Source organism: Rhodococcus sp. Q1 (assembly GCF_004153645.1).
Taxonomy (GTDB): Bacteria; Actinomycetota; Actinomycetes; order Mycobacteriales; family Mycobacteriaceae; genus Rhodococcus; species Rhodococcus gordoniae.
In genome coordinates, this window is record NZ_SDMJ01000001.1 from 403701 (window position 1) to 519043 (window position 115343).

Below are 115343 nucleotides of genomic sequence, written 5' to 3' on the forward strand. Positions count from 1 at the left end.
CTCGCTCCCGTCCTGACCTTCATCACCGTCGAGTGGGGATGGCGTGCCGCGCTGATCTCGCTGTCGATCCTCGGTGCGGTCTGGATGGGCTGCTGGCTCCTCGGCTGGAAGGAAGGTCCCTACACCAGCAAGGCCGTCAAGGGCGCCGCGACCGCCGCCTCCGCCGTGCAGACCGAACCGTCCGTGCCGTGGCGCAGGATCTTCCTCACCCGCACCTTCCTCAGCTGTGCGATCCTGATCATGGTCGTCTACGCGTTGACCACCGTCGTCCTGACCTGGCTGCCGTCCTACTTCGAGGTCGGTCTCGGCTACAGCGCTCTGCAGGCCGGCTCGATGTTCGCCCTGCCGTCCATCATCGGACTGTTCCTCATGATCAGCTCGGGCACGGTCACCGACCGTCTCAGCGCCAAGGGTTACCGTTCGCGGGTCGTCCGCATCATCGTGCCCGCCGTCGGCGTGCTCATCTGCGGTGCCATCCTGGTCTTCCTCCCCTCCATCGGCACGCCGGGTCTCGCCGTCGCAGTCGTCTCCATCGGTTACGGATTCGGTGCCATCGCGTTCCCGCTCATCAACGCCGCGATCTCCGAGCTGTGCCCGCCGCAGCAGACCGCGGGCACGATGGGGGTCTTCCTCGCGCTGATGGCCGTCGGCGGTCTGGTCGCCCCCTACGGCACGGGTGTCCTCGTCGACAACGCCGCCACTGCGGCGGAGGGTTACGCAACGGCCTTCCAGGTCATCGGTGCACTCGGTGCGCTCGCCGCGATCCTGGTCCTGTTCCTCGCGAACCCGGAGCGCGATCGCAAGATCATCCGGGCCGCGGCCTGACCAGTTCGGCATAGCTTCCACCTAACGGAAGCTTCCGCCGAAAGACTTTCCCCTACCGGCCGGGTGCATGGTCTCCTCGACTGTGAGGACCACCACCCGGCCGGTCGTCGTTTCCCATCACGGTTGCCCGGCAGCCGTGTCCCGCAACAGCAAAGGACCGATTCGCATGCGCGATGCCGTGATCGTCGACGCCGTCCGTTCTCCCATCGGACGTCGCGGTGGTGCACTGTCCGAGATCCACCCCGTCAACCTGTCCGCACACGTGCTGACCGTGCTGGCCGAGCGGACCGGCCTCGACCCCGCCACGATCGACGACGTCCAGTGGGGTTGCGTGAGCCAGGTCGGCGACCAGGCCGGAATCGTCTCGCGCAGCGCCGTGTTCGCGGCCGGATGGCCGGTCACCGTGCCCGCCACCACGATCAACCGCGCGTGCGGATCGAGCCAGCAGGCCGTGTCCTTCGCCGCCGCGACCGTCATCTCCGGACAGAACGACGTCGTGATCGCCGGTGGTGTCGAGTCCATGAGCCGCGTGCCGATGGGCAGCGCCGGCAAGGACGGCCGGCCCTTCCCGCAGAACGTGCTCGACCGCTTCGAGGTCGCGGGCTTCAGCCAGGGCATCGGGGCGGAGATGATCGCGGAGAAGTGGGGTTTCTCCCGCACGCAGCTCGACGAATTCTCGCTGCGCTCGCACGAACTGTCCGCGGCCGCCACCGACGCGGGCGCGTTCACCGGACAGATCGCCCCGGTCGGCGACTTCGCCACCGACGAGGGCATCCGCCGCGGCGGAAGCCTCGAGTCACTCGCCGAGCTCAGGACCGTCTTCAAGGAGGACGGGGTGATCCACGCCGGCAACTCCTCGCAGATCTCCGACGGCGCCGGCGCCCTGCTCATCACCACCAGCGAATACGCTGCGGCACAAGGCTGGACCCCGCTCGCCCGCATCCACACCGCCGTCGTCGCCGCCGACGACCCGGTCGTCATGCTCACCGGCCCGATCCCCGCCACCGAGAAGGCACTGAAGCGTTCCGGCCTGTCCATCGACGACATCGGCGCCTTCGAGATCAACGAGGCGTTCGCACCGGTGCCGCTCGCATGGCAGGTCGAGACCGGCGCGAAGCCCGACCGCCTCAACCCACTCGGCGGCGCGATCGGTGTCGGTCACCCGCTCGGCGGATCCGGTGCCATCCTCATGACCCGCCTCGTGCACCACATGCGCGACAACGGCATCCGTTACGGACTGCAGTCGATGTGCGAAGCCGGCGGCATGGCCAACGCCACCATCCTCGAAGTGCTCTGATTCGAAAGCTCTCCGAGCCGTCCTGATTCCACTTCGTCACCCAGCTGCTACGAACTCGAAGGAAGCACAATGGAACTCAAAGGTCTGTCCGTCGCCGTCACCGGCGGAGCATCCGGTCTCGGCCTCGCCACCGCACGTCGCGTCCTGGCGACCGGTGGCAACGTCACTCTCATCGACCTCCCCGGCTCGAACGGTGAGGAGATCGCGAAGGAACTCGGCGACGGCGCCGTCTTCGCCCCCGGCGACGTGACCGATTCGGAGCAGTTCGCGGCAGCACTGGATGTCGCGCACGAGCGCGGCGGTCTGCGCGGTGTCGTGCACTGCGCCGGCGCCGGACGCAAGATGCGTGTCCTCGACAAGGAGGGCAAGGCCGGTTCGCTCGAGGATTTCGAGTTCGTGATCCGCCTCAACCTCATCGGCTCGTTCAACGCGCTGCGTCTCGGCGCCGAGCGCATGGCCGAGCTCGACCTCATCGAGGACGAGCGCGGCGCCGTCGTCATGACCGCCTCCGTCGCGGCCTTCGAGGGCCAGATCGGCCAGATCAATTACTCGGCATCCAAGGCCGGCATCGTCGGCATGACGATCGTCGCCGCACGCGACCTCGCCAGCAAGGGCATCCGCGTCAACACCATCGCCCCGGGCATCATGGACACCCCGCTGCTCGCCCGTCTACGCGACGACGTCCGCAAGTCGCTCGAGGCGACGGTGCCCAACCCGTCCCGTCTAGGCAGACCCGACGAGTTCGGCCGCCTCGCGACCGACATCCTCGAGAACGGCTACCTCAACGGTGAGACCATCCGCCTCGACGGCGCCATCCGTATGGCACCGCGTTGAGCCGGGCGTCGACCATGACTTCGGCTTCCGATCTCGCACAGCGAAGGCTGTCGTACCCGGCGACGACGATGGCGGTGTGGGCGCCGAGCCTCGCCGCCGTCTACGGCGACCGGCCGGCAGTGATCGACGGCGACCGGGTCCTCACCTACAACGACCTCGACGCACGGTCGGCGCAGTTCGCGAGCGTGCTCCACGAGGCCGGGGTGCGAGCCCGCGACGTCGTTCTCCTGCACCTGGGCAACTGCGTCGAGTTCCACATCGCCTACTACGGCGCGCTCCGGGTGGGGGCGGCGGTCACGCTGGTCAATCCGCTCCAGCCCGAACCCGGTCTGCGGCGCCAGATCGAGGAGACCTCCGCGGTCGCGGCGGTCACTGGTGCCGCGCAACTCGACACCTTGCTCCGAGCCGCGGAGGGGACGAGTGTGCGCTTGATCGCAGTCGTCTCCGACGAGGCGGTGAACGGCTCCCGTGCCGTGCATTTCGGTGATGCACTGGAAGAACGCCCCACGACATTCGAGCCGGTCGTCACCGGCCCGGACGACATTGCGCACATCGCGTATACCGGTGGCACGACCGGCGTTTCGAAGGGAGTGCGGGTACTGCAGCGCAACGTCGTCGGAAACGTCACCCAGATGTGTGCGTGGCGAGCCGGCCATCAGCTGGTCGCCGACGTCGACGGGCGGATCTCGCTCGAACCGATCGACGATCTGGACGTTGCCGGCGTCGTCCCGGCCCACGGGGCCACGATCGTGGTATCCCCGCTGTTCCACGCACACGCGTTGATCAACACGTCGTTCCTCCTCGCCTGCGGCCTGACCCAGATACTTGCCGGACGGTTCGAGCCGGGGCACATGCTCGCTCTGATCGAGCAGTACGAAGCCAGTTACATCACGGGCAGTCCCGCCATGTGGCATGCGCTCGCCGAGCACCCCGATGTCGCTGTCCGGGATCTGTCGACCGTGCGGGTTGTCGCGTCCGGTGCGGCGCCGATCGACCACGTGACCCTCGAAAGTCTCGAGCGCGCATTCCCCAATGCGCGTATCGCCGAGGGGTACGGGCTGACCGAGGGCACGTGTGTGGTCACGGCGATGCCGCTCGTCGTCGGCACCGAATACCGCCTCGGCAGCGTCGGACTGCCGATCTTCGACACCGAGGTGCAGATCCGCGCGCAGGGCGACCCGTCGGTCGTCCTCGGGCCGGACGAGCGGGGAGAACTGTGGGTGCGTGGCCCCCAGGTCACCGGCGGTTACCTCGGGCATCCGGACATCACAGCCGAGCAGTACGTCGACGGCTGGCTCGCGACCGGCGACATCGCCTACGTGGACGCCGACGGTTACGTGTTCATCGCCGACCGGGCGAAGGACATGTTGATCTACAAGGGCTACAACGTGTATCCACGTGAGCTCGAGGAGATTCTGGTGACGCACCCGAAGGTGTCCACCGCCGCGGTGGTGGGTCGTGACGTCGGTGCCGTGGGCCAGGAGCCCGTCGCCTTCGTCGTCCCGATTGCCGGCGAGGATGTCGACGAGGAGGAGCTGAAGGCGTTCGTCGCCGAACGTGTCGTGCCCTACAAGAAGATTCGCGAGGTAGTGATGGTCGAGGCCCTTCCGACCTCCGCTGCGGGCAAGATCCTCAAGACGGATCTGCGTTCGCGCCTGACGGTTTCCTGACACCGCCCGAACACGCCCCCGGCATCGAATGCCGGGGGCGTGTTCGTATCTGCGTCAGGAGTTCTTCTTCTGCTCCTGCTTCACGAGGCCGCCTCCGATGATCAGGCGCTGGATCTCGCTGGTGCCCTCGTACAGACGCAGCAGACGCACGTCGCGATAGATCCGCTCGACCGGCACCTCACGCATGTAACCGGTGCCACCGTGGATCTGCACCGCCAGATCGGCGACCTTGCCGACCATCTCGGTGCAGTACAGCTTCGCCACCGACGGCGCGATACGGCGGTCGGTCTCCTCGACCCACGCCTTGGCAGCGTCGCGGACGAGGGCGCGGCCGGCCATGACGCCGGTCTGCTGGTCGGCGATCATCGCCTGCACCAACTGGAAGTTGCCGATGGGGTTGCCGCCCTGCGTGGCGGTCGCGGCGTAGGTGACGGACTCGTCGAGGGCGCGCTGGGCCTGCCCGACAGACAGCGCGGCGATGTGCACGCGGCCGCGGGCGAGGGAGACCATCGCGGCCTTGTACCCGACGTCCTCGCTGCCCCCGACGAGCGCGGAGTTCGGCACGCGTACGTCGTCGAAGTGCACGTCTGCGGTCCAGGCACCTTCCTGGCCCATCTTGGCGTCCTTGTTGCCCACCCGAACGCCGGGGGTGTCGGCGGGGACGAGGAAGACGGCGATGCCGGTGCCGTTCTCGTCGGCCGGTCGGGTGCGGGCGAACACGACGAACAGGTTCGCAAGCGGAGCGTTGGTGATGAACCGCTTCTCACCGGTGATCACCCAGTCGTCGCCGTCGCGCACGGCCTTGGTGCGCAGACCCGACGGGTTCGAACCGGCGCCCGGTTCCGTCAGGGCGAAGGAGGCCACGACGTCGCCGGACGCGATGCCCTCGAGCCACTGCTCCTTCTGCTCGTCGGTGCCGAAGTTGACGAGCACCTGACCGGCGATGCCGTTGTTGGTGCCGAACATCGAGCGCAGCGACAAGGTGGTGTAGCCCAGCTCCATCGCGAGTTCCGCGTCCTGCTGCAGATTCAGACCGAGGCCGCCCCACTGCTGCGGGATGGCGTAGCCGAACAGACCCATGTCCTTCGCGGCCTGGCGGATGTCCTCGGGAACCGCATCGGTCTCGGCGATCTCCTGCTCGCGCGGCACGACCACGTTGCGCACGAACGCGCGGGTCTGCGCGAGGATCTCGCGGAAGTCGTCTTCGTCGACCTCGGGGGACGGGATGGAGAGTGTCATGTCTACAACCTTCGTGTGGTCGCCGGGAGGTGTCCAATACGAATGGCGCCATTCCCGTATAGGCATTCTCGATGGATGAGGGCCGCTCTACCGGCCGGTTCGCCGTTATATTCGGAAACATCGACATATTCGGGGGCCGTCGCGTGCCCCATCGAAAGGAATCTCGGATGTCTCTGTTGGAGAACCGTACCGCCGTGATCACCGGTGGCGCTCAGGGAATCGGCTTCGCCATCGCGCAGGAGTTCGTCGACGCCGGCGCTCGTGTCGTGATCGGCGACCTCGATCTCGACGCCGCGAACGCCGCTGCGGAGAAACTCGGCGGCCGCGACGTGGCCCGCGCGGTGCGCGCCGACGTCGTCGAGTCCGCCGACTGGGACACCCTCCTCGCCGAGGCCGTCGACGGTTTCGGTTCGCTCGACGTGGTGGTCAACAACGCCGGTATCACCCGCGACGCCACGATGCGCACGATGACCGAAGAAGACTTCGACCTGGTCGTCTCGGTACACCTGAAGGGCACCTGGCACGGCACCCGCAAGGCCTCCGCGATCATGCGTGAGGCCAAGCGCGGCGCGATCGTCAACATCTCCTCGCTGTCCGGCAAGGTCGGCATGGTCGGCCAGACCAACTACTCCGCCGCCAAGGCGGGCATCGTCGGCCTGACCAAGGCCGCCGCCAAGGAGATGGCGCACCACGGCGTGCGGGTCAACGCGATCCAGCCCGGCCTGATCCGATCGGCGATGACCGAGGCGATGCCGCAGAAGGCATGGGATCAGAAGATGAGCGAGATCCCGATGGGCCGTCCCGGCGAGGTCGACGAGATTGCCTCCGTCGCACTGTTCCTCGCATCCGATATGTCCTCCTACATGACCGGCACCGTCCTCGAGGTCACCGGCGGCCGCTTCATGTGACGGTCCACCCCGTCACCCGTTCACTTTCGAAAGGTCATCATGCGCGAAGTTGTCATCTGCGAGCCGGTCCGTACCCCGATCGGCCGCTACGGTGGAATGTTCAAGTCCCTCACCGCAGTCGACCTCGGTGTCGCGGCGCTGAAGGGCCTGCTCGAGCGCACCGGTGTTGCCCCCGAACAGGTTCAGGACGTCATCCTCGGTCACTGCAACGGCAACAGCGAGGCCCCGGCCATCGGCCGCGTCGTGGCCCTCGACGCCGGTCTGCCGATCACGGTGCCCGGCATGCACATCGATCGTCGTTGCGGTTCGGGGCTGCAGGCCGTCGTCCAGGCCGCCTTCCAGGTCGGTAACGGCGACCACGATCTCGTCGTCGCCGGTGGTACCGAGTCGATGAGCAACGCGGCGTTCTACTCCACCGACATCCGCTGGGGTGGCGCCCGCACCGGTGTGCAGATGCACGACGGTCTGGTCCGTGCCCGCTCGACCGCCGGCGGCCGCTTCTACCCGGTGCCCGGCGGCATGATCGAGACCGCCGAGAACTTGCGTCGCGAGTACTCGATCTCCCGCGACGAACAGGACGAGCTGGCCCTGAACTCACATCTGCGTGCCGTCCACGCCCAGAAGAACGGGATCCTCGCCGAGGAGATCATCCCCGTCACGGTCAGCAGCCGCAGGGGCGACGAGGTCATCGACACCGACGAGCACCCGCGCCCGGACATCAGCCTGGAGACCCTGGCCCAGCTGAAGCCGATCATGGGTAAGCAGGACCCCGAGGCCACCGTCACCGCCGGCAACGCCAGCGGCCAGAACGACGCCGCCTCCATGGCGATCGTCACCACCCCGGAGAAGGCCGCCGAGCTGGGCCTGACCCCGCTGGTGCGGTTCGTCTCCTGGGGTGTCGCCGGTGTCGAGCCCAAGGTCATGGGCATCGGACCCGTACCGGCCACCGAGGTCGCCCTCGCCAAGGCCGGGATCACCCTCGCGGATGTCGATCTCATCGAGCTCAACGAGGCATTCGCCGCGCAGGCCCTCGCCGTGACCCGCGAGTGGAAATTCGGCAAGGCCGACTTCGAGCGCACCAACGTCCACGGCTCCGGCATCTCGCTCGGCCACCCGGTGGGCGCGACCGGCGGACGCATGCTCGCCACCCTCGCCCGCGAGCTGCAGCGTCGCGAGGCCCGCTACGGCCTCGAAACCATGTGCATCGGTGGCGGCCAGGGGCTGGCCGCGATCTTCGAGCGCGTCGCGTAATCAGTCGGTTCCCGGTTCGGGGAGGTTGCGTCCGGTTCTCTCGAAGAACTCGGACCCAGCCTCCCCGAACTTCTTTCGTCGCAGATGACCGGACTGGGGAGGACGTCGAGTTGTCCACAACCGACCCTCGCCGCGGCGTCCGGAGGCGAGTCGCGCCCGGCATGCTCGGCGCGTGATCGGCTTCGACGAACCGTTCTCGGGACGCGTGGCATTCGCTGCCGGCGTTCCGGCGGGCGCTGCTATCCGGTGCGGAGGAGGTAGAAGCGGAAGAACCCGAAGTCCTCGATGGGCAGCACGTCGACCTCCGTGAAACCGGCGTCGAGCGCATAGCGGCGCAGGGTATCGGGCCGCATGACCGTGCCCGTCGCGGCGCTCGGTGTGTGGCTCATGCCGTCGGGGAGGCAGATGGTGAGGCTGTAGCCGTACATGAGCCGTTCGACGTCGTCGCCGGGTGCGGTGAAGGTGTCGGCGACTGCTTCGTCCATGACGATCATGATGCCGCCGGGTGCGAGTGAACGCCGTACGGCAGCCAGCACCTCGACCGGCCGCGGCATGTCGTGGACGCACTCGAATGCGAAGGCCGCACGGAAGTTTCCTTCCGGGAGTTCGGACGCATCGCACTGCGTGAACGTGACCCGTTGCGCCACATCGTCGTTCTCCGCGAGATTCGATCGGGCGAGTTCGACCGACGGCGCATCGATGTCGAAGCCGAACACCTTCGCATCCGGATAGGTCCGCGCGATCGTGATCGTGGACCATCCTCCGCCGCATCCGATGTCGGCGATCCGCGCACCGGTTTCACCGAGCACCCGGTCGATCTCGGGCACCGAGCGTAGAACGTCGGGCAACACCTGCTCGAACAACGGTCTGTTCGCGTCGGCCTGCGATTCGCACACGTCGCGGCCGAACCGGCTCCAACTCACCCCACCGCCGTCCCGGTACGCCTCGAGCAGGCCGGGCAGTTGCATCGTCGCACCGACGATCATCCGGGCGAGCGGCGCCATGTACGTGAGGCTGTGCGGATCGGTGAGTACGTCGCGGCCGGCCGGAGAGAGACCGAAACGCGGTGGATCACCGTCGTCGACGTCGAGCAGACCGGTGACGGCCTGCTGTTCGAGCCACTCACGGGCGTACCGCGGATGGGTTCCGGTGCGTGCGGCCAGTTCGTCGGCGGTGGCAGGTCCGTCGTCGACGAGGCTGCGATACCAGCCGAGACGGTCGCCGATCAGGATCGACAGGGTGTCCATGGTGCCGAGGACGGAATCGAGGACGCGCTGCGCGAAGCCGTCGGCGGAGTCGAGGTGGAGCGGCGAACTCGTCGAAGTGGACATACGGATCATCTCCCGAGGACGGAAATGGGCGTCGTACCCACTTATCGTCGCGCCCCGATCCCCGGATGTCACCGCCCGGCGGACTCACTCGTCCGGGACGGTCTCCCCGGACGCTCCCACGAAGTCGACGAATGCGCGTCCCGCCCTCGACAGTGACACCGGGTCGAACACCATTCCGTACGACTGCGCGAAGGTCGGCTCACACGGGCGGACCACCGCGATGTCCTGCACCGACTCGGCGAGAGAACGTTCGACGAACGACCCGCCCAGGCCTGCGAGCACCATCGGCAGGCGGGCTTCGCGATGGTCGGTGAGCACCGAGATGGGTCGCCGTACCTCGGCCCGTCGCATCGCGTAGTCGATCGCGTCGCTCACCGAACCGCCGCCGCGCGGCACGAACACCATCGGAATGTCGGGGAGTTCGGCCAACGACAGCGGTCCGGGTGGCAGATCGGTGCCGGGCGGATAGGCGAGCCAGTATTCGGTCTGGCCGAGTTCGATGATCTCGAGCCCCACCTCGTCCTCGACGGGCAGGTGGGTGACGACGAATTCGCAGTGACCGTCGTGGATGACCGACGCGGTGGATTCCTCGGTCCGCAGGTCGCCGAGTCGCGCGGTGACCTTGGGGTGGCGGCGCCGGAACTCGGAGACCAGGTCGACGATCGGTCCGGTCGCGAGGGCGGGGAACACCATGAGATCCAGGCGGCCGGTCACTTCCGTCGTGGACACGGTGAGCAGTTCTTCGACGGCGTTCACATCGCGCAGGATCTGCCGGCTCGGACCGATGAGAGCCTTACCCGCTGCGGTGAGCACCATGCCGCGTCCGATGCGATGGAACAGCCGCACTCCGAGCTCGCGTTCGAGACTGCGCAGCGCCTGGGAAACGGTGGGCTGGGCGACCCCGAGCTCGGCGGCCGCGCCGTTGATGCCGTCGTTCTCCACGACGGCGAGGAAATACTCGACCTGACGGAACTCCATGTCGTCACGCTTCCCACGGGGCGGCGGTAGTGGTCTCCACGAACGCGGCGGCAGCGGGGGAGAGATCCCCGGGGCGCACCACCAACCCGATGGGCCGCCGGAGGGGCGGGTCCAGCGATCGGACGACCGCACCGGGGATCTGCTTCTCGGCGACGCGACGCGGAACGACCGTTCCGGCGGTGCCCCGCTCGACGAACTGCCACAGAGCTGCCTGGTTGGCGCAGTCGACGACGACGTTCTGTGCCCCCAGCAGTTCGCCGGTGCGCGCCGCGCTCGCACGGGAGCCGAGGTCGAGGACGAGTGGGAAGTCGCGGACCTGGGCTCGGGTGACCGGGTCGGGCACATCGGTGGCGAGGTCGGGATGCAGGGCGAGCACCATCTCCTGCTCGAGAATCGGGATGGTGATCATGCCGGCGTGCTCGACCGACAGATCGGTGATGCCGATCTCCGCCTCGCCGCGGCGCAACGCCGCGTGCACCCCGGGCGGTCCTTCCGCGTCGTTCACCCGCACGGTCAGGTTGGGATAGCGCGTGCGGAAGCGCTGGACGAATTCGATGACCGGATGGATCGAGAACGTGGCGTAGGTGACGATCTCGACGCGGCCCGCTTCGAGATCGCGCACCGCCGCGACCTTCTGTTTCGCCCGTTCGACGTCGGCGAGGATCCGGCGCGCGGCGACGTCGAGGACGCGACCGTCCTCGGTCAGGGTAAGCCGCCGACCGGTGCGGTCGAACAGGGTGGTGTCGAGGCGCCGTTCGAGGGTGCGGATGGCCTGCGACAACGACGGCTGCGAAATATAAAGAGCCTGAGCAGCCTTCGTGATCCCGCCGTGGTCGACGACGGCCACGAAATAGGTCACGAGGTGCAAGTCCACCCGATTATCGTAGGCGACGGCCTCAATCGCCCCGGACCGAACCGTCAGGAAGGGGTGTCACCGGCACCCGCCATCCTCCGGTGGCCCTGCTCGAGCATCCGCGCCGACATGTTCACCGGGAGCGCGTCGGGTTCGACGACTTCGGTCACCGGCCCCGGGCGTAGGCATCCTCGGCGCGCGCGGACGGAGTCGTCGTTCCGGGTCGCTCCGAACGTCGGTGCGACCAGCACGTCCGACATGTCTACTCGCCCTTCCAGACCGGAGCGCGCTTCTCGGCGAACGCCCGGGCGCCTTCCTTGGCGTCGGCCGAGGCGAAGACCGGATCGATGAACGTGCGTTGCGCGACGAAGGCGTCGGGGTCGGTGTAGCCGGCGGCCATCGCGACGACCTGTTTGGTCGCCTTCACCGCGAGGGGGCCGTTCGCTGCGACGCGAGCGGCGAGTTCCTTTGCCACCGTCAGTGCTTCACCGGGTTCGGTGACGCGGTTGACCAGACCGTGGTGATGGGCGACCTCGGCGGTGAGCGGATCACCGGTGATGGCCAGCTCCATCGCGAGGGGGTAGGGCAGGATCTTGGGCAGACGCAGCAGGCCACCGGCCGCCGCGGCGAGTCCGCGCTTGACCTCGGGGATGCCGAATTTCGCGTCGCGCGACGCGACGATCAGGTCGGCGGAGAGCGCGAGTTCGCATCCACCGGCCAGGGCCCAGCCTTCGACGGCGGCGATGAGCGGCTTGCTCGGCGGTGCCTCGGTGATGCCGCCGAAGCCGCGGCCGGGGATCGACGGCTTCTCGCCGCGCGCGAACGCCTTCAGGTCCATCCCGGCGCAGAATGTTCCGCCGGCACCGGTGAGGATGCCGATGGTCAGGTCGGGGCGTGCCTCGAACTCGTCGATGGCCGCGGCCAGTGCCTCCGACACCTCGAGGTTCACGGCGTTCTTGGCCTCGGGGCGGTTGAGAGTGAACACCGCGACGCCGTCGGCGAATTCGGTGAGGACAACGCTCATGTCAGTTTTCCTTCGTACGGGTCGGAGCGGAGAGAGTCCAGCGGGCGGGAGTTCCACCGTCGGAACGGATGTCGCCTCGGTCGGCGAGGACGATGAGATGAGCCTGGGTTTCGCGGACGGCGAGTCGCTGCAGTCGCGGGGTCATCACGTCGATGGGGCGCGACCATGTGACGCGGGTCGTGATCTCCCATGCGGTCGATTCGGGACGGGCCGCGACGGTCTCGCGGATCTCGTCGAGGCGGACCTCGTGGTGATCCATGAGTTGGCGTGCGCGCTCGGTGATTCCGCGGAACCGGTACTCGTGGGCGGGCAGTACCTCGCAGTCGGGCAGTGCCGTCGTCGCGTGCAACGACAACAGGTAGCGGTGCAACGGGTCGACCAGTTCGCCGGGGCCCGAGGAGATGTTGGGACTGATGCGCGGAAGCATGTGGTCGCCGCTGAACAGCAGGTCGCGGTCGCGGTCGACGAACGCGAGGTGTCCGGGCGTGTGGCCGGGGGTCCACACCGCCTCGATGTTCCATCCGGGAACATCCAGCCGATCACCTTGTGCGAGAACAATATCTGCGCTCTTCCCTTCCGGGAAACGTACGAGTTCGAAGCGGGCCGCCTCGACGACCTCGGGTGGGGCACCCAGCCCGGTGAGATCCACGCGCCACGCTTCCTCGTCGGCGGCGACGTCCTCCGGTGTGAAGTGCCCGAGGGCGGCGGCGTCGGCGGCGTGCATCGCGATGACGGCGCCGGTCGTCTCCTTCAACCGGGGTGCCAGGCCGAAATGGTCGGGATGCAGGTGGGTGATCGCGGCGTAGCGCACGTCGGTGATGTGATGGCCGGTCCCGGCGACACCGGCCACGAGGGCATCCCACGACTCCTCGGTGTCCATACCGAGGTCGATCAGGGCGAGGCCGTCGTCGAGGGTGAGCGCGTAGGACAGCACGTACCGCAGCGGGTTCTTCGGCATCGGGACCGGGATCGACCACAGTCCGGGCCGTACCTCTTCGACCGGTGGCAGTACGCCGGCCGCCCACGCTTCACGCTGGACGGTACCGAGATCCTCGGTGACGATCATGGCGTCGTTCCTTCCCGTGCGGGAGCGAACTCGTCGCGCAGTGTGCGCTTGAGGACCTTGCCGCTCGCGTTGCGGGGCAGCTCGTCGACGAAGTGGATGTGCCGGGGCTTCTTGTACGACGCCAGACGTTCGAGGGTGAACTCGAGGAGTTCGGCCTCGGTCGGTGCCTCGGCTCCGGGCGCGACTCGCACGACGGCGGTCACGGCTTCGCCCCAGCGGTCGTCCGGGACTCCCACCACCGCGACCTCGGCGACGGAAGGGTGTTCGGAGATGACCGATTCGACCTCGATCGGGTAGACGTTCTCCCCGCCGGAGATGATCATGTCCTTCACGCGGTCGGTGACGAAGAGGTAGCCGTCCTCGTCGATGTGCCCGGCATCTCCTGTGCGCAGGAAACCGTCCTCGGTGAACAGTTCGGCGTTCTCGGCCTCGCGCCGCCAGTAACCCGGCGTGTTGTTGCGTGACCGGCTCACGATCTCGCCGGTTTCGCCCTGGGGGAGCGGTTCACCGGTGGCGAGGTCGCGGATCTGGACCTCCATGCCCGGCAGTCCGGTGCCGGCCGAGCGAAGGAGGTAGGAGCGCGGACCGTGCGGGTCGTGGTCGTCGGCACGCAGCGCGGTGAGAGCGCCCATCGTCTCGGTCATTCCGTAGCGTTGCACGAACCGGCAACCGAGGGTGTCCATGGCGCGGGCGAGGTGCGTGGGCGTGATGGGGGAGGCGCCGTAGGCGACGAGGTGCAGGCTCGACAGATCGTAGTCCGGCAAATCGGGCATCTCGACGAGCATGTTGATCACCGATGGCACGAGGAAGGCATGGGTGATGCCGTGTTCGGAGATGGCGGCCGCCACCGCATCCGGGCGCATCTCGCCGAGCAGCACCAGATGCAGTCCGGCGGAGAGCGACGTGCTCATCCACCCGACGCCGGCGATGTGGAACAGAGGTAGCGCGTCGAGTGAGACCGAGTCCTCGGTGAATTCGTACAGCGCGAAGCTCTGTGGTTCGTTGAACAGGTTGTGATGCGTCGCCACAACGCCTTTGGGGCGTCCGGTGGTGCCCGAAGTGTAGAGCTGCAGCACTTCGGTCCGCGGGTCGTCACCGAAACCGGGGTCGATGCCGTCGCCTGAGGCGACGAAGTCGTCCCACGACCGTGCGCCGGGAACGGAGGACGCGTCACCGACCACGACGATCTGCACACCGGGCAGCCCCTCGCCGGCGGCGCGCGCGGAGACGGCGAACTCGTCCTCGACGATCAACACGTCGAGCTGCGCGTCGCCGGCGATGTCGGCGATCTCGCCTGGATTCAGGCGCCAGTTGAGCGGAGTGAACACCAGACCGGCCTTGGCGCAACCGACGAACGAGGCCGCACCGGGAAGGCCCATGCGCAGCAGTGCGCCCACGCGCCTGGAGGTGACCGGAACCGTCGTGAGTGCCGAGGCGACCCGGTTGGTGAGGGCGTCGAACTCGGAACAGGTGAGTGTCGTGCTGCCGGAGCTGACCGCCGCGCGATCCGGATGCTCTACTGCCAGCTGCCGAATTCGGTTGGGAAGGTGCAACCTGCTCACATCACGCTCCTGATCGACACGGCCGACGCGCGGACATGCCGCCCGCGCCGGTCCAGTCGATCACGAGAGTGACTACTGCCACAAAGACCTGCGGCCGCACGAAACGTTAGGACAAACCTATGGTCCGGAACGATCGAACTCGGGGACCGCCGATCACTCCTGCAGAGAGTTTCCGCCCAGCGCGCCGCGCAGATGCTCGGTCTCTGCGGGCAGGCTGTCGGGTGTGAACGCCCAACGGCCTTCCGTCCACGGATCGGTCAGTTGTCCGTCCGCGGGCAGGTGCTGGGCTTCGCCCCGAAGGATCTGCACGACCGGATCGTCGTCGTCCGGTGGATCGCCCGCGAGGACGATCGAGATACGGCCGTCACCACCGGCTCTCGTGATCCGGACGATCTGCAGCAGGTCGTCGTGCTCGTAGCCGTACGGGAACCCGGCGAGGACGACGAGCACCGGCGACACCGGCAGCCCTCCGTCGACCTGTTGCGCGAGCGCGTCCAACTCTGCGGCATCGGCCAGGCCCCGGAGCTTCGCCGGGACCTGTGCCCGCTCGTGAACGGGCGGCCCGGCGAATCTCGCTGCGGTGAGAGGTTCGAGTTCGGGCAGGGTCCGCCCGGGATCGACGAGGTGCAACAGTGTGCCGGGCCGAGCGGCGAGCAGCCGCACGACCAGAGACGAGACGACGGGAGCGAGTTCGGTGGGTTCGCCCTCGAGCCACAAGGGGCGGACGAGCGGCGCCGGCAGGCACAACGGAATATGCAACAGCCCGCGATCCGCCGCCACATCACCTACGCGCACACCGTCGCTCGGCGTGAGGGATCGGATCCAGGCGGGAGAGCTCCAGGAGGCGAGAGCCGGCGGCAGGGCCGCATCGACGGCGAGCAGTTCCGCGGCCAGCACTGCACTGTCGTTCCGGTAGCGTGTTTCGGCGGCGTCCACGAGTTCGTCGTAGCGCTGTTGCGCACGTTGTCTCGACCGCTCGGCCTCGGGGCCGGTACGGCGGGCGGGGTCGGTTACCGCCGCCGAGAGTTCGTCGTCGAGTCGCAGCCGGGCGAACTCGAGGCTCGACGTGCATGCGGCCGCCGAACGCGCGGCGTCCTCGAAGATCCGCCACAGCAGTTCGAGCGGCTCGAGTCCGACGGCCGGGGCGGGCGCCGTTTCCGAGTCGGAGGTCTTCTCCGGGGAGTCGTCCGCGTCGACCCCGTGGGCGGTGAACATCTCGACGAGTCCGCCGGTGTAACCCTGGCCGAGGGCGCGCACCTTCCACACGCCGTTACGGCGGTAGATCTCCCAGCACAGCAAAGCCGTCTCACCGGCGGCCCCCGGTTCCACGTGAAACGTCGCGAGTACCGTGCCGGCCGCATCGGACAGGGAGGTCGACACCGCAGCGGGTCGTTCGCAGCCGACCGCGCACAGCACACGTGCGCCGGGACGGACGGCGTCGACGTCGACGTCGATCACCCCGTCCTCGAGCCGGACGCCTGTCGTCCTCGATCGGTTGCAGAACACGACGTCGTCGGAGGAACCGACCTGCAGGTGGTCGTCCACGACGAACGCGCACACGTCCAGCGGGACGGCGGCGGACGCCGTGACACGGACCGTGCTGGTCGCCAGCGGGGCATTCTGTCCCGCTGTGAAACGCTCGCCCACGGGCTACGAGACCAGGAACCGGCCCAGTTGCGGCGCGGCCTCACCGGGATGCTTCGCCTGTATGCCCTCACCGATGGCCTGCAGTTTCCATTCGCTGCCCTGGCGGTAGACCTTCGCCATCACCATCCCCGTGAACGGCATGCCGCCCTGCAGCGTGTAGCGGGCGAGCTCGGTGTCGATCGTGCCGTCGACGAGGCGGCAGAACGCGTTCTGCACCTGCTCGAAGGTGTGGCCCTTGTAGGAGGTCACGATGAACATCACCGTGGTGACGTGGACGGGGACGCGGGTGAGGTCGACGAGCATGACCTCGTCGTCGCCCTCGCCGGCACCGGTGAGATTGTCGCCCTGGTGCCGGACCGATCCGTCCTTCGACTGCAGCTGGCCGTAGTACACGACGTCGGCGATCTGGTTGTCGGCGAACATCACGGCCGAGGCGTCGAGGTCGATGTCGGCGGAGCGATTGCCGAACAGGCCGCGCTTCTCGACCGGATCCCAGCCGAGACCCATGCGCAGGAAGGTCAGCGCGACGCCGCCGTCCTTGCGCAGGGTGACTTTCTGACCCTTCACCAGGCTCACCGGACGGTTCTTCGTCAGACTGACCTCGGCGGGCTGTGCAGGCTGTGCCGGAGGCGGGGTGTGTGCCGGAGGCGGGGTCGGCTGCACCGGCGGAGGGGGCGTGGCAGCGACGGGCTGCGGTGCGGCCGCCGGCTGAGCGGGAGCGTCGTCGACGCTGACGCCGTGGTCGGTCACCAGCGCCGCGAATCCGCCCGCATATCCCTGCCCCACGGCGCGGACCTTCCACGCACCCTGACGCCGGTACAGCTCCAGCGCGATGACGATGGATTCGCTGCTCAGTCCGTCGATCCGGTACTCGTACAGCACGGTTCCACTGCTGTCGGACACCCGCGCGGTGGGCGGCGCGAACCGGCCGAAGTTGCTCGACGCGTCGTCGAGAGTGATCACGGCGCGCACCTGATCGATGTCGGCGGGCACCTGCGCGAGCGACACGGCGAGCGACGCGGCCTGACCGGGCGCCCCGGAAACGAGGCGCACGCCCGGTCCCGTGGGCTGGTTGAAGAAGACGAAGTCGGCGTCGGAACGCACCTTGCCGTCGGCCTTGACGAGCAGTGCGGACAGATCGGCAGGGGTGGTCAGCTCGAGCGAGACGACGACGTCGGACGCGGTGATCGGTCCGTTCTGACCCTTGGAGAGCGGAGTCGGCAAGAGATGTGTCCTCACTGTGTCGGTGACCGGGCGCCTTCTACTCTACGAAGCGGCCGGAAGACGAGCGGATCGGGCGAACCAGGCGAGGATCTCCTCCCCGGCCGTGACGCCCGCAGCGCCGGTCACCGACACCGTCGGGTGGCACCAGTCCATCAGTTCGAGTTCGCCGTGACGAGGCCGGATCGCGGCATCTGCGGCCTTGAGCATCTCCGCGTCGAGCGCGCCGTCGCCCGCGGCCAGGACGGGCGCATCGTCCGTGAGCACCCCCCGATCTCGGAGCCTGCGGCGCACCTCCGCCACCGCGCGGCTCTTGCACACGCTGTTCGGCATCGTGTAGATCTTGCGGCCCTGCTGCGACGCGTTCCAGCCCCGCGCCGAACACCAGTCGTGCCAGTCGTCGAGGAATCCGGCAGGTTGCGCTGCGACGTCGACGACGAGATAGCAGAACAACTCGTCGGCGATGCGGAACTTCGACACCCAGTCCTCGGAGATGCGACTGCGCAGTTCGGTCGTGATCTCGTCGAGGCTCGCGCCCCCCTCACGTACCGCCGACTCCACGGTTCTGCGCCAGCGTGGGTCGAGATGTCCGTCCTCGAGGATCGACCCACCGTTGCTCGCGATGGCGTACCGCCACGGGCCGCCGGGGAGGTCGATGCGGCGGAACTGTTCGGGTGTGCGCGTGGTCGTCGGTACCACCGCCGCCTCGTCGGCGAGGGCACGTAGTTGTCGGGCTGCGCCGTCGGTGACGTACGACAGCGGTGCACCTTCGTAGTACTCGACACACAGCAGGTCCTGCGTGGCGAACTGGTCGCCGGTCATCGCGGCGCGCGAATAGATGAGGGTGCGGTCGAGGTCGGTGGCGACCAGTGCAGGCACAGGGGTGTTCACGGCAGGTCCTTGATCAGTCCCATACAGGAGTAGGCGAGGTCCGGGACCTCCTCGACGGGGACGTTCCGGGCAGCCGCGAGCATGCGGATGTGGGCGTGTTCGTCCGACGTGATGTCGCGCACCAGCACCTTCCAGGGAACGCGGCGCAACAGCACACGAGTCGTCTCCCCGACACCGGGTTTGACGAAGTTGACGCTCGAGATTCCGTACTGTGCCCGTACTCGTTCGACGGACTCCCAGCCGGCCCAGGTGGGCGTGCGGTCGGAATCGAGCACCGCCCGTGCGGCCGAGTCGACGTCCCCGCACGTGTCGAACTCCGCGGTCACAGCGTCGAGCAAGTGATTCGACACGTCGTCGGAAGCCAGCTCGGAGTAGAACTTCGCCCCGTGGAACTCGCCGGGGCCGATCAGCGTGTCGTTGAGGACCGTCCGTGACACCAAGCCGGAGACGGTGGAGTTCAGGCAGGCCGAGGCGATGAGGAAGTCGTCGCGCGTGCCGTAGGTGCGTACGCAGTGGCCGGGGTCCGCGAGCACGGCGAGATCGTCGGACAGGCCGGGGCCGCCGCGCGCGGCGTATTCGGCGAGGGCGGCGGACAGTTCGCGTGCGATCGCGCCCTTACCGGTCCAGCCGTCGACGAAGACGACGGATTCGGGGTCGTGTCGCTCGGTAACGTAATCCAGGGCAGCGCAGTCGATTCCGCGCCCGCGAACGATCGATGCCGTGTAGTGCGGCAGCGACAGGCCGTGCCGACGCAACGCCCACCGGCGGATCAGGATGCCGATGGGGGTGCCCGCCCGCGCGAGCGACACGAGGGTCAGGTCCGTCCCGCGTTCGGCGAGAAGCAGTTCGGTGACCGTGCCCACCGCATGCGCCAACCGGCCGGCTGTCGTGGCCAGTGCCTTGTCGAACAGTTCGCGATAGGCGGCGTCGGGTTGGTACTCGATCGGCAGGGACTCGGCGTAGTGCGCGAGACCCGCCTGGATCCGTGCCTCGCGTTCGGCGATGTCGCCCTCGAGGTCGACGTGGGAGAGGTTCTTGAGCAGCCACGTCACCTCGTCGGGTGCGTAGGAGCCGAACTCGGGTCCGGTGAGCGGCACGGTCATGAAATCTCCCTGTGGGTGCGCAGCACCGTCGGATCGGTTGCGGGCACGACCGCGACGAGGACGTCCTCGCCGGCTGCGGTGAGCACGTCGAGAACACCTCCCGGTGCGTGGAGGCGGTCGGTGTCGGCGGGCGAATCGATCACGAGGATCAACTCGGGCCGGATCTCGGTCGGGGTGGGCCACTGCGCGTTGTAGAGATAGCGCGGCACCTCGTTCTCGAACTCGGTGTCGATGTGTTCGGGTGCGGTGAAGCGGAATCCGCGACGCAGCGGATATCCGTCGACGTCCATCACGTAGGCGGGGGATCGGGTGGTGGTCTGGAACCGCGTGGGCGTGCCGCGTTCGGTGAGTGCGTCGGCCAGCCGGAGCGGAAGGTACATCAGTTCCTCGTGTCCGATGACGACGGCAGGTCGCTGTGCGTCCCGCACATCGGTGATCGTGTCGGCGAGCGTTGCCAGAGCCGTGTCGAATCCCTCTGCGTCGGTTCGCAACATCCCGTGCCGGCCACCGTCCGGCACGTGCGAGGGCCAGGGTGCACGAACGAACCGGACGTCGCCGCGTCGATCACCCTCCGGATTGAGGGCAGGTTCGGGCAACGACGCGACCCGCGCGACGAGATCGTCGGGCACGACGGAGTATCCACTCGCCAGGCTCACGTGTTCGATGGTCGCGCCGAGTTCCGCTGCGACCTCCTCGGTCCGGAGGCGGTCCTGCTCCGAACGCATGTCGACGAGGGAGGCGAGCACGTACCGACCGCGAGGACGGTCGCGGTGCAGTGCGCGGATCGCGTCGAGAGCCGTTGCTCCCGTCGAGATCTCGTCGTCCACGAGAACGAGCGGCGCAGGGTTGGCGAACAGCGCGCCGGAGGTCGGTTGGAGCAGGTGGAAGGTGGCGTGCGAGTGCCCTTCCTCGAAACCGGTGAGCACCTCCGCTCCGGGGACACGCCGCCGCGTCGAATGCAGGTAACACGCCGCGGCGAGGGCTTCGGCCACGCAGTGGCCCAGACCCGTTGCCGTCTCGGCGAACCCGAGAACGACTGCATCGGACGACGCGTCGCCCAGCAGCCCGGCGACGAGCTCACCGAGACGGCGGCCGGCACCGCGGACCACCGCGGGCTCCGTGGGGATGTGCTTACCGAGCACCGTGGAGACCAGCAGGTGTGCTCGACGCGGATTGCGTCGCAGTCCCGGCCGGACGAGTTCGGGCACGGTGTATCCGCACGACGAGTCGACGTGTTGGAACGCAAGGCCGAGCTCTGCTGTGGCCCAAGGAGTATCGAGCAGGTAGGTCATCGGTCCACCAGCGCCGTCAGCAGGTCGACGAAGGTGATCCCCTTGCGCGTGACACCGAACACCGACGCGCGCACCAGGGTCTGCTCGGCCCAGGTGCGGTGCGGGCGGCGTTCGTTCATCTTGTTGCCGTATCCCGATGCCTGCACACCCCCGTTGTCGCGATCGAGGATGTCGGTCGCATCGTGATACTCCTCGTGCGTGACGGCCGACAAGGCGTGCACCGCAGCGACATGCGACGGGTGGATGACCGTCTTGCCCTGGATCCCGTTGGCCCGGTCGAGGGCGATCTCGCGCAGCAGGCCGTCGAGATCGCGGCTGACGAGTTGCTGGCGGAACAGCACGGCATCCTGTTCCTCGAACGGTGTCGAACGCAGCATCGGCCGAAACATGCGCTCGTGGTCGGCGAAATACTCCCAGACGGGTCCGGTGATGACGAAACCCGTTCCGTCGGTCCGTCCGAGATGGTTCACCACATCGGCGATCACATCGACGACGACCCGCACGTCGTAGATCGTCAGGTCGCGGTCGCGCCGGATCCCGAAGGTGGCACACATGTCGGTCGCCCCGAGCCGGACGGCAAGGATGCGGTCGCGGTGTTCGGCGAGAATCCCGGAGATCGCACGCAACTCGTCGTCCCGGGTCTCGCGATGCACGACCTCCGCCGATTCGATGACGGGCATCGCATAGAGATGGCGGCCGAGCAGGGCCGATGCCGCGGCGACCGCCTCGAGGAAGGCGGGACCGGTGCGTGCGGTGAACTTCGGCACCACGAATCCGGTGAGCACGGTCTTGCCGGCGCCGAGCATGGACGCCACCCGCTCGATGCCGTCGGCGGTGCGCACACGAACGAACAACATCATCGTCGACGGTCCGTTCGCGGCGAGGGCGTCGAGGGTCGCGACGGCGTTCCGCAGGCCCTGCTCGACTTCGTCGTCGGCGACGGCGTCCTCGAGGTCGAGCACCATCGAGGTCACGCCTTCGGCGCCGCGCCTGGTGATCGTCGCGACGAGATCACCGCGCGTCGCGGGCACATACAGCGTGGCACCGAGAGCGGTCGCCAGACGGTCGCGGTTGTCGCCGTGCCCGAACGGCTCGGGACGGTGCAGGAACAATTCCTCCGACGTCGCGCCGTCGAGATGCCGGAAGTGCTGCATGGCGCGCACTTCGGTAAGCGTGGCCCCCCTCATACGTTCTCGGTCCGTCCTCTCATTCGATCGACCACTCCTGCGATGAAGGTCGACACCGCATCCAAATCTCTGACGTAGGCCCAGTAGTCGGGGTGCACACCGGTGAGTGCGTCGACGGCCCGGTCGATCCGGCTCAACTGCGAGTCGAGGACGGAACCCCATTCTGCGGCCAGTCCGCGTTGCACTGCCAGGTGTTGTGCGTCACGGAGACGGAACCGTACCTCGTCGACCTTGGCCCCCGGATTCTGCCGGACGGAGCGCAGGGTCGCGAGTCGTGAGGTCACGGCGTCGACCAGTTCTTCGGCGCGGGACAGTTCGGCGCGGATCGCCGCAACCAGCGCGAGCGCGTCCTCGGGCCTGCCCTCCTTCGCTGCCGCGCGAGCGTGCGTGAGCTGGTCTTCCGCGCGAGCGAGAAGCTCTCGCGCCCGCGTCTCGTTGCCGGACAGATCCGCGGAACTGGCGGCGTTGAACTCCCTGAGCAGCGCGGAGAAAGCGGGCGCGAGGCCCTCGGCTCGTGTCCGGACTGCTCCGAGCCGGGTGGTGACCGAGGCGAGGGTGCGTGCGGCCTCGTCGCGGCGGCCCGGAGCCTGCGCGAGCGCGGTGCGGAGGACCGCCGTCGCTTCTTCGACCCGAAGGGCGGCCGTGCGGGTCGCGCCCACTCCGTGCGCCGCATCGAGACTGTTCAGCGCCTTCTCGAGTGCGTCGGTGGCCGCGCGCACCGATGGATAGTGAGCAAAGGCCACGAAGTCGGGTTGCTGCGTCGCGGCGAGAACGCCCTGCGCTTCGGTGCGTATCCGGTGCGCGAGCTCGGGCACGGTGTTCGCCACGGCCGTCATGTGCTCGAGGTGACCCTGATTGTTTCCGAAGAATTCATCAAGTGTTCGTATTGCTTCGGAAATCTGGTGCAACGCCTGCTCGTAGGCGGGCGCAGGAGCGAGCGGTCGGTCCGGATCCGTCACTGCCAGCTGAAGATACGTCTCCCCGGCGCGATAACACACCTGCCGGATCGGATCCCACTCACGGAGCAGATGCCGTTCGGGTTCGAACTCGTGGGATGCGGCGACACCGGCCTCGATGACGGACTGGCGCTTGTCCATGTCGAGGAACGCCGCGACCATCGCATCGTGTGCACGACGAGCCGCGGGATCTTCCGCATATTCCCCGCCGAACAGGCGGCGCGTCCATCGGCTCGCCACAGAACCGAATGGTACTGGGCGCACGTCCACCCGGCCGACGCGTCGCCTTTCCGCCGGTCGGAACCGTGGTCCGTACGTCTCGGGGAATCAGTGCACGGGACCGGGCATAGTGGATATGGGCGTACCCCACGACAACAACTAGTGTGGGGAGACACGCACACCGCGCGTGCCCTACACCGGTACGTCGACCGTTGGAACGATCGAAAGGACCCCGCATGGGCGTCAGCTTGACCAAGGGCGGAAACGTCTCCCTCACCAAGGAAGCTCCGAACCTGACGGCAGTGTCCGTCGGCCTGGGCTGGGACGTTCGCACCACCACCGGCACCGACTTCGACCTCGACGCCAGCGCCATCGCGACCGGGGCGGACAAGAAGGTCGTCTCCGACCAGCACTTCGTCTTCTTCAACAACCTCAAGTCGCCCGACGGCGCGATCGAGCACGTCGGCGACAACCGCACCGGTGAGGGCGAAGGCGACGACGAGGTCATCAACGTCGACCTCGCCGCCACCCCGGCGAACATCGAGAGCATCTTCTTCCCGGTCTCGATCTACGATGCCGACGCCCGCAGCCAGTCGTTCGGCCAGGTCCGCAACGCGTACATCCGCGTCGTCGACCGCGCGAACGGCAACGAACTCGCTCGCTACGACCTGACCGAGGACGCCTCGACCGAGACCGCCATGGTGTTCGGCGAGCTGTACCGCAACGGTGCGGAGTGGAAGTTCCGTGCCATCGGCCAGGGCTACGCGTCCGGCCTCGCGGGCATCGCTCGCGACTACGGCGTCAACGTCTAGTTCGTCGCTCCGGTTCCGGCTTCGGTCGCCGCACCGAAGCCGGAACCGATCTGCAGTAACCACCCTGCAACGCCCTGATTCCGATTAGAAAGGCCACGCTTCGTGGTTCTGCGAATATTCGGTCCGTCGATGGTCGTCACCGTTGTCTCTCTGGTGGTGGCGTTCCTCTACGGCGGCCCACAAGCTCTGTTCCTCTGCGTGATCCTCGGCATCCTCGAGGTCTCGTTGTCGTTCGACAATGCGGTCATCAACGCCACCGTGCTGCGGCGGATGAGCGAGTTCTGGCAGAAGATCTTCCTCACCATCGGCATCCTCATCGCCGTCTTCGGTATGCGTCTGATCTTCCCCCTCGCGATCGTGTGGATCGCGTCCGGGCTCGGTCCCATCGCGGCACTGGACCTGGCGCTCAACCCGCCGGCCGACGGCGCCGCCTACTTCCCGGACGGCAGCCCCAGCTACGAGACCCTGATCACCGACGCGCATCCGCAGATCGCAGCGTTCGGCGGCATGTTCCTGCTGATGCTGTTCCTGCACTTCATCCTCGAAGACCGCGAGATCAAGTGGCTCGAATGGCTCGAGCGTCCCCTCGCGAAGGCCGGCAAGCTCGAGCAACTCGAGGTTGTCGTCGCGACGGTGCTGCTGCTCATCACCGCCACCGTCATCGCCCCGGACGACAAGGTCTCGACCGTCATGATCGCCGGCGCACTCGGCATGATCACCTACATCGCGGTCAACGGACTCGGCGAGATGTTCCACATCCCCGAGGAAGGCGAAGAGACCGGCGGCGGCCCGAGCGGCCTCGCCAAGGCCACCGGTAAGGCCGGCTTCTTCCTGTTCCTTTACCTCGAGGTGCTCGACGCGTCGTTCTCGTTCGACGGTGTCATCGGCGCCTTCGCCATCACGTCCGACCCGATCATCATCGCCCTGGGCCTCGGCTTCATCGGCGCGATGTTCGTCCGCTCGATCACCATCTTCCTGGTGCGCAAGGGCACGCTGTCCGACTACGTGTACCTCGAGCACGGTGCCCACTGGGCCATCGGTGCGCTGGCACTGATCCTGCTGTACTCGATCGGTACGCACGTGCCGGAGGTCGTCACCGGCCTGGTCGGTGTCGCCCTGATCGGTGCGGCGTTCGCCTCGAGCATCTACCGCAACCGCAAGATCGCGGCGCGGGAAGGCGAAGATGCTGTGAAGACCACCATCCCCTGATCTTCGACAGTTCGAATCACATGCCGATGGAGCCCTCGATCCGACATCTCGGATCGGGGGCTCCCATCGCTTTTCCGTATCACACGCGCATTCGCGCAGCCACTCCCACGAAAGGCTCGACATGGCCATCGACTACAACAAGAAGCCCGAGCAGAACGCCGGCGGCATCAACCTGAGCAAGATCAACCTCACCAAGGAATCACCCACCGTCAGCCTCTCCAAGGCCGGATCGGGCCGAGGTGTGACGCGGGTGAACCTCAACTGGTCGCGCGGTGAGCAGAAGAAGGGCTTCCTCGCGAAGCTCACCGGCGCGAGCGGTGGCGTGGACCTCGACCTCGGTTGCCTCTTCGAACTCGCCGACGGTTCCAAGGGCGTCATTCAGGCCCTCGGCAACAGCTTCGGCGCGCTGAACACCGCGCCCTACATCCACCTCGACGGCGACGACCGCACCGGTTCGAGCACCGGCGGCGAGAACATGTCCGTCAACCTCGAACGTCCCGAACTGTTCAAGCGCGTGCTGATCTTCGCGATGATCTACGAGGGTGCCCCCAACTGGGCCGCCGTGGACGGCGTCGTCACCCTCACCCCGCCGTCCGGCCCGCAGATCGAGGTTCGCCTGGACTCGCCCAACAACGGCGCGCGGATCTGCGCGATCGCGATGCTGCAGAACACCGGGCAGGGCATCACCGTCCAACGCCTCGTCCAGTACATCGACGGCAGCCAGTCCGACCTCGACCGCGCCTTCGGGTGGGGCATGCAGTGGCAGGCGGGGCGTAAGTAGCTCTACTGCGGATTTCCCGGTCGAAGGAGCGGGGCACAGGAGATCCCGTCGGCGCGTGCCGGCGGGATCTCGGTGGTTCCGACGTGTGCCGCTCCTACGGGGTACCAGGGCCGGCCGGAGACTCATCGAGGATCACGCATTCCTGACAGACACGGCCAGGGCCTGTTGAGAGGACACATCGGAACTGGTGTGTTTCGCGATAAGGGCCTAGCCTCGACATCGAGGGCACCATCCGGAAAAACTTGGCGGCGTAGCGAAGGATCCGCCGGACCCCGATGGTTCCGGCCTCGTCGCTCATGAGCCATCAACCGAGGTTTCCGCGGATGCCGGCGCCCATCCGGTTCCGCGGAGTGGCCGCGCGCCGTAGAGCGCCCTGAACACTCCGAATCCGGAGATCTGATGAAGTTCCATTGTCACACAATATATTCGGTCCCTCGTGTGCATGTGCCCGGATCATTGTCCGGGTGTCAGCGTGTCGTCGCCCTCGATGTGGGTGCCGGTTCGAGGGGCGCAGGCGGTCCCCCGGACAGGAGACCGGGGTGAGCGACTGGACCTGTCGAGTGAGCGCTTCGATCAGCCGTCCGTTGTGCTCGGCGCAACTGCTGTTGGTGTTGGCCGACGGAATGAGCACCCTCGAAGTGCAGACCCGGGCCCTCGAGATCGCCCGCGATCATTACGGCCCCGATGCCGGCATCGACGAGGTCTGCCCTGAGGACTGGGCGCAGGTTCGTCCCTGGCCGGATCTACCGACGGGGACCCGCCAGGCTCACTGCTCACCTGCTTCGTAGTGTCGCCCGACCTCGCATGCACCGTCGACGGTCGTGTCCTGCGTCGAGGTGCATCTGCTCGGGTGACGGTTCATCACGCCTTTCGTCCTGTTACGGTTCTGTTCTATTCTGTTCGCGCGCAACCGTTCCGGACGCCCCGTTCACCCCGCTCGCACTCCGCGATTTGTGAAGCAAGCATCTATGTTTACGATCCGCTGCCGGGGGTACACGGACCTACCCAGGCCGGTCTATCCGGATAGCTCAGCTCGGGGAGGCATCGCCAGTTCAACCCAGCAGCTGGCGATGCCGTCTTCGACACCCCGGTGTGCATCGACCTTGTCCACGCATGACGACGCGCGCTGCCAGGACCGCCCAGCAGAAAGTTCGCTCGTATCTTCTCGGTGACCGGAGGCGGTGCTGTTCGGCATCGGCGCCCGATCCACGGGCATTGCGACGAACCCGACGGTTTCACACGTGAGGAGAAACCATGGGTTTCGTGTACTACATCCTTCCCGACCGCCGTGAAGCCGGATACGGAGTCGCGGCCGAATGCGACGAGCCCCAGTGTCACCGGCCGATCGACCGGGGACGGGGGTATCTGTGCGGAGACAATCCCCTCGGGTGCAAAGAAGACGACGAGGCGGGATGCGGCAACTACTTCTGCCTGCTCCACCTGCCCGATCACCGGTGTCCGGTGCCGGCATGCGGTGTGCGCTGCGACGACGAGTTGCCGTGTTCGCTGGTGCGCGGGCACGATCGGACGCACCGGACCACTACCGCCCGGCCGGGCACGCGTACACCTCGACGCTCACCCCCGCATCGCCCGTGAACAGCTCGCACCGGCGGATTTGTTCCGATCGTTCCTTCTCTCGTCATCCCAGCCGGACCTCGGCGACTGCGCGGCGACTGTCGGGGCTATGACTATCCATCAAGAACACGTCGAGGAGGTCGGTCTACGGCAGGGGGACGTCCATCGGTGATCTGACAGCGACAAGCACCGTGGTCGGCTGCCGCGTCGTCGGCCGGCCGGCCACCGCCGATAGTCGTGTCGTCGGCGCGACATGTCGGTCATCTGCCGAGGCGCACGCCATCAGGCTGCGGAGCCGATCGACGTCCGCAGCGAAAAGAGGCGATCGACACTCTTAGTTGATATAGCGATGGGTATAAGCGAGAGGCAGGCGCGGGCGTGCATTGCACGCAGTGCGCATAATGCATGCGTTGCGCGCATCGAATCCGCGTCACGCAGGAAAAACTCCACGGGCGCGGCGAGGCCGATCCGGCGAGGTTCGGCGGGTCGGCCGACCCGGTGAATCAACCCGGCGCAGGAGACGGCGCTGTAAAGAAGCTGCTCGTAGATGGCATCCACGTACGGACGTCTGGCCGAGTCGCCGTTCGAGCTGGTCGATGCGCGCAGCGAGATCATTGGTGGCCGCGGCGGTGACACTCTGCTTGCCCGACGGAGCATCAGGCTCGAATGTAGCCCGGCAACTGCTGCCCGAAGACGCGTCGAGGACAGTCGAGTGGTGGGCACGAACGCGACCGAGGTGCCGAGCACCTCAGCCATCGTCGGGCCGATCGGTCCGGGCACGGCGAGTAGCCCGAGCACGGCGAGGATTCCGACCGCCGCGACCGCCACCGCCAGTCGCCGACGTGTCATGATCGCGGCTCCGGCGAGTCGGTATCGGTGTGAGGTGCGCTCTCGTCGCGGCGAGGCCAGAATGCCCACAGCACCCTCGCCGCGGCGGCGAGGGTGATCGCGCCGAGCACATACGGGTTCGACAACCACACCACGACTGGGGCTGCGCCGGGGATCGACCACAGCACCTGCCATACCTCCCGGACCCGGTACAGGCCCGGACCGGGGATGTCGGCGCCGACCGCACCGAGGACACTGTCCGATAACAAACCACATTTTTGATAAAGCTCAGGTGTCGAAGATGCTGCGACGGGTATTCGCTGAGTGAGCGTCCGACGCCGGACGCACATTCGATTCCACACTGCACAGGAGGAATACTCATGCTTCTCGGATCTCTCGTCCTGACTCTCGGCGGCCTGCTTGGAGCACTGGGCATCGTGCTCTGAACCCGGGGTGCGGTCATGAAGCTCGTCCGCTACGCCGCCGACTTCGTAGTCCTCATTCCACGGCCAACGCGCCGACGCAGAAGCGCTGTGGGACGAGGTCGGCGTGGTGCTTGCACCGATGGGCCTACACCTGTCGACCGAGAAGACGAGGATGCGTCACATCGATGAGGGGTTCCGACTTCCTCGGCTGACGCATCCAGCGCTGTGCTCGGCGGAGCCGGACCTGCAAGAAGGCGATCTACACCTACCCGTCGAAGAAGTCGTTGGCTTCGATCATCGGCAAGGTGAGAGTGCTGACGCGCCGTGCAACACATCGAATGCTCGCGGACCTGCTGCGCCGGTTGGATCCACGAGCGGGTGCGGTTCGTACTGTCGGTGGATCGGTCCACTGCAGTCCTGCAGTGGACGACCGGTGCCGCCTCGCCGAAGTGTGATGACCTCGGCGAGGATAGAGATCGCGGTTTCCTCGGGGGTGGCGGCGCCCAGATCAAGGCCGAGCGGCGAACGGAGCCGGCACAGTTCCGCCTGGGTTACACCTGCATCCCGGAGGCGCCGCATCCGGTCGTCGTGTGTGCGACGACTGCCCATCACTCCGATGTAGCACGCCGGGGAACGCAATGCCACCTCAAGTACCGGGACATCGAATCTGGGGTCGTGCGTGAGGACACAGATAATCGTGTTATTCGTGATAGCAGCATTTTCCAAGAACTGGTGCGGCCACTTGACGACTATCTCGTCCGCCTCCGGGAAACGCACCGCGGTGGCGAACACCGGTCGCGCGTCGCATACCGTCACTTTGTAGCCGAGGGTCTTTCCTGTACGGACGAGTGCCCCGGCGAAGTCGACAGCTCCGATTACGATCAGATGCGGTGGTTGGGCGATCGACGACGTGAATACTGTCAGGGTACTTTCCGCGCACTCGCCATCTTCGCCGAAGGTGAACGTTGTGGTCGCTGCGGTACCGAGTCGATGCTCAGCCTGTCGTGCGACGGACTCGTCCAAGGGTGGAGTGCCGCAGCTCCCGGCACGTGAGCGCACCGTCACCACCATGGACCTCCCCAGCGTCGGCCCATCGGTGATGACGGTGGAGACGGCGACCGGTTCGTCCGCAGCGAGTGCTTGCTGTAGAAGAGCGATGCCGGGCAGAGCGTGGATGCCAGCGGGTTGCACGAGGACTTCGATGGACCCGCCACACATGAGACCGAGGCCACCTGCCTCGTCGTCGTCGACAGAGTACCGGCGCAGCGTCGCGACCGAGGTTTGCATGACCTCGGCCGCGACGTGGTAGAGATCGCTCTCGACGCATCCGCTCGATATATTGCCGACGACGCTGCCCTCGGCGGAGAACGCCATCATCGTTCCGGCAGGCAGAGGAGTCGAGCCTGACGCCGCGACAATCGTAGCGATGGCGCAGTCGGTTCCGACGTCCTGCCAAGCGGCGATCTGGTCTACTACCTCACGCATTCGAAACGTCCGATCCTAGCTCTGGCGCCGCGGCCGCGACAGGAAAAGCGCAGTGACGATTGCCAGCAGCGCTGCGAGACCGATGGTGATCATCCGCTCCCGGCTCGGGGCCAGCACACCTACCAAGTCGAGCGGCTCGTTGTCCGGTGCCGGACGTACCGGTGCGACAGTCGGGGTGGGTTGTGCGGTGGTCGGAGCTGCGAATTCGGCGGGAGTCGGTGCGCTCTTGTCCTCGTCCAGAGCCGCGGCCAGGTTCTTCGCGAACTGGCCGACAATCTTGGAACCGATATCGTCGAGAACGCCCCGGCCGAACTGGGCGGGCTTACCGGTGATGGCCAGGTCGGTTCCTACCCGCACATCGGTAGTGTCGCCTCTCGGGATCATCGTGAGGGTGATGGTGGCCTTGACAGTGCCGGTACCGCGGTTCTCCTTGCCGGAGCCCTCGATGACTACGCGCCAGTTCTCCTTGTCGCGCTCGATGAAGCGGCCCTTCATCTTGTAGGTCATCTGGATGGCGCCGATCTTGACCCGGATGCGTCCGGTGAACTCGTCACCGTCGATCGAGTCGAGGGTCGCACCGGGCATACACGGCGCGACGCGTTCGACGTCGAGGAGAAGAGTCCATGCTTCGTCGACCGTGCTAGGTACACTGAATTCGTTTTCGAAGATCATTTTTTTTGCCTGTCGGATGGTGAGGGGGTTCCTGGTTACCGGGTCAGTCCGGCTTTGTCGAGCAGACCCCAGATACGGCTGGGGGAGACCGGAAGGAAGCTCAAATCGGCGGCAATTTCCGGTACCGCAGCCGCCACGGCGTTCACGATCGTGGCCGGTGGCGGAATGGTGCCGCTCTCGCCCACTCCCTTGAAGCCACCCGGGGTGATGGGGCTCGGACTCACGAAATGTGCCATCTCGATGTCGGGTACGTCCTCGGACATCGGCAGATTGTAGTCGAGATAGGTTGTGGCCAAGGGCTGTCCGGCGTCGGAATACGGTGCCTCCTCGAGGAGTGCGCTTCCGATTCCCATGGCGACGCCACCGATCATCTGCCCGTTGACGAGAAGGGGGTTGACGGTTGTTCCGGCGTCGTGCACGAGCCAGTAGTTCTCCAACCTCACCTTGCCGGTATCCAGATCGACCGCCACTTGGGCAGCGTGCGTGGCATACCCGTAAGTGATGCTGGCCGGATCGTATTCACCGAGTTCCTCGAGTGCAATGGACTCACTGTCCCCACGCCCCCAACCCATCCACCCGCGGTGGGCGACCGCGGACCAACCGATGGTCCGAGCGCCGTCGGATGTGCTGAAATCGTTTCCATCGAAGATGATGTCGTCGGTGGCGGCTTCCAGAGCGGACGCTGCAAGGACCATCATCCGTTCCCGCATCCGGGTGGCCGCCTTGAGCAGGGCTGCACCACCGATCACCACGGCGCGACTCGCCTGGGACGCCATGTTCGAATACGGAGAGACCAAGGTGTCACCCAGTTGGACCGAGATTCGAGACATGGGGATACCGAGGGTGTCCGCTGCAATCTGCGCCAGGGCCGTCTCGATGCCCTGTCCGACTGAGGTGACGCCGGAATGTACAGTCACCGAGCCGTCCTCGTTGACCCGGACCTTGGTCGAATCCCAGGTGCTCCAGTTGATACCGAACGCCTGAGTGAGGGCAGTCGGCGCGAAACCCGTAATTTCGGTCATCGACGAGAAGCCGATGCCACGGCGGACGCGTTCTTCCGAAGACTGCTGCGCTCCGGAGGTCATTTCCACCGCGAGCCGCAGAGCCCGAGGGTAGTCCCCGTTGTCGTAGGGCATCTGCAACCGCGTGACAAAGGGGAGTTCCTCTGAAGACATCATGTTTCGCAGCCGCAGTTCGATGGGATCGATGTTCATGACCCGGGCTGCTTCGTCGACCAACCGCTCCCGAACGAAGGTGGCCTCCTGCATTCCGTAACCGCGGTAGGCACCGGTGGGAACGCAGTTGGTGTACCACGCGGCAACCGTGGTGGCAGCCGCCTCGTAGTGGTAGGGACCTTCGACCATCAGCCCCGCGACCTGGAACGGTCCGGTGCCTCCGGTGCCGGTGCACGAGTAGGCACCCACGTCGCCGTGCAGGTCGACATGCAATCCGAGGAACTTACCGTTCTCGTCCAGAGCCAGGCGGGCTCGATCGTGTTGGCCGCGACCGTGGTAGCTCGCTACGAGCGCTTCGGATCGGTCCTCGATCCACTTGACGCGGCCACCGATCGTTCGGGCCGCCAGACACACCATCGCTTCGTCGGGGAACAGCAAGGTCTTGAGACCGAAGGCGCCACCGACATCGGGGGCGATGACGCGGACCTGATCCGCTCGCAGACCGAGGGTCTTGGCCACTTCTTGCCGAACCATGTGGGGAACTTGGGTACTGGAATGAACGGTGAGCTGTTCGACAGCCGGGGTCCATTCGGCTACGAGTCCTCGCGGCTCCATCGAGTTGTGGCTGATCCGCGGGATGGTGAACTCGCGGTCGATGACGGTGTGGGCTCGTGCGAAGACTTCTTCGAGAGTCTCGATCGGGTCACCGAAGTGGATCTGTCCCACGCAGTTCGAGCCGAACTCGGGCCGCACCAGGGGGGCATCCTCGGCGCGTGCATTCGCGATCGATACCACCGCGGGGGACTCCTCGAAATCGAGTTCGATGAGTTCGAGTGCGTCCTCTGCCTCGGCGCGGCTGCCGGCCACGACGATCGCGAGCGGTTGTCCGACGTAACGGATGGTGCGGGAGAATAGTGCCACCTCGGTTTCCTGCTGCCCAGGGATGAGCCACGGTGCCGGAACCGGTGCGAGTCGGGCCTCGAGTTCGTCCGGTCCCAGGATCAGTCGCACAAATGGTTCGTTCTCGGCTTCGGACGCATCGAATCCGGTGATCTTTCCTGCTGCGATGGGACTGCGTAGCACTGCTGCGTGGAAGGTGCCCGCTTCGGAGATGTCGTCCACATACCAGCCGTTGCCGCGAAGCATGCGGTCGTCCTGGATGCGTGTGACGGGGGCTCCGATCAGTGAGGAGCGGCCGTCGGTATCGGTTGTGCTCATTCGTGTGCCTCCATCCAGGTCTGGCGGATTGCTGCCCGGATCCCTGAGTAGCCGGTGCATCGGCAGATGTGCCCGCCGAGAACTTCGGATTCGGTTTCTTCGACGCTGCGTCCCTGGCGCTGGGCAGCGGTGACACTCATCAGGATCCCAGGCGTACAGAAACCGCACTGCAGACCGTGATTCTCTTTCATCGAGGTCTGGAAGCTCGACAGTTCGTCACCCTCGGAGAGTGATTCGACGGTCTCGACGGACGAGCCGTCGACCTGGACCGCGAGCATCAGGCACGAACGGATCGGTGTTCCGTCCACCAGGATGGTGCAGGCACCACAAACGCCCTGTTCGCATCCCACATGAGTTCCGGTCAATCCTCGATCGTGACGGAGAAAGTCGCTCAATAATTCACGCACCGGGACGGTACGCGTGCACTCCACCCCATTGAGGGTGAAGGTGACGGAGCGTGTGTGATCGGTCATTTCTGCTCCTCGTCCAGTTCGGTCAGTGCACGTCGCACGAGGGTCCGAAGAAGGCTGCGGCGAAACGCGGCAGTGCCGTGGATGTCGGTGGGGGGATCGACCTCATCGCCGGCTGCCTCAACGGCGTCCTCGATAGTCTCGGAGATCGTGTTGCCTCGAAGCGCCCCTTCGAGTTGGTGGAGACGCTGGGGGACATCTGCTACACCGGCACCTGCCGCGCGGACGTCGGATATCAGCCCGTTGTCGAGGGTGATACCGAGGCAGAGGCCGGCGAACGGAAAATCACCTTGGCGACGGGAGATCTCGTCGTAGACGAAGGTCATGCCCCGTCGGATCGGAAAATCGATCGAGACGATGAGCTCGTCGGGGGACTTGGAGGTGGCGAACACCGACTCGAAGAAGTCCTCAGCGGCCACTGCGCGCGATCCGCTCTGCGACCGGAGGTTGATCGTTGCCCCGAGTGCAACTGCCACGGTGGGCATCTCGGCGGAAGGGTCGGCGTGGCTGAGCGTCCCGCCGATCGTGGTGCGCGCCCGGATCTGTGGATGAGCCACGTAAGACGCCGCGGTGCCGAGGACCGGCAGTGCCGAACGAATCGCTGGATCGTTCTCCAGCGTGGCGAGACGGACGATCGCACCGGTCGAAACAGTGGTCTCGGTGATGGTGATGTCGCCGAGTCCCTGCACGCGGTTGATATCGATGACCAGATCCGGCCTGGCGAACCGCATGTTGAGCAGAGGAAGGAGGCTCTGCCCTCCCGCGAGGATCGTCGCACCCTCCTGAGCGTCTGCGAGAAGGTCGAGTGCTTCGTCGACGGTTCGGGGTGCCTCGTATTCGAACAAGGGTGGTTTCATGGCTGGCCTCGGGTTGGGATTCAGGGACGCAGAACTGGCCCTACGTAAGGTAGTTTCGACTGCAGGTGCGGCTCCGTTCTCCGGTTCCCCTGCGTGCTTGAAGCGGAAGCCCGAAGTCGGTCCCGGCCGTAAGCGCCGCTTCGAACTGGCTGCGTTCCACGTAGGAGGCGAAGTAGGAGCATTGGTGTGATCTCGACCCGGCGGGGTCATCGTGTGTCGCCGCTCGGGCTCTCGTGGTGGTTTCCTCCTGAGTGGCAGTTAACTGTATACATTTGTGGTCGTCAAGGGCGTATCAGTAACGATGCCGGTGCGCTCTGGGTGATGAAGACGTCTGCGGCCGAGGGTATTTCGGCATCTCGTCGATGGGCACGGAAGCGTCCGTCGTCGACGTCTCCGGGTCGCCATCCGTATGATTGGATCCACTTTAGTATACAGTTCTGAGAGAAGGAACACCTCGTTGTTGCTGTGACCAGAAGGACTGCAAGATGGTGAACAGTCTGCTTCGGTGTACCGCCCCGGCATCTCGAGATGCCGAACTTGCCCGACGGGCCGATCAAAGCTTCCTGGGTCTGCCGACGACCAGGGGCGGAACAATGATGACCGGCCGACCCGACGTACCGGGACTTCTCGACCGGTTCGGCAGGGTCGCTCGGGATCTGCGGATATCGGTCACCGAGAAGTGTTCGCTACGTTGCACCTACTGCATGCCTGAAGAAGGCCTGCCCGCGATCCCCCGCGCGCAACTTCTGACCGCTGACGAGATCGTCCGCCTCGTGCGAATCGGAGTCCACGAGCTGGGCGTCGAAGAAGTCCGATTCACCGGCGGCGAACCCTTGATGCGCCGCGATCTCGAAGAGATCGTCGCCGGTTGCGCCGCCGTAGTGCCTCGGACGCCCCTGGCGATGACGACGAACGCTGTCGGTCTCGAGCACCGGGTCAGAGCGCTCGCAGCAGCGGGGTTGACGAGAGTGAACATTTCTCTGGACACCGTCAACCGAGACCATTTCGCGCAACTGACCCGACGTGATCGGCTGCCATCGGTACTGGCCGGAATCAGGGCCGCCACCACAGCCGGCCTGGACCCGGTCAAAGTCAACGCTGTGTTGATGTCCGACACGCTCGACGGGGCCGTTGATCTTCTGCGCTGGTGTCTCGACGAAGGGGTACACCTACGATTCATCGAGCAGATGCCTCTCGACGCCGAACACATGTGGGGCCGAGCATCGATGGTGTACGCCCAGCGTCTCCTCGAGGTGCTCGCAGAACGTTTCGCTCTGGCTCCGGCAGGGCGTGAAGATCCTTCCGCGCCGGCGGAGGAATGGTACGTCGACGGCGGGCCGGCGACGGTCGGCGTCATCGCCTCCGTGACACGCAACTTCTGCTCCATGTGCGACCGCACCCGCCTCACCGCCGAGGGCACCGTACGTTCCTGTCTGTTCAGCGACGACGAAATAGACCTGCGTGCCGCCATGCGGGGCGGCGCCGACGACGGTGAGCTCGCCCATCTCTGGCGCGGGGCGATGTGGAACAAATCGGCAGGGCACGGCATCGACGAGGCGGGTTTCGAACCACCCCAGCGGAGTATGGGAGCTATCGGTGGATGAAGACGCAGCACACATCACGGTCACTGTGCGATTCTTCGCAGCAGCGGAAGAAGCAGCCGGAGGCGGCGAGAGCACCGTGTCATTACACGCCGGTGCGATGCTCGGCGACCTCCGGGAGGCCCTCGTTGCACGGTACGGCCCACCAATGGAGCGAGTGCTTTCGGTCGCGGCGTTCCTGCTGGACGACGACCTGACTCGCAATCTCGAGACGCCCGTCGCTTCGCGTGTCGACGTGCTCCCGCCGTTTGCCGGTGGCTGAAAATGTAAGGACATCATGGTGATCAACTCACGTGCTTTCTTGGCAAAGATCTCCTCGGAACCGGTCGACCCGGCACTGGCGGAGGCCGTGGTTACGGAACCCGAACACGGAGCGGTGATGCACTTTACCGGAGTCGTGCGCAACCATGACGGTGGGAAGGCGGTCTCTGCTCTGGATTATCGAGCGCACCCCGACGTGCCGCGATGTCTGGAACGGTGCTGTACTCGAGTGGCTGCCGAGACCGGGTTGCAGGTCGCGGTCGTACATCGGGTCGGGGAGTTGGCGGTAGGGACATCGCGCTGGCCGTGACTGTGGCAGTCCCGCACCGTGCTGCCGCACTTTCGACATGCGCGACCTTGGTCGACAGGATCAAGACAGAAGTGCCGATCTGGAAGCGACAGATATACGCCGAGGGAATCTCGGCATGAGCCGGAGTATGACCACCGCGTAGTCGGTATCGAGCAGGAGTTGAAAACACCCCGCAGTGACGGGAGCAGCTGCAGGCTACCTGATGTTTTGCGACACCGGAAGTCAGCGGGCCTGGTTGGGGGTGCTTCTTTGTCCGTGGGGGATCAGCCGATCGTCGGTGCCGGCAGCGTGGGGTTCGAGGGGTGTAGGTCACGCGTCGGGGAGGTTCGTCCGAGGCGTTTTGTGTCCATCAGGAAACATTCCGGATTGGGACTTGCGGTGTGAGCTCTCCCACGCCATGATAAGTGCATCCAAAAATGTATCCAGTTCTGGAGGTGCTTGATGGTTGCTCCGTATGCCCCCGAGGAGACGACCCGTCCTCTTTCGGTGACCGACCCTCGCCATGGCGAAATTGTCGACTTCCTGCACTACGAAGCGGAGTTGCTGGACGATCTCGACGAGCGCAAATGGCTCACCGAACTGGTCAGCCCAGATATCGTCTACCAGGTCCCGGTCCGGGAAACCGTCGAGCGAGCGCGGGGTCGCGGATTCCACTCGTCCACTTTCCATCTGGACGAGACGTACGGATCGCTGAATTCTCGTGTGACCCGCGGCGAGACGAAATACGCCTGGGCCGAGGATCCGCCGTCGCGTCTGCGCCACTTCATCACCAACATACGGGTACGACCGCATGCAAGCGCGGATCCGAACTTGTTGGAAGCCAGAAGCAACATGCTGATCTATCGCACACGTCAGGAACAAACGACTCCGCAGTTGCTTTCCGGTGAGCGGCACGACGTGCTCCGCCACGAGGACGGTCGTTGGCGGCTACTGCGACGAGTGGTTTACCTCGATCTCAGTGTGATCGGTACCCACAATTTTTCCCTCTTCTTCTGACGACCTCGTTCCCCCTGAAGCCAGGAAGTGCAGCCCATGAATCCTGTGACGAGCAGTGGCAAGACAGAGACACAACCGTCGCCGAACCTGCCTCCGAAGGTCCGTGAAGTCATGGACCGCATCGAATCCGGTCTACCCGACGGACGCATTCCCGCCGAGATCTTCGGAAACCCGGAAATCTACCAGTCGGAACTGCGACGGGTTTTCGGCCGCGCTTGGGTATTTCTGGCGCACGAATCGGAGATCGAGGCGAACGGCGACTATGTCGTCCGTAAGATCGGCGAGGATTCGTTCGTGGTGACCCGCGACGAACGCGGGAAGATTCACGTCCTGTTCGACGCGTGTCGCCACCGTGGTGTCCAGATCTGCCGCGCCGACTCCGGGAACTCATCCCACTTCCGTTGCCCATACCACGGGTGGACCTATTCCTCGGACGGCTCTCTGGTCGGAGCTCCGCTATGGAAGAACGCACTCAGGGGGATGAGCAAGGAGGACAATGGTCTCGCAAAGGCCGCGCAGGTCGAGACGTACCACGGTTTGATCTTCGCGACCCTCGATGCGTCGGCTCCGCCCTTGAAAACCTATCTCGGGGGCATGTCCTGGTACCTGGATCTCGTATTCGGTCTGGACAAGGACGGAGTCGAAGTCCTCGGTGCACCGCAGCGTTTCGTAGTCGACGCCAACTGGAAGTCGGGAGCCGACAACTTCTCCGGCGACGATTACCACCTCGGCACACTACACAAATCGGTGTGGAGTATCGGCGCCTTTCCGGTTCCGTTCAGCGAGAACATGATGGGATATCACATCCAGGCTTCTCCCGGGCATTCGCTGTCCTTCTCCATGGCCGAGTACGCCGACGATCCCGGGCCGAACTTCTTCGGGTTCCCCGACTCGCTCGCCGAGCACTTCGACAGTGTGAATATCTCGCCCGAGCAGCTCGAGGTGGCGCGCCGTTCACGTGTGTTCGTCGGAAATGTGTTTCCCAACTTCTCTATTCTCGCTCTGCCGATGACCGAGGACGGCGCACACCACGCACCGACTGGAATCCTTACTGTTCGTACCTGGCAGCCCAAGGGGCCCAACCAGATCGAGATCTGGAACTGGTTCCTCGGGTACAAGAACATGACGCGGGAGCAGAAGGATCGGGCGTACCACGCGGGACTCGGTACCTTCTCGCTCGGCGGTTCATTCGAGATGGACGATACGGAGCCGTGGTTGACCGTGTCGCGGACGGGTGGATCGGTTGCCAGCGAATTGCTCGGATTCGAGCTGAACTACGAAATGGGCTTGCCTGGAATCGGTATGGCTACACCGGTCTCCGACTGGCCGGGACCGGGGAAAGTGTACTGGACCCGCTATGAGGAAGGGGTCCAACGCAACTTGTATGCATTCTACGCCGACATGATGCGGGCAGAGCCCGGCGAGTGGCCGGAGTTCGAGTTTTGAGCGCCCTCGACGACGTCCGCGCCAGATATCGCGCCGGCGGCCTCCACGGGAGTCTGACGCCCGGACGCAATCCCGCTATCGTGGTCGTGGACCTGCAATACGGATTCACCGAGGCCCAGTACGGACCTGGTTTCTCCCTCGACGACGTCGTCGAGGCGACTCGTTCCCTGCTTTCGGTCGCCCGTGAACACGAAGTGCCGGTGTGGTTCACCACCATCGCGTTCCCCGCAGACGGGGACGGAATCGGCGCGACCTGGCTGACCAAGATGCCTGCACTGGCCGGATTGCGTGACGGCGACCGCAGCGTCGAGATCGACGAGCGGCTCGAGATACGCAGTAACGAGCGTCTCGTCGTCAAGCAGACGGCTTCTGCCTTTGCTTATACCGACCTCGCGCAGCAATTGCGTGCCGCCGGCGTCGACACGATCTTCGTTGCCGGCGCCACCACCTCGGGGTGCATCCGTGCCACGATCGTCGACGCGTGCGCCGCGGACCTACCCGCGTTCGTCGTCCGCGAATGCGTCGGAGATCGCGAACGCGCACCCCACGATGCCTCGCTGCTCGACATCGATGCCAAGTACGGCGACGTCGTATCACTCGGCGACGCACTCGATTTTGTCAGGGGACTATCATGACAGCTGCGATCGAATCGGTTCTGTACCGTGCCCCCTCGGTCGACACACCGGCCAGGACGGTCGCATCCACCCCTCCGCGCCTGGTCGTGCCGGGAGTCGAGGACGGTCACTGGGGCCTCCGGAACGAACTCGAACTCGGCTTCTTCGGCGGCCCCGTCGCTGGTTCTGTATTCCTGGCCGAGCTCGAGCGGGCGGGTTTGCGTGGCCGAGGCGGCGCCGGCTTTCCCGCGTACCGAAAATGGGAGGTGGTGGCCGCCGCGACCGGGCCGAAGGTCGTCGTCGCCAACGGCCACGAGGGTGAACCCGCCTCGAGCAAGGACAAGTGGTTGCTCACTCGTCGGCCGCACCTGGTCCTGGACGGGCTTCTCCTCGCAGCCGAGGTCGTCGGAGCCGACGAGGCAATCGTGTACGTCTCACATTCGGAAACCAAAGCAGTCGTAGATCGCGCCATCGCGGAGATCCGGGACAGTGGTCTCGTTCCCGAGGGGTTGCGGTTGCGTACCCATCAGGGTGAGAACACCTACGTTGCCGGTGAGGAATCGGCGGTCTGCCAGTCCATCAACGGTTTTCCCGCCAAACCGACCAGTAAGCCGCCGCGACCGTTCCAGGCGGGTGTGCGCGGACTACCGACACTGATCAACAATGTCGAAACCCTTGCTCACGCCGCGTGGATCCGCGTGCACGGGGCCACCGAATTCGCCTCGGTCGGTAGCGGCACGTCGAAGGGCACTGCACTGTTCACTCTCACCGGCGCATGCCGAACGCCGGGAGTATTCGAGATGTCCTTGGGTCGCCCGATCATCGATCTTGTTGTTGCCGGTGGTGGTGCCGACAAGCCCATGAGCGGGATGCTGATCGGTGGGTGGTTCGGAGGAATCCTCAGCGGTGACCACAGCGACCTGCTGTGTTGTTACGACGCGGTGCGTGCCGCCGGCAGCGGACTGGGCTGTGCAGCAGTCACTGTTCTCGGTGCTGATGACGACATCGTCATGCTCGCAGGAGAATTGAGTGCCTGGTTCCAGCGGGAATCGGCGATGCAGTGCGGCGTGTGCGTCAGTGGTACGACAGCGGTGGCACGCGCGTTCCGGCAGGTGCTCCGCGGCGACGCCGATCCGGTCCATCACGAAAATCTGGTGCGGTGGGGGCAGACGACCCCGGGCCGCGGAGCCTGTGGCTTCGTCGACGGTGCGTTCACACTTGCTCGCACGGCTGGGGTCGAACTCGCTCGTCGTGCCGAGGCCTCGACAAAGGAGACGCGAGGATGAACGTCATTTCCACCACCCTGAAGGTGGCAGTCGACGCTACCAAGTGTGACGGCTACGGCATCTGCTTCGACGTGTGTCCGTCGGTATTCACGTCCGACGAATGGGGTTACGCCTCGACCGTCGGGGACGGCACGGTGCCTCGAGAAGACCACGACAAGGCGATACGCGCGATCTCGCTGTGCCCCGAACAGGCGATACGCGAGATCACCTGATCTCTTTGCTTGATATCTACCACTTACTTTCGAAGGAGTTATCGTGTATCTAGGTCTCGAGAAAGGCGTCGCGCTGGTGACCGCCGCGTCTCGCGGGATCGGCCGTGCTACCGCCGAGCGGCTCGCCCTGGAGGGAATGACCGTCGTCGTGTCGGCGCGTAGCGTCGGTTCGGAGACCGAGAACATCGGTGACGGGTGCATCGTTCCGATCGAGACCGACCTCGCCGATCCGGAGGCCACCGCCGCTCTCGTCGAGACGGTAGTCGACAGGCACGGCAGACTGGACGTTGCGGTGCTCAACACGCCTGGCCCCCGAATCCAGCCGACTCTCGAGCTGGAGTGGTCGGACTGGCAGGCTGCACACGACCTGCTGCTCCGGCCGGTCGTTCAGCTTGGAACCGCCGCCGCGAAGGTGATGAAGGCGCAAGGTAGTGGTTCGATCGTGTTGCTGTCGTCGACCTGGGTGCGTCAGCCTGCGCAAGGCGGAGTCCTGTCCTCCGCTTATCGTTCCGCTGCCTCGGCATTCGTGAAGACGCTGGCCACCGATGTCGCCTCCGCCGGCGTGCGAGTCAACCAATTGATGCCCGGCGCGACCGGGACGGACCGGATGCAGGGCATTGTCGAGATGAAGTCCCGCAACAACCGCACCACCGTCGAGCAGGAGATTGCCAAAGTCGTACAAGACATTCCGATGGGACGGTGGGCCGAGGTCACCGAGATCGCCGATGCGGTCGCGTTCCTGTCCTCACCCCGTGCCGCGTTCATCACCGGCTCGACGTTGTCCGTGGACGGTGGAGCCGTCCGCGGCGCGCACTGACGAAGATCGGTCGTGCAGCTCTCGCCGGTGGTGTCTACACCACCTGTCCACCAATTTTGATCGAGGAGTCATCCTATGCCGAAGACCTTGACCGAGAATTTCGTCGAACAGTTCAAGCTCTGCAAGGTCACCGCTGATGAAACGGTCGGTGTCATTGCAGAGCTGGATCAGAAGGACGAGTACGTCGCTGCTGCAGTGGCCGCTGCTCGCCAGCTCGGTGCCGGAGTTCTGGTTCTCCACGCATCGAGTCTGTCCAATCCGAACCTGCCGCCGTACCAGGCGGACGGACGAGAGGTCGCACCGCTGCTGGCAGCTGCGGGCGAGTGCGACTTCGTCGTCGACGTCACCGTCGGTGGTCTGATCCACTCCGACGTCCGTACCCGCATCACCGGCAACGGCAAGCGTATGTTGTTCGTTGCCGAGCCCAACGATGTTCTCGAACGCTTGTCCGGCAACGCCGGGTTGCGTGCAGTTGTCGAAGCCGGCGGCGACCGGCTCCGGACCGGAAGCACCCTGCGTGTCACCAACTCGGCGGGAATGGACTTGACTGCTGATATTTCGGGCACTGACCTTCCCATCACGCACCAGTGGGGATATGTCGATGAGCCGGGACGTTGGGATCATTGGCCTTCCGGCTTCGTCGCGTGCTTCCCCAACGACCGGACCGCAGAGGGTCGGATCGTGTTGCAGCCGGGAGATGCGCTGATCCCGTGGCAGCGGTACGTCCAGGACACGGTCACCCTCGAGGTAGAGAAGGGTTACATCAGGAGTGTGTCCGGTCACGGTGTGGACGCGCACCTTCTCAATGACTATTTCGAAGCGTGGGACGACAGCGAGGTGTGGGCGCTGAGCCACATGGGCTGGGGTTTGCTCGAGCGTGCCCGGTGGTCGGCATTCGATGTCTACGACCCCCGCACGTTGTACGGACAGGAACTGCGCTCGACCGCAGGAAACTTCATGTGGTCGACGGGGTCGAATCGATTCGCCAACCGTGAAACTCCTGCGCACCTCGACGTTCCGATGCGCGGTTGCACTGTCGAAATCGATGGTGTCGCGGTCGTGCGCGACGGCAAGCTCGTCACGGACTGACCCGGATCAACGAAGGAATGTGATCGCTATGGACAAGAACACCATCGAGAATGCCATCCTTGCGATGGCACGCGACGCCGACCTGCTTGCCACGGTGAAGGCGGAACCGTCCCGAGCTCCGGAACTGCTGGGCATCGAGGAGGATTGGGCAGCAACGATTCTGGCGGGAAACCGCGACCGGCTCCGGGCGATCGGATTGAATGATGGGCTGACCATTCTCGTCAGCAGATGGTTCAACGACGACTTGAGTGACGCCTCGAGTGTGGGACAGTTCGTCGTCGACGAATCGATTCCGCTGCCCACTCCGGATGTCTTGTCCAACCTGGTGTTCGCAGGTGGATGCTCGCATGTTCCCGATTTGCTGGCCCGTCCCGAGATCGACCCCGAGGATGCCGTGTCCAGATTGCTCGCCGGTTACGAGAAACTGGCGAAGGACATTGCCACCGCGGATCCGGACGTCATTCTCGTCTCGGCGGATTGCCATTTCCAGAGCTTCGACACCGGTCACATCGTGCTCGGTGTGGGTGACCAGCACTCCGGATCGATGGAGTTCTTCAAACGTCCCGACCTCGACCTCGAGCTCACCGGTCGGCCAGAGTTCGCTCGCGCGCTGGCCGAGGCGGTCCGTGCTGCCGGGCTGGAAGTGGAAGAGGCTCCGCGAGTCGACCTCGATCATGGACTCGTCGTGCCGTTGCGTTTGCTGCTCCCGCGTCCGGACCTCCCGGTCATCCCTGTGATCACCCAGCCCGCGCGCACGTTCTCACCCTTCAACGCTCGACGGTTCGGTGAGGCGCTGCGTAGCGCGATCGAGAATTCGGGGCTGAGGGTGGCGTTCCTGGCAACCGGAGGTCTGTCGCACTGGCTCGATCCCGGTCACTTCGGTGGTGTCGATACCGAGTTCGATACCTATCTTCTGCAGCTTATGCAGTCCGGTCGAGGATTGGATATGTGCTCGCTCGAGCCGTTCCCCCTCCTCGAACACGGCCAGTACGAAATCATGAACTGGATGATCATGCTCGGTGTCGTGGGTCCTGCAGTGCACGGTCACGTCTACGCCTATGAGCCTATGGAGGCTTCCGGTGGTGGGTGGACTGTGGTGAACATGGACCTCGACGAAGCCAGGGAACGGTCGGGGTCGTTGGTTGCATCGGAGCAGTCATGACCGAGTCCCGCACCCTGAAAGTCGGGTTGACCCAGTGGCACGTAACCACCGATATCGAGGCGAATCTCGCGGTGGCGCTCCGGCTCGTGGAGCAGGCAGCAGCCCACGGCGCCACCTTGGTCGTGCTACCTGAGAACGGACTGATGCTGGGCACCAACGTGCAGATGCGCGAAGCCGCACTGAGCGAGGACGCCGCGCCGGTGGCAGCTCTGAGGGAGGTCGCGCGTCGCCTCGGGGTCGTCGTGGTGCTGGGTGGGATGAAGAATCGCACCACGCACGGAATCTTCAACTCCGCACTCGTTCTCGATGCCGACGGTCGCATTGCGGCGCGCTACGACAAGTTGCACCTGTTCGATGCCAACATCGACGGGCAATCTTTTGAAGCCTCTTCGGTCGAGCAACCCGGTAATCGTGTGGTGATCATCGATATCCATGGTGTACGTGTTGGGCTGACAATCTGCTACGACCTGCGATTTCCCGAGCTTTCCCGGGCGCTCGCTGCAGCCGGAGCGGAGGTGTTGCTCGTGCCGGCAGCCTTTGTCCAGTCCACAGGCGAGGCGCACTGGCACACGTTGTTGCGGGCGCGGGCGATCGAGAACCATGCCTTTGTCGTTGCCTCCGCTACGGTGCATTCACCGACAACGGAGTACGCCGATGCCTTCGCCACCTACGGTCATGCCCTTGCTGTGGGGCCGTGGGGTGAGATCCTCGCTGATCTCGGAGAGGAACCGGAGGCGGTGCACGTGGTGGAGCTCGATCTCGGTGCTGTCGAGCGGGCACGCGCGAAGCTTCCGGTCCTTGCCGGGAGACGCGAGGCGAACATCTACGCCGGTGAACCGTCGGTAGTCTCTGTATCGACCGAGACGAAAGAGACTGTGTGATGACAGAACATGATGATTCGCAAGATCTTCCACTCGGCGTTGTCAGTGCCGAGCCGTGGGACGGCATCGGCAACGAGTTCGCGGGTGTACGGTTCCGGAAGGTGTCGACCCGGAATGGCGAGCGGCTCGAACTCTATGTCCCGAGGACGCAGGCACGAATTCTGTTGGACGCCATGGCACTCGAAGTGCTTGCCGATCAAGAACCAGAATTCTTCACCGGACTGATTGCAGCCAGACTCGGTTCGACGGACTCGTAAACGATGCCGGTCGAGGAAACGAAGTTCGCGCCCCGCGGGGGTGATGGTGCCAAAGCGGTGATCCCGCGGGGCAATGCGGTTGAGCGTACGTATGACGTGCTCCGCGAACGCATTTTGGCTGGCGTGTACCGGCCTGGTGTCAGTCTGTCGCAAGTACGTCTGGCCGAAGAACTGGTAGTGTCGCGCACTCCGCTGCGTGAAGCGTTGCGCCGACTCGAAGCAGAAAACCTGGTCGTCAACCACGCCAACCGGGGGGTGATGGTGGCTCCGATATATCTCGGTGATGTCGAGGATTCGTATGCAGTGCGGTTGCTGGTGGAGCCGGCCTTGGTGACGGGTGCGCTCGACGAGGTGACCGAGTCGGACGTCGCGGCAATGGCGGTCGCCCTGTCCGAGATGGAGGACACCAAGGTTTCCTCGCGGGAATTCCAACTGGCTCATTGGCGCTACCACCGGGTGCTCCTCGCTCGGTGCCCTGAAGGAATGCGGAAGCTGATCGAGTCCCATCTGACTCGCATCGATCGGCATCAACGCATGTATTTCGAATCCCCTGCGGTGGTATGTGGTCTCACGGCCACCGACGCGCTGTTTCTTCAGGCAATCCGCGTTCGTGACGGCGCGCAGGCTCGTTCCCTACTCGAGTTCCACCTCCTCGATACCGCCCTCGGCATGATCATGTCCCTCGACGCGGACCACGAGTTCGATTCGTTGACGGTGACCATGGAAGGTCTCGGTATACGACTGGGCGATCTCGCTCGACTGCGCGCCGGGGAACCCGTCTTGATCGAGTGGGACCAAGACATCGACCTACCTCCGCTGGCCACGCCTAATCTCATCACCGCGCGTGTCCCCGGAGCAGCTGTGCGCTGACCCCCTTCGGTTGCGCCACCTTGCCCTTTTGTTGTGAAGAAAGGTAGTTATCCAATGGCTCTCGATTACCGCATCGGCATGATCGTGCCCAGTTCCAACACCACGATGGAGACCGAGATCCCCTCCATGCTCCGTGCCCGTGAGGAGATCCGTCCGGAACGGTTCACCTTCCACTCCTCCCGGATGCGCATGCAGCACGTCACTCCCGAGCAGCTGACCGCGATGGACGCGGATTCGCTGCGGTGCGCGGCCGAACTCGCCGACGCACGCGTGGACGTGATGGCATACGCTTGCCTCGTCGCTATCATGGCGCAGGGGCACGGGTACCACGCCGAATCCGAGCCGAAGCTGGCGGCTATTGCGAAGAATGAAAGCGGCACCGACATCCCGGTTCTGTCGTCAGCAGGTGCTCTCACCGAAGCGCTCGCGCATCTGGGCGCCAAGAAGATCGCGGTGATCACACCGTACATGAAGCCGCTCACTGCGACGGTGTGTGACTACATCGAGCACGAAGGTTTCAGCGTCGTGGACTCGCTGTCACTCGAGGTAGCCGACAACCTCGAGGTGGGGCGTCTCGATCCGCAGAACTTGCTGGAGCATGTGCGCCGGGTCGATACCAGTGGCGCGGATGCGCTGGTGCTCAGCGCATGTGTACAGATGCCGTCACTTCCCGTTCTAGACGCGGTTCAGCAACAGTTCGACATCCCGGTGCTGTCGGCTGCCGCCGCGACGACGTGGCGGATCCTGAATCGCCTCGGTCTCGATCCGGTGGTGCCGCGGGCCGGTGCGCTTCTCGCACCCTGATACGGAATCAATCTGTCGTAGAACCCGGACGGCACCACGGGCCCGCGCTGCCGACCTCTATGGCGGTGATGGATGGTGGTGCCGTCCGGGGATGTGCGAGTCGGATTACCGACATTTCGAATGTGCAGTCAGTGCAGTTCATTCGGAGAGTTCACGGGTCCGCGGAGAGAAAGTGTCTTGCTCGCCGTAAGTCAGGAATTGCTCGTCAAAAGGTCGTCCGCAGAATCAGATTCTGGGTTTCGAGAACGGGGACATCGACTCGGTCTCGGAACGTCCACCGGATTTCGGCCGGCCGATCGATTCCGCCATCGGGTCGGTGCGCGATCTCGATCTGGCGTCCCGCTGCGGCGACCAACAGGGAATTGAACCGGAATTGAACCGATGGTCGGGATCGGCATCGAGGACGAGACCCAGGGCCGCGTCGATCAGGTGGAATTCCATGATGCGATGCACCTTGTCGGCATCATGGGTCTTGATGGCACGCAACAGGTCGTTGTCCACATCGATGAAATCGTCGGGAGTGCGCTGATGCGACAGATAGACGCGTTGATGCCGATATATACCGATATGTAACCGATCGATCATTTCCCGAAAGTTATCCGGATACCGACGCAGTGTGACCTGATGGAATTGCTGGTGAGCGTCCTGAAAACGTCGACTGTGGGAGCGATGCCGCCGCATCTCCTCGAGGAACTTCTCCATGTCCGCAATGTCCTCGGATGTCAGTTGGGAAGCGACGGCGGCGATGGTCGGAGGTTCGACGAGCACCCGGAGTGCATAACTTTGCTCGGTGTCGGAGTTCACGATGGGGGCGACCGACATACCGCGGTTCGCGTACGCCACTACCAGACCGTCTGCTTCCAGTCTCTGCAGTGCTTCGCGTAGCGGAGTCCGGCTCACTCGGAGTTCGGCGGCGAGCCGTTCTTGGGACATTCGCAGACCTGGAGGATAGGTGCCGTCGATGATGCGCTCCCTGAGGATCGCGTACACGTCGTCGACGGTCGTACCGGCGCGAAGGCGTCCTGCACTACTTGTCATGTATCCCCCGTGTGTATGAGCTGCGTGGTAGCAGATCTGTATACAGTTAGTTCATACGATACGTGGAACCTGGTCGAGCGGAGAACTGCGGAGGCGACGTGTACTGCGTCACGGTTGCATCGGGACGGTCAGTCCGGAACCGTAATCCCGCTCCGTGGCCCTATCTGTTGTGTATGTACTTCAGCCGGGTAGAGATCCGCCGCCCCTGCGAAGTTCTCCGTCCTGCTGTGGTGACTCGGAAGAGGCAGTGGCAGCACAGGGACTTCGGCACTGTTCGGCGCCGACTGGCGCGCGACCGTTCCTGATTTCAGGGACGGTCGCGCACGACGGTCGCTGGCGTCAGCCCCCACTCGTTCCGGCCGAGTCGCGAGGGTGCTGCGAGTTTGGTGAAGTCGGGAAGTCCGTCACTGGCCAGCACGTCGTTGCGTACAACGGCGTTGACTACGCGACCCAGGATCAGCGAGCAGTTCCCTACATCAAGAATCAGATGTTTTTCACATTCGAATGCGATCGGAGCCTCAGCTACTCGTGGTGACGATACAACGGCACTGTCCAGCGGTGTCAGTCCGGCTGTTTCGAACTCGTCGACCTTGGGACCGAACGCAGCCGATGTTTCATTCATTCGGTCTATCAGTGTCTCTGTGCCGATATGAATGACGAACTCGCCGGTCTCATCGATGTTACGCCAACTGTCCTTGTGCCCCAGAGAGGTGAACTGGAGAATCGGTGGCTTGGTAGAGGCAACGGTGAAAAAGCTGTACGGAGCAAGGTTGAGCACCCCGTCGCGTGATCGAGTGGAAACCCACGCGATTGGTCGAGGAACAACCGAGGATGTCAGTAACTGATAAAAGCTCGAGGCTTTCATGGCACCGGGGTCGAAATGAGTACAATCGCTTTCGAATTCCTCGATATTCTGCAAGATGTGGGCCTTTCGGATAAAGAGCCGACCGATGAATCTCTCTGGCAACGGCCGTGAAACCGATTGTATCCGAGACGATCCTGGCGGCGCCGGGCGCGGACTCGGTGTTTTCTCGCGCCGAAGCGGCTTCAACCGAGTCGGCTGCTCTGGGTGTCGACATGTTCGAAATGGTTGTCGAACGCCTTTCGTGTCGGCCCGGACTGTCGATCCAACACATTCCCAAACCGTTGTCTGCTCGATGCGTCGCCGGCCAGGGTGCGGGCCGGGTCGGAGGCGAAGTGGAGAATGCGTCCAGGTAGTCTTCAGATGGGTAATGAATCAGAAGGGAACGATCTCCTCCACGTCGAGCAGGCAGCGTCAATGGTCCTGTCCGAGTGTCGCGAGGCCTTCCAACCTGATGCGGCTGACCCTGTCGACGCACCAGCGGGAGATTTTTGATGCCGAGCGACACCAACGGTGCGGTGTTGCGGGTACGCAGGTGGTGAACAGATCACCCGTCGACCGTGTTGCGGCAGCCGCGTGATGAAAGTCGCGGCCTCGATGTTCGTAGGAGACGCCGCAAAATATTAGGCGAAATGCCCGGTTCTGATCGTCCCGGGATTCGCGACGTTCGCTGTGACTTCACAGAGGCGATCTCGGCCGCCCACTGCCGGGTGGAGCCGACCAGCGCTCGTGTGACCGCCGTAACCTTGCCGGTCAGATCCGTGGAGGTCATCACCCAAATACGCGTCCGCCAGGCTTGGCGATACCTCGGATGGACAGTCCACTGTCCACCGTCACGAGCGATCCCGTCATCGCTGCCGACTCGGTACGCGATGCCAGCATGGTGAAGACACCGTTGTATGCGCTGACCGGTGCGATCTCCTGAGTGGGAAGCGCCTTGTCCGTGCCGTCGAGCACCGAATCTGCCGAGTCCTGACCGAGCGACTGAGTACCCCGCAGTCGAGTCGGGGCCACGCCTGGCGCCACACCGTTTACCCGCACATCGGGTGCGAACTCGTAGGCCAACTGGCGGACAAGGCCGTGCACCGCATGCTTGGATGCTGTGTACAGTGCGCCACCACCTGCGGCATTGGTGCTGGCAAAGGACCCGGTGAGGATCACCGACCCCTTGCTTTCGACGAGTGCGTCGAAGCATGCCCGGGCACCGAGCATCGGGGCAAGGACGTTGACACCGAACAGTTCGCTGAATGCCTGCGGTAGCTGTTCCCCGGAAATTTGCTCGAGCGGTCGTGCGCCGTCCGTGATGCCCGCATTACCGACGAAGACGTCGATGCGGCCCCACTGGTCGAGCGCGGTTCGGGCGGCTGCCACATTTCCTTCCCAGGTCGCTACGTTTGCGACGACGGGAATCACGGCATCACCTAGTTGGGTGGGTAGCTCGTTCACCGCTTCTGAGATGTCCACTGCCACAACCCGGGCGCCTTCGGCGACATACCGCGTGACTACCGATCGGCCGATCCCGGCGCCAGCACCTGTGAAGACGATTACCTGGCCGTCCAATGCGCTCATGTGTCGTTCCTTACATACGTTGTCAGCTTGCGCTCGCATCACTGCATCCAAAACTGTACACATTTTTGGATGAGGTGTCCCGAATCGTTCTCGTCAAGGGCGACGGCAGGGTTCAGCGCCTGATGGCGATGTAGCTAGATGGTATGGGCAGCCCCGGCGTTGAGTCAGGGGTTGCGGGTTGGGGCCCCTTCGTGGGTTACCGAGTGCGGACCGGCCATTGCGACACCCCGACTGCAGCAGCTCTCACGTCTGTGCGTACGAGTGGTTCGGGTCGCGGGGTCATGCGTGTGCTCACACCGTCGAGTGGAAGCGGGCCTTCGCGATCTTCGCGAAACCGGATGACACGAGCGAAGACGACGGCAACGAATGCGGACAGCGCGAGCCACGCCACGAGCAGCAACCATTCCTTTCGAAGAAGTCGGTAGTCACCCTCCTCGGGACATCCGACGGTACGGACGCCGAGGTTCGACGAACTGCTGTGACTTTCTCGAAATGGTTCCGGGCCGGTAGAGAGTGATGACGCATGCCCCACCGAGACCGATTGTGCTGCAGACCCACAGGGTTCCGCCGACCTGTGCGTCGACCGTGTCGTGCAGTTGCCGGGCCGGTTCCGGTCGGTGGGTCGTTCGGTCCGTACCCGCCGACGCACGCGCGCACGACTACGACGTAGCCGTCGACCTCTCGGTCCCACCCGGCGTCGTCACGGCCTCCACGGTCATCAGCCGGGTGATCTCCTCTCGATCCACCTGCGAGGGCAGCCCCCACCAGTCCCGGTAGTCGTACAGCTCCCGCAGGGTGACGGCGCGTCGATTGCCGTCGGCGATCTCGATGTCGTCGACGGTGATGAGGCCGGGATGCGCCACCCCCGTCGCCTGCGCGATCTTGAACACGTCGCGACGGAGGGCTTCGATGTAGTCGGCGACGCGGTCGGCCTTGGTCGGGACGTCGAGTCCTCGGGTGAGCCAACGGTTCTGCGTCGCCACTCCGGTGGGGCACCGGTCGGTATGGCATTTCTGCGCCTGGATGCATCCGATCGAGAACATCGGTTCGCGGGCGACGTTGACCATGTCGCATCCGAGTGCCATCGCCACCACCGCGTTGTCGGGCAGGCCGAGTTTGCCGGCGCCGATGAAGGTGACGTCGTCGGTCAGGCCGGCCTCGGCGAATGTCGCGTAGACCCGCGCGAAGCCGCTGCGGAACGGAAGCGATACGGCGTCGGCGAACACCAAAGGCGCAGCGCCGGTTCCACCTTCGCCGCCATCGACGGTGACGAAGTCGACTCCGCGGTCGGTCTCGCTCATCTGGCGTGTGAGTTCGTCCCAGAAGGTCGTGTCGCCCACGGCGGACTTGATCCCCACGGGAAGTCCCGTTTCGGCTGCGAGCAGTTCGACCCAATCGAGCAGACCGTCGATGTCGTGGAATTCCGTGTGGCGCGACGGGCTCACGCAGTCCTTGCCGACGGGGATTCCACGGACCTCGGCGATCTCCGGGGTGACCTTGGCTCCGGGTAGCAATCCGCCCAGTCCGGGCTTGGCGCCCTGACTGAGTTTGATCTCCAGGGCACGCACGGGTGCCGATTCGACGACCCGCTTCAATCGTGCGAGGTCGAAGTGTCCGTCCTTGTCGCGGCAACCGAAATAGCCGGTGCCGATCTGGAAGATCAACTCTCCACCGTTGCGGTGATACGTCGTCAGGCCGCCTTCACCGGTGTTCTGCAGGCATCCGGCCGCCCCGGCACCCCGGTTGAGTGCTTCCACGGCGGCACCGGACAGCGAGCCGAAGCTCATCGCCGAGATGTTGACGAACGACTCGGGACGGAAGGCACGGGCACGTCCCCGGGCAGCGCCGAGCACCTTCGCGGACGGGATCGACACCTTTTCGCCCCCGTGAGGGGCACTCGACGGCGGCAGGTCCGAGAACGTGCGGTGCTTGATGATCGTGTACCCGTCGGTGTACTCGATGTCGTTGTCGCTGCCGAATCCGAAGGTGTTGGTGACGTTCTTCGACGAAGCGTATATCCACCGGCGCTGATCGCGGTTGAACGGCCGTTCCTCGTTGTTGTTCGTCGTGATGTACTGCCGCAGTTCGGGTCCCAGCGACTCCAGCAGATAGCGGCCGTGCCCGAGAATCGGGAAGTTGCGTAGCAGCGAATGTCGCTTCTGCACAAGATCGTAGGCACCGACAGCGGCCGCCGCAGCGGCCGGGATTCCGAGCATTTTCGACCGTCCCATTTCCCGAGAGTACGTCCGGGTGGGGCTGCGCGATGCGGGTCCGGGCGTAATCGCCGACCCGTTTCGGCAGGCAGCGGACCGGGGTACTCCTGGGCAAACCGTGCGTGGGAGAGGTGATCGAATGCTGAACCGTGACCGGCGGGCCGACTACGACGAAGGCGACCTCGAGGTCGGAGACCGGAAGAAGGCCGCAGCGGGTGTCACCGGCGTCGCCGTGGCGGTGAAGCGATCCCTCGAGCAGATGGGACTGATGCGTTCCGCCGAGACACTGCTCGAGTTGAACCAGGCCGAAGGGTTCGACTGCCCGAGCTGCGCGTGGCCCGATCCCGACCCCGGTCATCGCAAGATCGCCGAGTTCTGCGAGAACGGTGCCAAGGCCGTCGCCGAGGAGGGCACCACGCGACGCGCCGACCCCGGGTTCTTCGCGCGGTACAGCATCGCGGAACTGGCCGGGCACAGCGAGCTGTGGCTCGGCAAGCAGGGCCGCATCACGCATCCGATGGTCAAGCGGCCCGGCGCCACGCACTACACCCCGCTCGAGTGGGACGAGGCCTTCACCCTCATCGGTGAACAGCTGAAGTCGCTGGACAGCCCCGATCAGGCCACCTTCTACACGTCCGGACGGGCATCGAACGAAGCGGCCTTCGTGTACCAGCTGTTCGCGCGGGCGTTCGGGACGAACAACCTGCCCGACTGCTCGAACATGTGCCACGAGTCCACGAGCATCGCGCTGCAGGAGTCGATCGGCATCGGCAAGGCCAGCGTCACGCTCGACGATGTGCACCACGCCGAGCTGATCATCCTGCAGGGACAGAACCCCGGCACCAACCACCCGCGCATGCTCACCGCACTCGAAGAGGCCAAGCAGAACGGCGCGAAGATCCTGACGATCAACCCGCTGCGCGAAGCGGGGCTGGTCAACTTCCGGAACCCGCAGACACCGCGCGGCGTGCTCGGTCGGGGAACGGATCTGTCCGACCTGCATCTGTCGATCAAGGTGAATGGCGACCTCGCGCTGCTGCAGGCGTTCGGGTCGCTGCTCGTCGAATGGGACGCGCTCGACCACGACTTCGTGCAGAGCCACACCCGGGGATTCGACGAATGGGTCGAACACGTCCGGGACATCGACTGGGGCGAGGTGGTCGCCGCGACCGGCCTGTCGCGTCAGCAGATCACCGAGGCCGCGCAGATGGTGCGCCGCTCGAAGGCGACGGTCTTCTGCTGGGCCATGGGGATCACTCAGCACCGCAACGCGGTCGCGACCATCAAGGAGATCTGCAACCTCGCGTTCGCGCAGGGCAACATCGGCAAGCGCGGCGCGGGGTTGATGCCGGTGCGTGGTCATTCGAACGTTCAGGGCGACCGCACGATGGGGATCTGGGAACGCGCACCGCAGAGTTTCCTCGACGCGATCGAGAAGGAGTTCGGCTTCGATCCTCCTCGTGAGAACGGTTACGACACGGTCGATTCGATCAAGGCGATGCGCGACGGCAAGGTGCGGTTCTTCCTCGGCCTCGGCGGCAACTTCGTGCAGGCGGCGCCGGACACCGCCGTCACCGCCGAGGCGATGGCAGGCATCGACATGACGGTGCACATCTCGACGAAACCCAACCGCTCCCATCTGGTCTGCGGCAGAACAGCATTGATCTTCCCGACGCTCGGGCGTACCGACAAGGACGTCCAGGCCTCGGGACCGCAGTTCGTGTCGGTCGAGGACACGACGTGCGCCGTCCACGCCTCGCGGGGGCCGCTGAAGCCGCCCGGTGGGCACGTGCGTTCGGAGGTCGCGATCATCACCGGCATCGCCGAGGCCACGCTCGGCGACCGCTACGGGATCGACTGGAAGGCGATGCGCGACGACTACGCGAACATCCGCTCGCGCATCTCCCGCGTCGTCCCGGGTTGTGAAGGCTACGAGGTCAATGTCCGGCGTCCGGGAGGGTTCATCCTGCCGCATCCGCCCCGCGATACCCGAAGCTTCGAGACCGATTCGGGTAAGGCGGAATTCGCCGTTTCGCCGGTGGAGGTGGTTCAGGTCCCGCCGGGGCATCTGCTGCTGCAGACGATGCGCAGTCACGACCAGTTCAACACCACCATCTACGGCCTCAGCGACCGCTACCGCGGGATCGAGGGCGGCCGTCGCGTCGTGTTCATGCACCGGGACGACATCGCCGCACTGGGTTTCGACGACGGAGACTTCGTCGACCTGTTCACACGATGGGACGGCGACGACCGCGAACGGTGCGCCACGAGGTTCCGGATCGTCGAGTACGACCTGCCGCGGGGAAGTGCGGCCGCCTACTATCCGGAGACCAACCCTCTCGTCCCGCTCGATTCGACTGCGCTGAAGAGCAACTGCCCCACCTACAAGTCGATCGTGATCTCCCTGACGCCCGCCGGAAGTCGCGACGACGAATGCCCGGACGTGCTCGGAACCGCGCCCGTCGGGTCGGACTGGTCGCACAAGACGACCCCGGAGCCGAAGCACCTGTCCTGACCGGCGGTCAGGATGCCTCGAATGTGCCTTCGCGCAGCAGGGTCTCGGCCGTCACGAAGGCCGCAGCGCGTCGCCTCACGGTGGGCGGCGCCGGTGGGTTGCCGTTCCACTGGTCGAACAGGGTGCTCAGGCTCAACGCGATGCGCTCCGGCGACTCCCAGTGACGCCACGCATCGAAGTCTCTCGTGCGCACGAGCATCCGCGCTGTCTCGAGCGGAGTGAGTCCGGCCCGGTGATGATCGTGGGCGGCGTCGCGCAGCCACAGCCAGTAGTCGCGCAGTGCTCGGATCTCCGCCGCACCGCAGGTCGGTCCGTGTCCGGGCACGTACACCGCGGCGTCCCAGCCGAGCAGACGGTCGAGCGCCGACAACCAGTTGTCGAGCGGGCCGTGCCACAGGATCGGAGTCGAACCGATGAACAGCAGGTCGCCGGTGAAGACCACGCCGGCGTCGGGGACACGGGCGACGAGATCGCCGGCCGTGTGGCACGGCCCGAGCTGCTCGAGTTCGACCACGCGACCACCGATCTCCAGAGACAGCGAGGTCGTGAAAGTGGTGTCGGGCATCCGGGGTGTGCGACGGGGAAAGCGGGCGTCGCCGCGGACGCGCGCCATGTAGGCACCTGCCGCGCCGATCGGTCCCGGCAGCCGCCGGATCAGCGAGCCCGTGCCCGCAAGCACCGTGAGGGCGCGCGGTGGAAGATCTTCGCGCATGGCGTCCAGTGCGGCGGCGCTGGTGATGATCCGTGTGTCGGATGGCAGCGTGTCGTTGCCCCACCAGTGGTCGCCGTCGCTGTGCGTGTTCACGACATCGGTGATCGGAGCATCGGCGACGAGCGGTGTCTGCACCTCGGCGATACGTCGCGCCCACTCGACATCCCACACCGTATCGACGACCAGCGATGCCGATCCCGGGGAGACGATCAGTCCCGTGTTGGCCTCGCCCCAACCGCCCGGTGTGCGCACGAACGCCCAGACACCGTCACCGACCTGCTGTAACCCGCTCATATCGTCCTTCCCGCCCGCCACCCTACCGACGTCCGTTTCCCGGATGTTCGGCTCGGGTAGCCCACGGGCAACCGTCCTCGACAGGAGCCGATACGACATGAGACTCAGCACCGTGCTCGCGACCGCCGCTGCTACGACGACCACCGCGCTCGTCGGATCGATCGCCTCCCAGGACACGAACTCCCGGTGGTACCGCAAGCTGCGCAAGCCGGGTTTCCAGCCCCCGGCCGTAGCGTTTCCGATCGTGTGGACCGCGCTGTATGCCGATATCGCAGTGACCTCGGCCGCCGCGATCGACGAGTACACCGAGGCCGACGACGACACGGGACGTCGCAATTACATCGCTGCGCTCGCCACGAATCTCGTCCTCAACGCGTCGTGGTCGTGGGTGTTCTTCAAGTGGCATCGGCTGATGCCTGCCACTGTGGTGGCCGCACTGCTCGCCGCCAGCACCGCAGATCTGACCCGCCGGACGGCCGCGGCGAATCCGGCTGCGGGTGCCGCGCTGGTTCCGTACTCGGCGTGGACGGCGTTCGCCACACTGCTGACCGGACGGATCACACAGCTCAATCGCTGATCCGCCGATGTCGCGGAGGGCAATGAGACCGTTCTTCGCAATCTGTCTCATCTGTGCGACCGTCGGTACATGACCGTTGCAACGGGGGCGTCGGAACAGCAAGTGCAGGAACTCGGGGCGTCACCGTGGGACTCCCAGCACCGGGAGTTCGACTACGACCTGGACGACATCGAGGGCGCGATCCCCGGGGGCTTACGGGGCGCGCTCTACCGGATCGGGCCCGGCCGTCTCGACGTCGACGGTCATCCCCTGAGTCATATCTTCGACGGTGACGGCATGGTCTCCCGCATCGACATCGGGCCGGAGGGGGTCCACTACCGGAATCGGTACGTGCGGACGAAGAGCTTCGCAAGGACGAACGAGACACGTCGTCCGGCAAAAGGATTCAGTACACAGAGGATCGGCGGGTCGCTCGCCAACGCGCTGAGGTTCCCTGAGAATCTCGCGAACACGAGTGTGTTGTTGCACGACGACGTGCTCTACGCCCTCTGGGAAGGGGGGACGACCGCACCGGCTCGACGCCGAGACCCTGCAGACCTATGGGCCCGAATCCTTCGGTGGTGCGTTGAAGCGCCTCGGAGCGTTCTCCGCGCATCCGAAGACCCGCCCCGCGACAGGTGAGGTGTTCAACTCCGGGCTCGACTTCTTCCTGCGACCGATGATCCGCTGCTATCGACTCGATCGCGGCCGTCGGCTGCACGGACTCGCGACCGTCCCGATTCCGAAGCTCGGATTCGTCCACGACTTCGCGCTGACCGAACGCCACCTGATGTTCGTACTCGGACCGTTGGTGGTCCGGAATCCGATCCCGGTTGCTCTGGGTCTGCGTCCCTTCGACGACGCGTTGTCCTATCGGCCGGAACTCGGCACCACCATCGTCCTGGTCCCGCGCGACGGCGGTAGGCCGACCCACCGTCGAACACGATGCGCTGTTCCATTTCCACGTCACCAATGCCCACGAAGACGGGGACCGCACCGTCGTCGAACTCGTCGCACACGATCCCGCCGATGGCTGGGAAGGGTGGAACAGGCACGCAACTATCGCGAGTCCGCCGGGCCGGCCTTCGGGGGCACCCTCACCCGGCTGTCGGTCGACCGGCGGACCCGCCGCGTCACCACCACCATCGAACTCGACGATCACGGATGTGAGTTCCCCCAGCTCGACCAGCGGTTCGCTACCACCGAGCATCGCTACAGCTACACGGCGTCGGCATCGGTCCCGGGAGGCGATCCCGACTCGGTCACCACGATCGATCATCGCTCCGGAGCCGTGAGCCGATACACGGCCGACGCCGGCGACACCGTCTGCGAACCGCTCTTCGCGCCGGCTGCGACGCCGAGGGCGACGGCTGGTTGCTGACACTCGAGCACCCGCCCGCGCGCAGGGCCAGCAGACTCGTCGTTCTGCGCGCCGATCGACCGGGCGACGGGCCGGTCGCGGCGGTGAACCTGCAGCACCACGTGCCGATGACCTTCCATGGGGCCTTCCGGCCGGGGTCCGGCCTCCGGCGTTGATCTCTCGGCTGTGGCGGCTCGGACTGTCGAGAAGCCTCACAGCCTCTCTCCGTTTGGGCGTCCCAGGTGGGCGGGTATCACCCCCTACAAATATGTTGCACTTATAAGTGAAAGTGACTACGGTCGGAGTGGATGCAGGAGGTGTGAGCGATGGACGCAGTGATCGATCGCGGCGTGGGAAAGACGACACTGACGGTGACATCGGATCAGGTGTCGCAGGCCGGAGCGTTCAACCCTGCGGATCTGCTGTCGGTGGTTCCCGCCGAGCTGGCCGCAATCCTCACCGAAGTTGTGCAGATCGTCGCTGCGGGTGGCACGGTAACCATCGGTTCGATGCCGGATGAGCTGACCACTACATCAGCGGCGGATCTACTCGGCATCTCTCGCCCGACGCTGATGAAACTGATCCGCGAAGGGCAGATCCCAGGACACAAGGTCGGGACCCACACGCGACTCCATACTGCGGACGTCCTCGCCTACAGGGATCGGCTGCGCGAGCAACAAAGGGTCGCATTGCAGGATCTGCGCGACTTCGAAGAAGCCGAGGGACTGGATTACTGACAGTCGGGAGGCTCGTATGTGTATGTGGCGGTAGGGAGCCTATTGTCACACGCGTGAGTTCACGAGTGCCGAACGTGCTGCCGGACGCGAACGTACTGTATTCGCGGACTTTGAGGGACTGGCTCTGCCTGCTGGCCAACAGGTCCGGTCCGCCATTGTTCCACCTGCGTTGGACCGAGGACATTCTTGCGGAGCTGGTATATCACCTGCGCAAGAAGCACCCGCACTTCTCCGATCGTCAGATCGGGGGAGTGCGGGACAACATCGTCAGAGTGGCCGTACACGGCCGAATCAAGGGATACGAAATCGATCCGGGTCTGGCATATACAGACGAGTACGACGCGCACTTGCATGCCGCTGCCGAACATGGTGACGTCCAATATGTCATCACCAGCGACAATGGATTTCACGACTTTGCGGTAGCTCATGACGAATTTCTCGGCTATGAGGTCTATACCCCGGACGACTTCCTGATGCTCGTCCACCGGGACGCAATCTCCACTGTCCGTGAAGCCCTGCTCGAACAGATCGCCTATCACCGCAGACTCGGTCGACCGTTCAACCTGGTGGCTCGTCTCGAAGACGCACAGGCTCCCAACTTCGCCGCCGCGATCCGCAAAATGATGCAAGCACCGGCGGTGGCTCGAGCCCTCTCGTGTGTCCCCGAAGGTACCTGAGACGACACGGCTGATCCTGATCGATTCTCACAGCCGCTACCGCGGTGCAAACCGGTGATGGGCGATGATGGAGCCATGTTGGAAACACCCGTCGTCATCGGTATCGGATCGATCTGCGTGGGGTTCGTCTTCTTCATGCTCGCCGCGACGGGCACGCGATCGCGCTGGGACAAGAAGATCACCATCACGCTCTTCGCGATCGCCATCGTCTTCATGACGATCATCCCGGTCATCGGGGCGGTTGGGTTCGCGGCCTGACACTCCACGACGTCGCGGTGGAAGTGCTCGCACACCGCGCATCACCGTGGGAGTATCCACCGCAGGAAACCGAACAGGGAGGTCCCGGTGGGCGGCGTCAGCGGTGAATTGAAAGACGAACTGGCGAAGCGTCTTTCGTCGGTTCTCGGCGGTACGTGGACGCTGCGGCGCATCGAGCGGCTCACCGGGGGTGCGAGCCGGGAGACGTGGGCGTTCACCGCGGCGTCGGACACCGGCACCGTCCGGGAGTTGATCTTGCGCCGCGATCCGCCGGGTCGCGAGGACACCCACCGGATCGCGATGGAAGCGGCGTCGTTCGACGAAGCGGCGCGCGTCGGGGTGCCCGTGCCCGACATCATCGACCGCAGTGGCGACGAGCCGCGCCCCGGAATCGGCGCCTATCTCGTGATGTCACGGGTGCCCGGTGAGGCGCTCCCGCAGAAATTGTTGCGCGACGAGAATCTGGCCGACGTCCGGGCCACGCTGCCCTACGAACTCGGGCGCATCCTGGCGAAGATCCACCGCATGGACATCGGGGCCGTACCGAACCTCCCCGAGTACGACCCGCTGACCTTCCTGCTCGACGAGTACGTCGCCACCGGCGCGCCCGTGCCGGCACTCGAGGCGGCGTTCGCCTGGCTGACCGGCAATCGCCCAGCGGCAACCGGAAAGACATTCGTCCACGGCGACTTCCGCAACGGCAATCTGCTCGTCGACCCGGTCGGGGTGCGCGGGGTACTCGACTGGGAACTGGCGCACGTCGGTGATCCGATGGAGGACCTCGGGTGGCTGTGCACCAGGGCGTGGCGTTTCGGGTCACCCCACCCTGTCGGTGGGTTCGGGTCCCGCGACGACCTGTTCCGCGGTTACGCCGACGAATCGGGACAGAACCCCGATCCCGACGTCGTTCGGTGGTGGGAGGTCTACGGATCGCTGCGGTGGGCGGTGATCTGCCGGATGCAGGCCGCCGCGGCGTCGTCGGGAGGCGACAACACCCTCGAACTGCTGGCCATCGGTCGCCGCGTCGCCGAGTGCGAACACGATCTGCTGGATCTGCTCGGCGTTCCTCCCCACGACGACGCGGAGACCGCTCCCGTTGCGGATCTCCTCGGGACGCCGCCTGTGGAGGAGTTGCTCGGCGCCGTCCGGGAATTCGTGCTGGAAGTCGGGTCGGGTGCCGACGCGAAGACCCGGTACCGCAGCAGGGTCGCGGCGCACGTACTCGGCATCGCCGCGCGGGAGGCCGCCGTCGCGCCGGCGGTGCGGGAGATCTACCGGGTGCGGCTCGCCGGTCTCGGCTACCGCTCGGAGACGGAGCTCGCCCTGGGAGTGCGGGCAGGACGAGATCACCTCGACGACCCGCAGGTCGCCGAGGTGATCAGGGGGTTCGCCGCGAACCGGCTGAAGGTTGCGAACCCGAAATATCGATGACGGATCAGTGTGTGCCGGCGGCCTCCGCGCCGATGCCGGTCTCCGCGCGTACGAGCATCTCGGCGAACTTCTCGTCCTCGAGGCGGCCACGTCCCCGACGCTTCTCGCCGACGATCGAACCGATCATGCAGGCGGCGATGCCGAGCGGCATGGTGACGATCACCGGAAGCTGGATGGTCAGGGGAGCGGGACCGCTGCCCATCCACAGCGCTTCGGTGAACATCAGGCTCACGATCGTCGAGACGAGGCCGGTGAGCACACCCCACACCGCGCCGGTGGCGTTGAACCGCCGCCAGTTCAGGCTCAGCACGAGGGCGGGCAGGTGTGCGCTGCCGGCCACCATGAACGCCATGCCCATGAAGAAGGTGATGTTGGTGTCGTCACCGATGAGCATGGCCAGGCCGATCGCGATGACGCTGAAGGTCACCGCTCCGTAGCGGGCGATGCGGGCCTGCGCGTCGTCTTCTCGGGCCTGGTCGTCCGCATCGAGGTGCTCGATCGGTTCCTTCCGGGTGAGGGCGGGCCACACGTCGCGGGCGAAGGTGCCCGCCGCGGAGATCACGACACCGGCGACGACCGCGACGATGGACGCGAATGCCACGGCCGCGACCAGCGCCAGGGCCACCGATCCACCGACGGTGCCCACGCCACCACCGAGTTCGGTGACGAGGACCGGTGCGGCGAGATTTCCGCCCGGGCCGACGAGGTCCGTTCCGTCCGGGCCGAGCAGTGCCGCGGCGCCGAAGCCCATCACGATGACGACCAGGTAGAACAGGCTGCACAGTGCGACGGTCCAGCCGAGCGAACGACGTGCCGTGGTGGCCTCGGGAACGGTGAAGAACCGGATGAGGATGTGTGCCATGCCTGCGGTGCCCAGGGCGAATGCGAGAGCGTAGGAGACGAGGTTGATCGCGCTCGTCTGCCCGAAGATCAGACCGGGCGACAGGATCGCGTCACCTGCCACGGCGTTGTCTGTGGCTGCATCGAGGACCTTCGGGAAGGCGAAGCCGAACTGCGCCAGAATGCCGAAGCACACGATGATCGCGAGCACCGACAGGATCGTCGACTTGATGACCTGCACCCAGGTGGTGGCAAGCATGCCGCCGACGAAGACGTAGACGCCCATGAGCGATCCGGCGACGACCACCGACAGCCAGAACGGGATGCCGGAGACGGATTCGAGGAGCACGCCCGCGGCGACGAGCTGGGCGAGCAGCACGAAGGTGCCGGTGGCGATGGTGCTCAGCGCGACCGCGACCCGCACATTGCGGGAGTCGGTCCGGAAGACGAGGACGTCGGCGAGGGTGTACTTGCCGAGATTGCGCATCTTCTCCGCGAGGAGGAACAGGACCGGCAGGAACGAGATGACGGACGTGAACAGGATGACCGTTCCGTCGACGCCCTTCGAGAAGATCAGGCCGGTGGTGCCGAGGAAGCTGCCGGCGGAGATGAACTCGCCGGCGATGGCGAATCCGTTCTGCCAGCTCGAGATCGAGCGACCGGCGGCGAAGAAGCCGTCGGCGCTCTTTGCGCGTCGGGACGCAGCGAAGGTCACCCACAGGGTCAGCGAGATGACGGCGCTGCAGATCGCGATGGCGAGATGGTCGGCGTCGCCGCTCATGATTCGATCTCCTCGGATGCGGGACGGTTCTGCTCGACGGCCGCGACGGCGTCGTCGACGGCGGGTCCGATATAGGTGCGGGAGAGGCGGAAGTACGCCCAGACCAGCACCCAGGTGCCTGCGAACTGTGAGAACACGACCCACAGCGACAGCGGGATGCCGAAGACGGAATTGGTTCCCAGCCGCTCGGGGAATCCGATGAACGCGATCAGGAAGGTCGCGAACAGCACGACGGTGATACCGCCGAGGGTGTTCGTGACCCGACTGCGGCGGCGACGCAGTTCCGCGACTTCGGGAAGGTGGAGCATCCTCGTCCAGACGAGCTCGTCCTTCGGGGATGTCGCGTTGTCGCCGGCGACGGTGTCGGTCATGCCCGCACCGCCGCACCGCGGGCGCTGTCGAGCGCGAAGAGGTTCTCGTCCCAGCCGGCCTCGAGCGGGCCGAAGAAGTGGAAACGCACCTGCTTGACCTTGTAGAGCCAGCGACCGCCGATCTTGACGAGCTGATCGTTGTAGCGCCCGGCTGCGATGGCCGGGGCGCCGTCGGTGACGCACGGCTGCCACAGGAACGAACGCACCGTGGCGCGGTCACCGTCGAGGTCGATCTCGAGGTTCGTGATGAAGTGCCAGAAGGAGGTCAGGCCGCCGTCGGCCAGTCCTGCGAAGAAGGAGCGCATCTCCGCCTTGCCCCGGGGATGGGACAGACCGTCGAATTCGCCGTCGTCGGTGAACAGATCCATCAGGGCATCCCAGTTGCCGTCGTCGAGGTGGCGGCAGTATTGCGCGTCGAGCCGGCGGATCGCCTCGAGGTCTTCGAGACGGGTGATGCGTTCGAGAAGGGAGGGTTCGAGCTGGGGGTTGGACACAGAAGATCCTCCGAAGTCCGTTATTAACGACCGTTCATGTGAGCTGGACCATAACAAGCGCGAAGATCTGCGTCAACGGGAAGGTTGTTGCTGGTCGGCGCCCCTCGTGCTTACTGTGCAGGGATGAACAGCCGGTCGAACGGTACGTCCTCGTCCATTCGCGAACGGATTCTCGAGACCGCACTCGACGAGTTCTACGAGTGTGGCTTTCACGGCGCGACGATGCGCAACATCGCCAACTCCGCAGGTTGCAGCGCTGCCAACGTCTACAACCATTTCGAGAACAAGTCGGAACTGCTCGTGGAGATTCTGCGTCGCGCGAGCGACGAGCAGTTCACGGCGACCCGCAACGCTCTGCGGAAGGTCGGCGACGATCCCGCCGAGCGGTGGCGCGCGGCCGTGGCCGCCCACGCGCTGTACACCGCGCGGAATCCGCGTGCGTGCCTGGTGGCGAACTCCGAGTTGCGCTATCTCGGCCGGCTCGACCGCACGCGCGTGGTCGGTTCCCGCGACGCGCAGGAACAGTTGTTCGTCGACATCGCAGAAGACGGTGTGTCCCAAGGGATCTTCTCCCTCGAGCGGGTGCATCAGGGCGTCACCGCGGTGCTGACGATGTGCGCCGGCATCCCCCTGTGGTTCCGGGAGGACGGTCCGCTCACGGCCCAGGAGGTCGCCGACGACTTCGCCGGATACGCGCTCAATCTGGTCGGATATTCGCGCTGAGCCGTTGACGGGCTCGGGGTGCCGTGCTGTACTGGGGTGAACAAGCGTTAATGACCTACTCCGGTCCATCGAAGGAGTGCACCCCCATGACCCACCGCCCCTCGCAGCCGCGTACCGACTCGCCGCGCTATCTCACCGAGGAACGACTCGCGATCCGCGACCTCGCCCGCGACTTCGCGATGACGAAGGTGCTGCCCGTCGCCAACGAGCTCGACCCCGTCCAGGGCACGATCCCCGACTCCCTCAAGAAGGAGATGGCCGAGATCGGCTTCTTCGGGATCATGATCCCCGAGGAGCACGGCGGTCTCGGACTCGGAGTGTTCGAGTACTGCCTCGTCGCCGAGGAACTCTCGCGGGCCTGGATGAGCGTCTCGGGTCTGCTCGCCCGCGGCAACGGCATGGGCGGCGGCTTCACGCCCGAACAGGAGGCGGCGCTGCTGCCCAAGGTCGCGCGCGGTGAGTATCTCGGTGCATACGCGCTGTCGGAGGCCGAGGCCGGATCCGACGTCGCCAACATCTCGTGCCGCGCCGTGCGCGACGGCGACGACTGGGTCGTCAACGGCACCAAGATGTGGTGCACCTACGCCGACGAGGCCGACTATCTCGTGCTCTTCGCCCGCACCGATCCGAACAAGGATCCGGCCAAGCCACACCGCGGGATCAGCGCCTTCCTCGTCGAGAAGGAACGCGGCGTGTTCCCCGAGGGCATCTCGGGCACCAAGGTCCGCAAGATCGGCTACTTCGGCTGGAGCACCTGGGAGCTGTCGTTCGACGACTTCCGCATCCCGGCCGACACGATGCTCGGCGAGGAGGGCAAGGGCTTCTATCTCGCCGTCTCCGGTCTCGAAGTGGGCCGTGCCCACACCGCCGCCCGCGCCATCGGTCTCGCCCGCGCCGCGCTCGAGGATTCCATCGAGTACGTGCACACCCGGCGGCAGTTCGGCCGTCCCATCGGCGACTTCCAGCACCTGCGCTTCAAGATCGCGAAGATGGCCGCCGACATCGAGGCCGCGCGCCAGCTGATGTATTCGGTGGCCACCGACATCGACACCGGCCGCCGCTGTTCGCTCGAGGCGTCGATGTGCAAGCTCGTCGCCACCGAGATGGCCGAGCAGGTCACCAGCGAAGCCGTGCAGATCCACGGCGGTGCCGGTTACACCACCGACTTCCAGGTCGAGCGCCACTGGCGCGACGCGCGTCTGACGAAGATCTTCGAGGGCACCAGCGAGATCCAGATGCGGATCATCTCCGACGAACTCCTGGGAAGGCCCGAATCGGCATGAGCGCACACACCACCACCCGACCGCTCACCGTGGGAGACCGGGTCACCTCCGAACCTCGTGCCGTGGCCGACGTCCTGACCGCCGCCGGTTCCGTCGCGCCGGCCGGCTCACCCGTCCTCGGTGCCCTCGCCGTCGCGTCGCTCGTCCCACCCGTGCCGGGTGGCGTTCCGTCCGGATTCGACTGGCACGCACATGATCCGGTCTCCGCATCGGACGTCGTCTCGGCGGACGCCGTGCTCACCCGCGTGTCCGGCCGGACGGTACGCCGCTTCGTCCGGCTCGTGGACGCCACCGGTACGGTGCGCGAATCCGGAACCGAGACCTGGTCCTTCGGCGACGAACTGCCGACGGTTCCCGAGTTGGACTTCTGCACTCCCGCCTGGGGCGGCTTGCTGGCCGAGAGTCTCTCCGAGGATCGGGAATTCACCGCGGCGCTGTCCACCTGGGACGGCACCATCGGGTTGCGCAGCGGCGAGACCGAACTGCACCTGCGCATCTACAAGGGCCGCATCGTCGACGTCACCCGGCGCACCCCGCACGGCGCGACGTTCACCTTCGTCGCACCCGACCACGCCTGGGCCGGCCTCGTCCTGTCCGAGGAGAACGACTTCATGCGCCGCGCCATCCGCGGTGAGTTCTCGTCCACCGGAGACGGATACGAGTACCTGCGCCTGACCAAGCCGCTCAACACGATCATCGGGCACGCCCGTGCCCTCGCCCGGAAGGCCCGCTCATGATCGAGGCCCGCTACCTGGAGATCGGCGGAGCGCTCGGCTTCGTCGAGATCGTCACGCCCGACGCGCATTCCGGTAACGGGGTCGACGCGGCGGAACTGCCCACGGTCCTGTGCCTCCACACCGCCGGCCAGAGCGGGGTGCAGTGGCGTCATGTCGCTCGCGCGCTCGCCGAACGCGGTTACCGCGTCGTGGTACCCGATCTGCCCGGGCACGGCCGTTCCGAACCCGCCCCCGGTGGTCCCGTCACGAGTCTCGTCGCCTACGGCGACTGGCTGTGCGCGATGCTCGACGCGCTCGGCATCGACCGGCCGTTCGTCATGGGCTGCTCGATCGGCGGCAAGCTCACTCTCGAGCTCGCGACCCGCCCGGACCGTCCGCTGTCCGGCGCCGTGGCCATGGAAGCCGAGGCCGGCCCGGGGCGTGTCAACGTCGCCGGATTGCGCCGCGAACTCGAGGACGTCGCCGGTCCGTCGCGTTCCGAGCGCACCTATCTGGGAACTCTTGCATCCGTGGGCCGTTCGGTCCCGGAATCGAAGGCGCACACGATCGCGCTCATGCACAAGCGGGAGGATCCGGAGATCTCGTCGTCGGATCTCATCGGGTGGGGAACCCACGATGTGCGCGACCGGCTCGACCAGGTGGCCGCACCGATCCACCTCGTCGCCGGTGTCGACGACCCGTGGATCGACCCTGATGCTGTGGCACAGGCCGCGGACGCGATCAACGACGTTCTTCCCGGACAAGCCCGCTTCACGGCACTGGCCGGCATCGGGCACTATCCGATGGAGGAGATCGACGACTTCGCCGCACTCGCCGACACCTGGATCGGTGAGCTGCGCCGGGCCGGCATCCCCGAGGAGGCAGCGCTGTGACCACCACCCGACTCGACACCCTGCCTGCCATGCTCGACGGGCTCGCCGCCGCGAATCCGGACGCACCGATCGTCTACGACATCGTCGACGACGCGGCGGTGGCCCGCAGTCGCGGAGAGTTCCGCGACCGCGTCGCAGCCGTGCGAGGCGAACTCGAACAGATCGGCCTGAGCGCCGGTCGATGCGTCGCCGTGATGCTGCCGAACTGGTCCGATGCCATCGTGTGGCAGTTCGCGGCCTCCGCGCTCGGTGCGCACGTCATCGGCGTCAACACCCGTTACAACACCCGCGAGGTCGCCCACATCCTCACCGCGGCGCGACCTGCCGTCGTCGCGGTGCCGGCCGCCTTCCACGGACTCGACCTGTTCGGCCGGCTCACGGAGGCCGCGGAGTCCGTGTCCGAGGTGGACACCCCGGTGGTCGCGGTGGTGCCCGGACCGGCGAACGCGTCGGCGTCCCCGGCCGATTTCGACCTCGGTGGAGGGGCCTGGATCGCGGGTAGCGGCGACACCCGTGGTGCGACGGCGCCCGAGACGCCCGACACCGCGACGCTCACCCCGGCGGGTGCCGACGACGATCCCGAGGACCGGATCGCAGTGGCGTTCACGACGTCCGGTTCCACCGGCGTGCCCAAGCTGGCCGCGCACCGCGACAGCGCGATCGTCCGCCACGGTCGCGCCGACGCCGCGGTCATGAAGGTCACCGACGGTGATGTCGCGCTGTGCGTGCTTCCCGTCTCGGGGGTATTCGGTTTCAGCACCGCGATGGCTGCCCTCGCCGGTGGTGGAGCACTGCTCATGGAGACCGTCTTCGACCCGGCGGCCGTGCTGCGCCGCATGCGGGAGGTGAAGGTCACCCATGCGGTGGGCGCCGACGACCTGTTCGGCCGCCTCTACGACGCCTGGCACGAGGGTGACGGCGTCGATCTGTCGTCGCTGCGCTGGGTGGGCATCGCCGACTTCCTCGGCCGCTCCCACGAGATCGCCCGCTGGTTGCGCGACGAGTTCGGCACCCACACCTCCGGTGTGTTCGGCTCGTCGGAAGTGTTCGCCCTCGCGATGCTGTGGAACGCCGACGATCCGGAGTCGGTGCGATGGAACGGTGGCGGTCGCGCGGTCGACACCGCGATCGAACTGCGGGTCGCCGATCCATACGACGACCGGGTCCTGCCGGCCGGAGAACAAGGCGAGTTGCAGTTCCGCGGTCCGAACGTCGTCGACGCTTATCTCGGCAACCCCGACGCTGCGGCGCGCGCGTTCACCGCGGACGGATGGTTCCGCAGCGGCGACCTCGCGGTCGATCTCGGTGACGGAGGTTATCGCTACGTCTGCCGGATGGGCGACGTGCTGCGCCTGCGTGGCTTCCTCGTCGACCCCGCCGAAATCGAGGTGCGGCTGGCCGAACACCCGGGCGTGGGCACCGCCAAGGTCGTCGGTCTGACCGGTGAGGGCGGCTACACGGAGGCGGTCGGCTTCGTCGTGCCGACACCCGACGCTCCGGCCGGCACCACCGCCGACGCATTGAAGGCGTGGTGCCGCAAGACCCTCGCAGCGTTCAAGGTGCCCACGGCGATCCACATCATCGAGCGGATGCCCACGACGGTCGGCGGTAACGGTTCCAAGATCCGTGCCGTCGAGCTGCGCGAATGGGCCCGGGAGTGGGCCGGTAGCGAGCGCGACTTCCGAAGCGTCTGAACGACCCCCGTGCCGGTACCGGGTGGATCCGGGCCGACGGAGGCGAGCGATCAGCTGTCCGAGCTCCCCGGTGTCCGGTAGCTCGCCTCGCGCCGCGCGGCCTCGTCGACCTGTTCGGGCGTGAGCAGGGCGATCGGCGTGGACCGCGCGGCACCGGACGCGATGGTGCGGAGTTCGAGTGTCGCGGCCGCGATCTCGTCGGGCACTTCGCCGAGCACGTACAGGTCGTGGCCACCGAGTGCGAAGTGCACCGAATCGACCGTCCCACCCACGCTTTCGACCATCCGGACGATGGCGTCGCGCCGGGACGTGCCACCGTCCGTGAGCAGACCGCGGGCGCCGTCCGCGGTGTAGTTCACCTGCCAGAGATATCGCGGCATGATCGTCTCCTTCTCGGGGATGTCGACCTCCATGGTCGGTCCACCTCGCGTCGTTGCGGACGGTTTCGCCGGTAATCGAGGCATAGTCTCGATTTGGAAGAGCGCATCCGCCGCATCGAAAGGGAGTGCCGTGCCGAAACGACCGATGCCCGAGGCCGTCGCAGAATTCCTCGCGCAGCCCAACTACGCCACGATCAGTTCCCTGCGCCCGGATGGGCAGCCGGTCTCCGTTCCGACCTGGTACGTCGCCGAGGACGGCCGCATCCTCGTCAACATGGACTCCGGGCGCAAGCGCCTCGAATACCTGCGGAACGATCCGCGGGTCAGTGTGTCGGCGATGGATCCGCAGGATTGGGTCACGCATGTGAGCATCCAGGGACGGGTCGTCGAATTCGCCGACGATCCGTCCCTGGAGGACATCGACCGGATCGCTCGCCACTACACGGGCAAGCCGTACCACGCGCGGGACGGCAAGCGCGTGAACGCGTGGATCGAGATCGATCGCTGGCACGCATGGGGTCGTCTGCGTGATGCCTGAGGCGGGACGGCGGAAGGCCGGTGGTCAGAGGACGCCGGCCTTCTTCGCGACGCTGCGCACCTGGAACGCCAGGATGATGAGCAGCACGCCGAACAGGATCGCGTAGATGCCGAGCAGAACGATCAGACTCAGGATGCCCTCGCCGGGGAAGATCAGCAGCACGATGCCGAACAGGACGGCGACGACGCCCGCGAGCACCGACCACACCCACCCGGAGCCGGGGACCTTCCGGAAGCGGAGGCCACCGACGATGCCGGTGATGCCGAACAGGATGGCGTAGAACGCGATGATGTACAGCAGTGCGAGTGCGGTGATGCCGGGCCAGAACAGCGCGACGAGACCGGCGAGGACGGAGACGACGCCCATGGCGAGCCACCAGCCCCAGCCCTCGGGCTTGTCGCGGATCGACTGGACGACCAGCACGATGCCGTCGATGATGGCGTAGGCCGCGAAGACGACCACCAGAGCCCAGACGGTGATGCCGGGCCAGACGAGGGCGACGACACCGAAGAGAACGGCGAGGATGCCGCGCAGCAGCACCACCCACCAGATCTGCTTCAGCAGTGATCGGAACGGATCGTTGGAAGAAACCGAGCTCGTGGACATGACGGCTCCTGGCGTGTGATGTGATCTTGTAGCCCAGAGGATAAGCGCGGTTGTGGTGCTGCGCGTGCCGAATCGAACCCGAGGTTACGCTCGGGAACGTGGCCGGGGTGAGGATCGGGATATCGGGATGGCGCTATCCGGGCTGGCGCGGAGACTTCTACCCGGAAGGGCTCGTCCAGCGCCGCGAACTCGAATACGCCGCCCACCGGTTCGGATCGATCGAGATCAACGGCTCCTTCTACTCGCTGCAGCGCCCGAGCAGTTATCTCGCGTGGCGGGACGCCGCACCGGACGACTTCGTCTTCGCCGTCAAGGGCGGGCGGTTCGTCACCCACATGAAACGGCTCTCGGGTGTCGACGACGCACTCGCGAACTTCTTCGCCTCCGGTGTGCTCGCGCTCGGCCCGAAACTCGGACCGGTGCTGTGGCAGCTCCCGCCGACCCTCGGTTTCGAGGAGGACAGGCTCGCGGAGTTCTTCGCCCGGTTGCCGCGGACCACGACGGCCGCGGCCGAACTCGCCCGTCGCCACACCGACAAGCTCGCCGACGACCGGGTGTGGGTGGAGGTGGACGCCGAGCGTCCGCTGCGTCATGCCGTCGAGGTGCGGCACCCCGACCTCGCGAGCCCGGAGGCCGTGGAGTTGCTGCGTACGCACGACATCGGGCTCGTCGTCGCCGACACGGCCGGAAAGTTCCCGTTCCTCACCGAGGTCACGAGCGATTTCGTCTATGTGCGGATGCACGGAGACAAGGAGTTGTACGCGAGCGGGTACACCGCCGAGGTTCTCGACGTGTGGGCCGAGAGGATCCGCGGGTGGCTGGGCGACGGCAGGGACGTCTACGTCTACTTCGACAACGACATGAAAGGCTGTGCCCCGCACGACGCGCTCGCGTTGCAGGAACGCCTGTGACCGGGCGTCCACGAGGAGGACAGGAGATCGCTGTGTGGCCCGACCACTGGCCGAGAACGCCGCGGGAGATCGCGGCGGCCACCGCCGATGCGCTCGCCGCCGTCCGCAGCGAGTCGGCCGAGCCCTTCGACGAGGCGGTCGCGGTGCTGGCGGACCTGCCCTACGAGCAGGTCACGGCCGTGCACGCGGGCATGGTCCGGGAGTTGCTCGAAGAACTGCATCCCGACGGACTGGCCGGTGAGGACGTGCAGGCGGTGCTCGAACGCTCCGTCCGCTCCGGACTGCGATGGGTGCCGTCGCTCGAACCCGATGCCGTCGTCGCCGTGCTCACGGGTGCGCTCGGTGTGTCCGATCCCGACGCCGGACGTCCGAGGATCCGTCCCGAGCAGTATCTGGCGGCCGGGTTGCTCGTGGTGGCCGACCTCGTCGCTGCGCGCCGCGTGGCTCCCGAGGCGTACCTGCGCCGCGCCGTGAGCGAGATCGAACGGGCCGAGACGCACGAGATGCCCTGACCGTCGTCGGGGTTCAGTTCGGGTAGTGGTTCTCGACGTTGCGGACGACTCTGCGCAACAGGTCGGACAGGGTCTGAAGTTCGTCGTCGCCGAGCCCTTCGAGCATCTGTTTCTCGCGTGCCAGTCGCCGGGGGAACTCTGCCTCGACCAGTGCGCGGCCTTCGTCGGTGAGGGTGAGCAGCACGACGCGGCCGTCGCGCTCGAGTCGTGTGCGTTCGACGAGACCGAGTGTGGCGAGTCGCTCGGTGTGCTTCGTGGTGGACGCACCGGAGATGCCCGTGATCGAGGTGACCTCGCTGGCACGTAACGGATGGTCGCTGCGGGCGAGCGCGCTGAGCACCTCGAACTCGCTGCGGCTGATGCCGCTCGGTTCGAGTTCCCGATCGAAACAGGTGAGTGCGAGCGACCCGATGCGGGTGATGCGGCCGATCACGTCGATGGGGCGGAGGTCGAGGTCGGGGTAGTGAGCGGTCCATCCGAGACGTACGCGATCGACGTAATCGGGCTGGGGTGTCTCGGAGGGCATGTGGCAAGTCTAACGGCCGCGGACAAACAATTTCATAGATATTTTACTGGTGAAGTAATAAAGTGGACGGATGCTCGACCGCCGACTCGACGACCGCCCTCAGCTCCGTCACGCCCGGGGAGCGCTCGCGCATCCACTGTCGGTGAGTGCGTGGAAGGACGCCCTCGAGGTGCGTCACGGCGACCCGACCGTGGCCGTCGCGCTCCGTGTGGGGTTCGCGACGATGCTCGCTCTCGTCGGCGGTGGTCTGCTCGGTTACGCGCAGATGGCCGGTTTCGCCGCCCTCGGCGCACTCACGAGTGCCTTCCTGAGATACGAGCCGTATCGGCGTCTCGCGGTGCGACTTCCGTGGGTCGGTCTCGGCATCGTCGGGTACACCGCGTTCGGTGCTGCGCTCGGCGCGATGGGTGCTCCACTGTGGGTGCAGATCGTCGTGCTCTCAGTGGGTTCGGCCGTCGCGTACTGGGTGTTCACGGCCTTCTCCCTCATGGGCCCCGGCCCGGTGATCCTCATCTTCGCGGCCGCCGGCGCCGCCGGTTTCTCCGACGGATGGGGAGATGCGGGCCTGGTCACCGCCGCTGTGGCGATCGGTGCGCTGCTCGGATACGTCGTGGCGATGCTGCCCGCGCTCTCCCATCCCCACACGCCCGCTCGTCTCGCGGTCGCGCGTGCCCTCGCGTCGGTCTCCGCCGTCGAAACTCGCGGTGCGGAAGCCGTTCCCGTAGCGCGGCAGAGCATCCGGAAGGCGCGCGAGACCGTCGCACTCAACGCTCCGCGGCGTCCGGACGCCCATGTCCACGAACTGGTCGCCCTGCTCGACGCGGCCGAGACGGTGCTCGACAGCGGACCGCACGACACCTTCCGCGCGCGCCGCGACGACTTCACCCGATTCGAGTCGGAACTTCGGAAAGCACGGCGCGACATCGAGATTCCACGCGTCGATGTCGAGGGTCGGCCGGTGCTGCCGACGCCGCCCGGCTTCGTCCGTGAAGGATGTGGTCGTCTGCTCGACCGCCTCGTGCTGATCGGAGCGGCCCGGATCTTCGTGGCGTCGTTGCTCGCCGCGTCGCTCGCCGCACTGATCGGGCTCGACCATCCGTTGTGGGCTGCGATGGGTGCCCTGGCGGCGCTGCAAGGACTGAACTACCGCAACACCGTTCAGCGCGGCATCCAGCGTCTGATCGGAAATGTCGGCGGTGCGATGATCGCTGCCGTGCTGCTCGCGCTCGATCCGGGCTACTGGCCGGTGGTCGCGGCCGCCGTGCTGTTCCAGACGCTCACCGAACTCACGGTGACCCGGAACTACGGGCTCGCCTCGGTCGGGGTCACGACGATGGCGTTGCTGCTCACCGGTCTCGGGCAGCACGCGGGTCCGGGCCTCGCCGTCAACCGGGTCGTCGACACCGTCATCGGCGTGGTCGTGGGCGTGATCGTCGCTGCGGTGACCATCCGACGCGACGACCGGCACCATCTCGTCGCGTGACGAGACGGCACCGGTCGTCGGTGGTGCTCATGGCCTGCTGCCGGAAAGCGGCGGGGTGATGCTCAGGAGTGGGCGGCTTCGAACCGCTCGAGGATGTGCCGCGGGATCCGGCCGCGCGAGCTGACGTCGTAACCCTTGTTACGAGCCCAGTGTCGGATCGCGGCCAGTTGCTCCGGCGACCGAGTGGGCGGAATCGCCTTGTGGGTTCCCGCCGTCCGTGTGCGGGCTCGTGCTGCCGTCGTCTTCGGCGTGATGGTGCGGGTGGTCGACGCGGGCTTCGCAGGTGCCTTCTCGTGAAGCCACGGGCGGAGTACCGCCAGGAACTTGTCTGCGTTCGCCGGCCGCAGGTCGATTTCGTACTCGTCGTCGTCGACCGTGATGCGGAACGACTGCGCCAGGCCGTCCATGATCGGTTGGCCGTCGATATCGTCGAAATATTGGACGCGCACTTTCTGTGCCACGTTTTATCTCCTTGTCCCCGAACTGTGCGCTGTCGACGCTAGTTCTTACTCGGGGGTAGGCTCAAATCGCGAATGTACGATCCCACTCGCTCGACGAAATGATCGAAGAACTCGGCCGGGCGGGTGCCCGCCACGATAACCGCGTTCGGCGTCCTCTGCCACATACCGGACAGATCGGCGACCGTCGTACCCCGGGTGAGCCGCCCGTCGAGTTCGACGTCGACCGTCGCGGGCCGGGAGGTGTAGGGAACCGCGCCCAGCGCGACCGCCGCGGCGAACGGGTCGTGCACGTGCGCGAGGAAGCCCAGGCCCTGATCACGATGGAACTCCATGTAGAACCGCAATGCGTCGGAGATGTGGCGGACGAGAGGGACATCGGCCGTCGATCGCGTACCGCGCGGGGCGTCCGGGGAGAGTTCCCCGGAGCGGGGCACCCCGACGACGTCCCCGATCCGCGCGACATGCTCGGGGTACATCTCGATCGACTCGGTGACGTCGAGCGGGCACACGATCGGCCGCCGGTCCGGAGGCGCGATCGAGAAGGCGTCGAACACGACCTTGGCGGCCTCCGGATCCACCGCGACGTTCCATTCCGAGGTCGGTGTCGTATTACCCGGATGGTGGAAACATCCACCCATGATCACGAGGCGACGCAACCGCGTCGGCAGCCCGGGGTCGATACGCAGGGCGAGCGCGAGATTGGTGAGCGGACCGGTGACGAGCCCGGTGAGCTCCCCCGGATGCTCGCGGGTGAGATCGACCCATGCCTGCGCGGCCGATCGCGACGACCGCGAGCGCGACGCAGCGGGAAGTTCCGCGTACCCGATCCCCTGCGGACCGTGGGTGTCCTCGGTGGTCATCAGCGGCGCGACCAACGGAACCTGCGATCCGGCAGCCACTTCGATGTCCGGCCGGCCGCACATCTCGAGCCACGACAGAGTGTTGGCGGTGACCTGGTCCACCGGCACGTTCCCCGCCGTGCACAGGGCGGCGACGATCTCGGCTTCCGGGCTCGCGACGAGATAGAGCAGGGCGAGGGCGTCGTCGATGCCGGTGTCGACGTCGACGATCAGGCGGGTACGGGTGGCCGGAACATCGGGTTCGTGTACGTGCACGATCCCATCTTGGGGCATCCCGATGAGCGCGCCGCGTCCGGTGCTGGGAGAATTTTCGAATGCACGAGCGTAAGAACCGCGGTTATTTCACCGAGGACGACGGTGTCTACCTGCCGACGAAGTACGCGACCAGTCCGTGGTCGGACACGATGCTCAACGGGCCGTGTGTGAGTGGCCTGGTGGCGCGTGAGCTCGAGATCCACCATGCCGTCGATGGTTTCGTCCCGTCCCGGTTCACGCTCGATCTCTTCAGGCCGGTGCGCAACGAGCCGATCACCTTCACCACCACCCGGGTGCGCGACGGCAACCGCATCCGCGTCGCCGACGCGAACCTGATGCAGGGCGGTGAGGTGTCGGCGCGCGCGACGCTCACCTTCCTCCGTAAGTCGGCACCGCCGCCCGGATCGGTGTGGATGCGTGGTGAGTCCCCGACGCCTCCGCCCGGTTCGCCGGAGACACAGCCGGGACCGCTCGAGTACTCGTCGTGGTACGGCAGCGACGGCCCGGGATGGACGCGGGTGCGGTCGGAACACCAGAACTCCGATCGCAAGCGCCTGTGGTCGCGGCAGCTGTCGATCATCGTCGGCGAGGAGCTGTCGCCGTTCGTCAACACCGCGACCGTCGGTGAGGGTACGTCGTTCGTGACCAACTGGTCGGACAAGGGTGTCGGCTACATCAATTCCGATGTCACCCTGGCACTGTCCCGTCTGCCGGAAGGACCGGAGGTCGGTATCGAGGCCGACAACCACATCAGCAGCGAGGGCATCGCGGTCGGCACGGCGGTGTTGTTCGACCGTCTCGGTGCGTTCGGCACCGGTGTGGTCACGGCGCTCGCGAATGCGCAACGGCAGGTCGATTTCGGCTGATCCGAACAGGAGTGATGTCATGCGCGTACGGCGGATCGTCGACCTGACCCACGTGATCTCCCCGGACATCCAGGTCTATCCCGGGGATCCGGCACCGACGTTCACACCGCACGCCACTGTCGAGACCGACGGATTCGACCTGATGCGCATCGACATGGGATCGCAGACCGGCACCCACGTCGACGCGCCCCGGCACGTGCGCAGCGGCGGCGCCGCGATCGACGCGGTACCGCCGGATGTCCTCGTCGGACGCGGTGTGGTGCTCGATGTGCGCGCTGGTGTCGACGCCGGTTCGCTTGTCACCGCCGACATGTGGGGCCGGTGCACGATCGGTCCCGGCGACATCGCGCTGGTCCTCACCGGCTGGTCGCGGTATTTCGGCACCGATCGGTATTTCGACCATCCGGCCATGAGCGTCGACGCGTGCCGGTGGTTGCTCGACCGCGGGGTCCGCACCCTCGGGATCGACGCGCCGAGCGTGGACCCTACGGGTGACGAGACGCTCGCGGCGCATCACGTGCTTGCCGAGGCGGGCGCGATCATCTGCGAGAACCTGCGCAATCTCGACGCGATCGACTTCACGGATCCGCTCGTGTCCTTGTTGCCGATCCCGTTCGCCGGCGTCGACGGGGCCCCGGTGCGGGCGGTCGCGATGCAGATCGAGAAGTGACCGTCCCGCACCCGGGAGGTCGAGAACCGTCCGCAGAAAACCGGCCCGGCTATCGGCCGAGTGCCGTCGTGAGCGAGGACAAGTGGTCGCGGGTGACGGCGGCGGCGGTCACCCCGTCACGGTCCGCGATGGCGTCGTAGATGCGTCGGTGGGTATCGTGGTCGGCGTCGTCCCCGTGGGTGCCGCGCGTGCGGAGCATTTCGATCATGGCGTGACGGTTACGGGGTGTGAAGCCGTCGAACAGGTCGAGAAGGATCGGGTTGTGTGCGGCGACCACGATGGTGCGGTGGAAGACGATGTCGGTGTCGACGTGTTCCTCGATGGCCGTGCGATGGGTTTCGCGTTCCCGCAGTGACTTCTTCAATGCCCGCAGTTCGGCGGGGGTGCGGCGCGCGGCGGCAAGCGCCGAGGCCTCGACCTCGACGGCGATGCGGGCCTCGATCACGGCGAGGATGTCGGCGCGCGCGACCGTGCGCGTCCAGTCCTCGGGTGCGTCGAGAGCGGTGACGAACACGCCGGCGCCCTGCCGGGTGGTCAGGATGCCGCGTCCGGCGAGCTGACGGATCGCTTCGCGGACGGTGGAGCGGCCGACGCCGAGCTGCGGAGCCAGCGTCGTCTCGCCGGGCAGCTTGGCGCCGAGCGGCCATTCTCCGGATCGGATGCGCTCGAGGAGCAGTTCGGCGGCCTGGTCGGCGAGAGGCTCGCGGCGGACGACGGTCATGGTTCCATCATCGCAGAGTCGCCTACTCCTCTACTTGTCTGAGGAGTTATGTTAGCCTTCGGGGCATGTGCTCCTTCGCGTTCCTTCTCCTTCGCCGCCACGGCGGGGCCTAGCCGGACCGGCTCCCCGTCGTGGAGTCGAACACGCGCCGGTCCCTCGTAACGACGATCGACGAAGGACTTCTCCGATGAGCACCAGCACGTTCCCGCGTATCTCCACTCCTGCCGGTCCGGTTCCTGCCGACGCCCCCGTCTGGAACAGGCAGCGGCACTCCGCCATGTCCTCACATCGCTACCGTGATGTGTCCTCCCGCGTGGAGGTTCCACTGACGCAACGGAACTGGCCCACACAACGCCTGACCGCGGCCCCGCTGTGGGTGCCGGTGGACCTGCGCGACGGCAACCAGGCACTGGCCGAACCGATGGATCCCGGCCGCAAACGCCGCTTCTTCGAGCTGATGGTCGCGATGGGGTACAAGGAGATCGAGGTCGGTTATCCGTCCGCCTCGCAGACCGACTTCGACTTCGTGCGCCTGATCGTCGAGACCGACATCGCGCCGCCGGACGTCACCATCGTGGTGTTCACCCCGGCACGTCGCGACCTCATCGAGCGGACGGTGGAATCCGTCCGGGGTGTCCGCAACGAGGTCGTCGTCCACATGTACACCGCGACCGCTCCCACCTGGCGCGAGGTCGTCCTCGACCGCGACCGTACCGCGCTGACGGAACTGATCGTCGCCGGTGGCCGCGACGTCCTGGAACTGGCCGGCGACCTGCCGAACGTGCGGTTCGAGTTCTCACCCGAGGTCTTCAACCTCACCGAACCCGACTACGCGCTCGAGGTGTGCGACGCGATCACCGAGTTGTGGGACGCGACCCCCGAACGGCCGGTGATCGTGAATCTTCCGGCCACCGTCGAGATCGCGACCCCGAACGTCTATGCCGACCAGATCGAGTACATGCACACCAACCTGGCGCGACGCGACGCGGTGATCCTGTCCGTGCACCCGCACAACGATCGCGGCACAGGTATCGCGTGCGCCGAACTCGCCGTCCTCGCCGGGGCGCAGCGGGTCGAAGGGTGCGTGTTCGGCAACGGGGAACGCACCGGCAACGTCGACATTGCGACACTCGCACTGAACCTCCACGCACAGGGCATCGATCCGATGATCGATTTCTCCGACATCGACGAGATCCGCCGCACCGTCGAATACTGCAATCGCATCGAGATCCACCCGAGGCACCCGTATGTCGGCGACCTGGTGCACACCGCCTTCAGCGGCACTCATCAGGACGCGATCAGGAAAGGGTTCGCCGAGCACCGGGCACGCGCCGTCGCCGAGGGCCGTCCCGAGTCCGAGATCGAGTGGCGAGTACCATATCTGCCGATCGATCCCGCCGACATAGGACGTACCTACGACGCGGTGATCCGTGTCAATTCGCAATCCGGTAAGGGCGGGGTCGCCTACCTGCTCGAGAGCGAATACGGCATCGAAATGCCGCGTCGGCTCCAGATCGACTTCACTCGCCACGTGCAAGACCACACCGACACCAGTGGCGGGGAGGTCACTGCGACCGAACTGTGGGAGATCTTCGACGCCGCATATCTCGCACGGCCGGACGTCCCGGGTGCACCGGTGCTGCGCGCCTTCGACGTGACCGACGCGGGCACCACGATCACGCTGGGTGTCGGCGGCACCGAACACCGCAGTGTCCACGAGGGCGTGGGTCCCGTCGAAGCATCGACCGACGCTCTCGCCCGTCTCGGCATCGATATCGAGGTGCTCGGCCTCCATCAGAGCAGCGTCGGCACCGACGCACTCACCCTGATCGAATTCCGCAGCGGCGACGACACACGGTGGGCAGCGGGGCGTCACCGCTCCGTGCTCACCGCGAGCCTGCACGCGGTCGTCCGTGCTGCCGCCCGCATCCCGAGGCCACTCAGGACAGCTGGGTCACCACGATCCGTGTGACGCCGTAGAAGGCGGTACCCGCCGTGACGATCGCGAACAGCGCGATCCATACGGCCGCCGGCACGCGGGTGAGTCCGCGCAACTGGTCGGCGTCCGAGCCCCGGCCGCGACCGCGCGAATGGGTGCGGGCGAGTTCGAGGACAGGGCGGGTCGCGCCGAGGAGCAGGACCCATGTGATCAGGTACGCCGCGGTGTACCGGACGATCGGGTCCCCGAGATAGGCGGCCGCACCGACGAGCGCACCCGCGATCACCACCGAGACGAATCCGTACAGATTGCGGATCAGCAGCAACAGGACGGCGAGCGCGGCGAGGATCGACCACAGCACCGCGGCGGGCCGATCCAGGGTCAGCAGCGTCGCCGCCGCGAATCCCAGCACGGCCGGACCGGTGTACCCGGCGAAGGTGGTCGCGACCATGCCGGGGCCTCGCGGGTTGCCGGACGACACCATCACCCCCGAGGTGTCGCTGTGCAGACGGATGCCCGACAGTTTTCGGCCCACGAGCGCCGCGACCAGCGCGTGCGACCCCTCGTGCGCCTGCGTGACGACATGGCGGGTCTTCAGCCACAGCGGCCGAACGGTGACGAGCACGAGTGCGACGATCGCCGTTCCGACGACGACCATCGTCGGAGCGGGCTGGTCGACGGTCGACACGGCCTGCCAGGCGGAGGACACGACCTCCGTGAACGAGGTGGACACAGATCACCTTCCTCCGGGCCGGGCGCCGAGACTTCCGGCCCGGCGATAGCCTGATGAGCATGCCCGACCGCCGTACCCTCGAGATCCGCGCGGGTATCCAGGACTCCTGGGCCGTCGGGCTGGGACTGATCCCGCTGGGGCTCGCGTTCGGTGTGGTTCTCACCCAGGGCGGGTTCGAATGGTGGTGGGCGCCGATCTTCTCCACCGTCATCTACGCGGGGTCGATGGAGTTCCTCGCGATCGGTCTGATCGCGGCGGTCACGCCGCTCGCCTCGGTCGCCGCGGCGACGCTGCTGGTGAACTTCCGGCACGTCTTCTACGGCCTGTCGTTCCCGCTGCACCGCATCCGCAGCCGGCTCGGGCGTCTCTACGGCGTCTATGCGCTCACCGACGAGTCGTACGCGATCGTCGCCCCCAAGGCACGTGAGCCGCTCTCGGGTACCCGCATCCTCACGGTCCAGGTGCTCTGCCAGCTGATGTGGGTCGTGTCGGGCACGATCGGCGCGTTGATCGGGGCAGTGCTCCCCGACGGGCTCGCCGGACTCGAGTTCGCCCTCACGGCACTGTTCGCGGTGCTTGCGATCGATGCCTTCCGCGCCAACCGCGACGTGCCGGCGCCGGTGCTCGCGCTGGTCTGCGGTCTCGTCGCATTGCTGGTCGCGAAAAGCCAGATGCTCGTCGTCGGGCTCGGGTTGTTCGTGGTGTGCCTGTTCGTGCGGTTCGTCTACCGGAACAAGGTGGCCCGTGCCTGAGTCGGTGCCCGGCGCCGGATACGTCCTCGGCGCTCTGGCGGTGATGTTCGTCGTGACGGTCGCGTTGCGCGCGGCGCCGTTCCTCGCGTTGTCGGCGCTGAAGAACTCCGCCTTCGTCGATTTCCTGGGCCGTACGATGCCCGCGGGCGTCATGGTGATCCTGGTGATGTACACACTGCGTGACGTGGGGGAGTCGACCTGGCTACCCGCGAGTGTCGGTCTCGCGGGCACGATCGCGGTGCATCTGTGGCGACGCAACGCCGCGCTGAGCACCGTTGTCGGGACGGGTCTCTATCTCGTCGCGTCGGCGTTCTGGACCTGAACCGGCGCGGCGACGGTCTCCTCGCGCTCGACGGCGTTCTCGGCGCCGGGGCGACGATGGCGCGCGGCGACCATCGCGGCGACGAACACCGCGATCGCGGCCAGGCACTGCGAGGTCCCGAGGACTTCGAGGAGAAGCTGCTCGACCCAGCCACCCGAGGACGCTTCACGCAGCAGGTGGTTGGGTCCGATGAGGAAGACCACGGTGGCGGGCAGCAGCACCGGCCACCAGCGGCGGTAGGCCGGCGCGATCAGCAGCGGCACGAGGAACAGGGCGTACACCCAGTGGTGGGTGACGGCGATCGGAGCGGCGAGCAGCGACGCCAGGCCCACCAGGGCCACCGCGACCACCGGCTCGTCGGCCCGCAGGAAGCGGTAGGCGGCCCACGCGGTACCGGCCACGATGATCAGCGCACCGGCCAGCCACAGTGCCTTGGCGGTGCCGTCGGAGAAGTCGAAGCGGGCGATGAGACCGGTGAGGGCCTGATTGCGGAAGAACGACGGGTCGCCGGCACGGTCGGTCGCGAAGAACTCCGTCGTCCAGAAGTAGACGGTCGAATCGGGGCGCAACCAGTAACCGAACGCGACGGTCGCGGCGAAGGCACCCAACGCGCGGAATGCCGACGGCCAGTCGCGGCGCAGCAGGAAGATCAGACCGAAGGCGGCCGGGGTCACCTTGATCGCGGCGGCCAGCGCGATACCGACACCGCGGAAGCGCTTCGGGATCACGCCGAGCAGATCGGCGACCACGAGCGCCATGAGCACGATGTTGATCTGGCCGAACGTGAAGTTGGAGCGGAACGGCTCGAGCCACAGCACCGGCCCGAGCGACGCGGCGGCGATCAGACTCGGCTGGGACATGTCGAGTCGCCGGTAGACGACCCTGAGCACCCACCACACGAGAGCGATGAGCCCTGCCGTCCACAACACCTGCAGTGCGGTGCTGCCCACCAGCGCCATCGGCGCGAACAGGAACGCCGCGAAGGGTGGGTAGATGAACCGGAAGCCGGAATGACTGAAGAAGCCCTCCGTGTACAGGGGGGTGTGATGCAGGAAGGCCCAGCCGGCATCGCGGAAGACGTCGAGATCCATGAGGTACTCGTTCACCGCGTCGCGCATGTATCCCGCGACTGCCAGCGCCGAGACCGTCAGACCGATGGCGATCAGCAGGGATCGAACAGGTCGGGAACGGACTTCGGTCGACAGCACGGGCGATACCTCCCGGTCGGAAACAGGTGCGTCGCCACGTTACACAATCGTTGTCTTCGGGATCGGGCGACGAGAACAATGCCTCCCCAGCCGTTTTGACGGAGATTTCCGTTTCGCACGCTTGTCGGGTGAGGTGGATCACAGTGCGGGAAGGCCTCGGCCGTCTGTTCGCGAGGAGAGTATTCGGCTTTCCGGCCCTTGCATCGGAAAGCCGAATACTTCCGTAGCGGAGTCAGTCGACGCTGCTGATCTCGTTCGGGGTGCGCGGCAGTTCGGCCGAGCGAATCTCCCCGGAGGTCACATCCACCGCGTGCAGCGAGTCGGTGGTGGGATCGGTGACGAACGCCGTCCCGTCGCGCACCTCGAGTGCGGGCCGGGGTGCCTGCCACTCGTCGGGTTCGGTCCACGGCTCGAGTACCTCGATCCGCCGGACGATCTCCCCGGACCCGGGATCGATCACGTGAAGGTTGCCGTCGGTGCCGAGGACGAGTGCTTCACCCGCCGGCCCGCGACCGAGTGAGCGGAAGGTGTAACTCGTGCCGAGGTCGACGAGGCGCACCGACGCGGTTCGGGTGTCCACGAGCGCGACGCGTTCGGGGCGTTCGAGTTCCGCGTCGGGATCGATCTTGTAGTCGCCGAGGACGATGGTCGAGTCCTCGCTTCCCGCCTGGTTCCCGATCCGGCCGTACGGGTCGGGCACCGGCGCCTTGGTGAACGATCCGTCGCGGAAGATGACCGTGCCGTCCTCGCATCCGAAGGTGACGCCCCCGTCGGCCGCGACCGTCTCACCGTGGACGCCGGGGCACTCGTCGGTGCGCGCGATCTCGGTGCCGTTCTCGTCGAGCAGTGCCACCCCCGTCCGCTTCTCGGAGTCGCCGAGGGTGACGAGCATGCCGCCGTCGGGCATCGGGACGGCCACGCCGTGGTGGGCCTCGGGGAGCGTGCGGCTGTCGAGGGTCGGGAGTTCGGTCGCCGAGGCGAGGTCGGCGGGGTCGAAGACGTCGATGCGTCCGGTGCCGTCGTCGAACAGCGCGGTGACCCCGGCATGCGGCACGACGTGTCCGGGCTTCTCCGCGGTGAACGTCAGGTCGGTGAGAGCGGGCGCTCCGGAGTAGTGGTGGCCGTGGTCGCCGTGCGCCTCCGTCCAGCTACCGGTGTCGAGGACGCGGAATCCGCCCTCGGTGGAGATCAGCACGTGCCGTCCGTCGCCGGCGGGGGAGAGTCGGTTGAAGCCGTCGAGTGCGAAGTCGCCGACGACGGTGAGGTCGTCTTCGTCGACGACGAGGACGCCGCCGTCGTAGGTGACGACGAGGCGTGGTTCGGCGCTCGCCACCTCCGTGGCGGCGGTGGATGTGGGCGTCTCGGGGGTGTCGGCCTCTGTCGTGCCGGTGCATGCGGCAGCGAAGGTTGCAGCGACGGCGGTGAGGGCGGCGCCGCCGTAGCGGGAGAGCGTTGTCATGCAGAAAGGAATAGCCGCTATCGAAAATGAATGTCAAAGTCTGGAATGCGCATGCGTGCATGGACCCGGCAGGCGCCGAGGTTGCAGTTGTCGTCGGGAATTCACCGAAACATCGACAACGACCACGGTTTCAGCCGCGGGCGCGACCTGCGGCCGGAACGACCGGGATCAGTCGTGCCACTCGATGGTCTCGTCGAGCGTGGCGCGATCCGTGCGACACGCATTGGCCGGATGCGCCTCGTCGGCGTAGCCGAACGAGATGGCGCAGACGATGTCGCGGTCGTCGTCGATGTTCAGTTCGCGTCGCAGCGCGGTGGAGGTCATTGCGACGGCAGCCTGCGGAACGGCGGCGATGCCGAGCGATTCGGCGGCGAGCAGCAGCGTCGAGACGTACCCACCGCAGTCGACCGCCCCGTACACGCCGAGGGCCTTGTCGGTGGTGATGATCGCGACGTGCGGCGCGCCGAAGAAGCGGTAGTTCTCGAGCATCTGCTCGGTGCGGCGCTGGTAGTCGTCGCGGGCGATACCGAGCGCGTTGTACAGGGCATAGCCGGCACCGCGTCGACGTTCGGCGTACGCGCCGCGGTATTCGGCGGGCCCCGGGATGTCGGGATCCGGATTGCCGGAGGTCGCCTGCGCGTAGACGGCCTCGCGCAGGCGGTCGGTGGTCTCGCCGCTGACGATGTGGGTCTGCCACGGTTGCGAATTGCACCAGGACGCCGTGCGCTGCCCCATGAGCAACATGCGTTCGATGTCCTCGCGCGGGACCCGCTCGGCCAGGAACGCGCGGCAGCTGAAACGAGTGTCGAGGAGGGACGACAGCGTGTCGGCGGCAGAAGTCATGGCACCACGATGGCACAACATTTCAATTAGCGTTCGCTCAGCCTGTGGGAGAGGGAGGGCAGCTCTTCGTTCGGCTTTCCGGCACCTGCCCGGGAACGTCGAACAAAGGGTCAGACGATGTCCTCCTCATGGCCGGGAGCGACGCGACGCAAGCCCCGGTACGCGTCGGTCGGCGTGCTCTTCCCCGTCACCACCGCCGCGACCTCGGCCGCGATGGGCATCTCCACCCCGTACTCGTGTGCGAGTTCCATGACCGTCGGCGCGGTCTTCACTCCCTCGGCGACCTGCCCCAGTGCCTCGACGGCCTCGTCGATGCCGAGTCCGCGCGCCAGCGCCTCTCCGATCCTGCGGTTCCTCGACGACGGGCTCGTGCACGTCGCGATCAGATCTCCCATGCCCGTGAGCCCGGCGAACGTACGCGGGTCCGCGCCCATGGCTTCCCCGAGCCGCGTCATCTCCGCCAGTCCGCGGGAGAGGACCATCGCCCGGGTGTTGTCGCCGACGCTGAGCCCTTCGGCCATTCCGGCCGCGATCGCCACGATGTTCTTGAGGATGCCGCCCAGTTCGCAGCCCAGCACGTCGGTGTTGCGGTAGACGCGGAACAGCGACGTGGCGAAGAGGGGTTGCAGTGCGGCTCCCACTGCCTCGTCCTGCATCGCGACCACCGCCGCGGCGGCCATCCCGTCGGCGATCTCCCCGGCGATGTTCGGCCCGGCCAGTAACCCGACGGGATGCCCCGGCAGGCATTCGGTGATCACCTCGGTGGGCCGGAGTCGCGTGCCCGGCTCGAGACCCTTGACGAGGGAGACGACCGGTACCCACGCTCGCACCTCGTCCGTGACCTGTTCGAGCGTCTTGCGCATCGCATGCGACGGGACACCGACGACCAGGACGTCTGCTTCGCGCGCGGCCGCGGCCAGATCGGAGGTTGCGCGCAGGCTCTGCGGCAGAGGGCGTTCACCGAAATACCGGCGGTTGCGGTGCTCGGTGTCGATCTCACGGGCCGTGTCGTCGTTCCGCGCCCACAGTGTCGTCGGAGTGTTCCGCGCGGACAGGGAGGCGAGCGTGGTGCCCCACGACCCGGATCCGAGAACGACGACGCGAACCGCACGAGCCATCGGTGACCTTTCGTCCGTACATGAGCAGGTAGGGACAGGTTGTCAGTTGTCCGGGTTCGCCGGGTCGTGTTTGTGCTTCCGTGGTCCTCACGGGGTGAATCGTCTGTGGACTCCCACGAGGAACGGATTGTGACGCCGCCACGTGGCACGATCGGAGCGTGCCCGGTAGACCCGTCACCGATCAACGTCTGCGCGACCTCGCGTTGCTGCGCCGCGTCCGCGATCGCATCGATCGCGAGTACGCGCAGCCTCTCGATGTGGAGGCGCTCGCGCGGGGCGTGAACATGTCGGCCGGACATCTCAGCCGCCGGTTCCGCAGCGCATACGGCGAGTCGCCCTATTCGTATCTCATGACCCGGCGCATCGAGCGGGCCATGACCCTGCTGCGACGCGGCGACCTCACCGTGACCGAGGTGTGTTTCGAGGTGGGGTGCTCGTCGCTCGGTACCTTCAGCACCCGGTTCACGGAACTCGTCGGTGTGCCTCCGAGCGTCTACCGCACACAGGCATCCGAGGAGACGAACGGGATCCCGTCGTGCGTGGCCAGGAATGTCACCAGACCGATCAGGAATCGAGAAGCGCGGACGGGTCCGCCGGTCCTACCGTGATCGGCATGGACATCACCATTCACCAGACATTCCTTCCGCACACCGATCCCGAGGCGTCCCTCGCGTTCTACCGCGATCTGCTCGGCTTCGAGGTCCTCAACGACGTCGGCTACGCCGGGAAGCGCTGGATCACGCTCGGACGCAGCGACACTCCCGGTACGTCCCTGGTGCTGTACCCGCCGGACGCCGACCCCGGCATCACGGAGGAGGAGAACGCCACCATCGCCGAGATGATGGCCAAGGGCACCTTCGCGTCGATCATCCTCGCCACGAAGGATCTCGACACGGCGTTCGAGCAGTTGCAGGCCGGCGACACCGAGATCGTCCAGGAACCCACCGACCAGCCGTACGGCGTCCGCGACTGCGCTCTCCGCGATCCCGCGGGCAACATGGTCCGCATCCAGCAATTGCGCTGACCGATCCGACGATCGGTCCTACTCTCCGATCGTTGTATTCGTTTCCGAGTCCGTACCGATACGAACACTGGAGTCTTCGATCATGACCTCGACGAAGGACGCACCGGCACACGAAGAGCACGTCGCCGACACCCACGACGCGATCCGGGTACACGGAGCACGGGTGAACAATCTCCGCGACATCAGCGTGGAGATCCCGAAGCGGCGGCTCACCGTGTTCACCGGTGTGTCCGGCTCGGGGAAGAGCTCGCTGGTGTTCAGCACCATCGCCGCAGAATCCCAGCGGTTGATCAACGAGACGTACAGCGCGTTCGTGCAGGGTTTCATGCCGACCCTGGCCCGCCCGGACGTCGACGTGCTCGACGGCATCACCGCGGCGATCATCGTCGGACAGGAGCGGATGGGATCGAACCCGCGCTCGACGGTCGGCACCGCCACCGATGCCAACGCGATGCTGCGCATCCTGTTCAGCCGGGTCGCGCAGCCGCACATCGGTCCGCCCAACGCCTATTCGTTCAACGTGCCGTCGGTGCGGGCGAGCGGCGCGGTGACGGTGGAGCGGGGCGCGGGGAAGACCCAGGCCGAGAAGGTGACCTTCAACCGGCTCGGCGGCATGTGCCCGCGCTGCGAGGGTAAGGGGTCGGTATCCGATTTCGACCTGACCGTGCTCTACGACGACGGTCTCTCTCTCAACGAAGGCGCCCTGAAGATCCCCGGCTACAGCATGGACGGCTGGTACGGCCGGATCTACCGTGGGTGCGGCTTCTTCGACCCCGACAAGCCGATCGCGAAGTTCACCGAGCGGCAACTCCACGACCTGCTGTACAAGGAACCCACCAAGGTCAAGGTCGAAGGCATCAACGTCACCTTCGAAGGGTTGATACCGAAGATCCAGAAGTCGTTCCTGTCCAAGGATCTCGATGCGATGCAGCCGCACATCCGCGCGTTCGTCGAGAAGGCGGTCGTCTTCTCCACGTGCCCGGACTGCGACGGTACGCGCCTCGCTCCCGAAGCCCGGTCGTCGAAGATCGACGGCAGGAGCATCGCGGACGTGTGCGCGATGCAGATCAGCGATCTCGCCGAATGGGTTCGAGAACTGGACCTTCCGCAGGTCGCTCCGCTTCTGAAGAGCCTCCGGCATCTGCTCGGCTCCTTCGCGGAGATCGGGCTGGGATATCTGTCGCTGGATCGCCCCACCGGCACGCTCTCCGGTGGAGAATCGCAGCGCATCAAGATGATCCGCCATCTCGGATCGTCGCTGACCGATATCACGTACGTGTTCGACGAACCGACGATCGGCATGCATCCGCACGACATCGCGCGGATGAACAACCTGCTGTTGCAGCTGCGCGACAAGGGCAACACCGTGCTCGTCGTCGAACACAAGCCCGAGGCCATCACGATCGCCGACCACATCGTCGATCTCGGTCCCCGCGCCGGCACCGAGGGCGGACAGGTGGTCTTCGAGGGCACCGTCGACGAACTACGTCGTGCCGACACCCTCACCGGTCGCCACCTCGATGACCGGGCGTCGCTGAAACCGACGGTGCGCACCCCGAACGGCGCCTTGGAGGTCCGCGGCGCCGACACGCACAACCTGCAGAACGTCGACGTCGACATCCCCCTCGGCGTGCTCGTCGTGGTGACCGGCGTGGCCGGGTCGGGCAAGAGCTCGCTGATCCACGGCTCGGTGGCCGACCGCCACGGGGTGGTCACGATCGACCAGAGCCCCATCAAGGGTTCGCGTCGCAGCAATCCCGCGACCTACACGGGTCTGCTCGAACCTGTCCGCAAAGCGTTCGCGAAGGCCAACGGCGTCAAGCCGGCCCTGTTCAGTTCCAACTCCGAGGGCGCCTGCCCGACCTGCAACGGTGCCGGTGTCGTCTACACCGACCTCGGAGTGATGGCCACCGTCGAATCGGTGTGCGAGGACTGCGAGGGCAAGCGTTTCCAGGCCGCCGTGCTCGAGTACACCCTGGCGGGACAGAACATCGCCGAGGTGCTCGGCATGTCCGTGGCGCAGGCGCAGGAGTACTTCGCCGAGGGCGAGGCGCGCACACCTGCAGCGTCGAAGATCCTGCAGCGACTGTCCGATGTCGGGCTCGGCTATCTGCGGCTGGGCCAGCCCCTGACCACCCTGTCGGGAGGTGAACGGCAGCGGCTCAAACTGGCCACGGCCATGGCCGAGAAGGGTGAGATCTACGTCCTCGACGAACCCACCACGGGCCTGCACCTCGCCGACGTCGAACAGTTGCTCGGCCTGCTCGACCGGCTCGTCGAGTCCGGGAAGTCGGTGATCGTCATCGAACATCACCAGGCCGTGATGGCCCACGCCGACCGGATCATCGACCTCGGTCCCGGCGCCGGCCACGACGGTGGACGCGTCGTCTTCGAGGGCACCCCCGCCGAACTGGTGGAGCAGCGGTCGACGCTCACCGGCGAGCACCTCGCCGAGTACGTCGGGGTCGGGGTCAGCGGCTGAAGTCCGGACGCTCCATCAGCCACGACACGGCCACACCCGCGACGAGCCCCCAGAAGGCTGCGCCGATGTTCCAGACGGTGATGTTCGAGGCGGTGACCACGAACGCGACGAGCGCACCCATGGTGTGCTTGCTCGCGAATCCGGCCACGAAGGCGCCCTGCAACGCCTTGAGCATCGCCAGGCCGCCGAGGGTCGCGACGAACGAGGCGGGCGCGGCGATCATCCACCGGACGAACAACGGTGCGAACAGTCCGAAGACGATCGCCAGCGTCCCGCACGTGATCGCCGCGGTGTACTGACGGGACCGTTCGCCCGACGACACGAGCAGCGCGTTGGTCGGCCCGGTCAGGCAGGTCGACACGGCACCGACGCAGGCGGCGGGGAAGGACCACAGCCCGCACACGATCGCCGAGACGTTGACGGGCGGGTTGTGGCCGGCCGAACGCAGCACCGCGATGCCCTGCCCGTTCTGCACGACCAGCACGGTGATGGCGAGCGGCACGACGAGTTCGAGGATCGCCGACCACGTGAACTGCGGGGCGGTGAACACCGGTGCGGCGAACACCGCGCTGTCGGTCCCCGACGGTGAGAACCGGCCCGACAACGCGACCGCGCACACCCCGGCGAGGAGCGCGCCGAGGATCGGCGGCATCCACTTACCCAGAACGGCAACGGAACTGAGCAGGAGAAAGACGATCACCATCGGGGCGGCGATCGCGACGTCGGAACCGAGCGCCGCCACCAGATCGATACCGAACTTCAGGAACACACCCGCGACCATCGCCATGACGATCGGCATCGGCAGGGCCTCCATCACCCGGCGGACCAGCCCCGAGGCCCCCAGCACCGTCACGAGGGCAGCGGTCACGAAGAACGCGCCGACCACCTCCGCCCAACTCAGGTGCGTCAGCGACCCGCCGACGAGCACCGTGCCCGGGATCGTCCAGAAGAACCCCAGGGGTTGCCGGTAGGCGATGCTCATCACGATCGTGAGCAGGCCGTTGAGTACGAACACCCCGAAGATCCACGACGCCAGTTGCGGCGCGCTCAACCCACCGGCGGCGCCGGCCGCGAGAATCACCGCGACCGGGCCCGTGCACGAGAAGATGAGGCCGATCAGACCGTTCGCGGCGTATCGCGGACCGAGATCCCGGAGTATGCCGCGCGGCCCGACGACGGGACGTACGGGACGTTCGTACAGGTCGGTCTCGGCGGTGGGGCGATCGTCCACGGCGGTCAATGGTCAACCTCGATCCTGTTGTCGGAACTTCGCGGCGAGCTCGCTGCGCGAGCGGATGCCGAATTTCGAATACACGCGGGTCAGGTGGTACTGCACAGTCTTGACGGACAGGAACAGCTCACCGGCGACCTCCTTGTTGGTGCGGCCCGACGCGACGAGTGTGGCCACAGCGCGTTCCTGCGGGGTGAGGGTCGTGAAATCCGAACGCAGGGAGTCTGCCTCATTGTCACCGGTACGAAGACCGCCGGCCTTGAGTTCCCGGTCGCAGCGTTCGACGTACGAGACGGCACCGAGCGACGAGTACAGTTCACGGGCGGTGCGGATCACCGCGTCGGCGTCGCGGCGGCGCCCCGCCCGGCGCATCGTCTGGCCGTACGCGAAGTTGATGCGCGCGCGGTCGTAGGGCAGTGGCAGCGTGTCGATCTCGTCGAGGGCGCTCTCGAAGGCGTCACGGGCAGCGTCGATGTCGCCACGTGCGCCGAGAATTCGGCCGCGTACATAGCCCAGCCGTGCCCTGGCGGACCGGTGCTCGCGCTCGGCGGCGAGTTCCTCGTGTGGACGCAGGAATTCGTCCGCCTCGTCCACCCGTCCGGTGACCACGAGGGCGTTACCGTACAAGTCCGGCCACGGCCAGTGCCCGGGTTCGTCGATCGCACCCCGGCCGCGCATGGTGACGATCGGCTGAAGGTAGCGCAGGACACTCGTGTAGTCGGAGACCACTTCGGCGCACTGCGCCAGACACAGGCAGGCGGGTACGAGCATCAGCGAGTAGTCACCGGTTCCGGCGCGAGCCCGATGGGCGTGCTCTCTTGCTGCACCCCAATTCCCGCGCAACGCGTGGACCTGGGCCCCGGTCCAGTGCACGAGCGGTCGGAGCAGATCGAGTTGCGTCGCCTCGAGTTGTGCCGCGGCACGGTCCACGGTGCGGAGAGCGTCGGACCATGCGCCCAGGGCGAACTGCGTTCGGGCGAGCCACGCCTGTGCCCACAAGGAGATCCGCAGCGACCCCCCGCGCAAGGTGGTCGGCTCTGCGGCTTCGAGTTCCGTGCGCGCGAGATCGGGCTGGTCGAGCGCGAGTGCGAGCCATCCCTCGGCCATGCGGATGCGCTGGCTCTGCGCCCCGAGCCGGATGGCGTCGGACAGAGCCGAATACGATTCGACCGCTTCGTCGACCCGTCCGGTCATCGCCAGTCCGAGGCCCCGGATGGCTCGCGACTCCACCACTGGAGGAGTTGTTTCGGGGAGGGTGTGCGAGGCGCGATCGGCCCACAGGACGAGGTCGTCGCCGCGCAGTCGTGCCAGCGAGTGCAGCACCATTCGCTGGGAGATCGTCGCAGCGAGTACAGGGTCGGACTCCGGGTCGTCGAGCATCGACCACGCTTCGGTGAGCAGATGATGGGCTTCCGCGGCCCGCCCCTTCTGGATCGCGAGATAACCCAGCACGGCATTGCGCATCGGCCCGCTCGGCACGCTCTCGATTTCGGGAACGAACGTCTGGGCCTGAGGGAGATCCGCCGCGCCGGTCAGTGCGTCGACACCGCGAATCATCCTGCGAGTCCGCAATTCTCGGTCGAGGGTGATGCGGCTGGAGGTGATCAGCGCTTCGGCTGCCTGGGACCAGGCGCCGTCGGCGGCGCAGCGCCGGGCATAGGAGTCGAGGCGGGCGGCGAGTTCCTCGTTACCGGTGGGCGTCGCGGACACGAGGTGGAACAGCCGGGCGCCTTCGTCGTCGACGATCGAGGCGGCCCGCTCGTGCAGACTGTGCCAGCGTGCCGGACCGATCTCGTCGGCCACGGCGGCACGGGTCATGGGGTCGGGGAACGACAACGACACCACGCCTCGTTGTTCGCGCATCGTGAGCAGACCGAGTCGGTGCGCTTCGTCGAGTGGTCCGGTGGTGTCGCCGATCTCGGCGAGTTCTGCGACGAGTGTGAGTGATTCGATGGATCCCCGCGTGGCGGCAGTGTCCAGGACGGCAACCGATTCGACGAGGGCACGCGTGTCCGGTGAACATCGAGCGAGGATGCGGGCCACCCTCCCGGAGTGTTGCCGAGGGGCCGGGAAGCGCGCCTGCCACCGATACCATTCGTCGCGGGGGATCTCGTCGAGGAGTTGCAGGACCGAGCGGGGATTTCCGAGAGTGTGCTCCTGCAGACGACGAGCCGTCCACGCGGACAGATCGACACCGATGCGATGTAGGGCGAGCTGCGCGACATCCGGTGGGGTCAGCGGACCGACGTGGATCGTGTCCACGCGATGATTGTTCGAGAGAAGGCGCGCGGTCGCCTCGGCGACATCGTCGGGAAGCACGTCGGGCACGATCCAGATCATGAGAAGGGGGCGTCCGTGCGCTCGCCGTATCGAGGAGGACAGCGACTGCAACGACTCGACGTCCGCGTAGTGCGCGTCGTCCACGACGATCACGGTCACATCGTCGATCCGATCGAGGAGAGTGCGGGCCGCTTCCACCGGGTCGCCCGCGACGACGGTGTCGCCGAGAAGCTGTTCGAGCACGGACCAGGGATGTCCGGCCTCCCAGGGCGCGCCGGATGCGTCATGGACGGCCAGGTCGTCGTGGCGAGCGACGAAATGCGAGACGAGGGAAGATTTTCCGACGCCGGACGCCCCCTCGACGAGGACGAGCGAGGGGACCCCCGCGCGGGCTTCGTCGAGGAGGCGTTCGAGTTGCATCAACTCGGAGTTCCGGCCGATCAGCACAGTGTTGCCCGTCACACGTCCACGGTAGTCGGCGCGGAACGGTCGGAACTGCGGACCGGCGAGACGATGCCGGCGGGACGGGGGACGAACCAGGTGACAAGACCGCCGGCGAGCGCGATCCCCGCGAAGATGTAGAAGTTCACGTTGTTCGCGAAGCCCGCACCGATCAGCAGTCCGCCGATGACCGGGCCGACGATGCCGCCGAGGCGGCCGAAACCGGCGCACCATGCCACGCCGGCGGCGCGGGCCGGGGTGTCGTAGTAGTTGGACACGAAACCGTAGATGAGCACCTGGGTGCCGATCGTGCCCGTACCGGCGATCGCGACGGCGGTGAGCAGCACCGGCAGCGGGAAGCCGAGGGTCAGCAGCACCAGGGCCACGGCCGCGAGGAAGAAGGTGGTGACGATGACGGACTGCGGTCCCCGGCCGTCGGCGATCTTCGAGGCGAGCAGGCCACCGAGGATGGCGCCGCCGTTGAGGACGAGCAGGAAGGCGAGCGATCCGTTGGCGTTGTAACCGGCGTCGGCCATGATCTTGGGCAGCCACGTGTTGAGCCCGTAGGTGAGCAGCAGGCCGGCGAAGCTCATCATGCCGAGCAGGCCCGTACCGAGCGCGTACTTGCGGGTGGCGAGTGCTGCGAACCCGATCTTCTCGGTGGGAGCGACAGGTGCCGCGGACGGCAATGGGAAACCGAACTTCGCGCACACCTGCTGTGCCTCGTCGGATCGTCCCCGCGACTGCAGCCAGGCGGGCGACTCGGGAAGCTTGATCAGCGCCAGCGGAAGCAGGATGACGAGGGGCAGCGCGCCGATGAGGAACAGCCCGCGCCAGCCGATGGCGTCGCGCAGCAGGATGGCGAGCAGCGAGGCCAGGACACCACCGGCGGGGACACCGCTGTAGACGATGGCGTTGAAGAGGTTGCGCTTACCGGGCGGAGCGAACTCGGCGACCACGGCGCCGGCGGTGGCGACCAGGCCTCCGACCCCGATGCCGGTGAAGAAGCGGAGCGCACCGAACATCGGGATGCTCGTGGCGAATGCGGCGGCGCCCATGCCGATCGAGAACCAGACGATGTTGATCAGCATCATCTTCCGCCGACCGACTCGGTCGCCGAAGGCTCCCGTCGTCAGTGCGCCGACCATGACGCCTATGAGGGCGTAGGAGCCGAGTGCACCGCCCTGCTGGGCGGAGATCTCGCCGAGCTGAGTGGGGTCGGCCATCAGCGTGGGGAGGACGGTGCCGTACACGACGAGGTCGTAGCCGTCGAAGATGATCGCGAGGGTCGCGAGCGCGACGATCCAGATGACGCTGCGCCGATGTTGTGGACTGGCCCAGGTCTGCGTGGCATGGATCATGGGTTACTCCGGTCTGTGAGGGGAGTCACAAGCTGATTCGGGGAGAAAAGTGGCCTCACCGGAGGGATCGGTGCCTCCGGTGAGGCCGAGCGAGGGGCGGTCAGCCCAGATCGCCGCCGGCGACGGGAAGAACCGTGCCGGTGATGTAGGAGGCCTCCTCGGAGGCCAGGAAACAGATCGCGGCGGCCTGCTCCTCGAGCGTGCCGTACCGCTTGAGCAGGGAGGAGTCGACGGTCTGGTCCACGATCTGCTGGTACCAGCCCTTCTCCTGCGCCGACTGCGGGGACGGACCGCGAGCGATCCGTCGTTCCGGCGCGACGGTGCCGCCGGGCGCGGTCGCCACCACGCGAACGCCGTAGGGTGCCAGCTCGAGAGCGAGCGACGCGGTGATCGCGTTGACTCCGCCCTTCGCCGCCGAATACGGGACGCGGTTGACGCCGCGGGTCGCCACCGACGAGACGTTCACGATCGTCCCTGCATGTCGCTCGATCAGGTGCGGCGCGACCGCGCGGCACGTCCACAGGGTGGGGAACAACGAACGCCGGATCTCCTTCTCGATCTCCTCCGGCGCGTAGTGCTCGTACGGCTTCGCCCAGATCGTTCCGCCGACGACGTTGATGAGCACGTCGATGCGGCCGGTGGTCTGGATCGCGTACGAGATCGCTTCCTCGGCCCCTTCGAAGGTCTCCAGATCCGCCGTCACCGAGTGGGCCCTGCCGCCGGACTCACGGAGTTGCTCGGCCACCTCGTGCACGAGTTCCGCGCGGTCGACGAGCACGACCTCACCACCCTCGGCGGCGATCCGCGTCGCGACCTCGAGGCCGATGCCCTGCGCGGCGCCCGTGATCGTCAGGCACCGGCCGTCGAACCGGCCGGGAAAGATCTTCGTGTCGGTCATGAGGAGGCACCGGCCGTGGCACCGCTGGCGATCGCCCGGCGCATCGTCTCCTTGGCGTGCTGGGAATGGACGACGATCAGATCGCGCGCTGCGTTCTTGTCGCCCTTCTCGAACGCCTCGACGATCTTCATGTGCTCGTCGACGATGTGCTCCTCCACCCACTGCGCGTCGCGCAGGACCTGCTTCATCAGCCGGGTCACCTCGAGCTTGTCGTAGGCCTCGAGCAGGACCGGGTTGGTGCAGCAGCGGAAGAGGAACTCGTGGAAGGCCGCGTTGGTGTCGGTGAACGCTGCGGCGTCGGTGAAGTGCTCACCCTCGACCGAAGCGCCGGACGCCTCGGCGAGGATCCGGAACTCGACGAGCTGCTCGGGGGTGAGCCGGCCGATCGTCAGTTCGACGACGCCGAGTTCGAGAGCCATGCGGGCATCGAACTGCTCGTCCGATTCGGCGACGGGAGGGTGCTCCTCGCCGATCTCGTAGTTGCCGGGCTCGGGGTTCTCGAGCACCACCGGACGGCCGGTCTCGGCGGCAGCCTTCTCGGCAGCGGCCTTCTCCGCGTCCGTCGCCACCGGGGCGGTCGCCCCGCCCGGGGTCGCGGACGTGTTGAACTTCTCGAAGTAGAAGTTCGTCGGATTGATGCCGTTGTCCGACAGGTGGTTACGCACTGCCTCCACCATCGGCGGCGGACCGCACAGGTAGATGTCGACATCCCCGTCGTTGAGGTGCGACGGCTCGAACAGGCCCGTCACGTATCCCTTGTTGGGAGCGGACGACGACTCGTCGGCCACGCAGTAGTCGAACGTGAAGTTCGGAAGCTTCTTCGTGTACTCCTCGAGCTTGTCGAGTTCGACGAGGTCGTGATCGAAGGTGACGCCGTAGATCAGGTGTACCGGGTGGTCGGAGCCGTCGGTCTCGATCTTCGACAGGATCGACAGCAGCGGCGCCAGGCCGGTGCCGCCGGCGAGCAGCAGCGACGGGCGTTTGCGCTCGCGCAGGAAGAAACTGCCGAACGGGCCGGTGAACTCGAGGGTGTCGCCGACCTGCGCGCGGTCGCGCAGATACTCGGACATCAGACCGCCCTCGGTGATCTTCACCAGGAACGCGAGCGAACTCTCGTTCGGACCGGTGCTGAACGAGTACGAGCGGGTCGCGGGCTTACCGGTGCCGTCGTCGCTGCCGGGCACGCCGATGTTGACGTACTGGCCGGGCAGGAACACCAGGTCGTCGCGGTTGTCGATCTCGACGGTGAACCCGACGACGCTCTCGGAGAAACGGCGCAGGTCCGTAATGGTCGCGGTGTACGACGCAGCCGCGGTCTTCGCGACATCGGAGGTGCTCGCGATCTGCACCACGAGGTCGGATTCCGGCATCATCTGGCACGGCAGGCAGTAACCCTGCTCGGCCTCTTCGTCGGTGAGAGCGTCCTCGATGTAGTCGCCACCGTCGTAGCTGCCCGATTCGCAGAAGGCCTTGCATGTTCCGCACGCGCCGTCACGGCAGTCCAGCGGAATGTTGATGCGGGCCTTGTACGAGGCGTCGGCAACGGTCTCGTTGGGGTTGACCTTGATGAAGCGGGTGACCCCGTCCTCGAAGCTCAATGCCACCTGGTACGCCATGGCACGTGCCTCCTTTCGTGATGGGGTCGGACTAGACGACGTAGACGTCGACGATGTGGTGGATGTAGTCGTTCTTGAGGACGATCTTCTTCTTCTTGATCACCGGCTGTGCGCCCGAGACGTCGAGGGTGAGGAAGGTGGTTCCGAAGTAGGTGTCGGTGGTGTTGTAGCGGAAGTACAACGAGAACCAGTTGTGCCGCAGGTCGATCTCGGTGCCGCGACGCTCGAGGATCTCGACGTTGGTGATGTTGTGTCCAGTACGGGGTTCGGGCAACGAGGTCGCCGACGAACGGTCGGTGCGGATGCGGAACACCCGGTCCTCGAGGCCACCGCGATTCGGGTAGTAGATCAGCGAGATCTCGGTCTGCGGGTTCTCGGTGAGAGCACCGGCGTCGTCCCAGGCCGGCATCCAGTACTCGGCGTCGGGGTGGTAGCACTCGAGCCACTTCTCGAACTCGCGGTCGTCGAGCAGCCGGGCCTCGCGGTAGAGGAACTGTTCGATGTCGGTCTGCGTGAATTCGCGTACAGCAGTCATGATCTGGAGTCCTCTCAGAGCGCGGAGGGGTCGGCGGCGGAGCTCTCGGATGCGATGGCGTCGCGCATCACTTCGAGCCAGTAGCCGTGCTGGATCGGGTACAGGCCTTCGTCCTCGGTCTTGACACCGCTCGACAGCACCTTCGTCATCCCGAGATCCTTCGCGACCTCGTCTGGTCCGTTGAGGATGTGGGTTGCGCCGCGACTCATGTCGTTCCAGGGCGCGGCCGTCGCGAGGTAGGTCTTCTGGCAGGAGCGGAACTCCTCGAGATCGTCCGGGGTGGCCATGCCGGTCGCGTTGAAGAAGTCCTCGTACTGACGGATCCGGTTGGCGCGGGACTCGGGGCTCTCACCCTTCGGCGCGATGCAGTAGATCGTCACCTCGGTCTTGTCCACGGAGATCGGGCGGAAGTGCCGGATCTGCGAGGAGAACTGATCCATGATGTACACGTTCGGGTACAGGCACAGGTTGCGCGACGCACCGACCATGAACTCGGCCTTCTTCTCGCCGAACTCCTTCGCCAGCTCCTCCCTGCGCGGGTACAGCGGGCGATCCTCGGGGTTGCCCCACCACATCCACAGCAGCAGATGACCGTGGTCGAACGAGTAGTAGCCGCCGCCCTGCTTGCCCCACGTGCCGGCGTCCATCGCCTTGGTCTCGTTGGTGGACTCACCGGCGGTGCGGCGCGCGGTGGTCGCGGCGTAGTTCCAGTGGGTGGCCGAGACGTGGTAGCCGTCGGCACCGTTCTCCGCCTGCAGCTTCCAATTGCCGTCGTAGGTGTAGGTGGACGAACCGCGCAGCACCTCGAGGCCCTCGGGCGACTGGTCGACCAGCATGTCGATCATCTTCGTGGTGTCGCCGAGGTGATCCTCGAGCGACTTGACGTCGGGATTGAGGCTGCCGAACAGGAAACCGCGGTAGTTCTCGAAACGAGCGACCTTCCGCAGGTCGTGGCTGCCGTCGGTGTTGAACTGCTCGGGGTAGCCGGCGTCGCGGGGATCCTTGACCTTCAGCAGCTTGCCGTTGTTACGGAACGTCCAGCCGTGGAAGGGGCAGGTGAAGGTGGTGCGGTTGTCGGTCTTGCGACGGCACAGCATCGCGCCACGGTGGCTGCACGCGTTGATCAGGCAGTGCAGCTCGCCTTCCTTGTCGCGGCTGATGACGACCGGCTGCCGCCCGATGTTCGTCGTGAAGTAGTCGCCGACCTCGGGGATCTGGCTCTCGTGCGCGAGGTACACCCAGTTGCCCTCGAAGATGTACTTCATCTCGAGTTCGAAGATCTCTTCGTCGGTGAAGACGTCACGGCGGATCTGGTACCGCCCGGTGGTCGGGTCCTCGATCAGAGCGCCGTCCAGTCGAGCGCGCACGTGTTCCACGGTGTCGGTCATGAGATCCTCCAGGTATCGGCTTCGTTCCGGGACGGACGGGCTGGGTCCGACGCGGCCGACGCGGGCGGAAAGTGCGGCGGACGAGTGTGTCGTCCGGTCCTGCCCGGCCGCGGGGTGTCCGGCAATACATCCACGATGACAGCCTGTGTCCACAGTCACACCGGGTAAATGCCTAGGGATACCTAGGACCCCTGGGAACCGGGTCGGAAGACCCTCGACAAGCGAACGCCGCCCGTGACCACACGGGCGGCGCTGCCGAATTCCTGATTCAGCCGGCGGTACACAACTGCCGGCTCAGCCGGCGGTACACAACTGCCGGCTCAGCCGGCGGTGAATCGTTCCCGTCGGATACGCCGCGGCGACATGCGGCGCCGTTTGAACGACTTGACCGATGCTTCCACGAATGCGTCGGATCCGCAGATGTAACCGGTGAACTCCTTCGCGGACGAGACGTCCTCCACGAACGCGTCGGTGACGTAGCCCTCCCGGTCGCCGCCGGTCTCCCGGCTCACGCAGGTGACGTACCGGAAGCCTGGATGGCGTGCCTCGAGTTCGCGGAAGAAGTCGGCGTCGTACACATCGGCGCAGGTGCGGACCCCGTGGTAGAGCAGGACCTCCCGATCGGGATTCAGGACGAGTGCATGCCGGACGATGCCCTTGAGCGGGGCGAGGCCGGTACCGCCGCCGAGGAGCGCCATCGGTCCGGCACTCTCGGCATCGAACGTGAAGTCGCCGTAGGGACCAGTGATCTCCACGCGTTCACCCACCTCGATGCTTCCGAAGATCCAATCGCTCGCGATCCCACCCGGCTGCCGCCGGACGTGCAGTTCGAGCAGTTTCGGCTCCGAGGGTGGGTTGGCCAGGGAGTACCGGCGACGAACGGAGGTCCCGGGCACCGTGAGCTCGACGTACTGCCCGGCCGAGAATTCGAGCGGCTCGTCGGCGGTGAGCAGGACCCTGCGGGTCTCGGCGGCGATGTCCCGGACCTCGATGACGGTCGCCGCGAGGTCGCGCAGCGTGTGCGTGCCGGTCGTGTCCTGCCCGGCAGGGGTGTCCAGGACGGCGTCGCTGCACGGTGTGGTCTGACACGCCAGTGCGTAACCGGCGGCACGCTCGTCGGGTGTGAGCGTCTGCTCGGGTGAGTTCCGATGATCCACCTCGCCGCTGTGAATCCTGATCTTGCAGGTACCGCACGTGCCCTGATTGCACGAGTTGGGCATCCACTGCCCGCTGCGCAGGAACGCGTCGAGCACCGTCTGGCCGGGTTCGCACGGCACTGTGCGGGTGCCGGCGGTCAGTGTGTACGTCACGGTCAGATCTCCCATCGGGCGTGCAGAGCCTTCGGTCCACGGAAGCCCCAGCCCCAGAACTCGACGTCCTCGGAGGTATCGCGTTCGAGATTGGGAATCGTCTCGAGCAGCTCTTCCAGACCGATGCGGCTGACGTTGTTCGCGAAGTAGATGCCCGCACAGGCATGCTTGCCGGCACCGAAGGCGAGATGCGGAAGCGGCGGACGCGTCATGTCGTATCGGCTCGGTGCATCGAAGATGTCGATATCGTGGTTCGCCGATCCGTACGACAGCATCACCACCGAACCCTCGGCGATCTCGATTCCCGAGACGATGCTGTCCCGCTTGGCGATACGCGCCGTTCCCGACCAGATCGGTGCAGTCCAGCGCATCCCTTCGGAGATCGCACGGGGGATCAGCGACGGTTCGTCGACGACCGCTTCGAACTGCTCCGGGCGGGTGAACAGACCCGCCAGCGTCGAACTCATCGCGTGACCCGGCTCCTGCATCGCTCCCAGCAGGAAGACGTACAGCGTGGGGTAGATGTAGTCGCGGTCGCGTGTCTTCCCCTCGGGCATGCCGTCGTGCAACCAGTGCGAGATGGCGCTGTCGTCGGGGTGTTCGATCCAATGGTCGATGAGCGGATCGACGACCGATCGGATCTCCTCCTTGGCCCGGTCGCCTTCGTCGAAACGCTCCTGGCCGGTGAAGTTTCCGTTCTCGTCCACCGCCGCGTTGGTGAACGAATCCGACAACTTGTGGAACCACTCGCGCAGCGTGTCCGAGGAGACGTCCTTCAGCCCGAGCAGGTCGCCGAGGGCGCGCACGCTCACCGGCTCGCAGTACTGGGCGACGAGATCCGCCGTGCCGTCGGCTTCGAACGCCTCGACGTAGCGTTGCGCGATGGGACGGACGAGATCCTCGACCCACCGGTCCACTTCGGCGGGCTGGAGTGCAGGTTCGACCATGGATCGCAGGTCCCGGTGGATGTCGCCGTTGACGCCGATGATCGCGGGATGGCCGAAGGTGCGCCCACCCGCCGGCGTGATGATGCCGTCGAAGTCGTCGCCGGTCGCGACCTCACGGCAGGCCTCCATCGTGGAGGCGACGTAGGCGCCGAGAACAGGGACGAAGGCCACCGGCGCCTCGGCGCGAAGACGCTCGTAGACGGGATACGGGTTGCGCTCGAGCTGTTCCATCGTGACCTCGTCGAGCCACGAGAGGGTGCTGGTCATTCGATCTCCTACGCGGTGGGAACTGCGGTCCCCGGGAAGGGGCCCTCGATGTGTGTGACGTGGACCATATGGCGCAACCGGACCGAAGGTCGATGCACATTGCGCGGCTTCCGGACGGATCGCGCGACTATGTGATCCAGGTCTCCGTAGTGGTTAGTCTCGAAAGCGTGAGTGTGCCCGAGATCGAGGATTGGGACGAGGCTTCCCGTGCGGTGGCGGATGTCTACTTCCCGCACCGCCTCACAGGCCTGGGGACGACGGACCGGCCCGGACTCGAACTCGTGTCGGCCGATCTCGGTGGTGTGACCATCGGCCGGATGAGCTGGGGAGCGGACGTCGCGATCGAATGCGACTATCCCGGTGCCTACGAGGTGAACATCCCCCTGAGTGGACGTCTGGAATCGCGGGGCCGGTCGGGAGTCGTCGTCTCCGAACCGGGCTCCGCGACGGTCTTCCGCGCCGACACTCCCTCGCTCATCACCCGCTGGGATGCGGAATGTTCCGTCCTGGGAATCAAATTCGACCGCGAGCACCTCGAACGCGAAGCGGACCGGATCCTCGGTGGCCCGTTACGGTCACGACTCGAGCTGCCCGATCGGATCGACTTGAAGGGTTCCGCGCAGGAATGGCACGGGCTGGTGGCATCACTGAGCGACCAGCTCACCGGCGCCACGCACGTCTTGACGAACCCTCTGGTGTCGGCTCAGCTCGCGGGAGCGGTCACCACCGCCTTCGTCCTGGCGGTCGCGCCGGCCGACGGGCTGTCACCGGCACCGCGTCCGGGGATGGTGCGCCGGGTGTTGAACGCTCTGCGGGAGGATCCGGGCCGTGCCTGGACGGCGGCCGACATGGCGGAGATCGCCGGAACGAGTGTGCGGCGGCTCCAGGAGGCGTTCTCCGAGTACGTGGGAAGCAGCCCGTCCGCATGCCTGCTCGACATCAGATTGGATCGGGCGCACGCAGACCTCGCGGCAGGGGGAATCACGGTGGCGGACGTAGCGTTCCGATGGGGCTTCGGCCACCCGGGGCGCTTCGCCGCGGCCTTCCGGAAGCGGTACGGTGCCGCTCCCGCCGAAGTCCTGCGTGGCTGAGCAGCGGGGAGAGCGAACGTACGCGAGCGGGCGACGACTTCGTTGTCGTCACCCGCTCGGTGCCCTCTCGGACGGCTCAGCCGAACCAGAGGATCGGCATAGGCCGATCGAACGACAGCTCGGGGAAGTCGTCGTCCGCGACCGGCGTCCGCAGCCGTCGCTCGACATAGTCCAGACCGTTGCTGCGCATGTACTCGATGCACGACACCGTGTACCCGATGGGATCCGTGTGCGTAGTGACGATGGGACGGAACAGATTCGGGAAACCGTTCACTGTCACGGTGCGCCGGTTGGTCGTGCTGTCCTCGCGGCCCAGGACCGCGAGACCGCCGTGTCCGTCGACGACGAACTTCGCTCTGGTGACGACAGTGTCGCCGATGAGGATCTCCCATCTGTGGTCGATGTCGTCGTAGCGGACGAGACTCGCGGTGCCGATCTCGTGGATCGACAACCGCAATTCGTCGCGCAAGCGGGCCGCCACCCGTTGAGAAGCGAAGGAGCGTCCGAGGACCACGGCGTCGAATTCCGGTACAGGGGGATGGGATACGGAGTTCGAAGCAGTCGTGGTCATCTCGGACGCTCCTTCGCGGGGTGGATGGTGGTGGGACCGCGCGCGGGCGGGCAGGGGGAACGGAGATCATCCGCCCGCGCGCGGAGTGCGGGTTTCTACTTGTAGTACGCGCTGACGTCGGCGTTGCCGATCAGGTCGGGCACGGTCCAGCCGTCGAGGTCGTACTCGCTCATGAACTGCTCCGCGAAGCCCTTCATGGAGGCGACGTCGCCGCGGCTCTCGGCGGCGAACAGCAGTTCGGCCTTGACGTTCTCGTGGTTGCCGGCGTAGTTCCGCTCGTACAGTTCGTGGCGGCCACCGAACTCGGAGCCGATCGAATCCCACAGTGCCTTCATGACCTTCACGCGGTCGACCGCCTGGATGCCGTCGGAGCCGCGGACGTACTTGTCGAGGTACGGGCGCACGTCCGGGTTCTTGAAGTCGGCGGCGGACGAGGGCAGGTAGATCAGGCCCGAGGCGACATCCTGCTCGATGATCTCCTTGATGCGCGGGTAGCCCTGCATCGCGAACATGCGATAGGTGAGGCCGTATTCGAGCTTGGGGATGACGGTGCCGTCGATCCACGGCTCCGGGTTGTTGACCATGGAGTCGGTGAGCGACCAGAACAGGTTGCGCCAGCCGATCACCTCACCGACACGGGTCTGCACGCCGCGGAATCCGCCGGCGCCGGTGGCGTCGAGGGCCTTCATGAGCAGACCGGCGATGAAGTCGAGCTTGACGGCGAGTCGCGTGCAGCCCTGCAGCGTGAAGCGCTGGAGGAAGCCGGAGCCACCGAGGAAGTTGTTGATCTTCTCGACGTCTCCGTACATGAAGACGTTCTCCCAGGGCACGAGCACCTTGTCGAAGATGAAGATCGCGTCGTTCTCGTCCATCCGCGACGACAGCGGGTAGTCGAACGGCGAACCGACGACGTTCGCATTCTGCGAGTAGGAGGCGCGCGAGATGAGCTTGATGCCGGGTGCGTCCATCGGCACCGTGCAGATCAGCGCGAATTCCTTCTTCTTGATCGGCAGGCCGTAGTGGGCGATGAAGTTGTAGTTCGTGATGGCCGAGCCGGTCGCGACGACCTTGGCGCCGGAGACGATGAGGCCGGCATCGGTCTCCTTCTCGACCTTCATGAATACGTCGCCGACCTGGTCCGGCGGCAGCTGACGGTCGACCGGCGGGTTGATGATCGCGTGGTTCCAGTACAGGACCTTCTCCTGCGACTCGCGGTACCAGCGCTTCGCGTTGTCCTGGAAGGGCGAGTAGAACTCGTCGTTCGCGCCGAGCGTGCCGAGGAAGGACGCCTTGTAGTCGGGGCTGCGGCCCATCCAGCCGTAGGTCAGCCGCGCCCAGGTGGCGATGGCGTCGCGGTCGGCCCGCAGGTCGTCGGCGGACTTCGGGGTCCGGAAGAACGGCATGGTCACGCCGCCGTTGCCGGTGTCGGTCGGGGTGGTGAGGGTGTTGACGTGCTCGCCGGTGTGCAGGGCGTCGTAGAGACGTGCGGTCATCCGGATCGAGTTACGGAAGGCCGGATGGTTGGTGAAGTCCTTGACGCGCTCACCGTGCAGGTAGATCTCGCGACCGTCGTCGATCGAAGCGATGTACTCGTCGCCGGTCATGGGACGGGAGGCGAAGTTCGTCTGCTGGTTGGCCGGGGAGTCCGCGGCGACGTTCACCTTGGAACGGTCGAGGGTTTCCGAGGGCCGGGGTTCGGTGGTGGTCATGGGATTTCTCCTTGTCCGGGGGGAGTGGAAGACGTTCAGGCGCGGGCTGCGGCGAGGTGGAACGGCACGAAGCGGGTCTGGGAGTCGAACCATCCGCTGTGCGGGTCGTCCAGCGAGCCGTTCCACGCGGTGGAGGCACTCGGAGCGCCGAGTTCGTGGAAGGTGCTGCGGTAGAAGAGAAGCGGGTCGGCGGTCTCGTCGAAGGTCGCGTCGACGATCTCGCCGATGTAGATGACGTGGTCGCCACCGTCGTACTCCCGCCACGGAGTGCACGACAGGGTCGCGGCCGTGCCGGCGAGGACAGGGGCGGTCGGTCCCTGCTCCCAGACGGGTTCGGGCGACTGCGGCCGTCCGGCGAAGTGCATCGCGGTGCCGAGCTGGTCGGCGGCGAGGATGTTGACGGCGAACGGCGCGTCGGACAGGAATCCGCAGGCCTTCGACGTGCGGGTCAGGGTGACCTGGCACAGGCGCGGCTCGAGTGAGATGGCCGTGAACGCGGTGACGGTCGCGCCGTGAGGCTCCCCGTCACTGTTCGCGCAGGTGATGACGGTGACGCCGCTGGCGAACTGTCCGAAGATGTTGCGGAGTATGCGCTGATCCATGATTGCGTCCTCCTGTCCGGTGCGAAGGGGTGGGGTTCGATGCGCTGTGACACAGACCATATGGAGGTCGAGAGGCTTGTGCGATCCGGTGAGCGCGGTCACTATCCACCTAGCGCGACGAGTAGGTCCTAGGTCCTTGTTTGCCTGGGACGGTGTTCCGCATCACACTGGGTCGCATGCGTTCGGATCGTGTGGATGTGCAGGTCGGAACGTCGACGACGAGCCGGAACGAAGGTGAGGAGCCGATGGCAGTGGAGCCGACTCCGAGGCCCGCCGAGTGGGAAGAGGTGGAAGAAGCCGTCTCGAATGCGTATTTCGAGCACGAATTGAGCCCCCTCGACGACGCCGCGCCGTCGCTCCGGCTCCGTACGCTGCCGCTCGGGCCCATCCGTCTCGCGCGCATCCGCTGGGGCGCGGCGGTGTCGATCAGAAGCGATCATCCCGGTGCGTATGCGGTGAACATTCCGCTGTCCGGTCTCATCACCGCGGGCGACGAGGTGGTGTCGCCGGTCGGCCACGGCGCCGTCTTCCGTCCCGACACCGCCGCGCCGGAGCAGAAGTGGACGAACGACTGTGAGGTCGTCGGGATCAAGCTCGAGCGCGACTACCTGCAGCGCGAGATGGCGCGCGTCCTCGCTCGCCCCGATCTGCGTCTTCCGGACCGGGTCGATCTGACGACCCAGGCGGGGCAGAGCTGGATGACGCTGTTGCGTTCGGTCGTGGAGCAACTCGGGGCAGACCAATCGCTCTGGGGGAATGCGCTTGTCGCGGAGCAGCTGTCGGGTACTCTGACCACGTCGTTCATCCTCGCGGTCATGCCCGAGGACGCGGATCCGACCGGGGGTGCGCGTCCGCGCATCATCAAGCGGGTTCTCGACCGCCTGCACGAGGACCCCGCTTCGGCGTGGACCACCGCCGACATGGCCGAGGTGGCCGGGGTCAGTGTGCGGCGCCTGCAGGAGGGCTTCCGCGAATATCTCGGGGTGTGTCCTCGCGACTACCTTCTCGACCTGCGCCTCGAGCGTATCCACGAAGCACTCACCATGGGCGACGCCGCGGAGTTGTCGGTCACCGATGTGGCTCTCGAGTGGGGCATCACCCATACCGGGCGGTTCGCGGCGGCCTACAAGCGCAAGTACGGGGTGCCACCGTCGACCACCTTGCGGGGATGAGGTGGGCGTCCTCAGTGGTGGCGGTAGCCGAGTTCGCTGCTGAGCCGCTCCGCGCAGTCCACCACCCGTTTCGCGGTGAGATCGCGGAACGACTCGAGGGTGTGCCGGCCGGTCGACGTCGAACATGCGAGCACTCCGACCGCGTGGCCCGAGGGGTCGAAGACGGGCGCGGCGATCGTGATGAGTCCTTCTTCGAGTTCCGCGGCGGTGAGGGCGTATCCCCGGCTGCGCACGTGGGCGAGTTCGGTACGCAGGTCGTCCGGGTTGTCGATGGTTGCGCTCGTGAGTCGCTCGAACTGTGTCCGGTCGAGTATGTGGTCGACCAGTTCGCGTGGGGACCAGGCCAGGAGTGCCCGGCCCATCGAGGTGGCATAGGCGGGGACACGGGTGCCGACGGAGACGTTGATACTCATGATCCTGCGGACCGGAACGCGCGCGGCGTAGACGACCTCGGTACCGTCGAGCACGCCGAGCGACGCCGATTCGTTGGTGTGTTCGGCGATCTCGACCAGTTTCGGTAGCGCCGAGTCCACGAGGGTGTGGGACGCGGTGTAGTGCTGGCCGATGCTGAGTACGCGCGGGGTGAGCGACCATCGCGTCCCCTGCGAGGTGACGTATCCGAGTTTCTGCAGGGTCAGCAGGATACGTCGAACCGCAGGCCTGGACAGATCGGTCTTGGCGGCGAGTTCGGCGAGGGTGGGATTCGGGTCCTTGTCGTCGAAGGCGTGCAATACCGCAAAACCACGCTCGATGCTCTGAATGAAGTCCCGGTCGTTGCTAGGACCATTACCTAGGTCGATGCTCGGCATCCTGCCTCCTACCTGCGTACTCGTCGATGGTGCCCGATCCGGTGTTGACAAGCTGTGTGACACCACGCACAGTATGTGGTGTACGCACTGCGATACACAAGTACGCACAGCGTACAGACCGGTGATCACCGCAGCCCCCGTGTCGCACCGGCCCCACACTTCCCGATAGTTCAGTCCTTCACGAGGAGAGCCATGACGACCATGGAGAACCCCACTGCCCACGGGTCCGGCAACGCTGCGACCGACAAGTTCAAGTCCGAGCGGGTCACGTCCGACACCTCGGTCGAGCGCGCGTCGGCGATCTACAAGGACCTGCTGGACGCTCTCGCCGGTATCGTCGACAAGCACCAGGTGACCTACGACGAGTACCGCGTGCTCAAGCAGTGGCTCATCGACGTGGGTGAATACGGCGAGTGGCCGCTGTGGCTCGACGTCTTCCTCGAGCACGAGATCGAGAAGGTGCACTACAACCGCAAGGGCTTCACCGGCACCAAGGGCTCCATCGAAGGCCCCTACTACGTCCCGGACAGCCCCAAGCTCCCGTCGAAGTGCACCATGCCGATGCGCGAGAAGGACAAGGTCGCGCCGCCGCTGGTCTTCAAGGGCCAGGTCACCGACCTCGAGGGCAACGGTCTGCCCGGCGCCACCGTCGAGCTGTGGCACGCGGACGAAGAGGGCTTCTACTCGCAGTTCGCCCCCGGCATCCCCGAGTGGAACCTGCGCGGCACCGTCGAGGTGGACGAGAACGGCAACTTCGAGATCACCACGCTCGAGCCGGCTCCCTACCAGATCCCGTCCGACGGCCCGACCGGCTGGTTCATCAAGTCCTACGGCGGACACCCGTGGCGCCCCGCCCACCTGCACCTGATGGTGAAGGCTCCCGGCAAGCGCGCCATCACCACCCAGCTGTACTTCCAGGGTGGCGAGTGGGTCGAGGACGATGTCGCGACGGCCGTCAAGCCCGAGCTCATCCTGGATCCGCAGCCCAACGCCGACGGTATCGCCGAGGTGACCTACAACTTCGTGCTCGACCCGGAAGCGTGATCCGGACCGCGGATGCGGCCTGATCACATCCGAACGAGAGCGCGGTTCGCATCGTGAATGCCGGTGTCCCTCTGGGGCACCGGCATTCATGCTGAATACACCGGCGACGTACCCCCTGTCACACCCCGACCCGATTGTGAGCAATTCCGATGTCCGATCCCGATCTGAAGATCGCATCCGTCACCACGACGATCATCGATGTGCCGTTGATCCGGCCCCACAAGTTCGCCACCACCACCTCGGAGGCGCAGCCGATCCTGCTCGTCGCGGTGACCACCGAAAATGGCGTCACCGGTTACGGTGAGGGCGTCGTGCCGGGCGGACCGTGGTGGGGCGGCGAGTCGGTCGAGACGATGCAGCAGATCGTCGACCGCTACATCGGTCCCTACATCATCGGGCGCGGCGTCGACGAAATCAGCGGCGTCATGGTCGATATCGAGCGCATCGTCGCCAACGCGCGTTTCGCGAAGGCCGCCGTGGACGTCGCGATGCACGACGCCTGGGGTCGTGCACTGGGTGTGCCGGTCGCGTCGCTGCTCGGCGGTGCCTTCCGCACCGGCGTCGACGTGCGCTGGGCGCTCGGCGCGGCTCCACTCGAGGAGATCGTCGAAGAGGTCACACACAAGCGCGAGCAGCGCCTGAACTTCTCCTTCAAGCTCAAGATGGGTGCGCTCGACCCGGCGGTCGACACCGGCCGCGTCGTCAAGATCGTGGAAGCGTTCGGCGGCGAGGTCGGATTCAGCATCGACGTCAATGCCCGCTGGGACCGCTTCACCGCGTTGCGCCACGTCCCGCAACTCGTCGACGGTGGTGTCGAGCTCATCGAGCAGCCCACTCCCGCAGACCAACTCGATGTTCTCGCCGAGATCAACCGCCGCGTCTCGGCGCCCGTGATGGCCGACGAATCCGTACAGACTCCGCACGACGCGTACGAAGTGGCCAAGCTGGGCGCCGCCGATGTCGTCGCCCTCAAGACCACCAAGTGCGGTGGGCTGCAGCGCAGCAAGCAGGTCGTCGCCGTCGCGAAGGCGGCAGGTCTGCGCTGCCACGGCGCGACCTCCATCGAAGGACCCATCGGCACCGCGGCGTCCATCCACTTCGCCTGCGCCGAACCGGGGATCGACTACGGCACCGAACTGTTCGGTCCGCAGCTGTTCGCCGTCGAACTTCTGCAGAAGCCGCTCGACTACTCCGAGGGTCAGGTGCACCTGCCCGAGGGGCCGGGTCTCGGCGTCGACCTCGACATGGACGTCGTGAAGAAGTACGCGCGCTCCTGATCCGCATTTTCGCCAGAACAGAAGAAGGAGAAATATCATGGCACTGTTCCATGTTCGGATGGATGTCGACATCCCCCGTGATCTCGACCCCGACGTGCGCGCCGAGACCGTCGCCAAGGAGAAGGCCTACAGTCAGGATCTGCAGCGCCAGGGCAAGTGGCGCGAGATCTGGCGGATCGTCGGCCAGTACAGCAACATCTCGATCTTCGACGTCGAGTCGGCGGACGAGCTGCACGAGATCCTGTGGAACCTGCCGCTGTTCCCCTACATGAACATCGAGATCATGCCGCTGACGAAGCACGGGTCCGACATCAAGTGACACCCGCGCGCACGGCCGTGGCTCATACTCGGAATATGAGCCTGCCCCTGCGCGACGTCTACGCCGAGCCGACCCTCGCCGACCTGATGCCCTCGGTGCTCTCGTCGGCGGGGGTCGCCGGTGAGAGCAATCGACTCGACCTGGCCCCGGCCGACCACACCGTCGTCCTGCTCGTCGACGGAATGGGATGGGAACTGCTGCAGCGCAACACGAAAGCAGCCCCGTACCTGACACAGGCGCCGGGGAGCCCGATGCGTGCCGGTTTCCCCACGACCACAGCGGTCAGCCTCGCTTCCCTCGGGACCGGGCTGCCGTCCGGTCTCCACGGCATCACCGGCTACCAGTCGTATGTCGACGAGATCGAAGCTCCGGTGAACTGGCTGCGCTGGACCCTCGCCGGAACCGCGATCGACCAGCGCGACGACCTCGTTCCGGAGACCGTGCAGCCGCACCGGACGGTGTTCGAACGCGGCCGCGAGGCCGGGCTGACCGTCACGACCGTCGTGCCGAAGGCCTTCGAAGGGAGCGGTCTCACCCGGGCCGTGCTGCGCGGCGGCAACTTCGTCGGGGTCTCCGCCTACGGCGATCTGCTCGCCCAGGTCGCCGCCGCGGTGCGCACGGGCGACCGCAGTCTCGTCTATTGCTACATCGGGGAGGTCGACACGCTCGGGCACGTCTACGGGCCGGAATCCGCAGCGTGGCTCGCGCAGCTCACGGTGGTCGACCGTTTCGTCGAACAGCTTGCCGGGGCGCTGCCGGACGGCACCCGTCTGCTCGTCACCGCCGACCACGGCATGGTCGATGCCTCCCGCGGCCGTCGCATCGACTTCGACCACACACCGGGTCTGGGTGAGGACGTCACCGTCATTGCCGGCGAGCCGCGATGTCGCCACATCTATACCGACCACGTCGGCCGGGTCCTCGAACGCTGGCGCAACGAACTCGGCGACCACGCGTGGGTCGGCACCCGCGACGACGCGTTCGCGGCGTGCCTGTTCGGATCCGATCCCGATCCGTCGCTGGCCAGGCGGATCGGCGACATCGTGGCCGTCGGACGAGGCGAATCGACGGTGATCCGCAGCGACGGGGAGCAGGTCATGTCCAACCTGCCCGGGCAGCACGGGGCGTTGACCGACGAGGAACTGCTCGTGCCGCTGCTGCGGATCGGGTGACCGGTATCCCTGCCGGGACTCGCGGGTGTCGGAACTCTCGATGCCCGAACCGTATCGGTCACATAGTGTGTGCACATGCGTACCGATGCGGTGACCTGGCACGACCGCAGCAGTAGGGTCGCGCTGATCCTCCTGTGGGTGGTCCGGATCCTCTTCAAGCCGATCCTGAGCCTCTGGCCGAGCAACGACTTCGGAATCGCCGTGCTCGGCCGGCTGTCGTGGGTGGTCGACAGGATCACGCCCACCCCGCGTGCCGTGCACGTCACGCAGACCGAACTCGGTGGAGTGCCCGGTGAGCGGATCATCTCCCCGAAGCCGGTCGACGACCCGCTCGAGGACGCCACCATCCTCTACTTCCACGGCGGCGGTTTCATCTTCTGCGGCCCGTCCACCCACCGTCAGCTGTGCGTGCAACTGGCCCTGGACTCCGGCGCACCGGTGTACTCGATGGATTACCGGCAGGTGCCCGCGGTGCCGATCGCAGGTTCGGTGCAGGACGCGATGAACGCGTACACCGCACTGCTCGAGGTGGCCGACGACCCCACCCGCATCGTCGTCGGGGGCGATTCGGCCGGTGGTTATCTCGCGGCGAAGGTCGCCGAGCTCGCCGCGCGTCGCGGCATCCCGCGACCGGCAGCGGTGATCGGTTACTCGCCGCTGCTCAACCTCGATCTCGACAAGCACGATCCGAAGTACATGGCGAGGGACGCCTACCTACCCATCAAGGCCCTCGGGAAGATCCGTCCGCGCTGGTTCGCCGGAGAAGAAGCGATCGAGGGCGAGATGAACCCCGTCGACGCCGATCCCGCGCTGTTCCCCCCGATGTTCATGTGCGCGGCCGAATACGAGCTGACCAGGCCGGACGTGGAGATCATGACCGAGCATCTCGCGTCGGCAGGTCGGTCGGTGGAGACACATCTGTGGCGCGGGCAGATCCACGCGTGGCCGGTCCTGGCCCGCGCGCTTCCCGAGGCGATGGAGCTGATCGGACTCAGTACCCGGTTCGCACGGCGCGCGATCGTGGCAGTGGACGACGCTGCCTGAACGCTCACAGGTTGGTGTCGGATGGTTCCGGGGTCTCGGGTAATCCGGCCCCGTGCCCGTCACCGTCGGTGGACGGGCAGTCCGTTCCGAGGGCATACGACGTCATCGACAACGATCCGTATTCGACCCCGTCGACGAGAGTGGCCGGCTGTTCCCCGGACTCGGCGGTGAGACCCGCGACGTACAGCAGCGGCAGGAAATGGTCCGGGGTGGGCACGGCCTTGCGATAGTCGGCGTGCTCGTGCAGCGCAGCCGCGTCTCCGGGACGGTCCCGAAGGATGGCGAGGACGTCCTCGTCGAATCGATGCGCCCAGTCGAATCCCGTCCCCGGTCGCCGCGGATCCAACGCCCCGAGGTTGTGGACGACGTTGCCGCTCGCGACGATCAACACCCCACGGTCGCGCAATGCGGCGAGGCGAGCGCCGAGATCCACGTGATAGTTGAGCGGTTTGTAGGCATTGAGGCCGAGTTGCACCACCGGAATATCCGCATTCGGGAAAGCATGGGTGAGCACCGACCAGGTGCCGTGGTCGATGCCCCACGAATCGATGTCGGCGCCCACCCACGTCGGGCGCACGAGATCGGCGATCTCCTCCGCCAGTTCCGGAGCACCCGGAGCCGGATACTCCACGTCGAACAGGTCCTGCGGGAACCCGAAGAAATCGTGGATCGTGCGGGGCGATCGCATCGACGTCACAGCAGTGGCGTTGATGTACCAGTGCGCGGAGATCGCCAGGATCGCGCGGGGAGTCGGAACGGAACGTCCGAATGCCGCCCATGCCTGCGTGTAGCGGTTCGATTCGAGCGCGTTGAGCGGACTGCCGTGGCCGAGGAAGGCGACCGGCATGCGTGTCGACACGAGTTCTCCTATCGGCCGGCGAGCCGGGCCTTCAACCAGGCCGTCAGGTCGTCGAGCACGCGGTCCTTCTCCGGTTCGTTGAATATTTCGTGGAACAACCCGTCGTACAACTTCAGCGTCAGATCCTCCGAACCGGCACGGTCGGCGATGAGTTGCGCCCCGGCCGGATCGGCGAGGGTGTCCTCGGTGCCGTGCATGACGAGCAACGGCAGGGTCAGGCTCGGAAGGCGCTGCTCGAGGCTCTGCTCGTTGAGCACCAGCACTCGCGCGAGCCCGGCGGGCACGAGACCGTGGTGCACGAGCGGATCGGCGTCGTACGCCGCGACCACGGCGGGATCGCGCGACACCGCCGTGCTGTCGAGCTTCTGCACCGGCACACCGGGCAGGAAACGTCCGATCAGCTTGCCGATCTCCACGACCGGCTTCGGTGTTCCCGACGTGACGATCACGGCCGGTCCGGACAACAGGAGCGCGGTGAGCCTGTCCTGATGGTCGAGCGCGTAGGCGAGTGCGATGGCACCCCCCATGGAGTGCCCGAGCATGAACACCGGCAGTCCGGGATGCTCGTGGAGCGCAAGGTCGATCAGGGTGTCGAGATCCTCGGTGAACTCGCGCATCTCGCGTGCGTGTACACGCTTGCCGCCCGACCGCCCGTGACCGCGGTGGTCGGGCGAATACACGACCAGGCCGAGGTCGGTGAGCCGTTCGACGACGTGGTCGTAGCGACGGGCGTGCTCGCCCAGTCCGTGGCTGAGGATCAGCACGCCCGTAGGGGCCTCCGGCGACCACACGTCGTACACGATCGGGATCGCCCCGCCGCCGGTGAACGACGATTCGGTGTGCTCCATGAGCGCCTCCTGCGGCCTCGTCGACTACTGCTCCTCGCATCCTTGCACGAGGGCCGGCCGAACGGTCCGAGTCCGGTCGGCGACGGGTGCATCCGTAGGTGCGTACGAGGACGGTCATCGTGCTCACGCCGGATGCGACGTGCACCTTCATCGGTGAGCCCGCATTCTGTGACGGTGAGACGGTCAACACTGTTGACATGCTCTCGTCAACGCCGTTGACTGAACTGGCGGAACTACAGGTGAGGACGAGGATGTCTGGCGAAATCGAGCAGGGTGCCCGTACCGGTACCGCCCACAACCGTGCTGCCGTGGAGAAAGCGGCCGAGGAATTGTTCACCGAGCAGGGCTTCGCCGCCACCGGCGTCCGGGATATCGCGCGCCACGCCGGTGTCGATCCCG

112 protein-coding genes and 1 pseudogene (2 of these 113 cut by a window edge) are annotated in these 115343 nt (G+C 66.1%); 58 read left to right on the top strand and 55 right to left on the bottom strand.

Annotated elements, in window-relative coordinates; genetic code table 11:
- The 4 genes from EQ874_RS01915 to EQ874_RS01930 form a co-directional block, all read left to right on the top strand.
- Positions 1-825 carry the 3' portion of an MFS transporter gene (locus EQ874_RS01915; RefSeq protein WP_129975218.1) on the top strand. It extends 522 nt beyond the left edge of the window, so 825 of the gene's 1347 nt are visible here — the last part of the coding sequence; its start codon lies beyond the left edge, outside the window; its stop codon occupies positions 823-825.
- 166 nt (positions 826-991) lie between these two features.
- Positions 992-2122, top strand: a complete 1131-nt coding sequence (locus tag EQ874_RS01920) for a thiolase family protein (RefSeq protein WP_129975220.1) — start codon at positions 992-994, stop codon at positions 2120-2122.
- Between the two features lie 69 nt (positions 2123-2191).
- Positions 2192-2956 (top strand): SDR family NAD(P)-dependent oxidoreductase, encoded by a 765-nt coding sequence (locus tag EQ874_RS01925; RefSeq protein ID WP_064062384.1) that lies wholly within the window; start codon positions 2192-2194, stop codon positions 2954-2956.
- A 14-nt stretch (positions 2957-2970) separates the two neighbouring features.
- Entirely contained in the window at positions 2971-4626 is a 1656-nt protein-coding gene (locus tag EQ874_RS01930) for an AMP-binding protein (RefSeq protein ID WP_129975222.1), read from the top strand.
- A 54-nt stretch (positions 4627-4680) separates the two neighbouring features.
- Here the strand turns inward: EQ874_RS01930 and EQ874_RS01935 are convergent, their stop codons facing one another.
- Positions 4681-5865, bottom strand: coding sequence for an acyl-CoA dehydrogenase family protein (locus tag EQ874_RS01935; RefSeq protein ID WP_064062386.1), 1185 nt, complete (start codon positions 5863-5865; stop codon positions 4681-4683).
- A gap of 167 nt (positions 5866-6032) precedes the next feature.
- Between EQ874_RS01935 and fabG the strand changes: the two genes are divergently transcribed.
- A complete protein-coding gene (gene fabG / locus EQ874_RS01940; protein WP_064062387.1) occupies positions 6033-6773 on the top strand; it encodes a 3-oxoacyl-ACP reductase FabG in 741 nt (246 codons plus the stop codon).
- A gap of 39 nt (positions 6774-6812) precedes the next feature.
- Positions 6813-8024 (top strand): acetyl-CoA C-acetyltransferase, encoded by a 1212-nt coding sequence (locus tag EQ874_RS01945; RefSeq protein ID WP_129975224.1) that lies wholly within the window; start codon positions 6813-6815, stop codon positions 8022-8024.
- Positions 8025-8263: 239 nt separating this feature from the next.
- Here EQ874_RS01945 and EQ874_RS01950 read toward each other — a convergent pair whose 3' ends face one another.
- From EQ874_RS01950 to EQ874_RS02010, 13 genes are all read right to left on the bottom strand, one after another.
- The gene (locus EQ874_RS01950) at positions 8264-9355 is read right to left on the bottom strand and encodes a class I SAM-dependent methyltransferase (protein WP_129975226.1); all 1092 of its coding nucleotides are present in this window, start codon (positions 9353-9355) and stop codon (positions 8264-8266) included.
- A gap of 84 nt (positions 9356-9439) precedes the next feature.
- Positions 9440-10333: a LysR family transcriptional regulator gene (locus tag EQ874_RS01955; protein WP_064062390.1), complete on the bottom strand. Its 894-nt coding sequence runs from the start codon at positions 10331-10333 to the stop codon at positions 9440-9442.
- A gap of 4 nt (positions 10334-10337) precedes the next feature.
- Positions 10338-11207 (bottom strand): LysR family transcriptional regulator, encoded by an 870-nt coding sequence (locus tag EQ874_RS01960; RefSeq protein ID WP_129975228.1) that lies wholly within the window; start codon positions 11205-11207, stop codon positions 10338-10340.
- 241 nt (positions 11208-11448) lie between these two features.
- The gene (locus EQ874_RS01965) at positions 11449-12210 is read right to left on the bottom strand and encodes a crotonase/enoyl-CoA hydratase family protein (RefSeq protein ID WP_129975230.1); all 762 of its coding nucleotides are present in this window, start codon (positions 12208-12210) and stop codon (positions 11449-11451) included.
- A 1-nt stretch (position 12211) separates the two neighbouring features.
- Positions 12212-13276, bottom strand: coding sequence for an MBL fold metallo-hydrolase (locus EQ874_RS01970; RefSeq protein WP_129975232.1), 1065 nt, complete (start codon positions 13274-13276; stop codon positions 12212-12214).
- Positions 13273-14838: an AMP-binding protein gene (locus tag EQ874_RS01975; protein ID WP_129975234.1), complete on the bottom strand. Its 1566-nt coding sequence runs from the start codon at positions 14836-14838 to the stop codon at positions 13273-13275. The genes EQ874_RS01970 and EQ874_RS01975 overlap by 4 nt, the downstream gene beginning before the upstream one ends.
- Positions 14839-14991: 153 nt before the next feature.
- Positions 14992-16485, bottom strand: coding sequence for a TerD family protein (locus tag EQ874_RS01980; RefSeq protein WP_129975236.1), 1494 nt, complete (start codon positions 16483-16485; stop codon positions 14992-14994).
- A 3-nt stretch (positions 16486-16488) separates the two neighbouring features.
- Positions 16489-17709 carry a TerD family protein gene (locus tag EQ874_RS01985; RefSeq protein WP_064062397.1) on the bottom strand — a complete coding sequence of 407 codons (1221 nt, stop codon included), beginning with the start codon at positions 17707-17709 and terminating at the stop codon, positions 16489-16491.
- Positions 17710-17751: 42 nt separating this feature from the next.
- Entirely contained in the window at positions 17752-18585 is an 834-nt protein-coding gene (locus EQ874_RS01990) for an HAD family hydrolase (protein WP_129975921.1), read from the bottom strand.
- Between the two features lie 8 nt (positions 18586-18593).
- Positions 18594-19700, bottom strand: coding sequence for a cysteine protease StiP family protein (locus EQ874_RS01995; RefSeq protein ID WP_129975238.1), 1107 nt, complete (start codon positions 19698-19700; stop codon positions 18594-18596).
- The gene (locus tag EQ874_RS02000) at positions 19697-20992 is read right to left on the bottom strand and encodes a phosphoribosyltransferase family protein (RefSeq protein WP_129975240.1); all 1296 of its coding nucleotides are present in this window, start codon (positions 20990-20992) and stop codon (positions 19697-19699) included. Before EQ874_RS02000 ends, EQ874_RS01995 begins: the two co-directional genes overlap by 4 nt.
- Positions 20989-22146 carry an HpcH/HpaI aldolase/citrate lyase family protein gene (locus tag EQ874_RS02005; protein ID WP_129975923.1) on the bottom strand — a complete coding sequence of 386 codons (1158 nt, stop codon included), beginning with the start codon at positions 22144-22146 and terminating at the stop codon, positions 20989-20991. Before EQ874_RS02005 ends, EQ874_RS02000 begins: the two co-directional genes overlap by 4 nt.
- A 29-nt stretch (positions 22147-22175) precedes the next feature.
- On the bottom strand, positions 22176-23297 hold the full coding sequence (locus EQ874_RS02010) for a hypothetical protein (RefSeq protein ID WP_129975925.1): 1122 nt from the start codon (positions 23295-23297) through the stop codon (positions 22176-22178).
- Positions 23298-23590: 293 nt separating this feature from the next.
- On the opposite strand from EQ874_RS02010, the gene EQ874_RS02015 reads away from it, so the two are divergent.
- The 4 genes from EQ874_RS02015 (at position 23591) to EQ874_RS02030 (ending at position 26944) form a co-directional block, all read left to right on the top strand.
- The gene (locus tag EQ874_RS02015; protein ID WP_016932207.1) at positions 23591-24166 is read left to right on the top strand and encodes a TerD family protein; all 576 of its coding nucleotides are present in this window, start codon (positions 23591-23593) and stop codon (positions 24164-24166) included.
- A 102-nt stretch (positions 24167-24268) separates the two neighbouring features.
- Complete coding sequence (locus EQ874_RS02020; protein ID WP_016932206.1) at positions 24269-25375, top strand: DUF475 domain-containing protein; 1107 nt, start codon at positions 24269-24271, stop codon at positions 25373-25375.
- A gap of 121 nt (positions 25376-25496) precedes the next feature.
- Complete coding sequence (locus tag EQ874_RS02025) at positions 25497-26156, top strand: tellurium resistance protein (protein WP_129975242.1); 660 nt, start codon at positions 25497-25499, stop codon at positions 26154-26156.
- 539 nt (positions 26157-26695) lie between these two features.
- Positions 26696-26944: a hypothetical protein gene (locus EQ874_RS02030; RefSeq protein ID WP_129975244.1), complete on the top strand. Its 249-nt coding sequence runs from the start codon at positions 26696-26698 to the stop codon at positions 26942-26944.
- Positions 26945-28013: 1069 nt separating this feature from the next.
- Here the strand turns inward: EQ874_RS02030 and EQ874_RS02035 are convergent.
- From EQ874_RS02035 to EQ874_RS02065, 7 genes are all read right to left on the bottom strand, one after another.
- A complete protein-coding gene (locus EQ874_RS02035; protein WP_129975246.1) occupies positions 28014-28580 on the bottom strand; it encodes a hypothetical protein in 567 nt (188 codons plus the stop codon).
- Positions 28577-28828 (bottom strand): hypothetical protein, encoded by a 252-nt coding sequence (locus EQ874_RS02040; RefSeq protein ID WP_129975248.1) that lies wholly within the window; start codon positions 28826-28828, stop codon positions 28577-28579. Before EQ874_RS02040 ends, EQ874_RS02035 begins: the two co-directional genes overlap by 4 nt.
- Positions 28829-29278: 450 nt before the next feature.
- Positions 29279-30469, bottom strand: a complete 1191-nt coding sequence (locus EQ874_RS02045; protein WP_129975250.1) for an XdhC family protein — start codon at positions 30467-30469, stop codon at positions 29279-29281.
- Between the two features lie 15 nt (positions 30470-30484).
- Positions 30485-31141: an SRPBCC family protein gene (locus tag EQ874_RS02050; protein WP_129975252.1), complete on the bottom strand. Its 657-nt coding sequence runs from the start codon at positions 31139-31141 to the stop codon at positions 30485-30487.
- Between the two features lie 35 nt (positions 31142-31176).
- Positions 31177-33534 (bottom strand): xanthine dehydrogenase family protein molybdopterin-binding subunit, encoded by a 2358-nt coding sequence (locus tag EQ874_RS02055; RefSeq protein ID WP_165369176.1) that lies wholly within the window; start codon positions 33532-33534, stop codon positions 31177-31179.
- A complete protein-coding gene (locus tag EQ874_RS02060; protein ID WP_129975256.1) occupies positions 33531-34007 on the bottom strand; it encodes a (2Fe-2S)-binding protein in 477 nt (158 codons plus the stop codon). The genes EQ874_RS02055 and EQ874_RS02060 overlap by 4 nt, the downstream gene beginning before the upstream one ends.
- Complete coding sequence (locus tag EQ874_RS02065; protein WP_165369177.1) at positions 34004-34861, bottom strand: xanthine dehydrogenase family protein subunit M; 858 nt, start codon at positions 34859-34861, stop codon at positions 34004-34006. Before EQ874_RS02065 ends, EQ874_RS02060 begins: the two co-directional genes overlap by 4 nt.
- A 593-nt stretch (positions 34862-35454) precedes the next feature.
- Between EQ874_RS02065 and moaA the strand changes: the two genes are divergently transcribed.
- From moaA to EQ874_RS02140, 15 genes and pseudogenes are all read left to right on the top strand, one after another.
- Complete coding sequence (gene moaA / locus EQ874_RS02070) at positions 35455-36465, top strand: GTP 3',8-cyclase MoaA (protein ID WP_129975260.1); 1011 nt, start codon at positions 35455-35457, stop codon at positions 36463-36465.
- A 13-nt stretch (positions 36466-36478) separates the two neighbouring features.
- Positions 36479-36724 (top strand): MoaD/ThiS family protein, encoded by a 246-nt coding sequence (locus EQ874_RS02075; protein ID WP_129975927.1) that lies wholly within the window; start codon positions 36479-36481, stop codon positions 36722-36724.
- A 15-nt stretch (positions 36725-36739) separates the two neighbouring features.
- Positions 36740-37152 (top strand): annotated as a pseudogene (locus EQ874_RS02080) (molybdenum cofactor biosynthesis protein MoaE).
- Between the two features lie 322 nt (positions 37153-37474).
- Positions 37475-38029: an aromatic-ring-hydroxylating dioxygenase subunit beta gene (locus tag EQ874_RS02085; protein WP_165369178.1), complete on the top strand. Its 555-nt coding sequence runs from the start codon at positions 37475-37477 to the stop codon at positions 38027-38029.
- 36 nt (positions 38030-38065) lie between these two features.
- Positions 38066-39475, top strand: a complete 1410-nt coding sequence (locus tag EQ874_RS02090) for a Rieske 2Fe-2S domain-containing protein (protein WP_129975262.1) — start codon at positions 38066-38068, stop codon at positions 39473-39475.
- Positions 39472-40110, top strand: coding sequence for an isochorismatase family protein (locus tag EQ874_RS02095; RefSeq protein ID WP_242496597.1), 639 nt, complete (start codon positions 39472-39474; stop codon positions 40108-40110). The genes EQ874_RS02090 and EQ874_RS02095 overlap by 4 nt, the downstream gene beginning before the upstream one ends.
- On the top strand, positions 40107-41375 hold the full coding sequence (locus EQ874_RS02100; RefSeq protein WP_129975265.1) for an NADH-ubiquinone oxidoreductase-F iron-sulfur binding region domain-containing protein: 1269 nt from the start codon (positions 40107-40109) through the stop codon (positions 41373-41375). Before EQ874_RS02095 ends, EQ874_RS02100 begins: the two co-directional genes overlap by 4 nt.
- Entirely contained in the window at positions 41372-41587 is a 216-nt protein-coding gene (locus EQ874_RS02105) for a ferredoxin (RefSeq protein WP_242496598.1), read from the top strand. Before EQ874_RS02100 ends, EQ874_RS02105 begins: the two co-directional genes overlap by 4 nt.
- Positions 41588-41630: 43 nt before the next feature.
- Positions 41631-42404, top strand: a complete 774-nt coding sequence (locus EQ874_RS02110) for an SDR family oxidoreductase (protein ID WP_129975267.1) — start codon at positions 41631-41633, stop codon at positions 42402-42404.
- Positions 42405-42479: 75 nt separating this feature from the next.
- Positions 42480-43493 (top strand): hypothetical protein, encoded by a 1014-nt coding sequence (locus EQ874_RS02115; RefSeq protein WP_129975269.1) that lies wholly within the window; start codon positions 42480-42482, stop codon positions 43491-43493.
- Positions 43450-44655: a protocatechuate 3,4-dioxygenase gene (locus EQ874_RS02120; RefSeq protein WP_242496599.1), complete on the top strand. Its 1206-nt coding sequence runs from the start codon at positions 43450-43452 to the stop codon at positions 44653-44655. Before EQ874_RS02115 ends, EQ874_RS02120 begins: the two co-directional genes overlap by 44 nt.
- Positions 44652-45536: a carbon-nitrogen hydrolase family protein gene (locus EQ874_RS02125; protein ID WP_129975271.1), complete on the top strand. Its 885-nt coding sequence runs from the start codon at positions 44652-44654 to the stop codon at positions 45534-45536. Before EQ874_RS02120 ends, EQ874_RS02125 begins: the two co-directional genes overlap by 4 nt.
- Positions 45536-45793: a hypothetical protein gene (locus EQ874_RS02130; RefSeq protein ID WP_129975273.1), complete on the top strand. Its 258-nt coding sequence runs from the start codon at positions 45536-45538 to the stop codon at positions 45791-45793. The genes EQ874_RS02125 and EQ874_RS02130 overlap by 1 nt, the downstream gene beginning before the upstream one ends.
- Before the next feature lie 3 nt (positions 45794-45796).
- Positions 45797-46663 (top strand): GntR family transcriptional regulator, encoded by an 867-nt coding sequence (locus EQ874_RS02135; RefSeq protein ID WP_129975274.1) that lies wholly within the window; start codon positions 45797-45799, stop codon positions 46661-46663.
- A 54-nt stretch (positions 46664-46717) separates the two neighbouring features.
- Positions 46718-47467: an aspartate/glutamate racemase family protein gene (locus EQ874_RS02140; protein ID WP_129975276.1), complete on the top strand. Its 750-nt coding sequence runs from the start codon at positions 46718-46720 to the stop codon at positions 47465-47467.
- A 225-nt stretch (positions 47468-47692) separates the two neighbouring features.
- Here the strand turns inward: EQ874_RS02140 and EQ874_RS02145 are convergent, their stop codons facing one another.
- The 4 genes from EQ874_RS02145 to EQ874_RS02165 form a co-directional block, all read right to left on the bottom strand.
- Positions 47693-48457 (bottom strand): GntR family transcriptional regulator, encoded by a 765-nt coding sequence (locus tag EQ874_RS02145; RefSeq protein ID WP_242496600.1) that lies wholly within the window; start codon positions 48455-48457, stop codon positions 47693-47695.
- A 355-nt stretch (positions 48458-48812) separates the two neighbouring features.
- Positions 48813-49370 (bottom strand): flavin reductase family protein, encoded by a 558-nt coding sequence (locus EQ874_RS02150; protein WP_129975935.1) that lies wholly within the window; start codon positions 49368-49370, stop codon positions 48813-48815.
- A gap of 768 nt (positions 49371-50138) precedes the next feature.
- Complete coding sequence (locus EQ874_RS02155) at positions 50139-50936, bottom strand: SDR family NAD(P)-dependent oxidoreductase (RefSeq protein WP_129975278.1); 798 nt, start codon at positions 50934-50936, stop codon at positions 50139-50141.
- A 659-nt stretch (positions 50937-51595) separates the two neighbouring features.
- Entirely contained in the window at positions 51596-53167 is a 1572-nt protein-coding gene (locus tag EQ874_RS02165) for an FMN-binding glutamate synthase family protein (RefSeq protein ID WP_242496601.1), read from the bottom strand.
- 121 nt (positions 53168-53288) lie between these two features.
- Here EQ874_RS02165 and EQ874_RS02170 point away from each other — a divergent pair, with 121 nt between their 5' ends.
- On the top strand, positions 53289-55664 hold the full coding sequence (locus EQ874_RS02170; RefSeq protein WP_129975282.1) for an FdhF/YdeP family oxidoreductase: 2376 nt from the start codon (positions 53289-53291) through the stop codon (positions 55662-55664).
- 7 nt (positions 55665-55671) lie between these two features.
- On the opposite strand, the gene EQ874_RS02175 is transcribed toward EQ874_RS02170, so the two are convergent.
- Entirely contained in the window at positions 55672-56670 is a 999-nt protein-coding gene (locus tag EQ874_RS02175) for an MBL fold metallo-hydrolase (protein ID WP_207213461.1), read from the bottom strand.
- 97 nt (positions 56671-56767) lie between these two features.
- Here EQ874_RS02175 and EQ874_RS02180 point away from each other — a divergent pair, with 97 nt between their 5' ends.
- The 7 genes from EQ874_RS02180 (at position 56768) to EQ874_RS02205 (ending at position 61689) form a co-directional block, all read left to right on the top strand.
- Positions 56768-57247, top strand: a complete 480-nt coding sequence (locus EQ874_RS02180) for a TspO/MBR family protein (RefSeq protein WP_129975286.1) — start codon at positions 56768-56770, stop codon at positions 57245-57247.
- Positions 57248-57316: 69 nt separating this feature from the next.
- A complete protein-coding gene (locus EQ874_RS23080; RefSeq protein ID WP_242496602.1) occupies positions 57317-57868 on the top strand; it encodes a carotenoid oxygenase family protein in 552 nt (183 codons plus the stop codon).
- Positions 57813-58607 carry a carotenoid oxygenase family protein gene (locus EQ874_RS23085; protein ID WP_242496603.1) on the top strand — a complete coding sequence of 265 codons (795 nt, stop codon included), beginning with the start codon at positions 57813-57815 and terminating at the stop codon, positions 58605-58607. The genes EQ874_RS23080 and EQ874_RS23085 overlap by 56 nt, the downstream gene beginning before the upstream one ends.
- 305 nt (positions 58608-58912) lie before the next feature.
- Complete coding sequence (locus tag EQ874_RS02190; protein ID WP_129975288.1) at positions 58913-59323, top strand: helix-turn-helix domain-containing protein; 411 nt, start codon at positions 58913-58915, stop codon at positions 59321-59323.
- Between the two features lie 53 nt (positions 59324-59376).
- Positions 59377-60000, top strand: coding sequence for a PIN domain-containing protein (locus EQ874_RS02195; RefSeq protein WP_242496604.1), 624 nt, complete (start codon positions 59377-59379; stop codon positions 59998-60000).
- Between the two features lie 75 nt (positions 60001-60075).
- Complete coding sequence (locus EQ874_RS02200) at positions 60076-60258, top strand: hypothetical protein (protein ID WP_026061210.1); 183 nt, start codon at positions 60076-60078, stop codon at positions 60256-60258.
- Positions 60259-60345: 87 nt separating this feature from the next.
- On the top strand, positions 60346-61689 hold the full coding sequence (locus EQ874_RS02205) for a phosphotransferase (RefSeq protein ID WP_129975290.1): 1344 nt from the start codon (positions 60346-60348) through the stop codon (positions 61687-61689).
- A gap of 4 nt (positions 61690-61693) precedes the next feature.
- Here the strand turns inward: EQ874_RS02205 and EQ874_RS02210 are convergent, their stop codons facing one another.
- Genes EQ874_RS02210 through EQ874_RS02220 form a run of 3 tightly spaced genes read right to left on the bottom strand, consistent with a single transcriptional unit; the run spans position 61694 to position 64175 of the window.
- Positions 61694-63310 carry a cation acetate symporter gene (locus EQ874_RS02210; RefSeq protein WP_129975292.1) on the bottom strand — a complete coding sequence of 539 codons (1617 nt, stop codon included), beginning with the start codon at positions 63308-63310 and terminating at the stop codon, positions 61694-61696.
- Positions 63307-63681 (bottom strand): DUF485 domain-containing protein, encoded by a 375-nt coding sequence (locus EQ874_RS02215; RefSeq protein WP_064062415.1) that lies wholly within the window; start codon positions 63679-63681, stop codon positions 63307-63309. The genes EQ874_RS02210 and EQ874_RS02215 overlap by 4 nt, the downstream gene beginning before the upstream one ends.
- Positions 63678-64175 carry a nuclear transport factor 2 family protein gene (locus EQ874_RS02220; protein ID WP_064062416.1) on the bottom strand — a complete coding sequence of 166 codons (498 nt, stop codon included), beginning with the start codon at positions 64173-64175 and terminating at the stop codon, positions 63678-63680. Before EQ874_RS02220 ends, EQ874_RS02215 begins: the two co-directional genes overlap by 4 nt.
- Before the next feature lie 123 nt (positions 64176-64298).
- Here EQ874_RS02220 and EQ874_RS02225 point away from each other — a divergent pair, with 123 nt between their 5' ends.
- The 5 genes from EQ874_RS02225 to EQ874_RS02245 all read left to right on the top strand — a co-directional run bounded on the left by EQ874_RS02225 (position 64299) and on the right by EQ874_RS02245 (position 69484).
- Positions 64299-64898: a TetR/AcrR family transcriptional regulator gene (locus EQ874_RS02225; RefSeq protein ID WP_016931642.1), complete on the top strand. Its 600-nt coding sequence runs from the start codon at positions 64299-64301 to the stop codon at positions 64896-64898.
- Between the two features lie 86 nt (positions 64899-64984).
- Complete coding sequence (locus EQ874_RS02230; RefSeq protein WP_129975294.1) at positions 64985-66181, top strand: acyl-CoA dehydrogenase family protein; 1197 nt, start codon at positions 64985-64987, stop codon at positions 66179-66181.
- Positions 66178-66918 carry a hypothetical protein gene (locus EQ874_RS02235; RefSeq protein ID WP_129975296.1) on the top strand — a complete coding sequence of 247 codons (741 nt, stop codon included), beginning with the start codon at positions 66178-66180 and terminating at the stop codon, positions 66916-66918. Before EQ874_RS02230 ends, EQ874_RS02235 begins: the two co-directional genes overlap by 4 nt.
- Complete coding sequence (locus EQ874_RS02240) at positions 66915-67790, top strand: alpha/beta hydrolase (RefSeq protein ID WP_129975298.1); 876 nt, start codon at positions 66915-66917, stop codon at positions 67788-67790. The genes EQ874_RS02235 and EQ874_RS02240 overlap by 4 nt, the downstream gene beginning before the upstream one ends.
- Positions 67791-67819: 29 nt before the next feature.
- On the top strand, positions 67820-69484 hold the full coding sequence (locus tag EQ874_RS02245; protein ID WP_165369202.1) for an AMP-binding protein: 1665 nt from the start codon (positions 67820-67822) through the stop codon (positions 69482-69484).
- 50 nt (positions 69485-69534) lie between these two features.
- Here the strand turns inward: EQ874_RS02245 and EQ874_RS02250 are convergent, their stop codons facing one another.
- Complete coding sequence (locus tag EQ874_RS02250) at positions 69535-69864, bottom strand: GYD domain-containing protein (RefSeq protein WP_026002754.1); 330 nt, start codon at positions 69862-69864, stop codon at positions 69535-69537.
- Between the two features lie 130 nt (positions 69865-69994).
- Between EQ874_RS02250 and EQ874_RS02255 the strand changes: the two genes are divergently transcribed.
- Complete coding sequence (locus EQ874_RS02255) at positions 69995-70402, top strand: TIGR03618 family F420-dependent PPOX class oxidoreductase (RefSeq protein WP_129975302.1); 408 nt, start codon at positions 69995-69997, stop codon at positions 70400-70402.
- A gap of 24 nt (positions 70403-70426) precedes the next feature.
- On the opposite strand, the gene EQ874_RS02260 is transcribed toward EQ874_RS02255, so the two are convergent.
- The gene (locus EQ874_RS02260; RefSeq protein WP_129975304.1) at positions 70427-71008 is read right to left on the bottom strand and encodes an HdeD family acid-resistance protein; all 582 of its coding nucleotides are present in this window, start codon (positions 71006-71008) and stop codon (positions 70427-70429) included.
- A gap of 98 nt (positions 71009-71106) precedes the next feature.
- Between EQ874_RS02260 and EQ874_RS02265 the strand changes: the two genes are divergently transcribed.
- Both EQ874_RS02265 and EQ874_RS02270 read left to right on the top strand, forming a co-directional pair.
- A complete protein-coding gene (locus EQ874_RS02265; RefSeq protein WP_064062423.1) occupies positions 71107-71919 on the top strand; it encodes a DUF72 domain-containing protein in 813 nt (270 codons plus the stop codon).
- A complete protein-coding gene (locus EQ874_RS02270) occupies positions 71916-72431 on the top strand; it encodes a hypothetical protein (protein ID WP_129975306.1) in 516 nt (171 codons plus the stop codon). Before EQ874_RS02265 ends, EQ874_RS02270 begins: the two co-directional genes overlap by 4 nt.
- 13 nt (positions 72432-72444) lie before the next feature.
- On the opposite strand, the gene EQ874_RS02275 is transcribed toward EQ874_RS02270, so the two are convergent.
- Positions 72445-72957 carry a MarR family transcriptional regulator gene (locus EQ874_RS02275; protein ID WP_129975308.1) on the bottom strand — a complete coding sequence of 171 codons (513 nt, stop codon included), beginning with the start codon at positions 72955-72957 and terminating at the stop codon, positions 72445-72447.
- A 70-nt stretch (positions 72958-73027) separates the two neighbouring features.
- Here EQ874_RS02275 and EQ874_RS02280 point away from each other — a divergent pair, with 70 nt between their 5' ends.
- Positions 73028-74440 carry an FUSC family protein gene (locus EQ874_RS02280; RefSeq protein WP_129975310.1) on the top strand — a complete coding sequence of 471 codons (1413 nt, stop codon included), beginning with the start codon at positions 73028-73030 and terminating at the stop codon, positions 74438-74440.
- Positions 74441-74502: 62 nt separating this feature from the next.
- Here the strand turns inward: EQ874_RS02280 and EQ874_RS02285 are convergent, their stop codons facing one another.
- Positions 74503-74901 (bottom strand): Lsr2 family protein, encoded by a 399-nt coding sequence (locus tag EQ874_RS02285; protein ID WP_064062427.1) that lies wholly within the window; start codon positions 74899-74901, stop codon positions 74503-74505.
- Positions 74902-74939: 38 nt separating this feature from the next.
- Positions 74940-76034 (bottom strand): nucleoside hydrolase, encoded by a 1095-nt coding sequence (locus tag EQ874_RS02290; RefSeq protein ID WP_242496605.1) that lies wholly within the window; start codon positions 76032-76034, stop codon positions 74940-74942.
- Positions 76035-76075: 41 nt separating this feature from the next.
- Between EQ874_RS02290 and EQ874_RS02295 the strand changes: the two genes are divergently transcribed.
- The gene (locus tag EQ874_RS02295; RefSeq protein ID WP_064062429.1) at positions 76076-76882 is read left to right on the top strand and encodes an acyl-CoA thioesterase domain-containing protein; all 807 of its coding nucleotides are present in this window, start codon (positions 76076-76078) and stop codon (positions 76880-76882) included.
- Between the two features lie 19 nt (positions 76883-76901).
- Positions 76902-77552, top strand: a complete 651-nt coding sequence (locus EQ874_RS02300) for a cyclase family protein (protein WP_129975314.1) — start codon at positions 76902-76904, stop codon at positions 77550-77552.
- 49 nt (positions 77553-77601) lie between these two features.
- Here the strand turns inward: EQ874_RS02300 and EQ874_RS02305 are convergent, their stop codons facing one another.
- Positions 77602-78273, bottom strand: a complete 672-nt coding sequence (locus tag EQ874_RS02305) for a FadR/GntR family transcriptional regulator (RefSeq protein WP_006553137.1) — start codon at positions 78271-78273, stop codon at positions 77602-77604.
- A 187-nt stretch (positions 78274-78460) separates the two neighbouring features.
- On the opposite strand from EQ874_RS02305, the gene EQ874_RS02310 reads away from it, so the two are divergent.
- A complete protein-coding gene (locus EQ874_RS02310; RefSeq protein WP_129975316.1) occupies positions 78461-80245 on the top strand; it encodes a 2-isopropylmalate synthase in 1785 nt (594 codons plus the stop codon).
- Here EQ874_RS02310 and EQ874_RS02315 read toward each other — a convergent pair.
- Positions 80214-80945, bottom strand: coding sequence for a M50 family metallopeptidase (locus tag EQ874_RS02315; protein WP_064062433.1), 732 nt, complete (start codon positions 80943-80945; stop codon positions 80214-80216). The two genes, EQ874_RS02310 and EQ874_RS02315, sit on opposite strands and share 32 nt — an antisense overlap.
- Positions 80946-80998: 53 nt before the next feature.
- Between EQ874_RS02315 and EQ874_RS02320 the strand changes: the two genes are divergently transcribed.
- The gene (locus tag EQ874_RS02320; protein WP_064062434.1) at positions 80999-81697 is read left to right on the top strand and encodes an AzlC family ABC transporter permease; all 699 of its coding nucleotides are present in this window, start codon (positions 80999-81001) and stop codon (positions 81695-81697) included.
- Positions 81690-82019, top strand: a complete 330-nt coding sequence (locus EQ874_RS02325) for an AzlD domain-containing protein (RefSeq protein ID WP_016933208.1) — start codon at positions 81690-81692, stop codon at positions 82017-82019. The genes EQ874_RS02320 and EQ874_RS02325 overlap by 8 nt, the downstream gene beginning before the upstream one ends.
- Here EQ874_RS02325 and EQ874_RS02330 read toward each other — a convergent pair.
- From EQ874_RS02330 to EQ874_RS02345, 4 genes are all read right to left on the bottom strand, one after another.
- Positions 81989-83227 (bottom strand): glycosyltransferase 87 family protein, encoded by a 1239-nt coding sequence (locus tag EQ874_RS02330; protein ID WP_064062435.1) that lies wholly within the window; start codon positions 83225-83227, stop codon positions 81989-81991. The two genes, EQ874_RS02325 and EQ874_RS02330, sit on opposite strands and share 31 nt — an antisense overlap.
- A 232-nt stretch (positions 83228-83459) precedes the next feature.
- Positions 83460-84686, bottom strand: coding sequence for a zinc metallochaperone AztD (gene aztD, locus EQ874_RS02335; RefSeq protein ID WP_129975318.1), 1227 nt, complete (start codon positions 84684-84686; stop codon positions 83460-83462).
- A gap of 168 nt (positions 84687-84854) precedes the next feature.
- Positions 84855-85529: a nitroreductase gene (locus tag EQ874_RS02340; protein WP_064062437.1), complete on the bottom strand. Its 675-nt coding sequence runs from the start codon at positions 85527-85529 to the stop codon at positions 84855-84857.
- 110 nt (positions 85530-85639) lie between these two features.
- On the bottom strand, positions 85640-86647 hold the full coding sequence (locus EQ874_RS02345; RefSeq protein ID WP_064062438.1) for an NAD(P)H-dependent glycerol-3-phosphate dehydrogenase: 1008 nt from the start codon (positions 86645-86647) through the stop codon (positions 85640-85642).
- A gap of 158 nt (positions 86648-86805) precedes the next feature.
- Between EQ874_RS02345 and EQ874_RS02350 the strand changes: the two genes are divergently transcribed.
- The 3 genes from EQ874_RS02350 (at position 86806) to EQ874_RS02360 (ending at position 90153) form a co-directional block, all read left to right on the top strand.
- Positions 86806-87255 carry a helix-turn-helix transcriptional regulator gene (locus tag EQ874_RS02350; RefSeq protein ID WP_064062439.1) on the top strand — a complete coding sequence of 150 codons (450 nt, stop codon included), beginning with the start codon at positions 86806-86808 and terminating at the stop codon, positions 87253-87255.
- 5 nt (positions 87256-87260) lie between these two features.
- Positions 87261-87671, top strand: a complete 411-nt coding sequence (locus EQ874_RS02355) for a VOC family protein (RefSeq protein ID WP_026003156.1) — start codon at positions 87261-87263, stop codon at positions 87669-87671.
- 82 nt (positions 87672-87753) lie between these two features.
- Entirely contained in the window at positions 87754-90153 is a 2400-nt protein-coding gene (locus tag EQ874_RS02360) for an excinuclease ABC subunit UvrA (RefSeq protein ID WP_129975320.1), read from the top strand.
- Here the strand turns inward: EQ874_RS02360 and EQ874_RS02365 are convergent.
- The 9 genes from EQ874_RS02365 to EQ874_RS02405 form a co-directional block, all read right to left on the bottom strand.
- Positions 90143-91384, bottom strand: a complete 1242-nt coding sequence (locus tag EQ874_RS02365; protein ID WP_064062441.1) for a benzoate/H(+) symporter BenE family transporter — start codon at positions 91382-91384, stop codon at positions 90143-90145. The two genes, EQ874_RS02360 and EQ874_RS02365, sit on opposite strands and share 11 nt — an antisense overlap.
- Positions 91385-91396: 12 nt before the next feature.
- The gene (locus tag EQ874_RS02370) at positions 91397-94126 is read right to left on the bottom strand and encodes a LuxR family transcriptional regulator (protein WP_064062442.1); all 2730 of its coding nucleotides are present in this window, start codon (positions 94124-94126) and stop codon (positions 91397-91399) included.
- Positions 94123-95466 (bottom strand): aromatic acid/H+ symport family MFS transporter, encoded by a 1344-nt coding sequence (locus EQ874_RS02375; RefSeq protein ID WP_129975322.1) that lies wholly within the window; start codon positions 95464-95466, stop codon positions 94123-94125. The genes EQ874_RS02370 and EQ874_RS02375 overlap by 4 nt, the downstream gene beginning before the upstream one ends.
- A 100-nt stretch (positions 95467-95566) precedes the next feature.
- The gene (benD, locus tag EQ874_RS02380) at positions 95567-96364 is read right to left on the bottom strand and encodes a benzoate diol dehydrogenase BenD (protein ID WP_064062444.1); all 798 of its coding nucleotides are present in this window, start codon (positions 96362-96364) and stop codon (positions 95567-95569) included.
- On the bottom strand, positions 96361-97980 hold the full coding sequence (gene benC, locus EQ874_RS02385) for a benzoate 1,2-dioxygenase electron transfer component BenC (RefSeq protein ID WP_129975324.1): 1620 nt from the start codon (positions 97978-97980) through the stop codon (positions 96361-96363). Before benC ends, benD begins: the two co-directional genes overlap by 4 nt.
- Positions 97981-98011: 31 nt before the next feature.
- A complete protein-coding gene (gene benB / locus EQ874_RS02390; protein ID WP_064062446.1) occupies positions 98012-98515 on the bottom strand; it encodes a benzoate 1,2-dioxygenase small subunit in 504 nt (167 codons plus the stop codon).
- A 14-nt stretch (positions 98516-98529) separates the two neighbouring features.
- Entirely contained in the window at positions 98530-99903 is a 1374-nt protein-coding gene (gene benA / locus EQ874_RS02395) for a benzoate 1,2-dioxygenase large subunit (protein WP_129975326.1), read from the bottom strand.
- A 320-nt stretch (positions 99904-100223) separates the two neighbouring features.
- The gene (locus EQ874_RS02400) at positions 100224-101228 is read right to left on the bottom strand and encodes a 2Fe-2S iron-sulfur cluster-binding protein (protein ID WP_129975328.1); all 1005 of its coding nucleotides are present in this window, start codon (positions 101226-101228) and stop codon (positions 100224-100226) included.
- Positions 101216-102427, bottom strand: coding sequence for a cytochrome P450 (locus tag EQ874_RS02405; protein WP_016932776.1), 1212 nt, complete (start codon positions 102425-102427; stop codon positions 101216-101218). The genes EQ874_RS02400 and EQ874_RS02405 overlap by 13 nt, the downstream gene beginning before the upstream one ends.
- A 167-nt stretch (positions 102428-102594) precedes the next feature.
- On the opposite strand from EQ874_RS02405, the gene EQ874_RS02410 reads away from it, so the two are divergent.
- Entirely contained in the window at positions 102595-103518 is a 924-nt protein-coding gene (locus tag EQ874_RS02410) for an AraC family transcriptional regulator (RefSeq protein WP_129975330.1), read from the top strand.
- Positions 103519-103594: 76 nt separating this feature from the next.
- Here the strand turns inward: EQ874_RS02410 and EQ874_RS02415 are convergent, their stop codons facing one another.
- From EQ874_RS02415 to EQ874_RS02425, 3 genes are all read right to left on the bottom strand, one after another.
- A complete protein-coding gene (locus EQ874_RS02415; RefSeq protein WP_064062450.1) occupies positions 103595-104089 on the bottom strand; it encodes a hypothetical protein in 495 nt (164 codons plus the stop codon).
- A gap of 95 nt (positions 104090-104184) precedes the next feature.
- A complete protein-coding gene (locus tag EQ874_RS02420) occupies positions 104185-105798 on the bottom strand; it encodes a 4-hydroxyphenylacetate 3-hydroxylase N-terminal domain-containing protein (protein ID WP_016932773.1) in 1614 nt (537 codons plus the stop codon).
- Between the two features lie 35 nt (positions 105799-105833).
- Positions 105834-106400, bottom strand: a complete 567-nt coding sequence (locus EQ874_RS02425; protein ID WP_064062451.1) for a flavin reductase family protein — start codon at positions 106398-106400, stop codon at positions 105834-105836.
- A 251-nt stretch (positions 106401-106651) separates the two neighbouring features.
- Between EQ874_RS02425 and EQ874_RS02430 the strand changes: the two genes are divergently transcribed.
- Complete coding sequence (locus EQ874_RS02430) at positions 106652-107572, top strand: AraC family transcriptional regulator (RefSeq protein ID WP_129975939.1); 921 nt, start codon at positions 106652-106654, stop codon at positions 107570-107572.
- An 11-nt stretch (positions 107573-107583) separates the two neighbouring features.
- Here the strand turns inward: EQ874_RS02430 and EQ874_RS02435 are convergent, their stop codons facing one another.
- Complete coding sequence (locus EQ874_RS02435) at positions 107584-108381, bottom strand: IclR family transcriptional regulator C-terminal domain-containing protein (protein WP_064062452.1); 798 nt, start codon at positions 108379-108381, stop codon at positions 107584-107586.
- 192 nt (positions 108382-108573) lie between these two features.
- On the opposite strand from EQ874_RS02435, the gene catA reads away from it, so the two are divergent.
- From catA to EQ874_RS02460, 5 genes are all read left to right on the top strand, one after another.
- Positions 108574-109425: a catechol 1,2-dioxygenase gene (catA, locus tag EQ874_RS02440; protein WP_129975332.1), complete on the top strand. Its 852-nt coding sequence runs from the start codon at positions 108574-108576 to the stop codon at positions 109423-109425.
- A 149-nt stretch (positions 109426-109574) separates the two neighbouring features.
- Positions 109575-110702: a muconate/chloromuconate family cycloisomerase gene (locus EQ874_RS02445; RefSeq protein WP_129975334.1), complete on the top strand. Its 1128-nt coding sequence runs from the start codon at positions 109575-109577 to the stop codon at positions 110700-110702.
- 37 nt (positions 110703-110739) lie between these two features.
- Positions 110740-111021: a muconolactone Delta-isomerase gene (gene catC / locus EQ874_RS02450; protein ID WP_064062455.1), complete on the top strand. Its 282-nt coding sequence runs from the start codon at positions 110740-110742 to the stop codon at positions 111019-111021.
- A gap of 35 nt (positions 111022-111056) precedes the next feature.
- The gene (locus EQ874_RS02455; protein ID WP_129975336.1) at positions 111057-112193 is read left to right on the top strand and encodes a nucleotide pyrophosphatase/phosphodiesterase family protein; all 1137 of its coding nucleotides are present in this window, start codon (positions 111057-111059) and stop codon (positions 112191-112193) included.
- 75 nt (positions 112194-112268) lie between these two features.
- Positions 112269-113237, top strand: coding sequence for an alpha/beta hydrolase (locus EQ874_RS02460; protein WP_064062457.1), 969 nt, complete (start codon positions 112269-112271; stop codon positions 113235-113237).
- A gap of 4 nt (positions 113238-113241) precedes the next feature.
- On the opposite strand, the gene ygiD is transcribed toward EQ874_RS02460, so the two are convergent.
- Together ygiD and EQ874_RS02470 are read right to left on the bottom strand one after the other, a co-directional pair.
- Entirely contained in the window at positions 113242-114084 is an 843-nt protein-coding gene (ygiD, locus tag EQ874_RS02465; RefSeq protein WP_129975941.1) for a 4,5-DOPA dioxygenase extradiol, read from the bottom strand.
- A 20-nt stretch (positions 114085-114104) separates the two neighbouring features.
- A complete protein-coding gene (locus EQ874_RS02470) occupies positions 114105-114944 on the bottom strand; it encodes an alpha/beta hydrolase (protein ID WP_129975338.1) in 840 nt (279 codons plus the stop codon).
- Positions 114945-115195: 251 nt separating this feature from the next.
- On the opposite strand from EQ874_RS02470, the gene EQ874_RS02475 reads away from it, so the two are divergent.
- On the top strand, positions 115196-115343 hold the beginning of the coding sequence (locus EQ874_RS02475) for a TetR family transcriptional regulator (RefSeq protein WP_129975340.1). The gene runs 482 nt beyond the window's last position; 148 of the gene's 630 nt are visible here — the first part of the coding sequence; its start codon is at positions 115196-115198; the stop codon falls past the right edge of the window.

Bases quoted from the DNA above. Each gene is read 5' to 3' on its own strand.
- EQ874_RS02300 (WP_129975314.1), top strand. From the start codon at position 76,902: ATGCGCGTACGGCGGATCGTCGACCTGACCCACGTGATCTCCCCGGAC.
- catC (WP_064062455.1), top strand. From the start codon at position 110,740: ATGGCACTGTTCCATGTTCGGATGGATGTCGACATCCCCCGTGATCTC.
- EQ874_RS02310 (WP_129975316.1), top strand. From the start codon at position 78,461: ATGAGCACCAGCACGTTCCCGCGTATCTCCACTCCTGCCGGTCCGGTT.
- EQ874_RS01965 (WP_129975230.1), bottom strand. From the start codon at position 12,210: ATGAGCGTTGTCCTCACCGAATTCGCCGACGGCGTCGCGGTGTTCACT.
- EQ874_RS02470 (WP_129975338.1), bottom strand. From the start codon at position 114,944: ATGGAGCACACCGAATCGTCGTTCACCGGCGGCGGGGCGATCCCGATC.
- EQ874_RS02340 (WP_064062437.1), bottom strand. From the start codon at position 85,529: ATGACTTCTGCCGCCGACACGCTGTCGTCCCTCCTCGACACTCGTTTC.
- EQ874_RS02415 (WP_064062450.1), bottom strand. From the start codon at position 104,089: ATGACCACGACTGCTTCGAACTCCGTATCCCATCCCCCTGTACCGGAA.
- EQ874_RS02225 (WP_016931642.1), top strand. From the start codon at position 64,299: ATGAACAGCCGGTCGAACGGTACGTCCTCGTCCATTCGCGAACGGATT.
- EQ874_RS02455 (WP_129975336.1), top strand. From the start codon at position 111,057: ATGAGCCTGCCCCTGCGCGACGTCTACGCCGAGCCGACCCTCGCCGAC.
- EQ874_RS01950 (WP_129975226.1), bottom strand. From the start codon at position 9,355: ATGTCCACTTCGACGAGTTCGCCGCTCCACCTCGACTCCGCCGACGGC.
- EQ874_RS02105 (WP_242496598.1), top strand. From the start codon at position 41,372: ATGAACGTCATTTCCACCACCCTGAAGGTGGCAGTCGACGCTACCAAG.
- EQ874_RS02000 (WP_129975240.1), bottom strand. From the start codon at position 20,992: ATGACCTACCTGCTCGATACTCCTTGGGCCACAGCAGAGCTCGGCCTT.
- EQ874_RS01970 (WP_129975232.1), bottom strand. From the start codon at position 13,276: ATGATCGTCACCGAGGATCTCGGTACCGTCCAGCGTGAAGCGTGGGCG.
- EQ874_RS02460 (WP_064062457.1), top strand. From the start codon at position 112,269: ATGCGTACCGATGCGGTGACCTGGCACGACCGCAGCAGTAGGGTCGCG.
- EQ874_RS02005 (WP_129975923.1), bottom strand. From the start codon at position 22,146: ATGCAGCACTTCCGGCATCTCGACGGCGCGACGTCGGAGGAATTGTTC.
- ygiD (WP_129975941.1), bottom strand. From the start codon at position 114,084: ATGCCGGTCGCCTTCCTCGGCCACGGCAGTCCGCTCAACGCGCTCGAA.
- EQ874_RS02425 (WP_064062451.1), bottom strand. From the start codon at position 106,400: ATGGATCAGCGCATACTCCGCAACATCTTCGGACAGTTCGCCAGCGGC.
- EQ874_RS02400 (WP_129975328.1), bottom strand. From the start codon at position 101,228: ATGGGAGATCTGACCGTGACGTACACACTGACCGCCGGCACCCGCACA.
- moaA (WP_129975260.1), top strand. From the start codon at position 35,455: ATGATGACCGGCCGACCCGACGTACCGGGACTTCTCGACCGGTTCGGC.
- EQ874_RS02445 (WP_129975334.1), top strand. From the start codon at position 109,575: ATGTCCGATCCCGATCTGAAGATCGCATCCGTCACCACGACGATCATC.
- EQ874_RS02290 (WP_242496605.1), bottom strand. From the start codon at position 76,034: ATGCCCCAAGATGGGATCGTGCACGTACACGAACCCGATGTTCCGGCC.
- EQ874_RS23080 (WP_242496602.1), top strand. From the start codon at position 57,317: ATGACCGTTGCAACGGGGGCGTCGGAACAGCAAGTGCAGGAACTCGGG.
- EQ874_RS02065 (WP_165369177.1), bottom strand. From the start codon at position 34,861: ATGAAACCACCCTTGTTCGAATACGAGGCACCCCGAACCGTCGACGAA.
- EQ874_RS02275 (WP_129975308.1), bottom strand. From the start codon at position 72,957: ATGCCCTCCGAGACACCCCAGCCCGATTACGTCGATCGCGTACGTCTC.
- EQ874_RS02280 (WP_129975310.1), top strand. From the start codon at position 73,028: ATGCTCGACCGCCGACTCGACGACCGCCCTCAGCTCCGTCACGCCCGG.
- EQ874_RS02295 (WP_064062429.1), top strand. From the start codon at position 76,076: ATGCACGAGCGTAAGAACCGCGGTTATTTCACCGAGGACGACGGTGTC.
- benA (WP_129975326.1), bottom strand. From the start codon at position 99,903: ATGACCGACACCGTGGAACACGTGCGCGCTCGACTGGACGGCGCTCTG.
- EQ874_RS02090 (WP_129975262.1), top strand. From the start codon at position 38,066: ATGAATCCTGTGACGAGCAGTGGCAAGACAGAGACACAACCGTCGCCG.
- EQ874_RS02215 (WP_064062415.1), bottom strand. From the start codon at position 63,681: ATGACCGACACCGTCGCCGGCGACAACGCGACATCCCCGAAGGACGAG.
- EQ874_RS01925 (WP_064062384.1), top strand. From the start codon at position 2,192: ATGGAACTCAAAGGTCTGTCCGTCGCCGTCACCGGCGGAGCATCCGGT.
- EQ874_RS01995 (WP_129975238.1), bottom strand. From the start codon at position 19,700: ATGACCGTGCCGCTCACCGGACCCGAGTTCGGCTCCTACGCACCCGAC.
- EQ874_RS02320 (WP_064062434.1), top strand. From the start codon at position 80,999: ATGAGCATGCCCGACCGCCGTACCCTCGAGATCCGCGCGGGTATCCAG.
- benB (WP_064062446.1), bottom strand. From the start codon at position 98,515: ATGACTGCTGTACGCGAATTCACGCAGACCGACATCGAACAGTTCCTC.
- EQ874_RS02060 (WP_129975256.1), bottom strand. From the start codon at position 34,007: ATGACCGATCACACACGCTCCGTCACCTTCACCCTCAATGGGGTGGAG.
- EQ874_RS02165 (WP_242496601.1), bottom strand. From the start codon at position 53,167: ATGGGACGGTCGAAAATGCTCGGAATCCCGGCCGCTGCGGCGGCCGCT.
- EQ874_RS02305 (WP_006553137.1), bottom strand. From the start codon at position 78,273: ATGACCGTCGTCCGCCGCGAGCCTCTCGCCGACCAGGCCGCCGAACTG.
- EQ874_RS02010 (WP_129975925.1), bottom strand. From the start codon at position 23,297: ATGGTCGCGGCGTTCCTCGACATGGACAAGCGCCAGTCCGTCATCGAG.
- EQ874_RS01935 (WP_064062386.1), bottom strand. From the start codon at position 5,865: ATGACACTCTCCATCCCGTCCCCCGAGGTCGACGAAGACGACTTCCGC.
- EQ874_RS02125 (WP_129975271.1), top strand. From the start codon at position 44,652: ATGACCGAGTCCCGCACCCTGAAAGTCGGGTTGACCCAGTGGCACGTA.
- EQ874_RS02230 (WP_129975294.1), top strand. From the start codon at position 64,985: ATGACCCACCGCCCCTCGCAGCCGCGTACCGACTCGCCGCGCTATCTC.
- EQ874_RS02100 (WP_129975265.1), top strand. From the start codon at position 40,107: ATGACAGCTGCGATCGAATCGGTTCTGTACCGTGCCCCCTCGGTCGAC.
- catA (WP_129975332.1), top strand. From the start codon at position 108,574: ATGACGACCATGGAGAACCCCACTGCCCACGGGTCCGGCAACGCTGCG.
- EQ874_RS02240 (WP_129975298.1), top strand. From the start codon at position 66,915: ATGATCGAGGCCCGCTACCTGGAGATCGGCGGAGCGCTCGGCTTCGTC.
- EQ874_RS02170 (WP_129975282.1), top strand. From the start codon at position 53,289: ATGCTGAACCGTGACCGGCGGGCCGACTACGACGAAGGCGACCTCGAG.
- EQ874_RS02120 (WP_242496599.1), top strand. From the start codon at position 43,450: ATGGTGTCGCGGTCGTGCGCGACGGCAAGCTCGTCACGGACTGACCCG.
- EQ874_RS02235 (WP_129975296.1), top strand. From the start codon at position 66,178: ATGAGCGCACACACCACCACCCGACCGCTCACCGTGGGAGACCGGGTC.
- EQ874_RS02045 (WP_129975250.1), bottom strand. From the start codon at position 30,469: ATGCGTGAGGTAGTAGACCAGATCGCCGCTTGGCAGGACGTCGGAACC.
- EQ874_RS02015 (WP_016932207.1), top strand. From the start codon at position 23,591: ATGGGCGTCAGCTTGACCAAGGGCGGAAACGTCTCCCTCACCAAGGAA.
- benC (WP_129975324.1), bottom strand. From the start codon at position 97,980: ATGGCGTACCAGGTGGCATTGAGCTTCGAGGACGGGGTCACCCGCTTC.
- EQ874_RS02355 (WP_026003156.1), top strand. From the start codon at position 87,261: ATGGACATCACCATTCACCAGACATTCCTTCCGCACACCGATCCCGAG.
- EQ874_RS01945 (WP_129975224.1), top strand. From the start codon at position 6,813: ATGCGCGAAGTTGTCATCTGCGAGCCGGTCCGTACCCCGATCGGCCGC.
- EQ874_RS02140 (WP_129975276.1), top strand. From the start codon at position 46,718: ATGGCTCTCGATTACCGCATCGGCATGATCGTGCCCAGTTCCAACACC.
- EQ874_RS01930 (WP_129975222.1), top strand. From the start codon at position 2,971: ATGACTTCGGCTTCCGATCTCGCACAGCGAAGGCTGTCGTACCCGGCG.
- EQ874_RS02210 (WP_129975292.1), bottom strand. From the start codon at position 63,310: ATGAGCGGCGACGCCGACCATCTCGCCATCGCGATCTGCAGCGCCGTC.
- fabG (WP_064062387.1), top strand. From the start codon at position 6,033: ATGTCTCTGTTGGAGAACCGTACCGCCGTGATCACCGGTGGCGCTCAG.
- EQ874_RS02025 (WP_129975242.1), top strand. From the start codon at position 25,497: ATGGCCATCGACTACAACAAGAAGCCCGAGCAGAACGCCGGCGGCATC.
- EQ874_RS02050 (WP_129975252.1), bottom strand. From the start codon at position 31,141: ATGATCTTCGAAAACGAATTCAGTGTACCTAGCACGGTCGACGAAGCA.
- EQ874_RS02155 (WP_129975278.1), bottom strand. From the start codon at position 50,936: ATGAGCGCATTGGACGGCCAGGTAATCGTCTTCACAGGTGCTGGCGCC.
- EQ874_RS02245 (WP_165369202.1), top strand. From the start codon at position 67,820: ATGCTCGACGGGCTCGCCGCCGCGAATCCGGACGCACCGATCGTCTAC.
- EQ874_RS02150 (WP_129975935.1), bottom strand. From the start codon at position 49,370: ATGAAAGCCTCGAGCTTTTATCAGTTACTGACATCCTCGGTTGTTCCT.
- EQ874_RS02360 (WP_129975320.1), top strand. From the start codon at position 87,754: ATGACCTCGACGAAGGACGCACCGGCACACGAAGAGCACGTCGCCGAC.
- EQ874_RS02420 (WP_016932773.1), bottom strand. From the start codon at position 105,798: ATGACCACCACCGAACCCCGGCCCTCGGAAACCCTCGACCGTTCCAAG.
- EQ874_RS02345 (WP_064062438.1), bottom strand. From the start codon at position 86,647: ATGGCTCGTGCGGTTCGCGTCGTCGTTCTCGGATCCGGGTCGTGGGGC.
- EQ874_RS02055 (WP_165369176.1), bottom strand. From the start codon at position 33,534: ATGAGCACAACCGATACCGACGGCCGCTCCTCACTGATCGGAGCCCCC.
- EQ874_RS02200 (WP_026061210.1), top strand. From the start codon at position 60,076: ATGTTGGAAACACCCGTCGTCATCGGTATCGGATCGATCTGCGTGGGG.
- EQ874_RS01920 (WP_129975220.1), top strand. From the start codon at position 992: ATGCGCGATGCCGTGATCGTCGACGCCGTCCGTTCTCCCATCGGACGT.
- EQ874_RS02435 (WP_064062452.1), bottom strand. From the start codon at position 108,381: ATGCCGAGCATCGACCTAGGTAATGGTCCTAGCAACGACCGGGACTTC.
- EQ874_RS02085 (WP_165369178.1), top strand. From the start codon at position 37,475: ATGGTTGCTCCGTATGCCCCCGAGGAGACGACCCGTCCTCTTTCGGTG.
- EQ874_RS02175 (WP_207213461.1), bottom strand. From the start codon at position 56,670: ATGAGCGGGTTACAGCAGGTCGGTGACGGTGTCTGGGCGTTCGTGCGC.
- EQ874_RS02035 (WP_129975246.1), bottom strand. From the start codon at position 28,580: ATGACACGTCGGCGACTGGCGGTGGCGGTCGCGGCGGTCGGAATCCTC.
- EQ874_RS02135 (WP_129975274.1), top strand. From the start codon at position 45,797: ATGCCGGTCGAGGAAACGAAGTTCGCGCCCCGCGGGGGTGATGGTGCC.
- EQ874_RS02130 (WP_129975273.1), top strand. From the start codon at position 45,536: ATGACAGAACATGATGATTCGCAAGATCTTCCACTCGGCGTTGTCAGT.
- EQ874_RS02260 (WP_129975304.1), bottom strand. From the start codon at position 71,008: ATGTCCACGAGCTCGGTTTCTTCCAACGATCCGTTCCGATCACTGCTG.
- EQ874_RS02190 (WP_129975288.1), top strand. From the start codon at position 58,913: ATGGACGCAGTGATCGATCGCGGCGTGGGAAAGACGACACTGACGGTG.
- EQ874_RS02180 (WP_129975286.1), top strand. From the start codon at position 56,768: ATGAGACTCAGCACCGTGCTCGCGACCGCCGCTGCTACGACGACCACC.
- EQ874_RS01955 (WP_064062390.1), bottom strand. From the start codon at position 10,333: ATGGAGTTCCGTCAGGTCGAGTATTTCCTCGCCGTCGTGGAGAACGAC.
- EQ874_RS02375 (WP_129975322.1), bottom strand. From the start codon at position 95,466: ATGATCCATGCCACGCAGACCTGGGCCAGTCCACAACATCGGCGCAGC.
- EQ874_RS02250 (WP_026002754.1), bottom strand. From the start codon at position 69,864: ATGCCGCGATATCTCTGGCAGGTGAACTACACCGCGGACGGCGCCCGC.
- EQ874_RS02115 (WP_129975269.1), top strand. From the start codon at position 42,480: ATGCCGAAGACCTTGACCGAGAATTTCGTCGAACAGTTCAAGCTCTGC.
- aztD (WP_129975318.1), bottom strand. From the start codon at position 84,686: ATGACAACGCTCTCCCGCTACGGCGGCGCCGCCCTCACCGCCGTCGCT.
- benD (WP_064062444.1), bottom strand. From the start codon at position 96,364: ATGACCGACACGAAGATCTTTCCCGGCCGGTTCGACGGCCGGTGCCTG.
- EQ874_RS02405 (WP_016932776.1), bottom strand. From the start codon at position 102,427: ATGACCAGCACCCTCTCGTGGCTCGACGAGGTCACGATGGAACAGCTC.